Below are 114,082 nucleotides of genomic sequence, written 5' to 3'. Positions count from 1 at the left end.
AAAAATCCGACCAGATACATCTGCCAGCTTTTATTCACCAGATTAAATGCGAAACTGAAAATCCGGCTCATGATGCCGCCATGAACCTGATTCAGCTCTTCTTTATCTGAGAAAGTCTGCCCTTGTTTAACTTTCTGAAAACGACGATATACATCCCGCAAAATCAACGCATTCAACAGCGCCATCATCAGTAAAAACAGTGCAGAAATCAGCGTGCCGAGGGTGCCGCCATAATCATGCAGCCAGCCGATTTTATTGCCGAAAACCAGCGATGTGGCGGCGATCGCCACACAGGCCAGCACCACAATGCTGGAATGCCCGAGTGAGAAAAATGCCCCGACCGCCACCGGCCGCTGGCCCTGCTGCATCAGCTTGCGGGTCACGTTATCGATAGCCGCAATGTGATCCGCATCGACCGCGTGCCGCAAGCCATAGCCGTAAGCCAGCAACGCCGCTGCCATCAGTGCCGCATGATGGCGAAACACCAGAAATGCCCAGGCCCAGGCCAGTAAATTAATAGCCACCAGACCGGTTAAAAGCCAGGAAGCGCGGCGGTGTGTGTGGAAAATGTCACGGCTAATCATGGGGATCCTTATTGTTTTGATAAAGAAGTTGAAACAGAAGCTGAAACAGAAGCAGAAATAAAAGAAGAGAACTGAAGGCGCGCACAGGCGACCACCGCCTGACCCAGCGCCAGCCCGCCGTCACCGGCCGGGACGTTTTGCGGCATCAGCACCCGCAAGGGCGACAGATGATGGTGCAAACGCTGGCGCAGCAGGCGGTTATGCAAAACACCGCCGCCGAGTGCAACGGTACGGATACCGGTGCGGGCACAATGAAAACGGGCGAGGGCGGCAAAACCCTGCGCGAGGGCGTCATGAAAAGCGAAAGCCCGTGCAGCAGGCGGTGCCTGCCAGGCGAGCCACTGCTGCCAGAAAGTGGCTAAATCCAGAAATATGCCACCGGATGTATGGCGCAACGGGAGCGTAACCGGATGCGAAATGCCTTCCGCGCGGTGAGCCAGTGCTTCAAGCCGGCAGGCGGCTTCGCCTTCCCAACTCAGCTGCGCCGGTGCACAGCCGAGCGCGGCAGCGACGGCATCAAACAGTCGCCCGCAGGAAGACGCCAGCGGCGAATTCACTCCGGCGGCGATGGCTTTCGACAACGGCAGCCAGGGGTGTTCATCCAGCACGCGCGATTCGTGCAGCGACTGCCAGCCGGGCACGAAAGCCTGCCACTGCGCCAGCAAATTGCGCCACGGTTCACGCGCCGCGCGGTCGCCGCCGGGCAGCGCTACGGCAGGTAAACCTCCTAAATGTTCGCAATGCAGATAATCCACCTGCAAACATTCACCGCCCCACAGCGCGCCGTTTTTGCCTGCCGGAATGCCGTAACCCAGCCCGTCCAGCGCCAGCCCGATGACTTTTCCGCCGTCCAGCGGCCAGCCGTTTTCTGCCAGACACGCCGCGAGATGCGCGTGATGGTGAAATACATCAACCACCCGTATTCCGTGGCTTTCTGCCTGAACGTGGCTGACATAAGCAGGGTGCGCATCGCGGGCAATCGCCACCGGCGTGCATTCATAAAGCTGCCGGAAATGCTCAATGGCCTGCTGTTGCTGGCGGGCAATATCGCCGTCAGCCAGCGATCCGAAATGCGCGCTGAGAATGGCCTGATTGCCGCGTACCAGACAAAACGTATTTTTGAGGTCGCCGCCCAGCGCCAGCACTGGCGGCTGGGTGTTGAAACCGGCGGGCAGCGGCAGCGCATCCGGCACAAAACCTCGCGCACGACGCAGAACTTCGGTGCCCTGCGGTGTCACGCGAACCAGCGAATCGTCGGCGCGCTGAACGATGTCGCGGTTATGCAACAGGAAGACGTCGGCAATTTTGCCGAGCTGACGAAGTGCATCGTCATTGTTTAAAACCGGCGCACGCCCTGCCGCATTCCCTGACGTCATCACCAGCGGGGTGCCGCAGGCCTGCATCAGCAAATGATGCAACGGCGTAAACGGCAGCATCAGCCCGACTTCATCCAGCTCCGGCGCCACCGCCGCGCACAAAGGCGACGTGGCGCTTTTTGCCGTCAGCACAATCGGCGCGGCAGGCGAACTCAGAAGCTCCCGCAACGCAAACTGCGGACTGTCGTCACTGCATTGCGCCAGCCAGCCGATATCCGGCAGCATTACCGCCAGCGGTTTTGACGGGCGATTTTTGCGTTCCCTCAGCCGCATAACTGCATTCTGTTGCGTGGCATCGCATGCCAGATGAAAACCGCCCAGCCCTTTGATCGCAACAATTTCACCCGCCTGCAATGCGGCCACGGCGTATCTGAGCGCTGCATTTCCCTGCACCCGCGTTTCGCCGTTTTGCCGCGTGGCGCTCACTTGTGGCCCGCAGTCCGGGCAGGCGACCGGTTGTGCGTGAAAGCGCCGGTCGGCCGGGTTTTGATATTCCCGCTGACATTCCGGGCAGAGCATGAATTCCGCCATGCTGGTGGAAGGACGGTCGTAAGGCATGGCGCGGATCAGCGTAAAACGCGGACCGCAGTGCGTGCAGTTGGTAAAGGCATAGCCGAAACGGCGGTCGCCGCGGCGGGTGATTTCCTTCAGACATTCCGGACAGGTCGCCGCATCGGGTGCCACTTGCGTGTCCATCTGGCTCTGGCGGCTGGGCGTGATGGTGAAATCCTCAGGAGGCGTTTGCCAGTCGAAAAGGTCGAAACGGATACTGTCGATGCGCGCCAGCGGCGGACAATCGCGTTTTACCTGAGCGATAAAAGCGTCGATATCGCCCGGCTGAAAAAGTCTGATTTCCACGCCCGCACTGTCATTACACACCTCGCCGCGAAGCTGCATCCGTTCTGCCAGTTGCCAGATAAAAGGCCGGAAACCGACGCCCTGAACCTTGCCGCAGATACGGATCACGTGAGAATCAAACATACAGCCTCTTGGGATTTTGGGTGTGCTCCTCCCCCTGCGAAGGGGAAGGAGCTTAAAACCCTCTATTTTGGGAGCTAAAAAAACTAAACCTCTATCACCGGGATCACATCCTCAACGGCGCTGCGCAGACGCGCTTTCATGTCGCTGTAGGTTTGCTGTGCATAGTTTTCCGCCCAGCGCTGGTCGGCAATCTGCTGAACGTTAACGGCGCAATACTTGGTTTCCGGCGTTTTAGAGACCGGATCCAGATTATCCTGCGTCAGTTCGTTACAGGCACCAATCCACCACTGATAGGTCATGTACACCGCGCCGATATTGATACGTTCATTGAAGTTGGCGCGTGAAATGACTTTGCCACGGCGCGAGGCGACCCAGACCAGTTGCTGGTCGCGGATGCCGAGCGCTTCGGCGTCCTGCGGGTGCATCTGCACAAAGCCCGGTTCGTCGGCCAGTGTTTGCAAAGCGGCGCAGTTGCCGGTCATTGAGCGGCAGGAATAGTGGCCGACTTCGCGGACGGTACACAGCACCAGCGGATAACTCTCATCCGGCACTTCTGCCGGTGCGCGCCACGGTGCGGCAAACAGCTGGCCTTTGCCGGTTGGCGTATCGAATCGGTTGTCGGCGTAAAGGTACTGCGTCCCCGGGCTTTCGAGGGTGGTGCAAGGCCACTGAACGTGCCCAAGTTCGCCCATTTTTTCGTAGGTTGCGCCGTAGAACAGCGGGCACAGCTCACGCATTTCGTCCCAGATTTCCTGGTTATCGTTGTAATGCATCGGATAACCGAGTTCTGTCGCCAGCAGGCTGATGATTTCCCAGTCGCGTTTGACGTTGTATTTCGGTTCGATGGCTTTTTCGAAACGCTGGAAGCCGCGGTCAGCACAAGAGAACACACCGCCGTGTTCGCCCCACGACGTGGCAGGCAGAATGACGTCGGCCTGTTCAGCGGTTTTGGTCATGAATATGTCCTGCACAACGACAAATTCCAGCGCCTCGAAGCCTTTGCGCACCAGACCTAAATCAGCTTCGGTCTGCAACGGATCTTCGCCCATGATGTAGTAGGCTTTCACGTGGCCTTCAATCGCCAGGTGCGGGATTTCGGTGATGCGGTGGCCGACTTCCGCGTCCATCTGGTTAACGTCAATGCCCCACGCATCGGCGAATTTCGCACGAACTTTTGCGTCGGTGACAGCCTGATAGCCGGGGAATTCATTCGGCAGAACGCCCATATCACAGGCACCCTGCACATTATTTTGTCCGCGAACCGGCCCGACACCGACGTTGGCTCGGCCCAGATTACCGGTCAGCAGCGCCAGCCCGGCCAGCCCTTTCACCACGTCTACAGCCTGACCAAACTGAGTCACGCCCATGCCCCACATGATGGTGGCAGAAGGGGCGGCGGCGTAAGTGCGCATCGCCTGACGGATTTGCTGTGCAGAAACGCCGGTCTGTTCGGCGACCGCTTCCGGTGAATAATCGGCAACGTTTTTGCGGTATTCCTCGAAGCCTTCGGTGTATTTCGCCACGTAGTCGTGGTCATACAGGTTTTCTTCGATCAGTACATGGGCGAACGCGTTCACCAGCGCCATGTTACAGCCGTTTTTGATTTGCAGATGCTGATCCGCAATGCGCGCGGTTTCGATGCGGCGCGGATCACAGACGATAATCTGTGCGCCTTTTTCTTTGGCTTTGATCACGCGGCGCGCGACGATCGGGTGGGAGTCCGCGCAGTTATAGCCGATTACCAGCAGGCATTTTGAATTCTCGATATCGCCGATGGAGTTACTCATTGCGCCGTTACCGAGCGTCGCCTGCAAACCGGCAACGGACGGGCCGTGGCACACGCGGGCGCAGCAGTCGACGTTGTTGGTGCCGATGACCGCACGGGCAAACTTTTGCATCACATAGTTGGTTTCGTTGCCGGTACCGCGGGAAGAACCGGTATGCATGATGGCGCGCGGGCCATGTTTTTGTTTGATTTCTTTCAGGCGCTGCGCGGTATAGCGAATGGCTTCATCCCAACTGACGGCTTCAAATTTTCCGCCTTTCTGACGGCGGATCATTGGCTGCGTCAGGCGCGGGGTCAGCAGTTTGGTATCGTTAAGGAAATCCCAGCCGTAATAACCTTTCAGACAGAGTTCACCCTGATTAGTGACGCCATTGGCGGCTTCGGCGCGAATGATTTTTCCATTATCCACAACCAGATTCAATTTACAGCCGGCCCCGCAATACGGGCAGACGGTGGTGATTTTTTTCATGTGATTACTTCCTCTATCCGGAGTTAAAACAGCAGGGGAGATGTGCTGTCGAGCGCAGCGCGGCGGCGTTTTTCTGCGTTCATTTCCTGTAAGTGATTACGGTCGATGGCGTAAAGCGCCTTGGTCGGGCAGATTTCCATGCACGCCGGGCCTTCTGCGCGGGTGTGGCACAGGTCGCATTTATGCGCTTCAGCTTTGTCGGACGTGGCAACCATTGCGGCACCGTTCTGGCGGAAAATCGGTTTGGTGACCACTTCCATCGCGCCATACGGGCAGGCGACAACGCAGGTTTTGCAGCCGATGCAGCGTTCCTGCATCACCTGAACGTGGTCGCCGGTGCGCAGGATCGCGCCATTCGGGCAGACGTTGGCGCAGGGCGCGTCTTCGCACTGGCGGCACATCACCGGCGTACTGAGATTCACGCCTTTAATGACGTGCAGGCGCGGGGCGAACGTGGCGGCGTTCAGCAGCGAGATATCCTGAGAATCGCTGTGCGCCATGACGCAGGCAATTTCACAGGTACGGCAGCCGATGCATTTTTTAGGGTCGGCGATAATGAACCGGTTCATGTCTACTCTCCAAATCCCCGTCGTCCCTGGCACCGCAGGTGCGTTGGCTGCGTTCACCCGACCGAATCACTGACGCATGTCAGCTCATCGGGACTCCTTCGCTTGCCGCCTTCCTGCAATGCCAGTGCCTTAGGGGATTTCTGTGTACTTAAATTGAAGTGGTTAAAAGTTTTCATCTACTGCTATACATAAACCATGCCAGTTTTATGGTTTTATTTTTATACTTGTCTTTCAATGAGTTAATGATTCTCTTGCCTGCCAATGACGACGCGTGTCACTGACGTCATGTCCGCGTCGTCACCACATCGACAGTTATGTCGACAGCAAGGTCAGGCGGTTTCTGCCTGAAAAGGCGCGATGCCCATGCCCTGTTCCAGCGCCGGTAACAGCTGATGCAAACGGATGACGGCCTGTTCCACGGCGTCGCTCATCGGGTAATAAAACGCGACGACGTCCGGCTGAATGCCGACAAACGTGATTTGCGGGATATCCTCACGCAGCTGCTGCATGAGAAACGTCAGCGGCAAATTGTGGGTGGTCATCATGAACATTTCGCTGATGTCGCTTTCTTCGAGAATGCGCATCTCACCGGGCATCAGCCCCATGTCGGTGGCGTCCACGATCACCAGATGCGCCGGGTGCAGCTCGCGTAAATAGCCGATGTCGTTTTCCGGCGCGGCACCGCCGTCAACGACTGTCCAGCCGCTGAGCGGTTTTTCTGCACACAGTTCTGCCAGCCGGGGCCCGGCCCCGTCATCGCCCATCATGCTGTTGCCCACACAAAGCAGCGCGTAGCGGGAAGTGGAATCAGGCATCGTATCTCCTGACCATCAGGTACATCGCGGGGTCACTTTCGATTTGTCCGAGCAGGGCGATGAGCTGGTCGCTCCAGCCCTGCTGTTCTTCATTCATCTGCGGGCGGGCATCGCGCAGCGCCAGCGCCAGTAAATGGGTGTGGCTGCTGTCGATATTGATTTCGCCAAAACGCTGTACACCCGCCAGTTTTCGGTAAGCTTCCCCCTGTTCTGGCAGGCAGCTGACCCATTGCTGGTAACCGGTCAGCGTACATTCGAGGCGGGATTTCAGGCAGTCGATCACCCCGAGGTGGTGGCCGATCGCCAGGCTGTAATACACCACTTCCTGCACTTTCTGCGAACTGCGCTTTTGCGCACTTTTCTCGTCGACAAATTTGCTGCTCAGTGAGTAAAAAATCACTTTGTTCTTTTCGGCCTGATGACCGGAAAAAGGCTGATGCTGCGCGTAGCGCTGGTCGTTTCCGGATGTCATCACAGACGCACCTCCCCGCGCAGAACCTGTTGATAAATTTGTTGCAGGTTGCCGATAATTTCAGTGAGCCGCAGGTCGCCGCGTTCACTGAGGTAGGTTGAAACGCGCTGTTCCACCGGCTGAAGGCCGGGCGCGGCCACGATATTCATAAACTCATCGGCAATCTGGCGGCCATAACGGTAACCGGCCATGCGGCGCGCTTCGCGGTCGAGTAAAACGCGCAACGGCTGCGGCAGATCCGGATGCAGTAATTCCGCCGGTGTCGCTGCGGCGTCGTCGTGCTGCTGTCCTTTGATTTTCTGATCCAGCAAACCGAGCGCCATCGCGAAGCCGTAAATGGTGGCCGCCGGTGTCGGCGGGCAGCCCGGAATATACACGTCGACCGGTACGATTTTGTCAGTGCCGCCCCAGACGCAGTAAAGGTCGTGGAAAATGCCGCCGCTGTTGCCACAAGCTCCGTAAGAAATGCAGATTTTCGGATCCGGTGCGGAATCCCAGGCGCGCAGTGCGGGCATACGCATGGCGCGGGTGACCGCGCCGGTGAACAGCAGAATGTCGGCATGGCGCGGTGACGGGACGACTTTGATGCCAAAACGTTCGGCGTCGAACAGCGGTGAAATCGCCGCGAAAATCTCAATCTCGCAGCCGTTACAGCCGCCGCAGTCCACGCGGTAAACGTAGGCGGAGCGGCGGATGCTGTGCAGCAGGGTGGATTTCAGTTTTGCGATGCTTTCGTCAAGCGTGACGGGCACCGGCAGGCCATTTTCGTCGCGGGGTGCAATCGGGTTATGACTCATGAACGGGCCTCCGTGGTCATATGGCGGCCGATATCAATACGGTCGGTGGAAGAAAGACTGTGCATTTTCTTGCATGACGGACAGGTTTCGTACTGCACGCGGCGGTCGGCGATTTGCCGGTCACTCAGCGCGGCGCTTTCCTGCAAGAGGCTGAGCGCGAAGTCGATTTCCTTTTGCACGGCGTAAGGTTTGCCGCATTCACGGCAATGGCAGATGGGGAAATCCGCTGTTTCGTACAAATCTTCTTTGCGCCATACCGCCAGTTCAAATTCCTGCGACAGTTTGATGGCCGCCGTCGGGCAGACTTCCTCGCAGCGGGCGCAGAAAATGCAGCGGCCTAAAAACAGTTGCCAGCGCAGGGTTTCACCGTCTTCCGCCGTGGTCATGGTCAGCGCGTTAGACGGGCAGGCGTTGGCGCAGGCCCCGCAGGCTATACACTGCTGCGCGGTGTATTGCGGCTTTCCGCGAAAATTCGGTGCCAAATCCAGCGGCGTGAACGGATAACCCACGGTGGCTGTGCCCGTTTTCAGCACTTTTTTAATCAGTTTCAGCATGATTTAAGTGATTCCTTAAAGCGGCGAGTTTTTGCGTTCGATGCCGTAACGTTCGATCTCTTTATAAGGCACGACGATGGTCGTTTTCTTACGCACATCGACCACGGTCATGCGGTCGGTGCAGGAATAACAAGGATCGAGACTGCCGATAATCAGCGGAGCGTCGGAGACGGTATTGCCACGCAGCATATAGCGCAGCGTCGGCCAGTTGGCGTACGTCGCCGCACGGCATCGCCAGCGGAAAAGCTTCTGGTTGTCGCCGGTCATGCTCCAGTGGATGTCATCGCCGCGCGGGGCTTCGGCAAAACCGAGGGCAAAGCGGTGCGGAATATAGGTAAACCCTTCCACCGCCAGCGGGCCGCCCGGCAGGCTTTGCAGGCCAAACTCAATCATATTCAGGGCGTTATAAACTTCGTGGATGCGGACTTTAAGACGGGAATAGACGTCGTTGCCGGTTTCGCTACAAATCTCAAACGGCAGTTTGGCGTAACCGGCATAAGGATGATCCTGACGCATATCCCGGCGGTGGCCGCTGCCGCGCACCATCGGGCCGACGTTGCTGAAATCACGCGCGACCTGCGGATCCAGAATGCCGACGCCGACGCTGCGTTGTTCGGTATTCGGCGTGCTGAGCAGAATATCCACCAGCTCACCGAGGTCACGACGCATGCTGCCCGCCAGCGCAATGGTCTGGATCATGTCGTCTTTTAAGATGTCGCGGCGGATCCCGCCGATCAGGTTCATGCCGTAGGTTTTGCGAGCGCCGGTCAGGATTTCGGCCATTTTCATGGACTGTTCGCGGATGCGGAAAAACTGCATAAAGCCGGAGTCAAAACCGACGAAATGGCAGGCCAGCCCGAGGTTCAGCAAATGGCTGTGCAGACGTTCCACTTCCAGCAGTATTGAGCGGATCATCTGGGCACGTTCCGGCACCACAATCCCCATCGCATTTTCCACCGATGAGGTATACGCCACGCTGTGGGTAAAACCGCAGATGCCGCACACGCGGTCAGAAAGGAACGTGACTTCGTTATAGCCCATGCGGGTCTCGGCCAGTTTTTCCATCCCGCGGTGGACGTAAAACAGACGGTAATCCGCGTCGATAATGTCTTCGCCATCGACAAACAGACGAAAATGTCCGGGTTCGTCAGAAGTGACGTGAAGCGGACCAATCGGCACAATTTTGCTGCCTTCTTTGGCTTGCGAAATAAACGGATAGGTTTCGTCGTCGGTCGTCGGTGCCGGGCGCTGACGGTAATCCATTGAATCTTTGCGCAGCGGATATAAATCATCCGGCCAGTCGTCCGGCAGCACCAGACGACGCTCGTCCGGCAACCCGACCGGGCGTAAACCGTACATATCACGAACTTCGCGTTCACCCCAGACTGCCGCGGGCACGCGCGGCGTCACGGACGGGAATTCCAGCGAAACCGGATCCACTTCGGCGCGCACGGTGATCCAGCACTTCACGCCTTTTTCCATCGACAGCACGTAATACAGCGCATAGTTGCCGCACAGCGTGCGTTCATCATTGCCGAATAACACGGAAAGCCAGCCGCCTTGCTGGTAATACAACCACTCGACCACTTCCGGCAGTGCGTTCAGCTTGATAGTCACCGTCGCCTGCGTATCGGTCTGCCATTCGCTGCCTGAAATGGCTGCCGGGAACTGCTTCGCCAGCGCAGCAAGATAATGTTTGCCGACCGGGTTTTGATTTAATGCGGTATTGAACTCACTCATTGCAAAGCCTCTTCCCGCCGTGGCGGGATAAGAAAAATGTCAGGTCAGCCTGCGACCAGCCAGGAAACCAGCGCCAAAAATGCCAGCCCGAAGCCCGCCCATGTGGTGCGGGAGGTTTTGAGAAAACGCAGACGGGCGACGCTGTTCTCGACAAGTGCCACCAGAAAAACGGCGATCAGCAGTTTCACCAGGCTCAGCACCACGGCAGTCAGCAATGCCACCGGCGTGATGTGATCCACCTGCCCGAACGGGAAGAACAGCCCGAGAAAAAGCTGCAACACCACCAGCTGTTTCAGGCTGATGCCGATTTTCAGCACGCCCAGCGCGGCACCGGAATATTCGGTCAGCGGGCCTTCCTGTAATTCCTGCTCGGCTTCGGCCATATCAAACGGCAATTTGCCCATTTCGATATACGTGGCAAACGCGCAGGCCAGACCGGCCAGAATGAGCGTCAGGGAAGATGACACCGGCCAGTGCAGCACGCGGGTGGCAATCGCGCCGAGCGAGGTGGAACCCGCCACCAGCGCGGCGACCCACAGGCCGAGCAGCAGGATCGGTTCGACCAGCACGCCCAACACTGCTTCACGGCTGGCGCCGATGCCGGTGAACGTGCTGCCGGTATCCAGCCCGGCGATGGCAAACACAAAGCGCACCACGGCAAACAGATAAATCACAGTAATCAGGTCACCTGCTGCGCCCATCGGCGAAGCCAGCGTCACCACCGGCAGGGCGGTGGCGATAACCAGCAATCCGCCGGTCAGCAGATACGGCATGCTGCGAAACGCCGGGCCGGATGCCGCCGGTGCCACACTCTGGCGTTTGAGTAATTTGGCGATATCACGGTATTCCTGTAATACCCCCGGGCCGCGACGGTTGTGCATCCGGGCGCGCATGACGCGGCTGAATCCGGCAAACAGCGGAGCCACCGCCAGCAGCGAGAAGGCCTGAATCAGCGCCAGCGGCCACAGAGAACCGTTCAGCAAAAAGGGAAAATTCATAGTCAGTTCCTCAGGCAAAAGCCACGACCAGCAACACGGCCAGTTCGATGAAAGCCAGACGACGGCAGAAAGCCCCGAGCCAGCCCTGATGCAGCGTGCTCACCAGTTTTGCGGGCATGATGTGCTGGCGCAGGCGGTACAGCGGGCCAAACATCACGCGCAGTGGCTGGGTAAAACCGGTCGCAGTGACCACCATGTCAGCGGAATGCCCGTAACCACAGGCCCAGGCCTCGCCGCGCAAACGGTTCGGCATGCGGGCACCGCGCAGAACGGCGGCAATAATCCACGGCAATAAAGGCATCCCCAAAAGCAGGAGCGCCACCATCGGGGCGGAAACAGCGGAAGTCGCGGAGAACACCGCACCGTGCTGCGCGGTTTGCAAAACAGGCGTGTTCAGAACGGAAGCGGCAACGGCGGCGAAGTGCGGAATAATCCACGGTGAGGCGACACCGAAAATGACGCACAGCAGTGCCAGCAAAACGCTGCTCAGGGTCATAGCCAGCGGGGCAGGCGTCGCATCTTCTGCCGCCTTGCTGCGCGGCGCGCCAAGAAACGTCACGCCGAAAACTTTCGCCACGCACATCAGGGCCAGCGCGCCGGTGAGCGCCAGCCCGACGGCCAGCAGCGGGCCGAGCAGACGTGCGATAAACAGCGGCGCGGCGCTTAGCTGGAACAGTGACTGATACAGCAGCCATTCGCTGGCAAAGCCGTTAAGCGGCGGCAGCGCGGCCATCGACATCAGCGCGACAAGCATCGCCACGGCGGTCCACGGCATAAGACGGGCGATACCGCCGAGCTTTTCCATATCCTTTATGCCGGTCTGCATTTCAATTTCACCGGCACCGAGGAACAGCGCGGTTTTAAACAGACCGTGGTTGAACAGATGGAACAATCCGGCCAGCAGCGCCAGCGCCGCCAGTTCCGGCATATTCAGCGCCACACCGGTCATCGCACCGCCGACGCCAAGCAGAATAATCCCCACGTTTTCCAGCGTGTGATAGGCCAGCAGACGGCGGATATCGTGTTCCATCAGCGCGTACAGCCCGCCAATAAACGCGGTCAGGATTGCCAGCAACAACACCAGCAGGCCCCACCAGAGTGGCGGTGCGCCGAGCAAATCCAGACCGACTTTTACGATGCCAATAATGCCGATTTTCATCAGTACGGAAGAGAACAGCGCTGCGGCATGCGCCGGTGCGCTGGAATGAGACTGCGGCACCCAGGCGTGCAGCGGAATAATCCCGGCGTAAAGCCCGAAGCCCGCCAGCGCCAGCAGGAAGGCCAGCGATTTTGCGCCCGCCGGGAAGGTGGTGTGGCGCAGAACGTCAAAATCCAGACTTCCGCTGACGTGATGTAAAACCGTGAACGCCAGCATCAGGCAAACCGTGCCGAGGCGGCCGGATAAAAACTGATTCAGACCCGCACGGCGGCTTTTCACATCGTCGGTTTGTACGATCAGGAAGTAGGCGCACAGCGCGGCCAGTTCCATCATCACCAGCAGTTCAATGGCGTTATTCGCGACTGCCGCCGCCGTCAGCGCCGCCGTCAGGAAGTTGCACAACAAGCCGGTGCGGCCGCGTTTTCGTGACGTCGTTTCCGCCAGCCACGCCCAGGCGTACAGGCTGCAAAACAGCGCCGTGACTGACATTGCCAGCAATAATAATCCGTTCAGCGGGCTGAGTTCAGCGGTGAAAGGCAGCGCGGGCAACGCGACTGTCTGCACCGCGGTGCCGCGGTGAACGGTCTCAAAAGCCGCGACGATGGCCGCCGCAGAAGCCAGCATGCCGCCCAGCCCGCAAAGCAGGCTGCTGAGCCGTGCGGCGGCAGAAAATACCCAGCCCGCCACGCCGCTCACCAGCCAGATAAGTAGCGCCAGCGCCAGCAAAGAGGCGGGTTCTAAAGCAAACAAAGCCGTCATTATTTGGCCCCCGCGTCAGGCGTGGTGAAAGTGGAATAACCGTCAGGGAAAGCATTCATCGCATTCAGGCGTTTTTGCTGGCTGCTGTGTTCGGCCAGACTGGCGGTAACCAGCGTGATGGCCTGCGTCGGGCAGGTTTTGATGCACGCCGGTCCGTCCGGGCTAAAGCTGCATAAATCGCATTTCACCGCCACGGCGCGTAATCCGGGTACGCAATCCAGGAACGGGCTGACGGCGCGCGGCGCTCGCGGGGCGGGCAGCGCTTTTGAGGTATTGCAGTTGTGCGGAATATCCAGCGGCGAACTGCCGGAAAAGGTGATCGCGCCAAACGGGCAGGCAATTCCGCACAGTTTGCAGCTCACGCACAGGCTTTCGTTGAGGTGAATGGCCTCGTCCTGACGGGTGATGGCATTGACCGGGCAGACTTGCGCACACGGCGCATCTTCACACTGGTGGCACATGACCGGCGCGGAATCCAGCCGGTTGCGCATCACCTGCAAACGGGGCGCAGACTGCAAGCCGTGCAGCTGATGTTCCTGCGAACAGCTGGCCATACAGGTGTTGCAGCCGATACACAATTTCGGATCGGCTATCACATATTGATTCATGGCGGCGACGCGACTCATGAAGTCTCCTTTTCATTTCGTCAAAGGTGACGAAATCGGCACTTAAATTGACATTTCGACATTTATGTCGGAATTAATCCCCGTAAAAACCGGTAATCAAATGACGCGGGAAAATATTTCCGTCAGACCGGCGTAATAATGTATTTCTGCATATGAATCAGGCGTGGCTAAGTAATTTTTCTAATTGCGCCGCAATAGGCCGATTGTTGTGCAGGGAGTCGTAAATACACTGATAAATTGCGGAAATCTTATTTAAATAATGTTCCAGAACGGCGTTTTTATCGTGGATATCCACAGTGCCGTCGATCTTACCTTCTTCGCTCAGCGCGGCGTGGGCAAAGGTTTTGAAATCAGGCTCTTCACCGTTGTGCGCCATGTTCAGGCTGTACACGATGTCCTGACTGTAGAAGTCATCGCTCAGGTGAATGCTGACGGTGAAATAGTTGAACAGCGTGAAGCGGATATCCTGATCTTCGCCACAGGAGAACTCGTGATTAATCTTCTTATTTGAATGGGTTACCGCCTGAATCAGGCTGTTCTGGTAAGCGCGCCACTGTGATTTCAGATGGCTGTTTTTGCTGGCAATATAATCGGCCTTCGTGGTCAGTTCGCTGAGAGTGCTCATGTCATACCCTGTTATTGTGTTGTGCGTGAGTGTCATTTTTCATCGCCCCGTGACGACTGAAAAATGGCGCATAACCCTCTAAGGGCATAAAGCGTGCCAGTTTCGATATTTATTTTATTAATGATTGTAAATCAGTGTATTAGGTGTTTTTCGCCCGTTCGTGGCTCAACGCGGACGAATAAAGGGTGTGTCGATGACACGTTATTTCGACAGTTATGACGCACTAATTCCGTCACCGGAAAAGTCCGGCCTTTTAATAAGCGTCATGAAATCTGGCATTAATATTGCAGAAGTCCTTTTATCTGACTCCATCGGGAGGGTAAATCATGCACGAAATAACGTTGTGCCAGAATGCCGTGGAAATAATGCAGGAATTTGGTCAGCAAAATAATGCGCGGAGAATAACCGCAGTATGGATGGAAATTGGGGCTTTTTCCTGCGTCGAGCCGGAAGCGCTGCAATTTTGTTTTGAGCTGGCGTGTCGGAAAACACTGGCCGAAGGCTGCGCGTTGCATCTCGATACGCCCGCGGCGCAAAGCTGGTGTCACGATTGCCAGAAAGATATCCGCCTGTTTCGCCCCGACGTGCTGCTTTGCCCGGAATGCGGCGGCCGAAATGTGCGGGTAATCGCTGACGACGGTATGAAAATTAAACGTATTGAAATCGAATAACGGGTATCAGAAACCCGGGGGAGAAAACTATGTGCAGTACCTGCGGTTGTGCCAGCGGCGAGCTTCGGATTGAAGGCGTCAGCAGTGAACATTCTCACCACGATCATTCGCATCCACATGAGCACGGCCATTCGCACGGTTTGCCGTTTGCGCCGCGTCGGCTGGTGGATATCGAAATGGATGTGCTGGCGAAGAACAATCATATCGCCGCGCATAACCGCGAGCATTTTGCGCAGGCCGCCATTCTGGCGCTGAATCTGGTCTCCAGCCCCGGTTCCGGCAAAACGACGCTACTGACCAGCACGCTGACCCGTCTTGCGCCGTATTTCGACTGCGCAGTGGTGGAAGGCGATCAGCAAACCACCAACGATGCGGATCGTATCCGGGCAACCGGCGTTCCGGCGATTCAGGTGAATACCGGCAAAGGTTGCCATCTCGATGCGCAGATGGTGCATGACGCGGTACATCAGCTGTCGCCGAACAATAACAGCCTGCTGTTTATAGAAAACGTCGGCAATCTGGTGTGTCCTGCCAGTTTTGATCTCGGCGAACGGCATAAAGTGGCGGTGCTTTCCGTCACTGAAGGCGAAGACAAACCGCTGAAATATCCGCATATGTTTGCGGCCTCGCGCCTGATGATCCTCAATAAAATCGACCTGTTGCCGTACGTCAGTTTTGACGTCGAAATCTGCATCGCCAATGCGCGGCAGGTCAACCCGGAAATTGAAGTGATCCGCCTTTCCGCCACCACCGGCGAAGGCATGGACGAGTGGCTGGCGTGGCTGGAGCAGCAGCGATGTGCATAGGCATTCCGGGGCAAATCGTTGCGCTGCATGAGCAACAGCCCGATCACGCGTGGGCAGAAGTTTGCGGCTTACGGCGTGAGGTGAATATCGCGCTGGTCTGTGAAGGCATCAGCGAACGCGAACAGCTGATTGGCGGCTGGGTGTTAATTCACGTCGGGTTTGCGCTGAGCCGTCTCGACGAGCACGAAGCGCAGGAAACGCTGGCGGCACTGCACGCCATGGAAGAAGTGGAAGCCGATGTCGCGCTGTTTCTCGGCGCGGGGGAGGCCAGATAATGCGTTTTGTCGATGAATTCCGCGACCCGAAGCTGGCGAAAACGCTGATTGAACGCCTGCATAAACGGGCGGCACAACTGCCGTATACCGCTGAAAAGCCGATGCAAATTATGGAAGTCTGCGGCGGTCATACGCACGCTATTTTCAAATTTGGTCTGGATAAACTGCTGCCCCCGCAGCTGGAATTTATCCACGGCCCTGGCTGCCCGGTGTGCGTGTTGCCGATGGGGCGGATTGACGCCTGCTGCGAAATTGCGGCGCACCCGGACGTGATTTTCTGCACCTTTGGCGATGCGCTGCGGGTGCCGGGAAAACAGGGTTCGCTGCTGAATGCACGCGAACGCGGCGCGGATGTGCGGGTGGTCTATTCGCCGCTCGATGCCCTGAAACTGGCGCGGGAAAATCCGCAGCGGCAGGTGGTATTTTTCGCGCTCGGTTTTGAAACTACGCTGCCGGTAACGGCCGTCACACTGCAACAGGCGCGGCGCGAAGGGCTGACCAATTTCAGCGTCTTTTGCCAGCACATCAGCCTGATCCCGACGTTGCGCAGTTTGCTGCAACAAGACGATGTCCGCATCGACGCTTTTCTCGCGCCCGGCCACGTCAGCATGGTGATCGGCACCGCACCGTACCATTTCATTAATACGCAATTCGGCAAACCGCTGGTGGTCAGCGGGTTTGAACCGCTGGACATGCTGCAAAGCGTTTTAATGCTCGTAGAACAAGTTTGCGAGGCATCGTGTAAAACCGAAAACCAATACCGGCGCATCGTGCCCGAAGAGGGTAATGTGCTGGCACAAAACGCGATCCGCGAAGTCTTTCAGCTTTCCGGCAGCAGCGAATGGCGCGGGCTGGGCCTTATTGAGGCGTCGGGAATTTCCCTGACGGAAACCTATTCTGCCTTCGATGCCGAACGCCGTTTCAGGCCGCAGACACAATCGGTGGCCGATGATCCGCGTTCGCGCTGCGGCGACGTGCTGACAGGGCGCTGCAAGCCGCATGAATGCCCGTTGTTTGGCACCGGCTGCACGCCGCATAACGCGTTTGGCGCGCTGATGGTCTCCTCAGAAGGTGCCTGCGCCGCCTGGTATCAGTACCGGTATCTGGAAAATGAACCCGCACAGGAACAGCAAGAGATGAAACAGAAGGTGGCAGGATGAACGAGCGCAATGACGTAGTGACGATGGCGCACGGAAGCGGTGGTCGCGCGATGCAGCAGATGATTGAAAGAATGTTTCTCAGCGCATTTGATAATCCGTGGCTCAACGAACGCGAAGACGGCGCACGGTTATCGCTGGCCGCGATGAGCGAGCAGGGCGATCGTCTGGCCTTTACCACCGACAGCTATGTCATTGATCCGATTTTCTTTCCCGGCGGTAATATCGGCAAACTGGCGGTGTGCGGCACGGCAAACGATTTATCCGTCAGCGGCGCAATACCGGCGTATCTCTCCTGCGGATTCATTCTGGAAGAGGGGTTGCCGATGGACGATTTGCAGAAAATTGTCAGCCTGATGGCGCAAACCGCGCGCGAGGCGGGGATCGCCATTGTCACCGGCGACACCAAAGTCGTGCAGCGTGGCGCAGCCGATAAAATTTTCATTAACACCGCCGGGATCGGCGTGATCCCCGGTGATGTGGCGTGGGGGGCGGGGCAGATTCAGTGCGGCGATAAAGTGATCGTCAGCGGCACGCTGGGGGATCACGGCGCCACCATTCTCAATCTCCGCGAGCAGCTGGGAATGGATCTCGGTATTCAGAGCGACTGCGCCGTGCTGGCGCCAATGGTTGCGCCGCTGCGCGCCGTTTCCGGCGTCCACGCCCTGCGCGATGCGACGCGCGGCGGGGTTAACGCGATTTTGCATGAGTTCAGCGAGGCCAGCGGTTTCGGCATTTCCATTGATGAAAATGCACTACCGGTCAAATCCGCGGTACGGGGAATTTGCGAACTGCTGGGGCTGGAACCGCTGAATTTTGCCAATGAAGGCAAACTGGTGGCGGTGGTTTCTGCGCAGGCGGAAGAAAGGGTACTGAATTTATTGCGAAAGCACCCGCTGGGCGCGGACGCCGCAACGATCGGCGAGGTCACCGAAAATCCGCAGGTCTGTCTGCGCGGCGCGCTGGGTGTCTCCCGGCAGCTGATGCTGCCACATACCGAACCTTTACCCCGCATTTGTTGATCTCATCAGGGGGGCTGAGTCCCACGAAAGGGGTAGACTTTTCCGTATTGCCCTTTTTTCAGAAACTACGTTATCCAGAGCTAACGCTATGCAGAGTGCAACCATGAGCACGACAAAACACAAAGGATTGCTGGAACTGACGCGCACACTGCTGCTGCAACAGACCATGACCTCGCTGCTGGAAACTCTGACCCAGGTGGTACAGAGTGCCGGCATTGCAGAATCGGTGACGCTGGTGCTGTTTGACAGCACCAGCGAACGCGTCAGTTTTTACGGCATCGATCCGCATCATCAGCCGGTGAGTTACGAAGACGAAACCCTGCTTGCCACCGGGCCGGTGCATGCGCTGCTCAGCAATCCGAAAACGCAGGTCTGGCGCAGCGATGCGCTGCATTTGCGTTACCCGCAGCTGGCCGCGCTCAACCTGTATCCGGCGTTTACCGATTACTGTCTGGTTCCGTTGTTGGCGGCTTCCGGCCTGCTGGGCGGTTGTGAATTTACCCGTCAACACGCGGTAACGTTCAGCGAAGAAGATAAAAACGGGCTGCACGAACTCTGTATGCTGGCGGCGATTGCGGTTGAACAGATTAAACTGCGCGAAAACGCGCTGCTTCAGCAATCGTTGTTGCGCCACGAACGTGACGATTTCCGCATTCTGGTGGACATCACCAATGCGGTGCTTTCCAAGCTGGATCTCGACGAACTGACCGGCGAAATCGCTAAAACCATTCATCACTTTTTCCACATCAACGCCATCAGCATCGTGCTGTGCGACGCCGACAAAGACAGCGAACAGGCCAGCGTTTACGCCACGCATTATATACAAACGCATGTTGCCGAACGCGAACAATCGCGCATAACGCTGGCGGGATCGCTGGAACAGCAGGTGATGAAAAACGGCGAAATGTTGCTGACCAACGTGCGGCCTTCCGAAGAACCGGACGACGACGAGAGTACGCTGTTCCAGTTGTTGTGGCGCGATCAGACCAAAACGCTGTGCATTCTGCCGCTGCGTTTCGGGCATAAAACGCTGGGCGTTCTCAAACTGGCGCAGTGCCAGCCGGATAATTTCAATTCTGCCAACCTGCGGGTTTTGCAGCAAATCGCCGAACGAATTGCCATTGCGGTGGACAACGCGCTGGCCTATCAGGAAATCAAAAGTCTGAAGGAAAAACTGCAACACGAAAACCTCTATCTGACCGAGCAGATTAACAGTAATAACCCGGATTTCAGCGACATCGTCGGACGCAGTCCGGGCATGTCTGCTGTGCTTAAACAGGTCGAGATCGTGGCGAAAAGCGACTGTTCCGTGCTGATCCTCGGGGAAACAGGCACCGGCAAAGAACTGATCGCCAGAGCGATTCATAACCTCGGCGATCGCCGTGATCAGCGGATGGTCAAAATGAATTGCGCGGCAATGCCCGCCGGGCTGATGGAAAGTGACCTGTTTGGTCATGAAAAAGGCTCGTTCACCGGCGCGACCGCCCAGCGTATGGGGCGTTTTGAACTGGCGGATCAGGGCACGCTCTTCCTCGATGAAGTCGGGGAAATCCCGCTGGAGCTGCAACCTAAACTGCTGCGTATTTTGCAGGAACGTGAATTCGAAAGGGTAGGCGGCAACAAGCTGATCTCAGTGAACGTGCGCATGATCGCCGCGACCAACCGTGACCTGCGGCAAATGGTGGCCGACAAAGAATTCCGCAGTGACTTGTATTACCGGCTGAACGTCTTCCCGATTGTGATCCCACCGCTGCGCGAACGACCGGAAGATATTCCGCAACTGGTGAAATTTCTGACCTACAAAATCGCCAAGCGAATGAAGCGCACCATCGACAGCATTCCGGCGGAAACGCTGCGTCTGCTGAGCCGCATGCCGTGGCCGGGGAATGTCCGTGAGCTGGAAAACGTCATCGAACGGGCGGTGCTTCTGACACGCGGAACGGTATTGGATCTGCAACTTCCCGAGCTGAATTACCCGTTGCCGGTGGCACCGGTTGCCGCACCGGCATTCTCTGAACCTGCGCCGCCGGTGAACGCAGACGACGAGCGCGAGCGTATTATCGCAGTATTGAAAGAAACCAACGGTGTGGTCGCCGGGCCGCATGGTGCCGCGCAGCGTCTGGGATTAAAACGCACCACCTTGCTGTCGCGCATGAAAAAATTAGGCATTGCAGCGCACTGACCCTCTTTGAATGGCATAAATAACAAAGCCCTGAGACAGATTCAGGGCTTTTTTATTTCTGCAAAAAACCTCAGTCACTTATTTATCTGTTACGCGAAAGACGTCACCGTGGCTGAACGACCAGTCTTCCGGCTGGGTGAAATTCACCACTACCATGATATCCGCCGGATCGATGGCGATCTCCGTGTGCAATCTTTCATTCAAATAACGATACAGAGCGGCTTTCTGTTCGATATTTCGGGGCTTCCCGGCTGTGATGTGGAACAGCAGAAAATCGTCTGAACGACGGCTGTCCGGGCCTGCCAGATACGTCGGGTTGATTATCCGCTGGCCGTGGCTTGCCGGTTCAAACAGCTGGAAACAGTCGTCTTTGGGAACGGAAAACGTAGTGACCAGCGCGTCCTGCAAAACAGTAGAAATCATGTTTTTCCAGCCTTCAAGGCGGTGTTCAGGAATTGAAATTCGGGTAAACGGCATGATGATTTTCCTCTGTTATTGCGGGTCGAGCGCTGCGAAACGGGTCAGTGCGGAAGCGGCGGCGGGCCATCCGGCATAAAACGCCAGATGCGTGATCACTTCGCTCAGTTCGCTGTGCGTCACTCCATTTTTAACCGCCAGATCCAGATGAAACGGCAGCTGTTCGCTGCGGTTCAGCGCAATCAGTGCGGCGACGGTAATCAGGCTGCGGTCGCGAGCAGGCAGCTCGCTTCGTTGCCACAGGTCACCAAATAAAACCTGTTCAGTCACCTGCGCGAGTTTTGGCGTCAGGCGCGTCATAGCTTCAGGCGGCAGCAGAGGGGAGGGGGTCTTGATGCTCATGTCAGGTTCCTTTTCGCGGGTGTGAAAATGAGCATAAGGCGTTATGATTATCCTTAATATCGAAAATATCAGCAGCATTAATCCATAAAAACGGGATGATTAAACGTGGCTAAACGACCGGTAACTTTTGATGCAGAAGCGCTGCGCAGTTTTGTCACCGGCATCGAACTGGGAAGTTTTGTGCTGGCGGCTGATCGCCTCGGGCGCTCGACGTCGGCGGTCAGCGCACAGCTGAAAAAGCTGGAACAGCAGGCAGGTACGGAGCTGGTGCAAAAAGCCGGAAGGCATCTGATTCTGACTGCGCAGGGCGAAGTTATGCTCAGTTATGCGCGACGGATTTTGAGTCTCAACGATGAAGCCAGCGCGGCGTTATCAACCAGCACGCTGAGTGGCAGCATTAATCTCGGTATGCAGGAAGATTTCGGCGAGGCGCTGTTACCGGCCATTCTCGGCACGTTTACCCGTGCACATCCGCAGGTGCAGTTATCCGCCAGCATCACGCGCAATCAGCAATTGCTCGACGGGATCCGGCATAACGAATTCGATCTGGCGGTGTGCTGGCAGGCGGATGATATTCCGCTTTTCCCGACCAGCCGGGCGCTGGGCCGCATTCCGCTGCGCTGGATTGGGCCGCAGAATTTCTCACTGGCGCATTATCTGGAAACCGGCGAACCACTGCCTTTAATGGTTTTTGAAGCGCCGTGTCTGATGCGAAGTGCCGCAACGGCGGCGCTGGATAAAGCGGGGATCCCGTGGCGGATTGCTTTCACCAGCCGCAGCCTGGGCGGGATTTGGGCGGCGCTGTCCGCCGGTTTGGGGATTACTTTACGGACGGACTTTGGCAGACCGGCAGCCCTGAAGGTTCTGGAGGATTTACCCGCGCCGGGCGAAATCGGTATTACTCTTCATCAGAGCCAGATGCAGCCGGGCGAACCGGCGACGTATCTGACTGATGCCATCACCGGTTTTTTCGCCACCGGGCAGTAACGGGTTTTACTTTCTGGCGGGCTGGCTGCGGTAGTGTTCAAGTCGTTCGCGAAAGTATGCACGCAGATGCTCCGGCTGTTCCATCTCAACGGCTTCCGCGTTGACGGGAAGGTTATTGCGCTCGCGTACGGCGACGGTTCCGGCCGCCAGCCCGGCGCTCACTTTTTCCATTTCTTCCTGGGTAAGACCTGCGAGATTATTATTCATAGCGTCTCCTTTTGACTGAACGCAGTTTAGCACTGTCGGCGGGCAAAAGGCGGTGGTGCGCGTCGTATTGAAATCCAATTTCACAATCAGTTTACAAAACAGTCAAAATCAGACCATTATTTAGGCTTCGAATTTCTGAAACGGAGCCTGACGATGACGCGAATGACAGCCAAAGATTTTCCGCCAGAACTGCTCGAATACTTTGATTTTTATGTTCATGGCAAAATGACAAAACGCGAGTTTCTCGATCTCTCGGCAAAATTTGTGGCGGGTGGCCTGTCGCTGGCGGCGCTCTCCACGCTGATGACGCCCAACTATGCCTACGCTGAACAGGTGCAATTTACCGACCCCGATATTGTGGCGGAATACATTCAGTATCCGTCGCCGCAAGGGCACGGTAGCGTAAAAGCCTATCTTGTGCGTCCGGCCAAAGCCACGGGGAAAGTGCCGGGCGTGGTCGTGGTGCATGAAAACCGGGGCCTTAATCCGTATATCGAAGACGTCGCGCGCCGCGTGGCGAAAGCCGGATTTGTGGCGCTGGCACCGGACGGCCTGAGTTCTGTCGGCGGTTATCCGGGGAACGATGAGAAAGGCCGCGAGCTTCAGCAGAAAGTGGATCCGGCCAGGCTGATGAATGACTTTTTTGCCGCCGTGGAGTTTCTGATGCACCACGAAACGGGGACCGGAAAAGTGGGCATTACCGGTTTCTGTTATGGCGGCGGCGTGGCGAATGCGGCTGCGGTGGCATACCCGGAACTGGCGGCGGCGGTGCCATTTTACGGACGTCAGCCAAAAGCCGAAGACGTGCCGCGCATCAAAGCACCGTTATTGCTGCACTACGCCGAACTGGATAAGCCGATTACCGACGGCTGGCCCGCTTATGAGGCTGCGCTCAAGGCGAATGATAAAGTGTATCAAGGGTATGTATATCCCGGCGTAAACCACGGATTCCACAACGATTCGACGCCGCGCTATGACAAAGCGGCAGCCGATCTGGCGTGGGATCGCACCATCGCCTGGTTTAAAAAGTACCTCGACCCGCAAACTGAAACGGCATAAATGAAAAGAGCAGGATCGAATCCTGCTCTTTTTGCATTCTGACTCAATCCGGTATGGATCAGGATTTCAGTTTGTCATCAAAATCTGACGCGTCATGGCGTTCTGCCAGTTGCTGATCCGGCTCGCCCCAGGTGCGGTTAACAATACGGCCGCGTTTGACCGCCGGACGATCCGCCACTTCCGCCGCCCAGCGCTGGAAGTTTTTGTAGGACTGGATATCCAGGAACTCGGCGGAATCGTACAGACCGCCCTGCGCGAGGCTGCCGTACCAGGTGAAAATGGCGATATCGGCAATCGTGTATTCTTCACCGGCAATAAAGCGGTGACCGGCTAACTGTCTGTCCAGCACGTCGAGCTGACGCTTGGCTTCCATCGTGAAACGGTTGATTGCGTATTCGATTTTGACCGGCGCGTAGTGATAAAAGTGCCCGAAACCGCCGCCAAGATACGGCGCGGAGCCTTGCAGCCAGAACAGCCAGTTCAGGGTTTCAGTGCGTCCCGCGAGGTCTTTCGGCAGGAATTGACCGAATTTTTCCGCCAGATACAGCAGGATATTGCCGGATTCAAACACGCGGATTGGCGGTTTGGCCGAGTTGTCCAGCAGTGCGGGGATCTTCGAATTCGGGTTCACATCAACAAAGCCGCTGGAGAACTGATCGCCTTCGTTAATGCGGATCAAATGTGCGTCGTACTCTGCACCGCTTTCGCCCAGCGCCAGCAACTCTTCCAGAAGGATCGTCACTTTCTGGCCGTTCGGTGTACCCAGAGAATAAAGCTGCAACGGGTGTTTGCCGACCGGCAAGGTTTTCTCGTGAGTCGGGCCTGCGATCGGGCGGTTGATGTTTGAGAACTTGCTGACTTCGTCTTTATTCCAGGTCCAGACTTTTGGTGGCTGATACTGTTCTGACATGACATTCTCCGCAGCGTTTTTTTGAGGTTAAGACTCAAAAGTTTAGCAGGAGATAATCAACGATGACGCTGAGAATGTGCCCTGACGAAATCAGGGCACGAAGAGGATTTAATCCTGCATTAAGGCACTGCGTCCGCCATCCATAACGATGGTGGTGCCGGCAATAAAACCGGCGACCGGACTGGCCAGATACAGACAAAGTTCGCCCACTTCTTCTGATGTGCCGATGCGTCCGACCGGGTGTTTACGGATGGTGTCCTGACGCGACTTTTCGCCGTCTTCGTGCGAGTCAAACCACACCTGGTTTCCGGCGGTATCGATAAAACCGGGGGCAATGCCGACGGTTCGGATGGCCGGGCCCCATTCGATGGTCAGGCTTTGTACCAGCGAGAGCAGGGCGCGTTTGGTGATGTTGTACGGTGCGCAGCCCGGCATGGTGGAAAAGGCGTGGTTGGAGGTCATCACCAGAATGACGCCTTTGGATTTTTCCAGCATCTCACGGCAGCATTTGGCAATGTACCAGTGCGAGCGCAGATTCAGATCGAGGTTGTGATGCCAGTCTTCCAGTTCGCAATCAATGCCTTTGAATACGTTTTTGCCGGCATTGGATACCAGTACGTCAAGGCGTCCAAAGCGGGATTCGACGTCACTGATAAACCCGGCGATGCTTTCGGTTTGGGTGATATCCACAGAAAAATAGAAGAATTTGTCGGGATATTGCGCCAGCAGTTCCTGCGCGTGAGGTGCATTTTCCGGGGATGAAAACGCACAACCGATCACAATATCGCCATGATTCAAAAATGTCTGCGCGATAGCGTGGCCGATCCCCTGGCTGGCGCCGGTAACAATAACGACACGGGGAGAGTGGTCAGAAGTAGTCATAATTTATCCCTGAATTAAAGTGCGAAAGTGGTGATGAACGTGTCGATCATCTGATGGTCTTCGGCGGTCAGCGTCCAGCCCGGATGGCGGCAGTAATCTGTCTCGATGATCCCGCGTTTGTGCAAAATGGTTTTCTCCACCTGAATAATATATTCACAATGGGTCATCCAGCGGCGGATCCACGGCAACAGCTTCCCGTGCAGTTCCTGGGCTTCATGCTGTTTTTCCGCCTGCCAGAGCCGGTAAATCTGCACGTAGACTTCGCTAAATGAGCAGCCGGGCATGACGCCTTTTCCGCCCGCTGCCAGCATTTCCAGCATATACAGACCGGCGTAGCCGTTGAGAACACTGGCCTGTGGCGCACGTTTCAGAAATTCACGGGTGTAATCCACCGGCGGATTGCATTCGATTTTAAAGACCGCATGCGGATAACGGGCCGCCACCTCGCTCAGTTGTTCGGGCGTGATGGCCAGACCCGTTTCCCCCGGCGCGTATTGCACCATCACCGGAATATCGACGGCTTCCAGCACCGAGAAAATGTGGTGCGAAATCGCGTCGGCGTCGGGTTGCAAAAAGAACGGCGGCAGCAGCATCAGGGCATCAGCGCCACGTTTCTGATAATCCCGCGCGCGTTTCACCGCCACTTCGGTGCTGTGGTCGGTCACAGACATCGCGCGAAAAATGCCGCTGCCTTTCAGGTCTGAGAGAAAACAATCGGCCAGCAACAGCCGCTCGCTGTCGTTGAGTTTTGGGAATTCGCTGGCGATACCAAATAGCGTCAGTCCCTGAATGCCGGTAGCCGCCAGGTGTTCCAGCAAGCGGCTGAAACTGGTGTAATCCGGCTCGCCCTGTGCCGTGAAGGGCAGGGCGGCAATCGGGTTAACGCCGCAAATATCAGAAGATGTGTACATGATTACTCCTCGTCGCGGTCAGCTAACACCGCACCTTGCGCCGCAGGCAGCGCCCAGCGGCGGTATAAACGCAGGAATCCCCGTGGCACCTGTTTTTCGACCGGTACCCAATGCTTACGGCGTTCGGCCAGAATGTCCGCGCTGACGTTGAGCGTCAGTTCGCGGGTGGGAATATTGATGGTGATGATGTCGCCGTTTTCGACCAGCGCCAGATCGCCGCCGTCGCTGGCTTCTGGCGAAATATGCCCGACGAATAAGCCGCGGTTGGAACCGGAAAAACGTCCGTCAGTGATCAGCGCGCAGCTGTCAGACAACCCCATACCTTCCAGACATTTCATCGGCTTGTACATTTCCGGCATGCCCGGTCCGCCTTTCGGCCCTTCATAACGCAGCACCAGCGTGCTGCCCGGTGCAATTTCGCCGGAAAGAATGGCATCTACGGATTCCTGTTCGCTGTTAAATACTACCGCCGGACCGCTGAAAATCATCAGGTTTTCCGGTACGGCAGCCGGTTTCATCACACAACCGAGCGGCGAAATATTGCCATGCAGAACGGCCACTCCCGCTTCGTTACGCACGGGAATAGCCAGCGTGTGAATCACTTCCGGGCGACGGGTTTTTGGTGCTTCTGCCAGCCATTCGGCTTTGGTTTTGCCGCTGACCGTCAGGGCGCTGAGGTCCATCAGCGAACTGATTTCTTTTTCTACCGCAGGCACGCCACCGGCTTCCCAAAAATCAATCATGTCGTATTCAGAAGCCGGATAGAGGGCGGCCACCAGAGGGACATGATGGCTGAGTTTATCGAACTCCAGCAGCGGCAGATGGCCATATTCCGCTTCGTAGTGAATGGCCTGTAAATGCAGAATGGCGTTGGTGGAACCCCCGGTCGCCAGCAGATAAATCATGGCGTTACGGATGGATTCCGGTGTGATTATCTGGCGCGCGTTCACTCCGCGTATCACCAGATCTACAGCCTTCTGACCGGTGGCATAAGCACATTCGCGGCGTTCTTTCGAAATGGCCGGCAACGTACTGCTGCCCGGTAAACTCATGCCCAGCACTTCGGCAATACAGCACATGGTGTTGGCCGTACCGTACATGGTACAGGAGCCCGGACCCGGCTCGGCGATGTCTTCGATGTGACGGAATTCCGCTTCATCAATTTCACCGCGTCGTTTCCAGCCAATGGCTTCCGTCACGATGTTGCCGTCCCAGTCTTTGCCTTTATAGTGCGCCGGATACATCGGGCCGCCATTGACCATAATGGCCGGAATATCCAGACGCGCCGCCGCCATCAGCATGGCCGGGACAATTTTGTCGCAGGAGCCGAGCAGCACCATACCGTCGAAACGGTGGGCGCGCATCATGACCTCAATAGAACTGGTGATCACTTCGCGGGCAGCCAGGATATAGCGCATCCCCAGATGGCCTTCGGCGATGCCGTCGCACGGCGCGATAGTGCCGAATACCATGCCGACGCCACCGGCTTCGTCGATTCCTTTCAGGACTTCCGCGGTCAGTTCATTAAGATTGACATGCCCTGCGGTGGCGTTGGTGTAACTGTTCACGACGGCTATCACCGGACGGCGCAACTGTTCGTCGGTATGTCCCATGGATTTGTACAGCGCACGTTTCAGCGCGCCGTCATCTCCGCTCAGTACCGGATTGAAGTGCCCGTCACCGCCTCCACATCCGTTACCACATCCGTTGCCACATCCACTCATAAGCTGCCTCGTTTTAATGATGGTTCTGCGTCGCGTTCCGCCGTTTTTTCAGGGCTGCGACGAGGGTTAACCAGTCTTGCTGGTAATAAAAATATCAGGGGGGCGCACAGCAGCAGGAACGCGGCCAGGATATACAGGCCGGTATTGGTGCTGCCGGTGTTGTCTTTCAGCCAGCCAAGAACGGTCGGGCCAAAGAATCCGGCCAGATTGCCGACCGAGTTGACCAACGCTATCCCGGCCGCAGCGGCCGTCCCCGACAGCAACGTGCCGGGCAGGCTGATATAAGTCGGGATCAGGGCCAGCGTTCCGGACATCGCCAGGCAAATCCAGGTCATCATCCACACCGTGGAGCCGCTGCACCAGGCGCTCAGGCTCAGACCCACCGCACCGATAATGGCCGGGATGGCGATGTGCCAGCGGCGTTCGCAGCGTAAATCGGAATGTCGGCTGTTCCACACCATAAACAGTGCGCCGAAAACATAGGGCAGGGCAGCCAGCAGGCCGATGTGAAAATCATCGGTGACGCCGGAAGTTTTGATAATCGACGGCAGCCAGAAATTAATGCCGTAATAACCGATGTTGAAGCTGAAGAAGATCAGCGCCAGCAGCCAGACATAGCCGTTCTTAAACATCAGTTTCAGGCTTTGCGGCGGCTTACCGGCATTGGCGTCCAGACTGCGCTGACGGTCGGTTTCCAGATCGGCTGCCACAATCCTTTTTTCTTCGTCTGTCAGCCAGCGGGCTGATTTAACGTCATTATCGAGAAATTTCAGGACCACAAACGCCAGCAGGAAAGAGGGAATGGCTTCGACCAGAAACAGCCATTGCCAGTTGTGCAGGCCATCGACGCCTTCAAAAGCTTTGAGGATAAAGCCGGACAGCGGGCTGCCCACAATGGTGGAAAGCGGGGTGACCAGAATGAATAACCCCAGCGTGCGCGCCGAACGCCATGACGGGAACCACAGTGTCAGATAGAACACGATGCCGGGGAAAAAACCGGCTTCGGCCACGCCGAGCAGAAAACGCAGCACGTAAAACTGAGTGGGTGTTTTTACGAAGATCATCGCTGCGGATAAGACGGCCCAGCTGATCATGATGCGCGCAATCCAGAAACGCGGGCCGAAACGCTGCATCATCAGGTTGCTCGGCAGTTCAAACAGGAAATAGCCGATGAAGAAGATCCCGGCACCGAGGCCGTAAACCGTATCGCTGAAATTCAGCGCATCCTGCATGTGCAGTTTGGCAAACCCGATGTTGACACGATCCAGATAAGCAAAGAAATAACACAGGATCAAAAAGGGGATCAGGCGTCGGGTAATCTTGCTATAGACCGCACTGACCTTACTCTCAGATTTTAAAGATGCCATTTGTCTGACCTCTTAATATCCCCTCCGGGTGGAGGGGAAAGGGTTAATCAGCGTGAGCTGCCAATGCTTCTCAGCGGCAGACCGGCCATCAGGTTTTTCTCGATGTTTTCAAGCGAGATGTTTTTAGTTTCAGGTACAAAAATCAGGGTCAGGACGATGCAGACGACGTTAAGTGCGGCGTATAGCCAGAACGTGCCCGCGCTGCCGACGGTGTCGATGAGCGTCAGGAATGTCGCGCCGATGATCATGTTGGCAATCCAGTTCGCCATCGTGGAGCAGGTGACGCCAAAATCGCGGCCTGCCAGTGGATGGATTTCAGAGCACAACACCCAGATCAGCGGCCCGGCGCTCATGGCAAATCCGACGATGAAAATCAGCAGCAGCGTGACGGCCACGTATTGTTGGGTCAGGCTGGTGATGCCGGTGAAGAACATCCAGCCCATCAGCGCCATACAAATTGCCATTACGCTGAACCCCAGTTTAAGAATCGGTTTACGTCCCCAGCGATCGACCAGACCGATGGCGATAAAAGTCGCCAGCACGTTGGTTAATCCGGCAATCACCGTTCCCCACATTTGTTGCTGCGTGGAAGCGAAACCGGCAATCGCGAAGATTTTCGGGGCGTAATACATGATGACGGTCATGCCGGTGAACTGCTGCATGAACTGCAACAGCACGCCGAGACAGGTGGTGCGGCGAAAATTGCTGTTAGCGCGGAATAAGTGCCAGCCGCGTTGTTTCATCTGCACGCTCTGGCGGATGGCTTCCAGTTCGATGTGCGCTTCGGATTTTGTTGAGCGCAGCAACAGCAACACTTTTTCCGCCAGCTCACTTTTGTTTTTCATCATCAGCCAGCGCGGGCTTTCGGGCAGCGTTAAAACACCGGCAAACAGAATCAGTGCGGGGAACGTAATAATGCCCAGCATCCAGCGCCAGTTGCCGCTGCTACTGAACGCAGTATCAGACAGAAATGCCGCCAGGATCCCGATGGTGATCATCAGCTGATACAGGGAAATCATGCTGCCACGGATGTGTTCGGGCGCGATTTCGGAGAGATAAAGCGGTGCCACAAATGAGGCCACGCCGACCGCTGCGCCCAGCAGGAAACGCGAGACGATAAGGATCTGCAAATCAGGCGCAAAGGCACAGCCGATGGAGCCTGCAACAAAAAGTGCTGCGCCAATCAGAAGCGTTTTTTTACGTCCGATGCGAGAGCACAGTGGCCCGCTGCATAGCGCACCGAGCGCCGCGCCGAGCATCATCACGCTGACCACCATTTCCTGCTGATGGCTGCTCAGGCCGAATTCCTGCGCCAGAAACGGTAACGCGCCCGCAATCACGCCCATATCCAGCCCGAACAGCAGGCCCGCCAGCGCGGCCAATAAACAGACCAGCAGGGTCTGCCGGTTGGTGTGCGGCACCGCCCGGGGAATGATATTCGTCGTCATAAGTCACCTTTGAGATTATTTTGATTTTATGGGGTTTTACAGGGTGAACAGGGAGGCCCGCTGTCCTGTGTAGGGCGTTTCGTAGCGCAGCAAAGCGCCGTCCGTGGCGGACGGCATTCTGAGCCCGTCGCGCGCCGAAGTGATGTACAAATCCTGAAAATTCCTGCCGCCGAAAGCGCAGCTCGATGGCTGCATGACGGGCAAAGGCAACGTCGTGAGAAATTGCGGGGCATAATCATTAAGCTGATAAGCCGCCAGACAAGCCCCGCCCCAGCGGGCATTAAGCAACAGGCCTGTATTGGTTACGGCAGAGCCGTCGGCAAAAACATCGTCCGGCAGCGGCCAGGTGCGCAGCGTCGGATGTGTGATAAGGCTGGCCGGGCTTTGGTAAAAGCAGTGCGCAAAAGTATCGATAAACCAGGCGTGACCGCCGTGCCATACCAGCGTGTTAGGCACATGCTGATCGCCGAGCATTTTCACCGGCTGCGCGTCGCCAGTGGCGAAGCGATACCAGCTGCCGAGGGCGTTTCTGGCGGTGGCGTCCATTGTGCTGAACCACACGGAACCGTCCGGCGCGACGGCCGCTTCGTTCGGGCGCGTGGCGGCGGTTTCCGGCCAGCCGCACAGCGGATAACGGGTCATGCTGTGATAGTCATACAGCAGGATGCCTTCGCCGGTGACGAGCAAAAAATGCTCCGGTCGGTCGGTCAGTATTACCGCGCTGCACACAGAAGGTAAGGTGTGGATTTCAAAACGATCGTCCTGCTCCGGCCAGTAACGCAGTAACCGCCGCTGCACAATATCGACCCAAATCAGCGACTGTGAGCTGAAACACCAGACCGGCGTTTCGCCCAGCTCGGCACGGTAATCACCGATAACTGATAAATTTTTCAGCGCAGAGCTTTTCGGCAGAGGGTTTTTCATTTTTGCGCTGCCAGCTGCCATGTCGCCTGATACGCCAGCGCCCGTTCGCGAAGGGCAGACAGTGTAATGCCCGGCTGATACAGCCCGCCGCCCAGACCAAATCCGTTTGCGCCCGCTTGCAGATAGGCGCGCATTTGCCCGGCATCGGCATTCACGCCGCCAACCGGCAGGCAAACCACTTCCGCCGGTAAAACCGCACGCATTGCCCTGGTGACGGCAGGTGTCATTAACTCGGCAGGGAAAAATTTCAGCGCGCTGGCACCCGACCGCAGCGCCGTAAAAGCTTCACCCGGCGTGGCGATGCCCGGCAAACTCAGCAGCCCGAGTTCAAGAGTGGCGCGGATCACCGACGGCTCCATGTTCGGGGAGATAATCAGCTGTCCGCCAGCCTCTGCGACCTGATGCACCTGATGTTCTGTCAGCACGGTTCCTGCGCCGACATAACCTTTGTCGCCCACAGTGTTCGCCATGATGGTGATGGATTCCAGCGGACGCGGGCTGTTGAGCGGCACTTCCAGATAGGTAAAGCCGCATTCGAGCAGCGTTTGCGCCACGCCCTGCGCTTCCTCCGGCGTGATGCCGCGCAAAATAGCAATCAGCGGCAACGTGCATTCCTGCCAGCGGCGGGAAAAATTCAGGTAATTCATGACGACTCTCCGTGAAGACACTGATAAATCTGCGTCATGCCCTGAATGAAGCACGCATTGCCGTCGGCAGAAGTGAGGGTGATCCCGAGCTGTTTTGCGGCGCGGGTATAGCGTTCCGTTAAGGCGGGCGAACCGACGATCCACGCTTCTTTGCCCGCAACGGCATATAATTCCGCGCCAATCAGTAAACCGGAAAGATAGCTGGCGACCTGCGCGGGAGTGAGTTCGCCGTTCAGCCGCAAAGTGCGGGCTGAAAACAGCGCATTGCTCAGGTGTGGCGCGTGCAGTGCGTTGGTGACGCCAAGAGCAAAAGCCCGGGGATCTTCTGGCGATTCCGGTACATCACGCCCCAGCAATGAATGGCTGAGCATTACCGAATAAATCTCACCGGTCATGAATGTGCTGAACCGCAGGATCTCACCGTTATGCAGTTCGGCGTGTTTGCTGTGCGTGCCGGGCAGGATCACGTACTGGCTGTTTTGCGGATCGGGATGCAGTGCCGCCAGCCCGAGCAGCTGAATTTCTTCGCCGCGCATGACGTCCGGTAAACCGAATTCATTCTTCCCGCTGACACCCGCGACAATCTGGCACGGGCTTCCCCACGGTGTTTTCAGCGAGGCGGTACATTGCGCCAGCTGCCGCGAACTGGCGGGCAGCGCGACATACGGCACTTCCTGCCAGCCCTGCTGCGAGCCGACCATGCCCGCCATCAGCAGAGGCAGTTGTGGATGCAGCGCCAGCCAGCGGGCAATCAGCGGTTTAAGCGCAGCGGCAAACTGGCGGTCGGGCACATGCAGCAAGCCGCACTGCGCGCTGACAGTGTCGAGGCATTGATGTTCTTTCATCAGGAACGCCCGAAAATTCGAGGTTCCCCAGTCGATGGCAATCCAGTAATTTTTCATTCTTGAGTTACAACCAGTAAAATCTTGTATGACAAGAATGATGAGGAAAAAATAACCTTATAACTGTGATGGAGATCCAAAGTTAGCTAACGGGGATAAAAAAGATCGTTAAAAGAAGTGCTGATACTTTTCGGGGATTTCGCGCCAGATGTGTTTGTGAGCGGCGCTCAATAGGATGTGGCGCATACATTTACGTGCGGAATCAGCTTGTTTAAGGCGGATCGCTTCCAGTAAGTCGCGGTGCTGCTGTACGGCTTCCTGCGTGAGTTGCAGGTCAGCTTCGAGGGTTTGCTTGAAAGACAGAAGCATGGCTGCCGACAGCGCGTTACCGACTGACGCCAGAAAAGGGTTATGGCACGACTGCAAAACGGCGGTGTGAAATGCCAGATCGCCTTGTTCGAATTCTGCAGCAGAATTGTTTTTCTGGCCGGACTGCATGGTCGCCAGCGCATCTTCAATCGCGGCCAGATCATGACCGGTAGCATTGAGCGCCGCCATGGCCGCGACGTCTGGCTCAAAAATCAGGCGCGTGAGCATCAGTTGTTCTACCAGTTCCGATTCGATACCGACATCTTCGAGCCACGACAACACTTCTGCATCCAGAAAACTCCACTGCTCGCGCGGTGTAACGATACTGCGTCTCTTGGCCTGGATCAGTAACATGCCTTTCGCCCCGAGCACCTGAAGCGCATTTCGCACCGACGTACGCGATGCCTCATACTGCTGCGCCAGCTCGTTTTCCCCCGGGATCGGTAACCCGACAGCCAGTTCGCCGCGAATAATGCGCAGCGCCAGATCACGGGTAATGGATTCAGAAACGGAAGAAGTGAGTTTGTTCATCGGAGTCTCAGCAGTGAGTTTCAGGGGAGGGCTGGCGCGATAATCGTAACATCTTACTGAATTTCCTCCACCATCCAGTCGTGAAATGCCTTCACTTCCGGGCGTTGTAAGGATTTTGCAGACCTGACGAGATAATAAGACCAGGTGATTGGCAGCGACATTTGCGGGAATAACTGCACCAGCCGGTGAATATCTAAATCCTGCTGCACCAGCGCTTTGCGTACCAGCGTGATGCCCTGACCACTGAGCACGGCCTGGATCACCGCGGCGGTGGAATTGATATGCTGATGAGACTGACGCACGCCGTCCAGCCCGCATTTTTTCAGTACGCTTTCCCACAGCGGGAGATTCGCGCCGGGGTGCGGCGTGTCGTCGTGGATAAGCTTTTGTTCATAAAGCCAGTTGTGGCTGATGTTCTTATCGGCGGGCAGCAGAGACGGGCTGCACACCATCACCACTTCTTCATCCATCAGCCAGGTTGCGTGTAAACCTGACCAGTTTCCCGGCCCGCAGCGGATACCAATATCGGCTTCACCGTGTGCAAGATCGGTGAGCCGGTCTGCGACGTCCAGACGGATATCAATATTCTGATGGCGTTCTGAAAAACGGTTAAGCCGCGGCATCAGCCAGTTCATCACCAGCACCTGCGAGGCGGTGACCACCACCACGGAGCGCGCACTGCGCCCGCGAAGTTTTGTCAGGCCGCTTTCCAGTTTATCCAGCCCGAGCGAGATGTCATCGAGCGCATCATGCACATCGCTGAGCAGCGTGAGGCGTTCACTGCCGGAGCGGGTGCGCGTAAGCAGCGGATGTCCGACCCATTCTTCCAGCGCCCGCACCAGCTGGCCGACCGCAGCGGGTGTTACGCCCAGCTCATTCGCCGCGCCGGTAAAACTGCCGTGTCGCGCGGTGGCTTCAAAAGCTTGCAACCATTTCAGTCTGTTGAGGGTTCGCATGATGTTCTCATCGTCGGGGAAATTTTTTGCAAAGTACCAGCGCACAGTAATGAGATAGTTTTTCTTTGTCGATGACTTATTTCTTATGCGTCGCTGGCGGTGCGCATGGCTGGCATGATGACCTCATCAGCCGGAACGACGAACTGCTCCGGTTACACAGACAAAGAAAATATTGCGGAGATAAAAATGATGAGCAACACATTCAGCGGTAAAAAATTACTGGTTGTTGGTGGTACAAGTGGCATGGGGCTGGAAACCGCGCGTCTGCTGCTGGAGCAGGGCGGCAGTGTGGTGCTGGTCGGTAACCGTCAGGAAAAAGCCGACGCCGCGCAGCGTGAGCTTTCCGCACTCGGTCCGGTTTCCGTGCTGGTGGGGGATCTGATGACGGAGCAGGGCATGAATCACATCCGTCACGCGATTAACGCGGAGCATCAGGATATCAGTCTGCTGGTGAATGCCGCGGGTGTGTTCTTCCCGAAACCTTTTGCGGAGCATGAAGAAGCCGATTACGACATGTATATGAACATTAACCGCGCGACGTTTTTTATCACCCGTGATGTGGTGAAAAATATGCTGGCAGCCGGAACGCGCGGTTCGGTGGTGAATATCGGGTCGATGTGGGCGCAGCAGGCCATCGGTGCCACGCCTTCTTCCGCCTATTCAATGGCTAAAGCCGGGCTGCATGCGCTGACCAAAAACATGGCGATTGAGCTGGGCGGTCACGGCATCCGTGTCAACGCCGTGTCTCCGGCGGTGGTGCAGACGCCCATTTATGAAGGTTTTATCGCGAAAGATGAAGTGGAAGGTGTGATGAACAGCTTCAACAGTTTCCACCCGATTGGCCGCGTCGGTAAGCCGCGTGATATCGCTGAAACCGTCGCGTTTCTGCTGAGCGAAAAAGCGGGCTGGGTCACCGGCGCAATCTGGGATATTGACGGCGGGGTGATGGCCGGTCGCAACTGATCATCATCTTCTGATTATAAACCGGAAGGCTGCGGATATAACCCTTTACGCTTCCATTTCACATCCGCAACTGATTGTCCGGTGTGGATTTTGCCCTGCAACAACAGGTTAAATTTCGCGCCTGATGGCCGCGTCAGGCGGCTTTGCAGGATGTACACGGCCTCGCTGCCCAGCTCGCGGCAGGGCAGAAGGACGGAGGTGAAATTCATCGGCGAGGTGAGTTTCATGTCGTGCTCGAAATCCATGCTCATGACGGAAATGTCTTCCGGCACCTGGATGCCCTGATCCCGCAACGCTTCCACGGTGGCGTGCGCAATCGGCGTGCTGCCGCAGATAATGGCTGACGGCAGGCATTCGCGGTTGCGCTCTTTCAGGTATTTATCGAAGCATTTGCGCGCCTGCTCTTTGCCGTTGCCGTGATTGATCAGCAGATGTGTCGCTTCGTCAAAAATGACGTGATGCTCAAGACAGGCGCGTTTGAAGCCGTCCAGCCTTTGCATCATGGTTTCGCGGCGCAGGTCAGTGAAGAGCAATACCGGCCGGTGGCCTTTCTGGAAAAGGAAATTCGCCGCGCAATAACCGATCGAATAGTGATCCGCTGACACGCAATCAAGGCGCATTTCGCTGTCTTTCGCATTCAGCATCACCACCGGTTTATTCGATTCCGCCGCCAGACGATAAAGCATCACGTCATCAATTCCGATGATAACGACGCCGTCCACGTCGGACAGATTCAGCGCCTGCATAAAAACCGCGATATCGGGGTCGTTTACCGACAACGCGCATTTACGGATGTGAATATCAAAGCGCGCCACTTCAGCGGTAATTTCCTGAATGGCTTCGTAATAATAGAGATCTTCACGCTGGGAAAATGCCGCAGGCGGCGCGCAAATTAACAGGGTATTCATTAACAAACGGCTGGCGGGAATGTCGCGCAAAATACCCATGGTTCTTGCATGGGTAAATACCTTTTCTTTTGCCCGCGGGCTGACATTCGCTTTACCAGCAAGGACACGGGAAACAGTGCTCGGAGAAAGCCCGGTGAGCTCCGCAATTTGCCTGATTTTTAATTTTCCCGTCATTGTGTGATCAACGCCTCATTAGAGTATGGACTTATTACCACGGTTAACTGGTTGTAATTCTTAAGCTATTCGCAATCATAGCAAAACCATTCTGCCGCACTGCAATTCCTGTCACAAATAGCGGTTGTTGGAAAAAAAAGTCGTTACTACTCTCCTGAATAACAACGTCAGAGAAAAAATATCGTATTTGCCTGCCCTGAATTATTAATAAATTCAGCAAGGTGACGATCGCCCTTAGGTTTTTATCGGGAGTAGGATAATGCTTAAAATAGCCATTATTGGTACGGGTAATATTTCACATAACCATATTCAGGGATATTTGCAGTTTGCCGATCGCTGCCAGGTGGTCGCGCTGGTGGATATTTATCCGGAGAAAGCGGAAGAGAAAAAACGGCATTACGGGCTCACTGACGCGAAGGTTTACGCCAGTCATCAGGATATTCTTAATGATTCGGACATTGACGTTTTTGACGTCTGCACGCCGCCGTATGTGCATGCCGAAATCTCTGTTGACGCGCTGAACGCCGGAAAGCATGTGCTCTGTGAAAAACCGATGGCCGCTTCCTTGCAGGAGTGTGACGCGATGATCCGCGCCGCGCAGGAAAGCGGTAAAACGCTTTCCATCATTGCGCAAAACCGTTTTACCGATGCGTTCTGGCGGCTGAAACAGGTGCTCGATTCCGGCGAGGCGGGAAAAGTTTGCCACGCGCAGGTGGATTCGTTCTGGTGGCGCGGCCATTCCTATTACGATTTGTGGTGGCGCGGAACCTGGGAAAAAGAGGCGGGCGGCTGCACCCTCAATCACGCGGTGCACCATATTGACGCCATTCAGTGGATGCTCGGTTTCCCTTCCGAAGTGGTGTCGATGATCACCAACGCCGCTCACGATAATGCCGAAGTGGAAGACCTTTCGGCGGCGATTTTCAAATATGACACTGGTGCGCTGACGCAGCTGACGGCTTCCGTAGTGCATCACGGTGAAGATCAGAAAATTGTCATTCAGGGCGAAAAAGCCCGGGTTTCTGCACCATGGGATAAATTCGCCAGCATTTCTGCCCCGAACGGTTTTCCGGTGGAAGAGCGTGATACCGCGCGTGAAAACCGCCTCGAGGATGTGTATCAGTCCATTCCCAAACTGACTTATACCCTGCACACCGGCCAGATAGACAACTTCCTCACCGCGCTGGAAACGAAAAGCGCCCCGCTGATCGACGGCGTTCAGGGCAAGCGTTCGCTGGAACTGATTGCCGCGATTTATAAATCGGCCATTACGCGCAGCATTGTGACGCTGCCGCTGGTTCAGACCGATCCTTTCTATCAGACCGGCGGGCTGGTTTCGCTGGCCCCGCACTTTTACGAGAAATCGGCTTCCGTGGAAAACTTCGCCAACGAAGAGGCGATCCCGCTGGGTAAAAACATGGATACAGGAGCGTAAATATGAGCATCAAAGACGGAATGAACTATGCACCTGTCGGGAAACCGCAGCCGGTGGTGAAACCGGGCGAATTCGTGATTGCCGCCGCCGCGCTCGATCACGGGCATATTTACGGCATGTGCAACGGGCTGATTGAAGCCGGTGCCAGCCTGAAATGGGTTTACGATCCGGATCCGGCAAAAGTGGCGAAGTTAGTCAGCCAGTATCCGCAGGTGACGGTCGCTCCATCGCTGAGCGCGATTCTCGATGATAAAGAGGTGCAACTGGTGGCTGGCGCGGGAATTCCGTCGGAACGCTGCGCGCTCGGGCTGAAAGTGATGGACGCCGGAAAGGATTATTTCACCGACAAAGCGCCGCTCACCACGCTGCAACAGCTGGCGGCAGCAAAAGAAAAGGCGGCGAAAACCGGGCGTAAATATGCGGTGTATTACAGCGAACGTCTGCATGTGGAAAGCGCAGTATTTGCCGGGCAACTGGTGCAGGAAGGGGCGATTGGTCGCGTGGTTCAGACGCTCGGTACCGGCCCGCACCGCGAGGGTGAAGGGCGGCCTGACTGGTTTTACGAAAGGGAGAAATTTGGCGGGATCCTGTGCGACATCGGCAGTCATCAGATTGAGCAGTTTCTGTTTTATACCGGCAACGGCAATGCCCGCGTGGTCGCGGCACAGGCGCTGAATTTCAACCATCCGCAATACCCGAACTTTGAAGATTTTGGCGATACGATGCTTGAAGGTGAAAACGGCGCACGTGGATATTTTCGCTGCGATTGGTTTACGCCGGGAGGGCTCAGCACCTGGGGCGACGGGCGTCTGACGCTGCTGGGCACTGAAGGTTACATTGAGGTGCGCAAATATGTCGATATCACACGTGGCGAACAGGACGTGGTGTACCTGGTGAATAAGGAAGGCGAATTCCGTTATCCGGTTTCCGGACAGGTCGGATTCCCGTTCTTCGGGCAACTGATCCTCGATTGTCTGAACCGCACTGAAAACGCCATGACGCAGGAGCATGCGTTTAAAGCCGCAGAGCTTTGCGTGCGGGCGCAGATGCTGGCGAACGGGACACGCTGAAACGGGAGGAATGATGAATATGATTAATGCCGCCGTCATTGGCTGTGGTGCCATCCATTCCTGCCACGTGGCGGCGATAGAACAGGAACCTGCGAGCACGCTGCGGGCGATTGCAGAAATTGATATTGAAAAAGGGCGTGAGCTGGCGCAGCGGTATAACTGCGATTTTTATGCCGATTATCATGAAATGCTGCGCGACCCGCAGATTGATGTTGTGCATATTTGTCTGCCGCATCATCTGCATCAGGAAGCCATTCTTGCCGCACTGGCCGCCGGAAAACATGTGTTCACCGAAAAACCGGTGGCACTGAATTCCGGGGAAGTCGCCGCCATCAGGCAGGCCTTGACGGAAACAGACGCCCGGCTGGGTGTCTGTTATCAGAACCGGCTAAACCCGACGAGCCGTGAAATTAAAGCGCTGCTCGAAAGCGGGCAGCTCGGCAAAATGCTCAGTATTAAAGCCGTGCTGACATGGTCGCGCAGCGGCACGTATTACACCGAAAGCCCGTGGCGCGGTCGTTTCGAAACAGAAGGTGGCAGTTTGCTGATCAACCAGGCTATTCATACGCTGGATCTTATGCAGTGGTTTGGCGGCGGCGTGCTGGCGGTGAAAGGCGTGGTGGAGAGCAGTTTTCTCAGCGAACTCACCGAAAATGAAGATACCGCGATGGCCAGTTTTAAACTCGGTAACGGCGCGCGCGGGCTGTTCTATGCGACCAACTGCCACAGCACGGATTCCCCGCTGCTGCTGGAAATTCATTGCGAAAAAGGGCTGTTGCAGCTGCATCACAACACGCTCTGGCTGATTGACGGGGAAAACAAAACGCTGTTAATCAGCGATGAAAATCCGTCGGGCAATGCTAAAAGCTACTGGGGTGACAGCCATCGACAGGCGGTATTTAATTTCTACCTGTCAGTTCGTCATTCAGGGAATACTCTTTATACCCAAAACAAAAACTATACCGATATTTATGACGCCGAAATCTCCCTGAATATTGTCGGGGCTATTTACCGGTCATCTCAGTTGCGGAAATGGATAACGCTTACCGATTAAATAATTTTAATAATAACCCTACACTGACAGGATAATAAAAATGAAACCAACTGAGCGCAGAGTCGGTTATGGCACGGCCATCGGGTATGGCGTGACCGATTTATTTGGTGGCGGCGCTTTTGCCGTTATTGGTACCTGGCTATTATTCTTCTATACCACTTATTGCGGATTATCTGTTTTTGAAGCCGGTTCTATTTTCGCTATTGCCCGCGTTATCGATGCGATATTAAGCCCGATTATGGGCTATATCACCGATAATTTCGGCAACACCTGGCTGGGGAAAAAATTTGGCCGCCGCCGTTTTTTCCTGCTGATCAGCGCTCCTTTGATGTTCCTTTACGCGCTGGTCTGGGTCACAGATATGAGCTACTGGTACTACCTCGGTACCTATCTTTCTATTGAATTGCTGTCCGCGATGGTGCTGGTGCCGTGGGAAACACTGTCGGCGGAAATGACCAACCGGTTCAGCGAACGCACCCGTCTTTCGGGCGTACGCATGATTTGTTCCCAGCTCGGCGGTCTGCTGGCGGTGTCGATTCCGGGCATACTGATGCAGTTCACCGGCAAAGATAATTCCCTGACGTACACCTACACCGGTATCATTTTTGCCTGCATCTTCTGCGTGGCGGTATTCACCACCTGGATGTGTACGTGGGAAGCGAAAGACGTGCGTGAAGAGTTTGAACCGGAGCCGGTCACCGCCGGTGGCGGCAGTTTGTGGCACCATTTAAAAAGCCTGGTATTAGATCTTTTTTCCTCGTTCAGAATACGCATGTTCCGCCAGCATATTATTATCTATATCTTCTCGTTTACCGCACTGGACGTTTTTGGTGCCGTATTCACCTATTATGTGGTTTACGGATTGCATCAAAGTGCCTCGTCGGTTTCAGGGTATTTAAGTGTGGCGGCGCTGGCTTCCGTACCTTCGACGTTTATATTTATGATGTTGCTTGAAAAATTAAATATGTCGCCTTCGGGTGCACTGCGGCTGGCGTACGGCATTATATTCTGCGTACTGGCTTTCCTGTTCTATGTCTATATCACCGAAATGGCGGTTTCCCTGCTGCTGTTCTCCGCGGTCTTTGCCATATTCGGTTTCGCACGCGCCGGTCTTTATTATATTCCGTGGAATATCTACAGCTTTATTCCGGACGTGGATGAAATCGTCACCAAAAAACGCCGCGAAGGGATATTTGCCGGTGTAATGGTATTAACGCGAAAAAGCACGGTCGCGCTGGCGATTATGCTGATTGGTGTGGTGCTGGAAGAAAGCGGTTTCGTTAAAGGCCAGGGTATTCAGCCGGAAAGCGCGCTGCACGCGATTATCGGGCTGATGGTTTTTGCTACCGGCATCCTGCTGGCCGTCAGTTTCTATATGACATTTAAATTTAAGCTGACGCGGGATACGCACAGAACGCTGATCAAAGAAGTCGCGCGCCTGAAACTCGGCGGCGAACTGAATGACTGCACGCCGGAGTGTCAGAAAGTGATCAAGGATCTGACCGGTTACGACTATCAGGAAGTGTGGGACGGCAGTGCGACGCGCAAAACCGCCGGAGGAAAATTAGCCCCCGCGCCCGGTGACGCGGTCGGGCTCTGAAAGGCGTTATTCCGGCGGCGTCTGGTCGCCGCCGCCTAACGGGCGCTGCATAAATACGGTATCCAGCCAGCGCCCGTGTTTAAAACCGACGGATTTCAGGGTGCCGGTAACACTAAAACCGGCCGCCAGATGAAGGTGAATGGACGCCTGATTCTGGCTGTCGCCGACGTTACCAATCAGCTGGCGATACCCCTGCATTTCCGCCCAGTCCACTGCCCGGCGCAGCAAGGCTTTTCCCGCCCCGCGTTTCTGAAAACCGGGATCAATATAAATAGAATCCTCCAGCGTATGCCGGTAGGCGTAACGCTCGCGATATCGCCCGAGGTAGCAATAGCCTTTCACTTCCCCTTCATGCAGAACCACCAGCCAGAGCAGCCCGGCGTCTTTGATTTTCTTCAGGCGCGCGGCCATTTCATCCACAGAAGGCGGCTCCGTTTCAAAGGACGCGGTGCCGTGTTTAACATGCCAGGCATAAATTTTCTGCATTTCGGGAACGTGCTGTTCGTCCGCTTCAATAATTTCCATTCTTCCGGGCTCTCGTCAGTCAGTTTCCTCCAGCCTACACGTTTCGGAAAGAATCGGGCAGGGGAGTGCTGCGCATTATTTACGGGTTATGCTTTTTTCTTCTTATTGATGCTTTTTTCGTTTTTTAAGCCGCTACCCTGACCCTGCTATAGTCAGCTTCACTTTGGATTAGGGCTTATTTTTTAAGGAAAAACCGTGAAACTGACAATGCCTCATTTTCGGACAGGCGCTTTCATATTACTCGCAGGATTGGTGCTGGCGGGTTGTGATCAAAAGGGTAGCGATGCGAAGCACATCAAGGTCGGTGTGATTAACGGCGCGGAGCAGGATGTCGCCGAAGTCGCCAAAAAAGTCGCGAAAGAGAAATACGGGCTGGATGTCGAGCTGGTCGGGTTCAGCGGTTCATTGTTGCCGAACGACGCCACGCAGCACGGTGAGCTGGATGCCAACGTTTTCCAGCATCGCCCGTTCCTCGATCAGGACAATAAAGCGCATGGCTACAATCTCGTCGCCGTCGGTAATACGTTTGTGTTCCCGATGGCCGGTTATTCGAAAAAAATCAAAACTGTCGGTCAGCTGAAAGACGGCGCGACGGTGGCGATCCCGAACGATCCGACTAATCTGGGCCGCGCGCTTTTGCTGCTGCAAAAAGAGAAACTGATCACTCTGAAAGAGGGTAAAGGTCTGTTGCCGACGGCGCCGGATATCGTTGAGAACCCGCATCATCTGAACATTATGGAGCTCGAAGGCGCGCAGTTACCGCGTGTGCTCGACGACCCGAAAGTCGATGTGGCGATCATCAGCACCACTTACATTCAGCAAACCGGGTTATCGCCGGTGCACGACAGCGTGTTTATCGAAGACAAGAACTCGCCTTACGTGAACCTGCTGGTGACGCGCGAAGACAATAAAGACGCGGAGAACGTGAAGGAGTTTCTGAAATCTTATCAGTCGCCGGAAGTGGCAAAAGCCGCAGAGAAAATCTTCAACGGTGGCGCAGTTCCGGGCTGGTAACAGGCTTTAAAGAGATGAATAAAATTTGACGCTTTTGCCTGAAAGTCCAACGTCAGGCAAAAGCGTTTCTGTATTTTACAAGATAACGATTTTACGACTTATGCTGTTTCGCAAACTCGTCTTTGGCTTTCTGCAATTGCTGCTGGAAAGCGGTGTTGGTGTGCAACGTGGCGACGACCGCCGAGCCGACAATACGCGCCGCATCGACATCGCTCTGCCAGTGATATCCGCAAATCACGCGGCTCTGGCCTAAATCGAAACCGCGCTGAAGGATTTGATCCTGACGCTGCGGGTTAATTTCCGTCAATACCAGCGCTGTTGCCCAGCCGATGGAGGTGTGACCCGACGGATAAGATCCATTCTTAGACAGCTTATCCTGCTCGGTCGTGTTGCACGTCGGTACGCCGTAGAACGCGAACGGACGAATGCGCATGTACTTCTCTTTCGCCGAACGGGTCGCAAGATCGCCCGCATCTTCAATCATATTGGTCAGCAGCTTATGCAGCTCCGGTGTGTCTTTTGCCGTAATCGGTGAACCAAACGCCGTGGAGAACGCATTCGCAACGCCGCCCGCACTCAGGTTGGCATCTTCAGCCGCCAGCTTGCCGCGTTCCGTCGAGCGCAGAAGACGCCCTTGTTCGTACATCGCCTGATCGTTGAGAAACGCAATGCTGCCCACAGCCGGTGGCGGCGGAAGCAGCGCCAGGCTGTTGATTGCCTGGTCGTTTTTCAGATAGTACAAGTCTGGTTTGGTGGTCGCATCATTGCCGGTCAGGGCAAAAGCATTGACAGAGAAAAGTCCCGCGAGACAAAAAGTAGCTACAATTTTCATGAAGGTTTCCTTACGGACATTAGAATTTTCATTACGAACTCATTTTCGTAACATTTGTTAACATGTGTAAGTAAAACAAATTCTTCATCAAAAAAAATGCGCGAGATCTCAAAATTGGGAATTTGTGGGTATGGGGGGATTTTCAGTAAGGCAGGTAAATTCACAGGATTTTGTTGGAGATGCTTGGTGTCCCCTACAGGAATCGAACCTGTAACTAGCCCTTAGGAGGGGCTTGTTATATCCGTTTAACTAAGGAGACACGGACGCCAGTGGAAAGCGCCCGCGTAGTATACCCGTTTTTCTCTCAATAATAAGGCGTTAGCCTGCCGTTTGGTCGTTTCGTCGCCAGTTCTGCGCTTTTATCTCTCTTCACGGTTTCGCCGCTTCCTTCTTCGCGGCTTCCTGTTCTGCCTTTTTAACTTTGGCTTTCTTCTGATTACTCATGTCGTTACGGATTTGTGCGTGGCTGATCAGCGCAAAGATAAAGGTACCGCCCGCGATGTTTCCGGCCAGCGTCGGCAGGGCGAAAGGCCAGACGAAGTCAGTCCAGGGGATTGCGCCGGAGAAGACCAGATAGAGGACTTCCACCGAGCCGACCACGATGTGTGTCAGGTCGCCGATCGCCACCATGTAGGTCATCAGCATAATCACCCACAGTTTGGCGGCACCTGCGGAAGGGATCATCCAGACCATGGTGGCAATCAGCCAACCGGAAACCATGCCGCCGACAAACATCGCGCCAGGGCCTTTTTCCATAATTTCCATGCTGATCTCGTGAAACGCTTTGTCGGTCTCCGGATCAAAAAATGGCACCAGATGAAATGCCAGCGCTGCAAAGCCGCCGCCGATGATATTTCCGATCAGCACCAGCCCCCACAAACGCAGCAAGAGCGCGACGTTTTTGCCGGTCAGTTTTTGCATGACGGGCAATACGGCGGTGACGGTGTTTTCGGTGAACAGCTGCTGGCGCGCCATGATGACGATAATGAACCCGACGGTATAACCGATGTTTTCGATAAAAAACCGTTCGGGCGAATCGGGCAGCCGGGCGTGAAGAATGCCTTTCGCCATCAGCGAAGCACTGATCGAAAGCCCGGCGGCAATCGCTGACCAGAGCAACGCCTGTCCGTCACGTTCCAGCTCTTTCTCGCCTTCCATACGGATAACTTCATGCACGGCGGCCGCTTTGGAGGGCAGATTCTCTTCACCGGTTTCGATTTTCTTGCCCTGCGAATGCTCCTCGCTGTCAACATCGGTGCTGCTCTCATGTTTTTTATCGTCGCTCATCGTTCTCCCCCGAAAAAAAAATCAAAGTGATAATAAAGTACGTCATGCATAAGCATAGGCGAGGCCGGGAATTTATGAGCAGATATACAAATAAGTTACAAATCGTTAACCCATGAACCTTATGGGTCATTTTTGGGGCAATGTCTGCGATATCAGACTTTTCTGGCGGGCGTTTATATGTAATAACGTACCGCTCCCTAAGCTGCGTCGTGCCGGACGCCTGTGATATGATGCGGACTTGTGAAAAATAAGAGACATCTCCATGTTTGAAGCCCTTAACCTGAGCTGCGTTCGCGATGAGCGGACCTTGTTTAGTGGCTTGAGTTTCACGGTTTTACCGGGCGAAATGGTGCAGATTGAAGGCAGGAACGGTGCCGGTAAAACCAGTTTGCTGCGTATTCTGGCCGGGCTGTCCTCTCCGGACGCCGGTGAAGTCCGCTGGCAGGGCGTCAATACCCGCCGTCAGCGCGATGTTTTTCATCAGGAACTTCTGTATCTCGGTCATCAGCCCGGCATAAAGTCAGTGCTTACTGCGTTTGAAAACCTTGCCTTCTATCTGTCTGTCAGCAGTCCGTCTGTTCGCGGTGACGCCGCATCGGAAGCTATTTATCAGGCACTCGAAAATGTCGGCCTGCTGGGTTACGAAGATGTCACGGTCGCGCAGATGTCCGCCGGGCAGCAACGGCGCGTGGCGCTGGCGCGTTTATGGCTGAGCAATGCGCCGCTGTGGATCCTCGATGAACCGCTGACTGCCATTGATAAGCAGGGTGTTGCGACGCTGATTGCGCTGTTCGAACAGCATGCGGAGCAGGGCGGAATGGTGCTGCTGACCACGCATCAGGATTTGCAGGGCGTTAACCGCGACGTGCGGAAAATCCGACTGACCGGCGCAGCGCTGGCGTGACGCGAAAGGGAAAGAGACGGAATGTTTACTAAGGTTCTGAGCCGCGAACTGAAAATTGCTTTTCGAAAAAGCGCAGAAATTATCAACCCGCTGTGGTTTTTCCTGATTGTTATTACGCTGTTTCCGTTAGGAATTGGCCCGGAGCCAAAACTGCTTGCCCGGATCGCCCCCGGTATTGTCTGGGTTGCAGCGCTGTTATCGTCCCTGCTGGCGCTGGAAAGGTTGTTTCGCGATGACTATCTCGACGGCACGCTTGAGCAACTTTTGTTATTGCCCTCGCCGCTGGCACTCACGGTTCTGGGGAAAGTATGTGCTCACTGGGTGGTGACCGGTTTGCCGTTACTGATCCTGTCTCCGCTGATTGCCCTGTTACTTTCGCTGGATTTTGAGACCTGGAAAGCCGTCGCGCTGACGATTTTACTGGGGACGCCGACGCTGAGTTTTATCGGCGCCATCGGTGTGGCGCTCACCGTCGGGCTGCGCAAGGGTGGTGTGTTGCTGAGTCTGCTGGTTCTGCCGTTGTATATTCCGGTGCTGATTTTTGCCACCGGTGCCATTGATGCCGCGTCGATGTCGATGCCCATCGGCGGGTATCTGGCGATCCTCGGTGCGATGTTAGCGGGCAGTGCGACGCTTACGCCGTTTGCTACCGCAGCCGCATTAAGAGTCAGCGTTCACTAACCGTTTGTGTCTGTAAGTGCGCTGGCGCGGATTTATTTTACGTGCCGTTACAATAGAGAAGAAAAAACGCAACCTTTGACTAACATCACACTTCTCTATAGTGAACAATAGACATGCCAACAATAAGTGCGGGGAATTTCCTTCCGACCGCACAAGAGCCCACCGAGGTTCCACGGCAACCCACACAGTGACATTTTAAAGTGAGCAACGATAACAATGTGGAAATGGTTACATCAACTTGCGCGGCCTGAACGGCTTTACCACGTCTGTGGCCGGTTCATTCCGTGGCTCGGGCTTATCGGTATTGCCTGTCTGGTGATCGGCTGGGTTTGGGGTTTTGGCTATGCGCCGCCCGACTATCAGCAAGGTAACAGCTACCGGATTATGTACATTCACGTCCCGGCGGCGATCTGGTCGATGGGGATTTACAGCGCAATGGCCATTGCGGCATTCATCGGCCTGGTGTGGCAGATGAAAATGTCAGATCTGGCCGTTGCTGCGATGGCGCCGGTCGGTGCCGTTTTCACGTTTATCGCGCTGGTTACCGGCTCGGCCTGGGGCAAACCGATGTGGGGCACCTGGTGGGTCTGGGATGCGCGTCTGACGTCCGAACTTGTGCTGCTGTTCCTCTATCTCGGGGTGATTGCATTATATAACGCCTTTGACGATCGCCGTCTGGCGGGGCGCGCTGCGGGGATTCTGGTGCTGGTCGGCGTGGTCAATATTCCTATCATTCATTACTCCGTTCAGTGGTGGAACACGCTGCATCAGGGTTCCACCAACATGCAGCAAACTATCGACCCGAGTATGCGTTATCCGCTGCGCTGGGCGATTTTCGGTTATCTGTTCTTCTTTATTACTCTCACGCTGATGCGTTTACGCAACCTGATCCTGAATCAGGAGCGCCTGCGTCCGTGGGTGGCTGGCCTGCTGAAAAAGGAGCCTCGCGGATGAGCCCTGCATTCTCAAGCTGGCACGATTTTTTCGCCATGGGCGGATATGCCTTTTATGTCTGGCTGTCGGTGGCGGCAACTCTGATTTCCCTGATTGCGCTGGTGGTGCATACCCTCGTGCAGCATCGTCAGATTCTGGACGATGTGAAACGCCGTCAGGCTCGCGAAAAACGCATTAATCAGTCCACGTCTAAAAAACAGCAAGGCGCACAGACGTCACCGCTGGAACCGGACACATCCGGGGAGAAGTTATTGTGAATCCACGTCGTAAGAAGCGCCTGTCGCTGGCGCTGGTGGTGCTGATCGGCCTCGGCCTGAGCATTTCACTGGTGATGTATGCGCTGCGTTCCAACATTGATTTGTTCTATACACCGAGTGAAATCTTGCAGGGCAAAGGCGAAAACCACGAAATGCCGGAAGTCGGCCAGCGCCTGCGCATCGGCGGCATGGTGATGCCCGGTTCGGTAAAACGGGATCCGAAAAGCCTTCAGGTGAGCTTCAAGATTTATGATGCACGCGGCGCGATTGCGGTGACGTACAACGGCATTCTCCCGGACCTGTTCCGTGAAGGACAGGGTGTGGTGGCGCAGGGTGTGATGGAGCCGGGGAATGTCGTGAATGCGATTCAGGTTCTGGCCAAACACGATGAAAAATATGTGCCGCCGGAAGTTGCCGACGCCATGAAAGAAAACCACAAAGGGCCCGCTTCTGCCTACGTGGGTAACGATAAAGGAAATAACCGCTCATGATGCCGGAACTGGGAACATTTGCACTCTGTCTGGCGTTAGGGCTGGCGGTTTTACTGAGTATTTACCCGCAATGGGGCGCGGCGCGACAGGATAACCGGATGATGGCGATGGCGCGTCCGCTATCGTACGGCATGTTCGCCTGCATCGTGCTGGCGTTTGCGATTCTGGTCCACGCGTTTGTGGTGAATGATTTTACCGTCGCGTATGTCGCTAACAATTCCAATACCCATTTGCCGGTGTATTACCGCGTGGCGGCCACCTGGGGCGCGCACGAAGGATCGCTGCTGTTATGGGTGTTGCTGCTGAGTTGCTGGACGCTGGCCGTTGCGTTGTTCAGCCGTCAGATGCCGCAAGATGCCGTGGCGCGCGTGCTCGCCGTGATGGGCATGATCACCGGCGGTTTCCTGCTGTTTATTCTGCTGACGTCGAATCCGTTTATCCGCTCTTTACCGAATTTCCCGGTGGATGGCAGTGACCTGAATCCGGTGTTGCAGGATATCGGGCTGATTTTCCATCCGCCATTGCTGTACATGGGTTACGTTGGTTTCTCGGTGGCATTCGCGTTTGCGATTGCTTCGCTGATGGCTGGGCGGCTTGATACCGCGTGGGCGCGCTGGTCGCGTCCGTGGACCACGGCGGCGTGGGTGTTTCTGACCATCGGCATCGTGCTCGGTTCTGCGTGGGCATATTACGAATTAGGTTGGGGCGGCTGGTGGTTCTGGGATCCGGTCGAGAACGCCTCATTTATGCCGTGGCTGGCGGGAACCGCGCTTATCCACTCGCTCGCCGTGACTGAAAAACGCGGGACATTCAAAGCCTGGACGGTTCTGCTGGCGATCACCGCGTTCTCGCTGTGTCTGCTCGGGACTTTCCTGGTGCGTTCCGGTGTGCTGGTATCGGTTCACTCGTTCGCCTCAGATCCGGCGCGCGGCATGTTTATCCTCGCGTACTTAGTGATTGTTATCGGCGGCTCCTTGCTGCTGTACGCCTTTAAAGGCAACTCGGTGCGCGCACCGAGCCGTCATGAACTGCATTCGCGCGAAAGTTATCTGCTTGGCAATAATGTTTTGCTGGTCGCCGCCATGCTGGTGGTTTTGCTCGGCACGCTGTTACCGCTGATTCATAAACAGCTCGGGCTGGGCAGCATTTCCATCGGCGAACCGTTCTTTAATACGATGTTTACCTGGCTGATGGCGCCGCTGGCGCTGTTGTTAGGCATCGGCCCGCTGGTGCGCTGGCGTCGTGACGAACCGAGCAAAATGTGGCGTCGTCTGGGCGTTGCGCTGGTGGTGACGCTGATTCTGTCGATTCTTCTGCCGTGGTTGTTGCAGGACAAAATTGTTGGCATGACCGTTGTCGGCCTGCTGATGTCGGTGTGGGTGATTGTGCTGACGCTGATGGAGCTGCATGAACGCGCCACGCACCGTCATTCGTTCTGGCGCGGCCTGACCAAACTTTCCCGCAGCCACTGGGGCATGGTGCTCGGTCATCTGGGCGTGGCAGTCACGGTGATTGGTATTGCGTTCAGCCAGAATTACAGCGTTGAGCGCGATGTGCGCATGAAAGCCGGTGATACCGTGGATATTCATAATTATCACTTTGTCTTTCGTGACGTTCGCGACATTACCGGCCCGAACTATACCGGCGGTGAAGCGAACATCGACGTCACGCAGAACGGCAAAAAAGTCACCACGCTGCACGCGGAAAAACGCTTTTACAGCGTGGCGCGCAGCATGATGACCGAAGCTGCCATCGACGGTAATCTGGCGCGCGACTTGTACGCCGCGCTGGGCGAAGAGCTGGATGACGGCTCGTGGGCGGTGCGTTTGTACTACAAACCGTTTGTCCGCTGGATCTGGCTGGGCGGGCTCTTTATGGCTGCCGGCGGCGTGTTGTGTATTCTCGATCCGCGATACCGCATGAGCAAAAAACTGAAGAAACAAGGCAAGGCGGAGGCTGAAGCATGAACCGTAAACTTCTTTTTATTCCGCTGGTTCTGTTTCTGGCGCTGGCGGCGGCATTTTTAGTCCAGCTGACGCGCAATGCTAACGGTGACGATCCGACCCTGCTGGAATCTGCGCTGATCGGCAAACCGGTGCCGGTATTCAAGCTGGAATCGCTGGCGCAGGCCGGAAAAACTTACGATCAGTCAGTGCTGCGTGACGGCAAACCGATATTGCTGAACGTCTGGGCGACGTGGTGCCCGACCTGCCGCGCCGAACATGATTATCTCAATACCCTGGCGGCGAAAGGCGTGCGCGTGGTCGGGCTGAACTACAAAGATGACCGGCAGAAAGCGGTGAACTGGCTGAATACGCTGGGCAATCCGTACATGCTGAGTCTGTACGACGGCGACGGAATGCTGGGGTTAGATCTCGGTGTGTACGGTGCGCCGGAAACTTTCCTGATCGACGGACAGGGCATTATCCGCTATCGCCATGCCGGTGATTTGAATGAGAAAGTCTGGCAGAGCGAAGTGTTGCCGTTGTACAAAAAATACGGTGGCAACGCATGAAAATCTTACGTGCATTGCCTGCGTTAATGCTCGGTGTGGCACTGAGCTTCAGCGCTTTCGCCGCCATCGATACCTATCAGTTTAAATCGCCACAGCAGGAGCAGGATTACCGCGAGATCACCGCGCAACTGCGCTGCCCGAAATGCCAGAACACCAATATTGCGGCGTCCGATTCAATTATCGCGGCGGATATGCGTACCAAAGTTTTCCAGTTGCTTGAGCAGGGCCAGAACAAACAGCAAATCGTGGCTTACATGGTCGCGCGTTATGGCAATTTTGTGACCTACGAACCGCCGGTAACGCCATCCACCTTTATATTGTGGCTCGGACCGGTGCTGGTGGTCATTATCGGCGCGGTGATGATTTTTATGCGTTCCCGCCGTGGCGAAGTGCGTTTGAAAAATATGACCGAAGAAATGTCAGAACAAGAGAGACAGCGCCTGGCGCAGTTACTTAAAGACAGCGACAGGACAGGATCATGAGTATTTTTTGGCTGTGTATTTTGGTGATGCTGGTGATCGCGCTGGCGCTGTTTATCGTGCCGGTGATCCGTGGCGATCGCGCGGAACATACATCGCGCGATGCGCTGAACAAAGCGTTTTATCATCACCGTTTGAGTGAGCTTGAAGAAGACGAAGCGCAGGGCGTGGTGGATGAACGTCCGGCGCATATTCAGGAATTGCAGGAAAACTTGCTGACTGATATCCCTGACGGCTACGCACCGGCTGCATCACAACCGATCGGCCGCTGGACGCTGGTACCGGGTGCGATTTTGCTGGTGATCATCACGCTGGGCCTCTATTTATATGCGGGCGGATTAGGGCCGGTGAGTGCGTGGAATCAGGTGATGCAGCACATGCCTGATTTGCGTCATCGTATCGCGGATGACCACGGTACGCCGCTGACCGCAAGAGATGTGCAGGATTTAGGGCTGGGATTACGGACCGATTTGCAGGCCGATCCGAAAAATGTGCAGGATTGGGTGATGCTTGGCCGCGTGGGGATGGCGCTCAATAACGCCGCTACGGCCACGCAGGCTTACGGCCATGCGTATGAACTGGCCCCGAATGATATGTCAGTAAAACTCGGTTATGCCGAAGTGTTAACCCGTTCGTCTGATCCGCAAGATAACCTTACCGGCGGCAATCTTTTACGCAGTATGCTGGAAAAATCTCAGGGTGATCTGCGTGTATTAAGCTTGCTGGCCTATAATGAATATGAACAAGGTCACTATCCGCAAGCTATTGGCGCGTGGGAAGTTATGCTGAAAATTCTGCCTGCGGGTGATAAACGGCTTGAGATGGTTCAGGCAAGCATTGAACAGGCAAAGCAGAAAGCGGGAATCGATCAGGTTAAACTGGCGGTAAACGTAACGCTTTCTGCGGATGCTCAGCAGAAACTTCCGCAGGATGGCACGGTCTTTATCTCGGTGACTGATGGCAGCAGTCCGGTGCCGGTTGCAGTGAAAAAGTTGCCGATGAGCCGCTTCCCGCTGGCGATTACCGTGGATGACAGCAACGCGATGATGCCGGAACGCTTGCTTTCTTCGCTGCATCAATTAAAAGTACGCGTTCGTATTTCACAAAATGGCCTGGCAACACCGGCCACAGGTGACTGGTACGGCGACAGTCCGCTGACCCATTTTGCCGGTAACGGCCAGGTCAGCATTGAAATTAATCAGCAGGTTCCTTAATCAGGAACCGACGATCAAAAACAGGGAGATATCCATGAACTTACGCCTGACTGGGCTGGCGTTTGCGACAGTTTTGCTGGTCGGTTGTGCCGGCACGTCCGGATCATCGGACAGCGAACAGCAGGGACGATCTGATCCGCTGGAAGGTTTCAACCGCGCGATGTTTAACTTCAACTTTAACTACATGGACCCGTATGTACTGCGTCCTGTGGCTGTTGCCTGGCGTGATTACGTGCCCCAACCGGCGCGTAACGGCACCAGTAATTTCCTGAGTAACCTTGATGAACCGGCCAGCATGGTGAACTCCTTGCTGAAAGGCGATCCGTACCGTGCGGCGATCCACTTCAACCGTTTCTTCCTTAATACCCTTCTGGGGATGGGCGGTCTGATTGATGTGGCGTCGATGGCGAACCCGAAACTGGCACGCGAAGAAGCGCAAGGATTCGGCAGTACGCTGGGACATTACGGGGTGGGTTACGGCCCGTACGTGATGTTGCCAGCTTACGGCAGTGCGACAATTCGTGATGAAGGTGGCGATCTGGTCGATGACCTGTATCCGATGCTCAGCTATCTGACCTTCTGGATGTCAGCCGGTAAGTGGGTATTGCAGGGCGTAGAAACCCGTGCTGAATTGCTCGATTCTGACGGCCTGATCCGAAACTCTTCCGACCCTTACCTGATGATCCGCGAAGCGTACTTCCAGCGCCATGACTTCCTGGCGAGAGGCGGTCAGCTGACGCCGCAGGTGAACCCGAATGCTGCACTGATTCAGGGTGATCTGAAGGATATCGATTCAGAGTAATCTTCTGATCAAGTTTATCCGTTTCAGATTCAGAGACAAAAAAAGCGCCTTTCGGCGCTTTTTTCATTTATGTGCTCTGTCGTGAAAACCGGTTAGAAGCTGTAGTTAAAGTTCGCACCGTACAACATCGCGGTACCTTTAGCCTGGAACTCATAGTTAGGTACGCCGTCAGCCACTTTCTCGCTGATATTCACAGTCTGGCCATGCATGTAAGACACACCGACATCGACGGAAGCATCTTTATTGAAGGCATAAGTGGTACCGGCTGAAATCCAGAAGCGGTCCTGATCCGGGATAGAAATGGTGCGGTTATCTGCCGGAACCGGGCTGTCATCGAAGGCGATACCGGTGCGGAATGTCCAGTTATCATCGTAGTAATAGGTGGTACCCAGCGCGATGCGGTAAGCATCATGGTAACCTTCGTCTTTCTGGAACAGGGTCTGGCCGTTAGACCCGGTGGCTTTCAGCTCCTGGAACTGGCTCCAGCTGGTGTAAGCCAGGCTGTAGTGAATCGCCCATTTCGGTGCCACTTTGTTATAACCGGACAGTTCCCACATTTCTGGCAGGTTCAGGGTCAGGGAACCCGGAACGGTATGGCCGCCCGTGCCGCCTAACGCTTGCGGAATGCCGTTGCGGTATTCACCGTCGAAATCGATTTTGACTTCAGAGCGGTAGGTGAAACCGTAGCGGTTATTATCATCCACTTCATACAAGATACCGGCGTTCCAGCCGTAGCCCCATTCGTTGCCTTTCAGCTTAGCGGCTTCGGTATCTGCCGGCAGCAAACCGCCGGTTTTAAGCGGCACCAGTTCGCCCGCAGTACGGCGGATTTTCGCTTTCGCGTAGACGGCATCAAAGCCCACACCGAAGCTGAAATTCTGGTTCAAACGGTAAGCAACACTTAAGTTAGTGTTAACGGTGGTGAGGTCTGTTTCACCACCGATCGGGCCTGCCGGATAACTATCGTTAAATTCTGTCGCCAGACCGTAGTTAGACGTCGCAGATGCGCCGACCGCCCACTGGTCATCCAGCGGCATAATAAAGTGGATATTTGGCACCCACTGATTAGGCGCAATGTTACCTGCATTAGTACTGGCACCGGTGACCGGGGATTTGCCCGTCACACTGACGTCCGGATCGACGTAAACCGCGCCCATAGAAAACGCCGGGCGGTTAAACATGGTCATGGTTGCCGGGTTACGGCTGCCGGATGCGGCGGTGTCAGCGATAGCACCTTCGCCTGAGAAAGAACGACCTAAACCCGCAGCAGTATATTCATTTAACTGAAAACCTGCTGCGTATACGTTGGAGGAAACAATTGCCACTGCAGCTGCCAGAGCTGATCTTTTAAACAGGTTTTTCTGGTTCATGACCAAAACCTCAATTTTATGTTTTTTATCAAACAATGTTACATGAAGTAACAATGAGCGCGGGATTGTAGGGTTCGTTATCAGTCTGACAAATCAGACCAGTGAGCGAAGTATAGGTCTGACCTGTGGTGTAGTTGCAATAATGTTTCATTGATATTTATAAAATGATGCAAGAAATTGGATCCACTTAACAAAAAACCAACAATAAAAGTTCAATTAAGAAACGTTAAAGTGATAACGATGACGTAGTTTTAATCGATTACTTACATATACGTGATCTGGATCACTTCAAAGGCACATAATAAGTAAGTGCTAGTGTGTTGTCAGAACGGCGGCGTAAAATACAGGCTGGAAATAAAACTTTATTCGCAAACAGGCCAGACGGTGGACGTTGCCGTTGATGCCGGGGAGAAAATTATGTCTGACGTAACCATGTCCTCTAAATCCACTCAACCTCTGCACTCCATTAACAAATGCGGCGCAGAAGAAACTGCGGCCTGCTGCTGTGTTGATGTGGGTACCATCATGGACAACACCGATTGCACCGCTTCTTACCTGCACGTTTTCGAAACCGAAGCGCAGGCCAAAGAAATGCTGCAAACTCTGACCGAACGCGCACGCGGCGTTGAATCGGAGCCGTGCGTAATTAACAGTAAGATTGAACAAGTTGACGGTGGCGTTGAGCTGAAAGTGGATTTCACTTTCTCCTGCCAGGCAGAGACCATGATCTTCCAGCTCGGATTACGTTAATTAATTCTGCTTTTAAAATGCCGCTGCCAGACAGCGGTATTTTTTTGTCTGCTATTTTTTTACAGCCTCTTTCTTCTCACTCTCATTTCAGAAAAATTTGCTGTTGCTCGCACTTCAAACCCTTTCACTTTGCCAAATGTAAATACATAGTTAACACTGAGTTATCAGGTCTGACCTCTTAAGACCCTATTTACTCAGGAGCTTGTATGAACAAAGTCATTCCACTGGTTACGCGTGAAGGCGATCGCATTGCGATTGTTGATGGTTTGCGCACGCCGTTTGCCAAGCAGGCCACCGCCTATCACGGGATCCCCGCTGTGGATTTAGGTAAAACCGTGGTCAGCGAGCTGCTGGCGAAAAGTGGAATCGATCCGAAAGACATTGATCAGCTGGTGTTCGGACAGGTTGTCCAGATGCCCGAAGCGCCGAATATTGCGCGCGAAATTGTGCTCGGCACCGGAATGAATGTTTCGACCGACGCCTACAGCGTTTCCCGCGCCTGCGCGACCAGTTTTCAGGCGGTGGCGAACGTTGCCGAAAGTATTCTCAGCGGCACAGTGCGCGTCGGGATTGCGGGCGGGGCTGATTCCTCATCGGTGCTGCCGATTGGTGTCAGTAAACGCCTCGCCAGAGCACTGGTTGATGTCAATAAAGCGCGTACGCTGTCGCAGCGTCTTGCGATTTTCAGCAAACTGAAATTACGCGATCTGCTGCCGGTTCCTCCGGCGGTGGCGGAATATTCCACTGGCCTGCGCATGGGTGATACCGCTGAACAAATGGCAAAAAGCCACGGTATTTCCCGCGAACAGCAGGATGAGCTGGCGCACCGTTCGCACACGCTGGCCGCGCTGGCCTGGGAACAGGGTTATCTGAGCTCACAGGTAATGGCGGCGCAGGTTCCGCCTTATCGTGAAGTGCTGCAAAAAGACAACAACATCCGCCTGAATTCAGAAATCGGGCAGTACGCGAAACTGCGTCCGGCATTTGACCGTAAACACGGAACCGTGACGGCGGCAACCAGTACGCCGCTCACCGACGGTGCCGCCGCCGTTCTGATGATGAGCGAATCCCGCGCCCGTGAATTAGGGCTTGAGCCGCTGGGCTATCTGAAGAGCTTTGCGTTTTCCGCTATTGACGTCTGGGAAGACATGCTTCTCGGCCCGGCATACGCCACGCCGCTGGCGTTAGATCGCGCCGGGCTGACGCTGGCGGATCTGGATCTGATTGATATGCATGAAGCCTTTGCCGCGCAGACGCTGGCAAATATCAAAATGCTGGCCAGTGATGAATTTGCACGCGAGAAACTCGGTCGCAGTCAGGCAGTTGGCGAAATCGACTGGGATAAATTCAACGTTTTGGGCGGTTCGCTGGCCTACGGCCATCCGTTTGCCGCAACCGGCGCACGCATGATCACGCAAACGCTGCATGAATTACGCCGTCGCGGCGGAAAATACGGGCTGACCACCGCCTGCGCCGCCGGGGGCCTGGGTGCCGCAATGATTCTGGAGGCAGCGCAATGAGGGACAACATGGACAATTCCGTGCTGGCAGAACAGTCATCCGCAGAACCGGTTTCTGCATTCTCGCTGATGTTTACGGCAGAACATGTGGGCATCATCACCATTGATGTTCCCGGTGAAAAAGTGAATACCCTGAAGGCTGAATTTGCTCAGCAAATCTGCGCTATTTTGCAAAAAGCGCAGCAATATCCGAATCTGAAAGGTCTGGTGCTGGTTTCCGGTAAAAGCGATTCATTTATTGCCGGTGCCGACATCACGATGATTTCCGGCTGCAAAACGGCGGCTGAAGCCAGCGAACTGGCGCAAAAAGGCCAGACGGTGATGTCGCAGATAGCCTCGTTTTCCGTGCCGGTTGTGGCGGCTATTCACGGTGCCTGCCTGGGTGGCGGACTCGAACTGGCGCTGGCGTGCCATTCCCGCGTCTGCTCCCTTGATGATAAAACCCAGCTCGGCCTGCCGGAAGTTCAGCTCGGGCTGTTACCCGGTTCGGGCGGCACGCAGCGTTTGCCGCGGTTAATCGGTGCGCCGAAAGCGCTGGATATGATGCTCACCGGGCGCAGCATTCGCGCGAAACAGGCGCTGAGAATGGGGCTGGTGGACGACGCCGTGCCTTATTCTATTTTGCTGAAAACTGCGCTGGAACGTGTCGCCAAAGGCCGCAAATCCCGGCCACCTTTGCCGTGGCAGGCGCGGCTGGCTGGCGGTCCGCTGGGAAAAAGCCTGTTGTTCTCTTTTGTGCGTAAACAGACCCGCGCAAAAACGCACGGTAATTATCCGGCCACGGAAAAAATCATTGATGTGGTGAAAACCGGTCTCGATCAGGGCAGCGGAAACGGCTATCAGGCCGAAGCCAAGGCGTTTGGCGAACTGGTGATGACGCCGCAATCTGCCGCGCTTCGCGGTTTATTCTTTGCCTCGACGGCGCTGAAAAAAGAAAAAGGCGCTCACGCTGAGCCGTTGCCGGTCCACCGCGTCGGTATCCTGGGTGGCGGGCTGATGGGCGGCGGTATTGCGAATGTCACCGCGACCCGCGCCGGGCTGCCGGTGCGGATTAAAGATATTAATCAGGAAGGCATCCGCCATGCGCTGAAATACAGCTGGGATCTGCTGGAGAAAAAAGTCCGCAGCCGCAGGCTCACCCGTAACGAACAGCAGCGGCAGATGATGCTGATTTCGGGGACTACGGATTACAGCGGTTTTTCGCAGATTGATATTGTGGTGGAAGCGGTATTTGAAGACCTTGCACTCAAGCAATCCATGGTAGCGGAGATCGAGAAAAATGCGGCACCGCGTACCATATTTGCTTCAAACACCTCTTCTTTGCCGATTCATCTGATTGCGGAAAAGGCCACAAGGCCTGATCAGGTTATCGGCCTGCATTATTTTAGCCCGGTAGACAAAATGCCGCTGGTGGAAGTTATTCCCCATGCGGGCACCAGTGCGCAGACGATTTCGACCACGGTCTCGCTGGCGAAGAAACAGGGGAAAACGGCAATTGTGGTCGGTGACAGCGCCGGGTTCTACGTAAACCGCATTCTTGCTCCTTATATCAACGAAGCGGCACGCTGCCTGCTGGCTGGTGAGCCTGTCGATCACATCGATAATGCGCTGGTAAACTTTGGTTTTCCGGTCGGGCCAGTTCAGCTTCTCGACGAAGTGGGCATTGATGTCGGCACTAAAATTGGCCCGATTCTGGTGGAGGCGTTTGGCGATCGTTTTGCCGCCCCATCCGGCTTCGATGCAGTCCTGCAAGACGACCGCAAAGGCCGTAAAAATGGCAAAGGTTTTTATCTCTACGGCCAGAAAGGGCGTGGGGCGAAGAAAAAACAGGTCGATCCGTCGGTCTATCGTTTACTGAATGTCACGCCAAAAGCTCAGCAGTCAGGCGAAGAGATCGCACAGCGCTGCGTCATGCTGATGCTGAATGAAGCCGTCCGCTGCCTGGATGAAAATGTTATCCGCAGTGCGCGTGATGGTGATCTCGGGGCAGTCTTTGGTATTGGTTTTCCGCCGTTTCGTGGCGGGCCGTTCCGTTACATCGACACGCTCGGTGCTGCCACCGTGGTGAAAACGCTGGAACAACTGGCCCAGCGTTACGGTGAGCATTTCACGCCGTGCGACGCTCTGGTACGCAGGGCGGAGCAGGGCGAACGTTTTTATCCAGCGGAGGGCACCAGCGAAAAGGTCAGTAAAGTGTGACTGTGGTCACTGCTTATTACTGAGTTTCGCGGGAATCTGGAATGGATCCTGCTTGTGGCCAGACAAGGCCTGCGGGATCTTTTTTATAGTGAGACTGACTTTGTACAGAAACGATCCCAACCGATTGATCTACAACCGGAGTGGTTAAATAATCGCCTGAATAGTTTACAAGCGGTAAGTGTTGGTGTAAAAAACAGCGTTTTCTTTACGTGAACTTTCAGGCAAAATGCCCGACCGCTGATACTTACCATGCAAAGCATGTGGGCACAGCCGGTTAAGTGGATGTACTGCCTTACAGCTATCTTGTAATGAGAAAGGTCATTTTAAACATGATGAAAAACAGCTGGGCAATGGGTAATACAGCACGCACGGCGTTTCTGTATAGCGCTATTTTTGTTAACAAAAGCGGTGCAATATGCAAGTTGTAATTATGCGTCACGGTGATGCAGTTCTCGAAGCTGCCAGCGATTCAGTTCGCCCGTTAAGCGAATGCGGATGTGACGAATCAGTCCATATGGCGGCCTGGCTGAATGGTCGTGGCGTCAAAATTGATCGCGTCCTGGTCAGTCCGTACCTGCGTGCGCAGCAGACGCTTGAAAAAGTTCGCCAGTGTCTGTCTCTGCCTGAAAACGTAGAAATTGATATTCTCAAAGAGCTGACGCCTGGCGGTGATCCTGCTCTGGTCGCCAGTGAACTGCAACATCTGGCGCTGACCGGCGTCAGCGCTGTGCTGGTGGTTTCCCACCTGCCGCTGGTCGGCTATCTGGTCGCAGAATTGTGCCCGGGAGTTTGCCCGCCGATGTTCGCCACCTCTGCCATGGCAAGCGTGGAGTTGAATGCGCAAACCGGGCAGGGCAGCTTTGACTGGCAGTTTAGTCCGTGCCAGGTCATGGCTAAGGTTTAGTTTTCCGGGACGGAAAGCTAAACAAAGAAAGGCACAGCTTCGGCTGTGCCTTTCTCGTTTCTTGAAATCGATGTTTGTACGGGGTCAGCTTATTTTGTCGTCCAGTTCCACCAGCACCAGCAGGGCGGCGGTGCCACCCAGTTCTTTCGGGGCCTGATGGAACGCTTCGACGTCCGGATGTTGCGCAAGCCAAAGCGGGGTTTGCTGTTTGAGAATATGTTTGCCGTGACCGTGCATCACACAGGCGCAGTGAACATGTTCGCGGCGGCAGGCGGCGATCAGCGCCCCTAATTCCTGCTTGGCTTCTTTCTGCGTTAAACCGTGCAAATCAAGAAACAGCTCGGGGGAATAATCTCCGCGGCGCAATTTCTTCAATTCAAAATGGCTGACGTCTGGCCGGATGTGACGAACCGGGCCTTCTTCCTGCAACATCGGCTGGAATTCATCAGAAAAATAATAACTGGCGTCCACCTGCTCCTGAATCAGCTTTTTTGGTGACAACTCTGACACTTTTTTTCGCAACGGACGGTGAGTAATTGTATCGTTTTTCAGGCGCTTGACGCCCGGAACGGCTTCACGAAACAGGGCCGCTTCCTCCGGGCTCAGTCGGTGTTTTTTCTTCATTTTTTTATCGTCATTTTCGCTCAATTCCGACAGTGTACCTTCCGCCACCCTGCGGTTTAAAGAAAACTCAGGGTTAAATTCTTCGAGGCGTCGCGCAAGTGCGTTGACTAGCTACTGATTTGTGGCGGGCTTCGTGGCAAACTATGCGGAAAATTACGGGTTAAACGTCTGTTAAAAACCCTGTACTGCCTGGAGAACAAAATTGGACAAAATTTTCGTCGACGAAGCCGTCAGTGAACTGCATACCATTCAGGACATGCTGCGCTGGACCGTCAGCCGCCTCAATGCGGCCAATGTTTATTACGGTCACGGCACCGATAATCCGTGGGACGAAGCCGTGCAGCTGGTTTTGCCAAGCGTGTTTTTACCGCTCGACATTCCTGAAGACATGCACACGGCGCGTCTGACCTCCAGTGAGCGTCATCGTATTGTTGAGCGCGTGATCCGCCGCGTCAACGAGCGCATTCCGGTCGCCTATCTGACCAACAAAGCCTGGTTCTGCGACATGGAATTTTATGTCGATGAGCGCGTTCTGGTGCCGCGTTCACCGATTGGTGAACTGATTAGCCACCGCTTCTCCGGCATTTTGCACGACAAACCTCAGCACATCCTCGACATGTGTACCGGCAGCGGCTGTATTGCGATTGCCTGTGCTTATGCTTTCCCGGAAACGGAAGTGGACGCCGTGGATATTTCTGCAGACGCGCTGGCCGTGGCCGAGCGCAATATCGACACGCACGGTATTGAGAACTGGGTTACACCAATCCGTTCTGACCTGTTCCGTGAACTGCCGCCGCTGCAATACGACCTGATCGTCACGAACCCGCCGTACGTTGACGAAGAAGACATGTCCGATTTGCCGCAGGAATACCGCCACGAACCGGTGCTCGGTCTGGCCTCCGGCAGCGATGGCCTGAAACTGACCCGCCGCATTCTGGCCTGCGCGCCGGATTACCTGACCGATGACGGCGTGCTGATTTGTGAAGTGGGCAACAGCATGGTACATCTGATGGATCAATATCCTGAGATCCCGTTCACCTGGCTGGAGTTTGAAAACGGCGGTGACGGTGTCTTCATGCTGACTAAACAGCAACTGCTTGATTGCGCAGAAGAGTTCCGCGCTTACCGCGACTAAACACCCTGTTGACCGGCTGTTCGTCAGCCGGTCATTTTGAAAATAAACAACTTATTAATGGTTAAGGAGCCGTGATGGCAGGGAACAGTATTGGGCAGTTTTTCCGCGTCACCACCTTCGGCGAATCTCACGGTGTGGCACTCGGCTGCATCATTGACGGCGTACCGCCGGGCATCTCGCTGACAGAAGCAGATCTTCAACACGACCTCGACCGTCGTCGTCCGGGAACCTCGCGTTACACCACGCAGCGCCGTGAAGCGGATGAAGTCAAAATCCTGTCCGGCGTCTTTGAAGGCGTGACGACGGGCACCAGTATCGGCCTGATTATCCAGAATACCGATCAGCGCTCGCAGGATTACAGCGCGATCAAAGACGTATTCCGTCCTGGCCATGCCGATTACACCTACGAACAAAAATACGGCGTACGTGACTATCGCGGCGGCGGGCGTTCTTCTGCCCGTGAAACCGCAATGCGCGTGGCCGCAGGCGCGGTAGCGAAGAAATACCTGCTCGAAAAATTCGGCGTTAAAGTGCGCGGCTATATGTCCCAGATGGGCGACATTCACTGTGAACTGAAAGACTGGGATCTGGTCGAAACCAACCCGTTCTTCTGCCCGGATGAAAGCAAGCTGGAAGCGCTGGACGAACTGATGCGCGCGCTGAAAAAAGAAGGCGACTCGATTGGTGCCAAAATCACCGTGGTTGCCGAGCATGTGCCGGTTGGCCTTGGCGAGCCGGTATTCGACCGTCTTGATGCAGATCTGGCGCATGCGCTGATGAGCATTAACGCCGTGAAAGGCGTGGAAATCGGTGACGGTTTTGCCGTAGTCAGCAAACGTGGCAGCGAAAACCGTGACGAAATTACGCCAAACGGTTTTGAAAGCAACCATGCAGGTGGCATTCTCGGCGGGATCAGCAGCGGCCAGCCGGTGGTTGCGCATCTGGCGCTGAAACCGACGTCCAGCATCACCGTTCCGGGACGCACTATTAACCGTGAAGGCGAGCAGGTTGAGATGATCACCAAAGGCCGTCACGATCCGTGCGTGGGGATCCGCGCTGTGCCGATCGCCGAAGCCATGATGGCGATTGTGCTGATGGATCACCTGCTGCGTCAGCGTGCCCAGAACGGCGACGTTCATTCCACCGTGCCACGCTGGTAAGCCTTCGATGAAATTCTTACGTAACGTTCCTGCGTTTAAAACCGCCTGCGCCAGTCTTCTGGCGCTTGCGCTTTGCGCACCGGCCATGGCGGCAACGCCCTGGCAGAAAATTACTCAACCGATTTCCGGCGCGCCGCAGGCAGTGGGAAGTTACGCCAACGGATGTCAGATTGGCGCACAACCTTTGCCGCTGAATTCACCGGATTATCAGGTAATGCGTACCGATCAGCGTCGTTATTTCGGCCAGCCAGATTTACTGGCGTTCATCACGCGACTCGGTACTCAGGCACAGCAAAAAGGGCTGGGTACCATGCTGGTCGGCGATATGGCGATGCCTGCGGGCGGGCGTTTCAGCAGCGGCCATGCCAGCCATCAGTCCGGGCTGGATGTGGATATCTGGCTGCAACTGCCGCGTCAGCGCTGGAGCGAGCAGATGCTGCTCAAACCCCAGCCTATCGATCTGGTCAGTGCTAATGGCAAATCTATTGTGCCGAGCCAGTGGCAACCGCGTATCGAAACGCTGATCAAAATGGCAGCGCAGGATAAAGACGTGGTGCGCATTTTTGTGAATGCGGCGATCAAACAGCAGCTTTGTCAGGATGCGGGTGCAGACCGTGAATGGCTGCACAAAGTGCGTCCGTGGTTTGGCCATCGTGCGCATATGCATGTGCGTCTGCGTTGCCCTGCGGGGAGCACCGAATGTGAAAATCAGGCTCCGCCGCCTCCGGGTGACGGATGTGGTGCCGAGCTGCAAAGCTGGTTCCTGCCACCGAAACCTTCGACAGGTAAACCGGTGAAATCTGAGCCACCTCCGCTGCCGCCAACTTGTCAGGCGCTGCTGGATAAACACGTTCTTTAATAACGTTTCAATACCTCTTCGCCACGTAAAGCGGGACTGATAGAAAAATGGACTGGTTGATTGTTGCCCCCTGGGTAGTAGGTGTTCTGTTTTTAGTAGCGTTAGTGGCGGGATTTATTGACTCAATCGCAGGCGGGGGCGGCCTTATCAGCCTGCCTGCATTGCTGGCAGCCGGGGTATCTCCGGCCCAGGCGATTGCAACCAACAAGCTTTCGGCGGTAGGCGGTTCTTTCTCCGCCAGCCTGTATTTCGTGCGCCGGAAAGTGGTGGATCTTAACGATCAGAAGCTCAACATTGCCTGCACGTTTGTGGGGTCTGTGCTGGGAGCGATCCTGATCCAGCGCTTACAGGCCGATATGCTGCGTCAGATCCTGCCGCTGCTGATCATCTGCATCGGGCTGTATTTCCTGCTGACCCCGAAGCTGGGCGAAAGCGATCGCCAGCGACGTCTTTCTGCGCTCCCTTATGCACTGGTCGGTGGCGGCTGCGTCGGGTTTTATGATGGCTTTTTCGGCCCCGGAGCCGGTTCGTTCTACGCATTAGGCTTTGTGACGTTATGCGGTTTTAACCTCGCTAAAGCTACGGCGCACGCCAAAGTTTTGAACTTCACCTCAAACTTTGGTGGTCTGCTGTTCTTCATTCTGGGCGGCAAAGTTGTCTGGGGATTAGGATTTGTGATGATGGCAGGGCAGTTTATCGGCGCGCGTCTCGGCGCACGCATGGTGCTCACCAAAGGCCAGAAGATGATCCGCCCGATGGTGGTGGTCGTTTCGGTGGTGATGAGCTGCAAACTGATTTATGACAATCATGGTGCAGAAATCCACCAGTGGTTAAGCCTGCATTTATAATGTCAGCAGCAGCAAAATGCTTGCCTGAAGTCATGAAAATACGCGTTTAAACAAGGGTATATTGTCGCCCCTGATCTTACTTTAATGAGTTTCACTGCAATTATGTCTGATTCGACTGCAACACATAACTATCATCAATTGATCGACATTTTTGATTCCTGCTTCTTTGAGGAATTTAACGTTCGCTTAGTAAAAGGCGACGACGAACCGATCTATCTGCCTGCTGATGAACAAGAACCGTTTAACCGCATTGTGTTCGCACACGGTTATTACGCCAGTGGCATGCATGAAATTTCGCACTGGTGCGTGGCCGGTGCTGAGCGCCGCAAGCTGGTCGATTTTGGCTACTGGTACTGCCCCGACGGTCGTGACGCACAAACGCAAAGCGAATTTGAAAAAGTGGAAATCAAACCGCAATCTTATGAATGGCTGTTTTGCGCGGCGGCGGGTTTTAATTTCAACGTCAGCTGTGACAATCTGAGCGGCGATTGCGAGCCGGATCGCGTGGGCTTCCAGAATAAAGTCCGCGAAGAAGTGCTGCGCATGCTGGAGCAGGGCATTCCTGAAAGACCGGCGCGCTTTATTAAAGCGTTACAATCGTTTTACAATACGGCCCCTTTGACGCCTGCAGATTTCCCTGCATTGCAGCCGGTCGAATAAGAACTGAATACGAGAGGAAGAGTGATGATCGCAGAATTTGAAACGCGGATTTTAACGCTGATCGACGACATGGTCGAAAGCGCCAGCGACGATGAATTATTTGCCAGTGGCTATCTGCGAGGCCATCTGACCGTCGCGGTTGCCGAGGCGGAAGAGAATGGCGAACATACCGCCGAAGCGCTGAAAATTCGTGTTCAGGATGGGCTGGATAAAGCCATTAAAGCCGGAGAACTTTCGCCGCGCGATCAGCTTCTCGTGCAGGGGATGTGGGAAAATCTCTATCAGGCTTCCCTGCCAAACTAATCTTCTTTTCAGTAAAAATAAGCGCAGTAGCGGATTAACCGGCTGCGCTTTTTTATTGCCTGAGAAAGAGCAAATTAATGCGATTCGACCGGACGGCCTTTCAGCAATTTTCTGACCCACATACGGTTTGGATTGAGAGCTGCCAGCGTTTCGCTGTCCAGAGGTATGGGCTCACCGGCGATTTGCGCGGCCAGAATTTCTGCTCCAAGCGGCGCGGAACTCAGTCCGCGTGAGCCGAGCGCGCCAAACAGGAACAGATTTTCGTATACCGGTGCAGGCGCAACCGGACGGTTGCGCTTAACATCCAGATCGAGCTTTTGATAGCTTTCCAGCAGCGCGTCGTAATCAGACACGGAACCAATCATCGGCAGGTGATCGCGTGTTGCACAGCGTACGCCGTTGCGGGCTTCACCTTCACGGACATCCACGTCATGCGGCCATTGCTGTTGTGGCAGACAGTTAATCAGGCGCTGACGGTTTTCCTGCTGATCGTCTTCGCGGTAAACCGTGCATTTATCGGCGCGATGATAGCTGGCGCCGATGCAATGATGCTGGTTCTGCGGGCTGACTGGCGTCATATAACCGTCGTAACACAGCACCTGCTTCAGCTTGCTCAGCGCCGGTGTGGTCGGAATATGTGAAACCTGACCGCTGACCGCGTAAACCGGGAGTTTTTCACTCTGGGTGAAATCAGTGATATCCGCGCCGTTTGCCAGCACCACGGCCTGATGACGGGTTTCATGTCCGTCAGCAAACTTCAGCGTCCAGTTTTCGTTTGCATCGCGGCTTAACGCCGTGACCCGCTGACGATAATGCACCGCTAATCCCTGCGTTTGCGCCAGTGCGAGCAGCGAGGCGGTCAGTTCCGCCGGACACAACCATGCACCGAGCGGATACGTGATGCCGCCGCTGCCGCACGGTAATCCGCACAACGCTTCTACATTTTCTTCGCTCAGCCCCTTTGCCAGTTCTTCCGGCCAGCCACCTTTGAGTATGCCGTCAATTTTGCCCTGACTTTTTTCGTCATAACCGAGCTGCGTCACGCCGCTCCAGCCGTGGTCGAAAGGTACATCCTGCTTTTCCAGCTGCGCATACTGACGGCGGGCGAAGGTGAAGGCGTGCGCAAAGAAATTTTCCAGTGTGTCGCCACGGCCATTGAGCAGCGGATAAACAGCGCCCTGACGGTTACCGGATGCGCCAAGCGCCGGTTTTTCATCGGCGCAGTACAGCGTTACGGCATAACCACGACGCAAAAGCGCCAGCGAAAGTACGGCACTGGCGACGCCGCCGCCAAGAATCGCAAATTCAGTGGCATTTTTAGCGGGCGGGCGGAAATACCACGGCGCAGGATGAGGAATATCAATTCCTGCAGGCAGAACGCCGGATAACATATGCCGCTTTTCACCGAATCCGGGCACTTTTGCGATGTCAAAACCCGCGTCCTGCAATCCGCGGCGTACAAAACCGGCCACGGTAAATGTCGCGAAGGTGCCTTGCGGACGAGTCATTTTCGCCATCGAGCGGAACAAGTCTTCAGTCCACATATCGGGGTTTTTGGAAGGCGCAAATCCGTCCAGGAACCAGGCATCGACCTGCTGATTCATACTGGTGTCACATGCGGGCAGCAGGGTAGTCACATCGCCGAACCACAGGTCGAGGGTGATACGTCCGTCCGCCAGCAGAAGGCGATGGCAGCCGGAAAAAGCCATCGGCCATTGTTCGCAAAGTTGTGCTGAATACGCGGCGAGTTCCGGCCATTGCCTATGCGCTGTCGCCAGATCACGGGCAGACAGCGGGAATTTCTCGTAGCTGATGAAATGCAGGCGTTGCAGGGTGGCGTCGGGATGTTCCTCGCCAAAAGCGTCGAAGGCCTGCCACAGTGACAGAAAGTTCAGGCCAGTGCCAAAACCAGTTTCGGCAATGATGCAAAGCGGGCGAGGATGGGCGGAAAAACGCGCCGGAAAATGGTTGCCGTTGAGAAAAACATGACGTGTTTCCAGCAGGCCGCTCTGATTGGAAAAATAGACGTCATCAAAATGTCGGGAAACAGGTGTACCCTGTTCGTTCCAGCTTAATTCAGCGGGCGTGATCGGGCTGTGGCTCACGTGAAACTCTCTCAGTTCAAGGCGATGCCGGAGTTTAACGCTGCGTTTGACCTCGCGCAAATTTACCGCGATTTACACAAGGAATTGCTGATCGGACTTGTTCGGCGTACAACTGTACGCTAGAGTGCGTGACGAAATCCCAAATGGTGAATAGTACAAGAGGTATTAAATGAAACGTGCAGTGATTACTGGCCTGGGTATCATCTCGAGCATCGGTAACAACAAGCAGGAAGTTCTTGCATCTCTGCAGGAAGGTCGCTCTGGGATCACCTTCTCGCAAGAGCTGAAAGATGCCGGGATGCGTAGTCACGTCTGGGGTGATGTCAAATTAGACACCGCAGGCCTTATCGATCGTAAGATTGTGCGTTTCATGAGTGATGCCTCGATCTACGCTTACCTGTCCATGCAACAGGCGATTGAAGACTCCGGTCTGACACCTGAAATGGTCTCCAACGAACGTACCGGCCTGATTGCAGGTTCCGGCGGCGGTTCTCCACGCAACCAGGTTGCGGGTTCTGACGGCATGCGTGCCAAAGGCCTGCGCGGCGTTGGCCCTTATATGGTGACCAAAGCGATGGCTTCCGGCGTTTCTGCCTGCCTGGCAACTCCGTTCAAAATTCGTGGCGTTAACTATTCCATCAGCTCTGCCTGTGCAACCTCTGCTCACTGCATCGGTAACGCGGTAGAAATGATCCAGCTCGGCAAACAGGACGTTGTCTTTGCCGGTGGCGGTGAAGAACTGTGCTGGGAAATGGCGTGTGAGTTTGACGCGATGGGCGCATTGTCCACCAGCTACAACGAAACCCCTGAAAAAGCTTCCCGTACCTACGACAAAGCGCGTGACGGTTTCGTCATTGCAGGCGGCGGCGGTATGGTCGTGGTTGAAGAGCTGGAACACGCTCTGGCACGTGGCGCACACATTTACGCAGAAATCGTTGGCTACGGCGCAACGTCTGACGGCGCAGACATGGTAGCTCCATCTGGCGAAGGCGCAGTGCGTTGCATGAAAATGGCAATGAACGGCGTGGATACCCCAATCGATTACGTTAACGTTCACGGGACTTCTACCCCAGTCGGCGACGTAAAAGAACTGGGTGCAATCCGTGAAGTGTTCGGTTCCAAAACCCCGGCACTGTCTTCCACCAAAGCCATGACCGGTCACTCTCTGGGTGCCGCGGGCGTGCAGGAAGCTATCTACACCTTGCTGATGGCTGAACACGGTTTCATCGCGCCAAGCATCAACATCGAAAACCTCGATGAGCAGGCAGAAGGCATGGACATCATCACTAAACCGACTCAGCGCGAGCTGACGACTGTGATGTCCAACAGCTTCGGCTTCGGTGGCACCAACGCCACTCTGGTGATGCGTAAGCTGAAAAACGACAAATAATTCCTGTCGTTAAGCTAAAAATAAAGCCTGCTTTCGAGTGGGCTTTTTTACGTCCGTTGTTTATCCCTTCTGTTATATCTCAACAATTCAGGTACAATTTCGCCGCTTATTATTTTCACCTTGTTGACATAATGCTCTCACTCCAACGCCTTCATCACCGACATCGGCACTTCCCGGCCTGGCTGGGTATTGTGGCGATTTTGATGTTGTTTATCGCACCGGTGGTTTCTAAATCACGGGTGGTTGAGGGCGCGCAGCACATGATGATGCCCGGAATGGTGATGTCCGATATGGACATGCCTGACGGGGAAATGGCTGATATGGGGTGGTCAGACACCGAAACATCAGGTGAACATTGCCATCCGCAAGCCTGTAAAACGGCGCAACATGACACCGTGAAAGGGCTGATTTCCGGCGACATGAGCGATGCTGCCTGCGGTTATTGTGTGCTGCTGGCGCATTTACCGCTGCTCGGTTTGCAGGCCATGCCGATGCTCTGGTCGCTGGAGCTTTCCAGCCGTGCGCCTCCGCGTTCTCTCAAACAACGTTATGTACCTTCGCTGTTCTTTACCGATTCACAACCCCGCGCTCCGCCTGTTTTCTGATCTTCCCTTTTTAAGCCATTTCTTTTCAGGTTAACGACGATTTTTCGGCGTTAGCGATGTGCTATTTGAAATTCAGGAAATCAGATTTATGAACCAGCCTGCAAACCTGCGTGCAAACGCAGGGGAAAAACTGTCTGCGCAAACCGCGTTTCTCGCCCTGTTGCGGCGTCTGCATTTTTATATTGGTCTGTTTGTCGGGCCGTTTATTTTCGTTGCTGCACTGACCGGCACGCTGTATGTGCTGACGCCGCAGCTCGAAAATTACCTGTATGCGGACGCGCTATTCACCGATTCACAGGGCGCATCACAGCCGCTTTCACGTCAGATAGCATCGGCGACAAAAGTGGCAGAGATAAATCCAAAAATTTATGCCGTCAGACCCGCGCCGGAACGCGGAGATACCACGCGGGTGATGTTTTCTGATCCGCAACTGGGCGCATCCAAAAGCCGGGCAATATTCATCGACCCGGTGACGCTGGCGGTAAAAGGCGACATGACAGTTTACGGAACCAGCGGGATTCTGCCATTCCGCACCTGGCTGGATGATCTACATCGCGGGCTGTTACTGGGCGATATTGGCCGCGTGTACAGTGAACTGGCCGCCTCATGGTTATGGGTAGCCGCGCTGGGCGGTGTCGCGCTCTGGTTCACCGGACGCCGAAAACTCCGTACGTCACGCAAACTGAGCGAAAAAATTGAAAAGCAGCAGCGCAGCCGCCACTGGCACAGCACGCTGGGCGTGATTCTGCTGGCAGGACTGTTGTTCTTTTCCGCAACGGGGCTGACGTGGTCGCAGTGGGCAGGGGACAATATTGGTGTCTTGCGTGCCTATATGGGCTGGATGACACCGGCGGTCAAAACCAGTTTATCTCCTGAGTCAGTGGCTGCTCCTGCAAATGAACATGCAGAGCATCATGCGCATATGGATGAGATGCCGGATATGCCTGGCATGAATATGTCAGGAGACAAGATGCCCGCCTTACCGGCTGCCGTGGCGGTTTCCGCACTCACTTTCGATGGCGTTGTTCAGGCGGCAAGGGCGTCAGGTATTGAGGCGCACCGGATAGAAATCCGCCCGGCTTATACTGCCGATAAAGCGTGGACGGTGACGGAAGTTGACCGCAGCTGGCCGACACAGGTTGATGCGGTTTCGGTCGATCCGGTTTCATTACAGATTACCGACCACGTGCGTTTTGCGGACTTCCCTCTGCTGGCGAAACTCACGCGCTGGGGCGTTGATGCTCACATGGGCATCCTGTTTGGCATCTGGAATCAGGTCATTCTGGTTGCTTTTGGCACCGGGCTTTGCACGATGATTGCCTGGGGATACCGGTTGTGGTGGCTGCGCCGTCAGGGCGACGTCGGCAGCAGCAGCCCGGCCATCACCTTGTTGCAAACCTGGAAACGGGTGCCTTTTGCCTTGCAATGCCCGATAGCGCTGGTCACTCTGGGTTTAGCAATTTCCTTGCCGGTCATGGGCGGCAGCCTGCTGATATTCCTGCTGATTGATATCGTGCGCTGGCAGCATCAGAAAAAGGCGCTGAAAACGGCTTCAGCCCTGAGCTGAATTCGGGCTTTTTAAGCCGAATTCTCTTCCGGCGCTGCAATATTTGCAGCGCCGGTTTTTTATTTGCGCGATGCCTCGGGGAAATCATTTTTGGAGTGGCAGCGATTAATTTCTTCGGGTAACGTCAGCGCATCGGATAACCGGCTTTTTAATTAAGAAAAACCATGCTTATAACGGCTTTCAGCACAGTTTTTAAACCCTTTCTACGCGACAGATTCTTGCATCTTCTGGTGTTGCTGGGCGTCGCCCTGACGCTGTTCCAGACTGAGAAAATCATGCAGTTTCCGCTGTTCGTGGACTGGGACACCATCATCACCTTGCTCGGCCTGCTGATGCTGACCAAAGGCGTGGAAGTCAGCGGCTACTTTGATTTTGTTGGCCGCAAGATGATCAATGCCATCGACAATGAACGCCGGCTGGCACTGTTTCTGGTGATGGCGGCGGCGGTGCTTTCCACGTTTATGACCAACGATGTGGCACTGTTTATCGTGATCCCGCTGACGATTACGTTGAAAAAACTGACGTCGCTGCCGGTTACGCGGCTGATTATCTTTGAAGCGCTGGCGGTGAATGCCGGATCCTTACTCACGCCGATTGGCAATCCGCAAAATATCCTCTTATGGAATAAATCCGGCCAGTCATTCCTGCATTTTATCGGACAAATGGCTCCGCTGGCGCTGGTAACGCTGGTTGCATTGCTGATTGTCACCGGCTTTTGTTTCCCGTCGCGCAGCCTTAAAAAAACGGCGAACAATCAGGGTTATCCGTTTCAGAAACGCCTTTTAGCCAGCTGCGGCGTGCTGTATGTCGTGTTTATTGCCTGCGTGGATCTGGGGCTGGCGCTGTACGGCTTACTGGCGGTGATTTTGTGTTTTCTGCTGCTGGCGCGAAAAGTCCTGCTGCGGATCGACTGGCCGCTGATCCTGGTGTTTATCGTGATGTTTATCGATGTACGCCTGATTGTCGGATTAGACGTTTTACAGCCGGTCTTCGCGCGTATTAACGGGCTGCCGGATTACGGACATTATCTGCTGAGCATCGGTTTATCTCAGGTGATCAGCAACGTTCCGGCGACAATCCTGATGATCAACTATCTGCCTTCCGGCCCGTTACTCGCCTACGCCGTGAACGCCGGTGGCTTTGGTCTGGCGATGGGATCGCTGGCTAATCTTATTGCGCTGCGCATGGCGAATGACCGAAAGATCTGGCTGAAATTTCACTTTTACTCTTTCCCGTTTCTGCTCTTCAGCGGTCTTACCGGCTGGTCCCTGCTTCCGTTAGTCAGCTGATCGCGCCGGTATCGAGAGCGGCCAGCCGGTTAACGGCGAAGGTGATTTCAGCGGGAGTGAGGGCAGAAAAGCCCAGAAGCCAGCCATCACGATGCAGCGCATGCGGTTCGCTCTGATTGAGAAACAGCGGTGAAAGCCGCGGTGTTTCAACCCCCGCTTTTGCGGCCAGTGCGCTGAGTCGCTGCTCTTGTCCTGCGGGCAAATGCGCCGCAAGCTGTAAGCCTCCGGCTGCAACCTGCGGGGTCAGCCAGTCAATTTTTTGCCGGATTTGCTCCAGCAGATGATCGCGGCGGCTGTGATAAAGCTGACGGGAGAGACGCAGGTGCGAGGCGAAATGGCCGCTTTGCATAAATTCAGCCGTCACCGCCTGCATGAGCTGTGAAGAATGGCCGTCACTGACGGTGCGCAGCGTCACCATCGGTGCGACAAGTGAGGGAGGCAGCACGATATAAGCCAGACGCAGCGACGGGAATAAAACCTTCGAGAAGGTGCCCAGATAAATAACCTGCTGATGCTTATCCAGCCCCTGCATGGCCGGAAGCGGGCGTCCGTCGTAATGTAGTTCGCTATCGTAATCATCCTCGATGATCCAGCTTTCGTGACGTCTGGCGTAATCCAGCAAATGCAGGCGGCGGGGCAGACTCAGGCTCACGCCCGTGGGGTAATGGTGAGAAGGCGTGAGATAGATCAGGCGCGGCGAAGGAGAGTCGGCAGCAGGATTGATGCCCTGTTCATCCACTGGTATTGCACAAAGTCGCGCGCCGGCGCTGGTAAACGCATTACGCGCTCCCGGATAACCGGGTTCCTCAAGCCAGACCGTATCGTTGGGATCAATCAGCAACATCGACAGCAGTTGCAGCGCCTGCTGGGAACTGGTGGTGATCATGATGTGATCAGCGGAACACCGCACACCGCGTGACTGTTGCAGATAACCGGCAATCGCCTGGCGAAGGGGCGAATATCCCTGCGGATCGCCATAACCCAGCAAACGTTCGCCGTGCGTGCGCAGCTGTTTAGCGGTGATTTGCTTCCAGACTTTCAGGGGAAACGCGCGTAAATCCGGGGAGCCCGCTGCAAAAGCCTTGGGGAACAGCGGGTCGTTGCAGCCGCCGGTTGCCACAATATTCCGGCCGCGTGCTGAAAGCGTGGAAAATTTCGCTGGTGCGCTGCCGTTCGCACGCGGTGCGGAAGGGCGGGGAAGCGACTGGCTGACGAACGTGCCTTTTCCGGTCTGGCGCTGCAAATACCCTTCGGCCTCAATCTGCGCATAGGCTGCTTCCACTGTAATGCGTGAGAGTTTTAAATCGGCAGCCAGCATTCGTGAAGAAGGAAGCCGCTGCCCGACAGCCAGCGCACCGGTATTAATGGCCTGCCGCAGAACCGTGCAAAGCCGGTCGCGCAGACCGGGCATTTCGCCCGCGTTTTCAAAAAGAGTAATCAGTGCTGACGGTTGAGGCAGGATAGTCATAATGGGTCTTATTGATGGACGTAAATTGGTATTAATCATAAGGCCAAAACAAGAGATGATGGACCTGTTTTCAACACAGTAAATTGCAGAGGAAAATTTTATGTCACAGAGGTCTTATGTTCTGGCTTACGAACCGCCTTCTCCCGAAGTCAGCGCAGCCTATTTACAGTCAAAACTGAGCTTTTATACCGATGCCGCGGATGTGGCAGCCGATTTACAAAATGGCGTGACCGGCATTGTGGTTATTGATACCCGTTCTGCTGAACATTATGCGCGCGGTCATGTGCCCGGTGCGGTCAGTTTTCCGCATAAAAATATGACGGCAGAAAGCACCCTCGGCCTAAATAAAGACGTCGTGTATGTGACGTATTGCGACGGGATTGGCTGTAACGGTTCTACGCAGGGCGCGTACAAACTGGCGAAGCTGGGGTTTCGCGTGAAAGAAATGATCGGCGGGCTGGATTTCTGGACTCGTGACCGGCATCCGGTCGAGAAAGGCGAAGCGCGCGGAGTTTATCCGGCGGACTCCGCCCCTGAAGATTGCGGCTGTGCGTGAGCAGCGTCTTAAAAGACCGCCCACAGTAGCAATACGACGACCACAAAAGCGATAAACACTAACGGTTTGCCGCCGAGCGCTTGCATGGAAGGCGGCAACATGGCCACGAAAGGATTCATGATCGGCTGCGGATCGGTACGTGAGACGGTGGTAAAGTTGTCATCGATGTCTTCCGCGTGCGGGGAGCGGTCAACGCGCTGGCTGAACAGTACGCCAATCAGGTCACTGACCTGAACCGGCGTCAGCGGCGTGGATAACGTCGCGCTGAAACGGTTTTCGACATACTCGGTGAGCTGACGTATTTCATGCGTGCTGGCCGGTTGTTTCAGTACACTCAGCAGTGTTGTCAGCGTCGGCGCAGTGGTTTGCTGGCTGAGTGACGCTTTTACCTGCATGAACTGGCTTAACAGCTGAAAATGCTTAGCCGGGATCGAATCGCCGACTTTTACGCCCACCAGATTGAACAGTTCCTGCCAGACTTTGACCGGCGCTTCACCGGTAGCCGCGCTGAGACGTGTGACCAGTTGTTGCAGGCTGTTATGTTCCGCAGGCAGCAGTGGGCGATCGGTGACCGGCGTCTGCTGAGGTTGTGGAATATTCATCTGGCGTGTCTGGATCAGATCCAGCACTTGCTGAAGCTGCGGATGCGTCAGCTGGCTCAGAACAGTATGACCAAAGTTCTGGCGAATAAAATCACTGACGGCCTGACGATTATTGCCCTGCGGCAACAGCTCGGTCAGCTGCAACATCAGTTGGCGGGTCGCGTGGCTGTCCTGCGCCTGAGTCAGTTTCCCCTGCAACAACGTCTGCGCCTGAGGAAATTGTGACGAGGTGATTTCCGCACCATGAGGCAGCGAAAGATCGTGGCGCAGGTTGGCCCAGATCTCAGCAGATTTTATGGGAGTCAGCGCCATCAGTTTCACAATCAGCTTTTCCAGCGTGGTGCGCTGTGCCGGTGTGAGCGGTAATTCGCCTCCCGGTTTAACCGGAACGGTCTGACCCTGGGGCTGTGTTCTGTTGTCGCCAACCGGCATGCCCGGGCCGCTCAAAGGTTGCATATCACCGTCCTTCGCTGGAAATTTAAACGTCGCTTGATGAGTAAGCGCGGCGCAAAGCGCAGAAGCGCCTCATCATACCTGCAAAGTGTTTTAACCGACACCGTGAATAGCAGCCCGGTGAACATTCATGAGGATATTGTTTCTGAAAACGGTGGGTAAAAACATCTTACTGTACGCAAAAGCGTAAAAGGGGAAGGTGCCATCCCCCTGAACGGGGGATGGCAGAGAGGTTTAACGCGTTTCTTTGTGCCGTTCGCCGGATGTGCGGCCAAACAAAGGCTTACGCAGACGCTGTGCAAGGATAACCCCGACCAGCGTGATGCCGCCGCCGATCAGATGGTAGCTTTGCAGGTGTTCATGCAGGAACAACACCGCAATTATTGCTGTGAAAATGGGTGACAGGTTCATGAAAATAGAGGCTTTGTTCGCGCCGAGGCGGATAACGCCCTGTATCCATAAAAAAGGCGCAATGATTGACGCGGGGATCCCCGCGAAAACCACCAGCGGAATATTGTGTATGGTCAGGCTGACATCTTTCGCCATCAGGAAGTTAGGCAGCAACAGTAAGACGCCGAAAATTATCTGCACATACAACGACTGCCAGTTCGGTAGCGGGATCGCCCATCGTTTGGTCAGGACGCCATACAGCGCGTAGGACGCCGATGCGGCAAACATCATCAGCTCACCGGTGCCGATACCGTGTTGCAGCAACTGCGCCGGATCCCCCGCACTGACCAGCCAGATTAATCCGCTGAGAGAAACAATGCTGCCCACGGCCACACCGACCGTCGGTACCACGCTCAACATAAATAAGCTAATCAGAACGGTCAGCAGCGGGATCAGGGAGTTAAGGATCCCCATAAACAGGGCGCTGACGCTGTGCGCGGCGTAATACGCCAGGCTCTGATAAAGCACCATTCCGAGCAGGCCAAGGATCAGCAGTTTCCACCAGTATTGTCTGACGGCTTGCAGGTTACGCAGAACGCCGGGCAGGACAAAAGGCGTTAGCGTCACCAGCGCCAGAAGCCAGCGGTAGAAAGAGATAGCAGCCGGGTCTATCGTACCTGAGGCTGCCTTGCTGACGACCGCATTCAGTGACCAGATCAGCACGGCCAGCAGCGGAAAAAGTACATTCATTGGAAATTGTCTCTGAGTAAATCGTAACGCAAGTGTACGATTGTCTTATTTGTTAGAGATAACGATAATCAGACAACTGTTCACGCAATTAAGACAATTGCAGTATTGCTCACAGACAATAGGGTTTTATGCCAACTCCACGTGCTTCATCTCAGCATTCGTCGTCTCCCCGCTATTATCCGCCGTTGCCGGAAAAAGTGCCGGTGACACTGTTGTTTCGCGGCGAGATTGTTGAAGGGAATTCCGAGTATGTTCAGCATTCACATCCGTGGAGCCAGATTATCTGCGTGAAGTCCGGCGTTCTGGCGATGCTGGTCGGGGGGAAGCGCTATCTGGCACCACGCGAGTTTGCGATCTGGGTGCCCGCCGGCGTGGAGCATTCCAGTTATAACCGCAAAACGACGCGATTTTGTGCGATTGATATCGCTCCGGCGCTGAATCAAGATCTGCCTTCCACGCCGTGTTTGCTGACGCCGACGGCCATTTTCAATGCAATCGCTGATGACTGCTTTTCGCGCAATATGTCGGAGCCGGTCACTGAAGCGGACCTGCGCATGTGTCGCGTGCTGCTGGATCAAATCAGTCTGGCACCGCGTCAGAATACCTATCTGCCCACTTCCGAAGATAAATTGCTCTCGCCGGTGCTGAGTGCGCTGGAAAAAAATCCGGCGGATAATACGCCGCTGGCGCAATGGGCGACGCAGGTTTATACCACCGAACGGACGCTTTCGCGCCGCTGCCAGCAGGAGTTAGGCATGGGATTTGCGCAGTGGCGTCAGCGGTTGCGCTTTCTGCATGCCATCTCGTTGTTAGAGCAGGGTAAAACCGTACATGAGATTGCGCTGGATGTAGGATATAGCTCGGCGTCGGCGTTTATTGCCATGTTCCAGCACATTTCCGGCACCACGCCACAACGTTTTCGTAACGACAGGTAAACCCGGTTGGGATCTCATTTCATATCGTGGCAAAATCAGTGTCCTCTTTATTTTCTATTCTTTCTTAGGCCTTGCTGCCGGAGACAAACGTGAAAATCCTGGTTGATGAAAATATGCCGTATGCCGTCGAGCTTTTTAGCCGGCTGGGGAACGTGCAGGCCGTGCCTGGCCGCCCAATTCCACAAGATGCGCTCAATGATGCTGACGCGCTGATGGTGCGGTCCGTGACGAAAGTGAACGAAAGTTTGCTGGCGGGAAAACCGGTGAAATTTGTAGGTACCGCAACAGCGGGTACCGATCACGTTGATGACGCATGGCTTGCCACGCAGGGTATTGGCTTCTCGGCGGCGCCGGGTTGCAATGCGATTGCGGTAGTGGAATATGTCTTTTCTTCGCTCCTGATCCTTGCGCAGCGCGATGGTTTTCAGCTGCGCGACAAAACGGTCGGGATCATAGGCGTCGGTAATGTGGGTTCGCGCCTGAACGCCCGTCTGGAAGCGCTGGGTGTCCGTACGCTGCTTTGCGATCCGCCGCGCGCCGATCGTGGCGATGCCGGTGAATTCTGGCCGCTGGAAAAACTGGTCGCCGAAGCCGATATTCTGACGTTCCATACTCCGCTGAACATGTCAGGCCCTTATGCCACGCATCATCTGGTCGACGCGGATTTACTGGCGCGTCTGCCGGGTGACCGTATTCTGATTAACGCCTGCCGTGGTGAAGTTGTCGACAACGCCGCGCTGCTTGAAGCACTTAACGGCAGCAAAAAACTGACCGCCGTGCTGGATGTCTGGGAACCGGAACCTGATTTATCGCTGGCGCTGCTGGATAAAGTCGCCATCGGGACGGCGCACATTGCCGGTTACAGTCTGGAAGGCAAAGCACGTGGCACCACGCAGGTTTTCGAAGCGTTCAGCCAGTTCATCGGACAACCGCAAACCGTGCCGCTGGAATCCTTACTTCCTGCTCCGGAATTTGCCGAAGTGATGCTCAGTGGCGCGCTCAGCGAAGCCAAACTGCTGCGGCTTATCCACTTAGTGTATGATGTGCGCCGCGATGACCGGCCTTTGCGCCGTGTGGCTGGGAAACCGGGCGAATTCGATAAGCTGCGCAAGTTCTATGAAGAACGTCGCGAGTGGTCATCTTTGCGGGTGATTTGCGACGATGCAGCAACTGCTGATGTGCTGAAAAAACTGGGTTTTAACAGCGTTACGGGCTAAGCCTTAACGCGCCCTTAAGCTTTTTAGCCTACAGTGACGCGATAACTATTTGAAAGCAGGGCGGTGATTATTCATCGCCCCTTGTATTTTGTACTTTTATTTCTGGAGAATACCAACATGTCTGATGGCTGGAATATTGCGCTGCTTGGCGCGACGGGTGCAGTCGGTGATGCGTTACTGGAATTATTGGCTGATCGTCAGTTCCCGGTTGGTGAGCTCTTCCCGCTGGCCAGCGACCGCAGTGCGGGTCAGACCGTGCGCTTTAATGGCAAAAGCCTGCGCGTGCAGCTGGCATCCGGGTTTGACTGGTCCCAGGTTCAGCTGGCGTTCTTTGTTGCCGGTACCGAAGCCTCGACGTTGTATGCCGAAGAAGCCGCCAATCAGGGGTGTCTGGTGATTGACAGCAGCGGTCTGTTCTCACTCGAAAACGATATTCCGCTGGTGGTGCCGGGCGTGAACCCTGACGCGCTGTCCCATTACCGTAACCGTAATATCGTGGCGGTTGCTGACAGCCTGACTAGCCAGCTTCTGACGGCGATCAAGCCGCTGACCGAACAGGCCGGTCTTGCCCGCCTGCACGTCACTTCTCTGCTCTCTGTTTCCGCGCTGGGCAAAGCCGCCGTGGACGATCTGGCCGGGCAAAGCGCCCGTCTGCTCAACGGTATTCCGGCAGAAGAAGGTATTTTCACTAAGCAGCTGGCGTTTAACCTGTTGCCGCTGGTGAGTGACGAAGAGGGCAGCGTTCTTCAGGAACGTCGTCTGGTCGATCAGGTTCGCAAAGTTCTGCAAAATGACGGTCTGCCAATTTCCGTCAGCTGTGTGCAGTCACCGGTATTTTACGGCCATGCGCAGGTTGTGCATCTTGAAGGTTTGCGTCCGCTGTCTGCGGAAGAGGCGCGTACTGAACTTGAACGTATCGATGATATCAGCCTCAGCGAAGAAGATGATTTCCCGACACAGGTCAGCGACGCTTCCGGTAACGCGAATCTGAGCATCGGTTGTATCCGCAATGACTACGGCGTGCCTGAATTACTGCAATTCTGGTCAGTGGCTGACAACGTGCGTTTCGGCGGTGCCCTGATGGCGGTTGAGACCGCAGAAAAACTGATTAACGAATACTGGTACTGATAATGTCCGATGATGTAATTGCTGACGTCGCGGCTCCGGTTGTTGCGGGTCGCGTAGCGTTAGGCATTGAGTACAACGGCAGTGAATATTATGGCTGGCAGAGACAGCAGGGCGCGGCGAGCGTCCAGGAATGTCTGGAAAAAGCCCTGAGCCGCGTGGCGGATGCGTCAATTGTGGTGCTCTGCGCCGGGCGTACCGACGCGGGTGTCAGTGCCACCGGGCAGGTGGTGCATTTCGATACGCCGGTTTTGCGCAAAGATGCCGCATGGACGATGGGCGTCAATACCCATCTGCCGAAAGATATTGCCGTGCGCTGGTGTGCCAGTGTTCCTGAAGATTTTCATGCACGCTTCAGCGCCACGGCACGCCGTTATCGCTACGTAATTTACAATAATCGCTACCGTTCGGCGATTTTGCATACCGGTGTGACGCACGTCCACATGCCGCTTGATGTGGAAAAAATGCAACTCGCCGGGCAGGCATTGCTCGGGGAAAACGATTTTACGTCGTTCCGTGCGTCCCAGTGCCAGTCGCGCACGCCCTGGCGTTATGTGATGCATCTGAATGTCAGCCGCCACGGTAATTATGTGGTGGTCGATATCAAGGCGAACGCCTTTGTACATCATATGGTGAGAAATATTGTTGGCAGCCTGGTCGAAATCGGTGCAGGAAATCAGCCGGTAGGCTGGATGGCAGAATTGCTGGCAGCGAAAGATCGCAATCTGGCTGCGGCGACCGGAAAACCGGAAGGGTTGTATCTGGTATCTGTTGATTATCCTGAGAAATTTGCATTACCTCAGGTCAATATGGGCCCCTTGTTCCTGGAAGATTAGGGAACAGTACACGTGATTTTTACGCCACGTTTTTAAGAATACATGGGACGGTAAATCAAATGAGTTTTATCCACTTTATTATTGATTTTATTCTTCATATTGATGTGCATTTAGCGGAGCTGGTTGCGCAGTATGGCATCTGGGTTTACGGGATTTTGTTCCTGATCCTGTTTTGTGAAACGGGTCTGGTGGTGACGCCGTTTTTACCGGGCGACTCGCTGCTGTTTGTGGCTGGCGCGCTGGCGGCATTGCCGGGTAATGACATTAACGTACATGTGATGGTGTTGCTGATGGCAATTGCGGCGATCCTCGGCGATGCGGTGAACTACACTATCGGACGGGTGTTTGGTGAGCGGCTGTTCAGCAATCCGGATTCGAAAATTTTCCGTCGCAGTTATTTAGACAAAACGCACAAGTTTTACGAGAAACATGGCGGCAAAACGATTATTCTTGCGCGCTTCGTGCCAATCGTCCGGACTTTTGCGCCGTTTGTAGCGGGTATGGGGCATATGTCCTACCGACACTTTGCGGCCTATAACGTGATTGGTGCGCTGATTTGGGTGCTGCTGTTTACCTACGCGGGCTACCTGTTTGGCGATCTGCCAATTGTTCAGGAAAATCTGAAATTACTGATTGTTGCCATCATCGTGGTTTCTATTCTGCCGGGTGTGGTAGAAGTCTGGCGGCACAAACGCGCAGCGGCGAAAGAAAAGCGTCAGCAGGATTAATCTGCGGCGATTTTTTGCGCAAGCGCTTTAAAATTTAAGACATTAAACCAGAGGGTGGACCAGTTTTTTATCCACAGTGTCTGGCCGTTATGGTTTAATGAGCGACAATTTATGGTCTGTTCCTGCGAACAACCCTTCTGCAATGCGGTGTGTGAGGTTTTTTGACACTCCGTGCGCAGGCGTATTTGGGTAGGTTTCAGGGGACTTGTTACAGCATGAACAGCGGACTGGCTTCGGCCGGGTTCAAACAGAAAGGTTATCGATGAGCTGGATTGAACGAATTCTTAGTAAGAGCACTGACTCGCAAACCCGTAAGGCAAGTATTCCTGAGGGCGTCTGGACTAAATGTGACAGCTGCGGGCAGGTTCTTTACCGCGCCGAGCTTGAGCGCAACCTCATGGTTTGCCCTAAGTGTGACCACCATATGCGTCTTACCGCGCGTATGCGTCTGTCCACTTTCATGGACGAGGGTAGTGAGGTTGAATTAGGCAGCGAGCTTGAGCCTAAAGATGTTCTGAAGTTTAAAGATTCCAAAAAATACAAAGATCGTCTGGTTGCTGCACAGAAAGAAACCAACGAAAAAGACGCCCTGATCGTCATGAAAGGCACGCTGTTCGGTATGCCAATCGTGGTAGCTTCTTTTGAATTTGCCTTCATGGGCGGTTCAATGGCGTCGGTGGTGGGGGCTCGCTTTGTGCGTGCCGTTGAACAGGCGATGGAAGATAACTGCCCGCTGGTATGCTTCTCTGCCAGTGGCGGTGCGCGCATGCAGGAAGCGCTGATGTCGCTGATGCAGATGGCGAAAACCAGCGCCGCATTGGCGAAATTGCAGGAACGCGGTCTGCCGTACATTTCTGTACTGACTGATCCGACCATGGGTGGCGTTTCTGCCAGCCTGGCAATGCTGGGTGATATCAACGTCGCTGAGCCGAAAGCGCTGATCGGTTTCGCCGGTCCACGTGTTATCGAGCAAACAGTTCGTGAAAAGCTGCCGCCGGGCTTCCAGCGCAGTGAATTCCTGATTGAGAAAGGCGCGATTGATATGATCGTGCGTCGTCCGGACATGCGCGCCAAACTCGGCAGCGTTCTGGCGAAACTGACCGGGCACCCGGAGCCGAATGTGGTTGACGTCCATGTTCCTGTCAACGGTTCTGCCGCTGACCATCATCAGGATGCCTGATCGGACGAGGTAAAAGCCGGTCAGTTTTCGGGCGGTAACCTGTTTTATGCCGCCCGGCACCTCCTGGCTGTGCTTTTACTCTTCGTCAGTTCTGACAAAGAGGGCATTGCCTGCTATCACAGTCTGGTGATGTAGTGTCGAAGTGAACCTAACTCAGGTTGAACGGGACTCATGCAAAATCAACTTATCCCTCAAGCCACGTCGCCTTTGGCCACGTGGCTTTATTATCTTGAAAACCTCCATTCTCAGGCTATCGAGCTTGGCCTTGACCGGGTCAAAGCGGTGGCGACAAAACTTGATTTGCTGACACCTGCGCCGCGCGTCTTTACCGTCGCAGGAACCAACGGCAAAGGCACTACCTGTGCGACGCTGGAAGCCATTCTGATGGCCGCGGGTTACCGTGTGGGCGTTTACAGTTCCCCGCACCTTGTCCGCTATACCGAGCGCGTCCGTATTCAGGGCGCAGAGTTGCCTGAGTCTGCGCACTGCGCCTCTTTTGCGCTGCTGGAAGCCGGGCGGGGCGATATTTCCCTGACCTATTTCGAGTACGGCACGCTGTCGGCGTTACAGCTGTTCAAACAGGCGAAGCTGGATATTGTTATCCTCGAAGTCGGGCTGGGCGGGCGTCTGGATGCGACCAATATCGTTGATGCGGACGTATCGGTCGTCACCAGCATCGCGCTGGATCATACTGACTGGCTGGGCTCAGATCGCGAGAGCATTGGCCGCGAGAAAGCCGGTATTTTCCGTTCAGGCAAACCAGCCGTAGTCGGTGAGCCGGATATGCCGCTATCTATTGCCAATGTGGCAAAAGAGAAACATGCAGATTTATACCGCCGGGGTGAGAGCTGGAATTTCGCGGCAAACGCCGGAAACTGGCGCTGGGCGGCTTTGCAGGATGGCGAAGAAGTCACCATACTGGACGGATTGCCGCTGCCGAATGTTCCGCTGCCGAATGCCGCGACTGCACTGGCCGCGTTGCATTATTCGGCGCTGGATATTCCTGAAGAGGCGTTACGCAGCGGCTTACAGCGTGCTGCGCTGCCGGGGCGTTTCCAGACGGTCAGTGAATCGCCACGCCTGATCCTTGACGTCGCGCACAACCCGCACGCCGCGGCTTATCTGGCCGGACGCCTGGCTGAACAGCCGCGCCATGGCGGGAAAGTGCGTGCGGTGGTGGGAATGTTGAAAGACAAAGATATTGCCGGTACGCTGGCTTGTCTTTCGCCTCAGGTGGATGAATGGTATTGCGCACCGCTGGAAGGGCCACGTGGCGCCAGCGTTGAAGAACTGGCCTCGCACCTGCATCAGGCGCGCCGGTTTGATGATGTGGAGTCTGCCTGGAGACAGGCTATGCAGGAGGCGGCTCCTCAGGATATTGTGATTGTCTGCGGTTCGTTCCACACCGTAGCTCACGTAATGGATGCTATCGACACGGGGAAAACCAGTGGCAAGTAAGTTTCAAAATCGTCTGGTCGGGACGGTCATTCTGGTGGCGCTGGGCGTTATCATTTTGCCCGGTTTACTCGACGGCAAGAAAAAGCATTATGAAGACGAATTTGCGTCTATTCCATTGGTGCCAAAACCGGGTGATGTTGAGGAACAGGATTCTGTACCGCCTGTCACGCAGTCATTGCCCGCTCAGCCGCCGGAAGGCGCAAATCAGGCTATGAACGGTGCGCAGGACATCGACAGTGCGGCAACCAATACCAATGCCGCAAATCATGGCAACGTAGCGCCGGGGAATACGACGGTCGAAGCACCGCCGGTCACGACGCTGCCTGAGCAGAGGAAACCGGTGCAAACGGCGCCAGCAAAACCTGTTCAGCAGAAGCCAAAAACGATTGAACCTAAACCGCTGGCGGAAGCCAAACCGGTGGTGAAACCAAAACCGGTCGAACAGCCGAAGCCGGTCGAGCAACCGAAGGTCGTCGCTGAACAGCCGAAACCGGTTGAACAACCGAAAGCCGTGGAACAGCCTAAGCCTGCGCCGGAAGAAAAAGCGCCGGCGGGTCAGTCTTATGTTGTGCAGCTCGGCGCATTGAAAAATGCGGCGAAAGCGACCGAGATTGTTGCGACTCTGCGGCTTTCCGGGTTCCGTGCTTATTCTGTTCCGGCGACGCCGGTGCAGGGACAAATCACGCGGCTTTATGTGGGCCCGGATGCGTCAAAACAAAAACTGGAAGCTTCACTCCCTCAGCTGCAACAGCTCAGCGGGTTAGGCGGACAGGTGCGCGCTTATTCGGCGCACTAATCTTGCGGTTCCCCGTGAGAGCGGGGAAGCCGGAAGGCACTAAAAACACAAAAAATACCAGGGAGGGCACAAGCGATTTGTGCCCTTTTTCTATAAGATCGCCGGGTTGGGATTTTATAGGTTTATGCTGCGGTTGAGGTTTTTTTAATCGCTATTATTAATTTGTCTGACCGGCTGATTTCCGCTACGCAAACGTTTTCTTTTTCTGTTAGAATTCGCAGCGATTTGGATGCCGGGGTAGACGCGACTGGATTAGACACTGGAATTGTTAATGGTCTGGATTGATTACGTCATCATTGCGGTTATCGGATTTTCTGCTTTAGTCAGTTTAATCCGTGGCTTTGTTCGCGAGGCTTTATCACTGGTTACCTGGGCTTGCGCCTTCTTTGTTGCCAGTCATTATTACCCGTATCTCGCCATCTACTTCACGCGTTTCGAAGATGAGTTAGTTCGAAACGGGATCGCAATTGCCATCTTGTTCATCGCGACGTTGATCGTAGGTGCAATTGTCAACTATGTGATCAGTTCACTGGTTGAAAAAACCGGGTTGTCCGGCACTGACAGGGTGTTAGGTGTGTGCTTCGGCGCACTGCGCGGCGTACTTATCGTCTCCGCGATGCTGTTCTTCCTGGATACCTTCACCAGTTTTTCGCAAAGTGACGACTGGAAACAATCCCAGTTGATCCCACAGTTCAGTTATATCATCAGGTGGTTCTTTGACTACCTGCAGAGCACGTCGAGTTTCTTGCCAAAACATATTTAGTTCTGGCAGCGCTGAAGAGGAAAAGACAACATGTGCGGTATTGTCGGTATCGCCGGTTTCATGCCGGTAAACCAGTCGATTTATGACGCGTTAACGGTGCTACAACACCGTGGGCAGGATGCTGCTGGCATCACCACCATCGATGCCAATAACAATTTCCGTTTACGGAAAGCCAATGGCCTGGTGAAAGATGTTTTTGAAGCCCGCCATATGCAACGCTTACAAGGCAACATGGGTATCGGCCATGTTCGCTATCCAACGGCTGGCAGTTCCAGTGCCTCAGAAGCTCAACCTTTCTACGTCAACTCTCCGTTCGGCATCACACTCGCCCACAACGGTAACCTGACCAATGCTCACGAATTAAGAAGCAACCTGTTCGAAGGCCAGCGCCGTCATGTGAACACGACTTCCGATTCTGAAATCCTGCTCAATATCCTGGCGAGTGAACTGGACCGTTTCCAGCATTACCCGCTGGAAGCCGACAACATTTTCGCCGCTGTGGCTGCCGTGAACCTGAAAATTCGTGGTGCTTATGCCTGCGTGGCGATGATCATCGGCCATGGTATGCTGGCGTTCCGCGACCCGCACGGTATCCGTCCGCTGGTTATCGGTAAACGTACGCTGGAAGATGGCCGCAACGAGTATATGGTCGCATCTGAAAGCGTAGCGCTTGATACGCTGGGCTTCGAGTTCCTGCGTGACGTCGCGCCGGGCGAAGCGGTGTACATCACCGAGAAAGGCCAGCTGTTTACCCGCATGTGTGCTGAGAATCCTCAGTACAACCCGTGCCTGTTCGAGTATGTGTATTTCGCGCGTCCGGACTCCTTCATCGACAAAATTTCCGTCTACAGCGCCCGTGTCCGTATGGGTGAAAAGCTGGGCGCAAAAATTGCCCGTGAATGGGAAGATCTGGATATCGATGTGGTCATTCCGATCCCGGAAACCTCCTGCGATATCGCGCTGGAAATCGCGCGTATTCTGGATAAACCGTACCGTCAGGGTTTTGTGAAAAACCGCTATGTAGGCCGTACCTTTATCATGCCGGGCCAGCAGGAACGCCGTAAATCTGTACGTCGTAAACTGAACGCTAACCGCGCTGAGTTCCGTGATAAAAACGTGCTGCTGGTCGATGACTCCATCGTGCGCGGCACCACCTCTCAGCAAATTGTTGAGATGGCGCGTGAAGCCGGTGCACGACGTGTTTATCTGGCCTCTGCGGCGCCGGAAATTCGTTTCCCGAACGTTTACGGCATCGATATGCCAAGCGCAAATGAACTGATTGCCCATGGTCGCGAAGTCAGCGAAATCAACCAGATCATTGGTGCCGATGCGTTAATCTTCCAGGACCTGAGCGACCTTATCGCCGCAGTGAAAGAAGACAATACCGACATCGAGAAATTCGAATGTTCCGTGTTCGACGGTGTATACGTCACCAAAGATGTTGACCAGAACTATCTGGAATACCTCGAAGCGCTGCGCAACGACGACGCTCAGGCGTTGCGTGGTCAGCAGGAAGCGGAAAACCTTGAGATGCACAACGAAGGCTGATTAGCCGGTTGCTGACATCCGCTTAAACGCGCTCCTCCGGTGAACTCCGGGCGGGCGCGTTTTTTTATGTCTGAATTTATGTCAGTATTGGCGGCATCAGGTCCGGTAACATTTTCTAAGGCAGTGTTCATGAAACGACTTATTGTCGGTATTTCCGGCGCCAGCGGCGCAATTTATGGTGTCAGGCTTTTGCAGGTTTTGCAGAGCGTGCCGGATATTGAAACCCATCTGGTGATGAGCAATGCCGCCCGCCAGACGCTGACGCTGGAAACGGATCTGACACTGCGCGATGTTCAGGCGCTGGCCGACGTCGTGCATGATTCCCGCGATATCGCCGCCAGTATCTCCTCCGGCTCATTTAAAACCACGGGCATGGTGATTTTGCCTTGTTCGGTCAAAACCCTTTCCGGCATTGTGAACAGTTATACCGACGGTTTACTGACGCGCGCGGCGGATGTTGTGCTCAAGGAAAGGCGACGCCTTGTACTTTGCGTGCGTGAAACCCCGCTGCATCTGGGGCATTTACGGCTGATGACGCAGGCCGCCGAGCTGGGCGCGATTATTATGCCGCCGGTTCCGGCGTTTTATCACCGGCCGGCAACCGTGGAAGATATTATCGATCAGACCGTCAACCGGGTGATCGACCAGTTTGATATCGAGCTTCCGCAAGACTTATTTGTTCGATGGCAGGGCAGTCACTAAACTTTCTCACCGCGTTACGCACCTCTTTTGCGCAATACCGTTACATTGCACCAACAATGATCACAATTTGATTCATTAAGGTGCAGTGTTCAAGGGCGCTTCAGCTATTCTTCCTTCAGACCTTTGAAAACTTTCATTATCCCGATGCTTTTTTGAACGGTTTTCGTTCTTCATGAGATGAAAATGACCTTACGGAGAAACGGCACGGAACGTGCATGAGAAAACCTGGCAAAAAGCCATTTGCGCCGTTCAGCAAACTATAAAAAGACGTTCATTCACGCACACACAACCACAACAGATGAATAATCACTGAGGCTAATGTATGAAAAAGTTGTTCAAGGTTCTTCCGCTGGTTCTGGTCTTAGCCAGTGCAGGTAGTGCATTTGCTGCCGCGCCTAAAGCAATTAATATCGGTACTGATCCGACTTACGCCCCATTTGAATCAAAAGACTCCAGCGGCAAGCTGGTAGGTTTTGATATCGACCTGGCTAACGAGATGTGTAAACGCGCAGCCATCAAATGTACTTACGTTGAAAGTGACTTTGATGCGCTGATCCCTTCTCTGAAAGCGAAGAAAATTGATGCGATTATCTCTTCACTGTCGATCACTGAAAAACGTCAGCAGGAAATTGATTTCACGGAAAAACTGTACGCGGCTAACGCCCGTCTGATCGCGCCAAAAGGTTCTAAAATTCTGCCAACGCTGGACGCGCTGAAAGGCAAAAACGTCGGTGTTCTGCAAGGTTCTACTCAGGAAGCCTATGCCAACGCAATGTGGCAGCCAAAAGGCATCAACGTGGTGGCTTACCAGAACCAGGATCTGATCTACGCTGATCTGGCCTCAGGTCGTCTGGATGTGGCTTTCCAGGATGAAGTGGCAGGCAGCGAAGGCTTCCTGAAACAGGCTGCCGGTAAAGATTACGCGTTCGCGGGTCCTTCCGTGAAAGACGATAAATTCTTCGGTGTGGGCACAGGCATGGGTCTGCGTAAGAACGAAACCGATTTGCAGGCTGCGCTAAACAAAGCATTCGACAGCATGCGTAAAGACGGTACTTACGACAAACTGGCCAAAAAATACTTCGATTTTGACGTTTACGGCGGCTGATTTGCGCTGTGAGATGTGCCAAAGGGAGCGGTTCGCCGCTCCCTGCGGTTCTGACGCAGGGTTAGCGTAACCTGCGCCGGGATCCACTGAAGACAGGACAAATACATGCTGTATGGGTATTCCCAGGTAATTATCCAGGGCACATTGGTGACACTGGAGCTGGCGATTTCGTCAGTGATTTTAGCGTTGGTGATCGGGCTTATCGGGGCTGGCGGGAAACTGTCAAAAAGCCGGGTTATTTCGGGTATTTTTGGTTGTTACACCACGCTTATTCGCGGCGTCCCTGACCTGGTTTTAATGTTGCTTATTTTCTACGGATTGCAGATTGCGCTTAACAGCCTGACTGAATCCTTAGGTTTTTCTCAGATTGATATCGATCCTATGAGCGCGGGTATTATTACCCTGGGTTTTATTTACGGCGCTTATTTTACCGAGACGTTCCGCGGTGCTTTTATGGCGGTTCCCCGCGGTCAGATTGAAGCCGCGACGGCGTTTGGTTTCAGCGGCTCGCAGATTTTTCGTCGTATTTTATTCCCGGCCATGATGCGTTTTGCGCTGCCCGGCATTGCCAACAACTGGCAGGTTATATTGAAAGCCACCGCGCTGGTGTCCCTGCTTGGCCTGAATGACGTGGTGAAAGCGACGCAGCTGGCAGGCAAAGGCACGTATCAGCCTTTCTACTTCGCGATTGTCGCGGGTGTGGTTTATCTGATTTTCACCACGCTGTCGAACGGCGTGCTGGTCTGGCTTGATCGCCGTTATTCGCTGGGTGTGAAGAGGGCGGACCTATGATCGAAATTTTACAACAATACGGCATGTCCTTGCTGTACAGCGACGGTTACCGTTTTACCGGACTGGCGATTACGCTGTGGCTGTTAATAAGCTCCGTCGTGATGGGCGGATTACTGGCGGTGCCGATGGCGGTTGGCTGCGTTTCCTCCAACAAATTCCTGCGCTATCCAATCTGGCTTTATACCTACGTTTTTCGCGGTACACCGCTTTACGTGCAGCTGCTGGTGTTTTACTCCGGCATGTACAGCCTGGAAATTGTGCGTGGCACAGACTTCCTCAATGCTTTCTTCCGCAGCGGGCTGAACTGTACGATTTTGGCGCTGACGCTCAATACCTGCGCGTACACCACCGAGATTTTTGCCGGCGCGATCCGCTCCGTTCCGCACGGTGAAATTGAAGCGGCTAATGCGTACGGTTTCTCACGCTTTAAACTGTATACCTGCATTATTTTGCCGTCGGCTCTGCGCACCGCGCTGCCTGCGTACAGTAATGAAGTGATTCTGATGCTGCATTCCACCGCGCTGGCCTTTACCGCCACGGTGCCGGATGTGCTGAAAATCGCCCGTGATATTAACTCCGCGACCTATCAGCCTTTTTACGCATTCGGGATTGCGGCGGTGATTTATCTTTGTGTTTCTTTTGTCCTGATTGGTCTGTTCCGCAAGGCGGAAAAACGCTGGCTGGCGCACGTGAAGCCTCAGTCAAGCCACTGATAAAAATAACCATTGCGGATATAAATATTATGCCAGAAAACAAATTAGCGGTTCTCGACTTACACAAACGCTACGGTGACCACGAAGTGCTGAAAGGTGTGTCTTTGTCTGCAAATGCGGGCGATGTCATCAGCATTATCGGTTCGTCCGGTTCCGGAAAAAGTACCTTTTTGCGCTGCATTAACTTCCTGGAAAAACCGAGCGAAGGTTCGATCAGCGTCAATAATCAGGATATCCGTATGGTGCGCGACACCGACGGGCAACTGAAAGTTTTCGACAAAAAACAGCTGCAACTGCTGCGCACTAAACTGACGATGGTCTTCCAGCATTTCAATTTGTGGAGCCACATGACGGTGCTGGAAAACGTGATGGAAGCGCCGGTTCAGGTGCTGGGATTAAGCAAAGCCGAAGCGCGCGAACGTGCGGTGAAATACCTCGATAAAGTGGGCATCGATGCCCGTGCGCAGGGGAAATATCCGGTAAACTTGTCAGGCGGACAGCAACAGCGCGTGTCTATCGCGCGTGCACTGGCGATGGAACCGGAAGTGCTGCTGTTCGATGAACCGACGTCAGCACTTGACCCTGAACTGGTAGGCGAAGTCTTGCGCATCATGCAAAAACTGGCGGAAGAGGGGAAAACCATGGTGGTGGTCACACACGAAATGGAATTTGCCCGTCACGTTTCCAGCCATGTGATTTTCCTGCATCAGGGCGTTATCGAAGAGCAGGGTGATCCTGATGAAGTCTTTGGCAACCCGAAAAGTGCCCGTCTGCAACAGTTCCTTTCAGGTGCATTGAAGTGATATCCGTGCTCCTTCCCCTCTTACGAGGGGAAGGCTGGGATGGCGTGTGGGTTTTTCTCAACTAAAGCAGGATCAGCCTTTCGCAGCCAGCAGGCAAAGCTGTACGGTCAGTTCATAGGATTTCACAAACGAATTCACCGGCAGGAACTCATATTTCGAGTGGAAATTATGCGCGCCGGTGAAGTAGTTTGGCGTCAGCAAACCTTTCGCTGACAGCGCTGCGCCGTCGGTACCGCCGCGCATCGGGATCACTTTCGGCTCAACGCCAATCTCTTTAAGACCCGCAAAAATCAAATCAATCGCACGACGGTCTTCGCCGATGGCGCTGCTGATATTGCTGTAGGTATCGCTGATTTCAACTGACACTTTTGCCGCCGGATATTGCGCGGCAATGTCTTTCGCGACGTCGTGAATTTTCTGCTTACGTGCAGCAAAACTGGCGCTGTCAAAATCGCGGATTGACGCGTTCAGCTTAGCCCCTTGCTGCGAGGCGCTCATGCCGTTAAACCACACATAACCTTCGCGGCCTTCGGTATTTTCCGGCGTCTCAGCGCGGTCGAAATGACTGATGAAGTCCTGTGCCATCAGCAGCGGATTCACCAGCACGCCTTTGGCTGACATCGGATGCGCGGTGACGCCGGTAAAGGTAATTTCAGCGGCAGCAGCGTTGAAGTTTTCGTATACCACTTCGCCAAGCTCGCAGCAGTCTATGGTGTAGGCGAAATCCACGTCAAAACGGGCGAGATCCAGCGCTTTTGCGCCGCGCAGGCCGATTTCTTCATCAGGGACAAACGCTACCACGATATCGCCGTATTCCTGCTCTGCGCCGAGGTTTTCCAGCAGCGTCATCACCACGGTGACGGCCGCTTTATTGTCCGCGCCGAGTACGCTGGTGCCATCACTGAAAATAATCTCCTCGCCCAGATACGGTAAAATCTCAGGCCTTTCCGCAGGTCGCAGCCAGATATCCTGTTCTTTATTGAGACACAAATCATCGCCGGTGAAACGCAGTGTTTGCGGGTGAATGTCAGGGCGCAGGCCGACATCCACGGTATCAATATGCGTAATAAAACCGATGCGCGGGCCACCTTTTTTCGTGCCCGGTTTGACGGCAGTAACGGTCGCGTGTTGGTCAATCTGAATGTTTTCCAGACCGAGCTGGTGCAGCTCATCGGCCAGTAAACGCGCCATATCATGTTGCCCCGGCGTACTCGGCAGCGTAGTCGCACTGGCATCACTTTGTGACGTCACGGAGAGATAGCGGTAGAAACGTTCGGTAAGCTGTTTTGCGATTTGTGTCGACATCTTGACCTCTGAATGATCGCCAATAAGGTGTGTTGTTATAAGATTTTCATATATAACAAAGCATTACTAGGTGTTATCCAGATGTTAATCTGTTTTTGCTTTATGTTCCACGATGAAGAAGATCTAAACACTCTCCGGACAGGGAAAATAGGGAAAAGAATGAAACACAACATCTTAAAAATAAGCACAGGTTTACTGGCATTAGCCCTCACCGGCGGCGCTTCGGCGAAAACGCTGGTTTACTGCTCTGAGGGTTCGCCGGAGCAATTCAACCCGCAACTTTACACCTCGGGCACCTCGGTGGATGCCAGCGCCGTGCCGATTTACAATCGTCTGGTGGATTTCAAAACCGGCACGACGGAGCTGGTGCCAAGCCTGGCGGAAAGCTGGGATGTCAGCCCGGACGGCAAAACCTACACGTTCCATCTGCGCAAAGGCGTGAAATTCCAGAGCAGCAAACTGTTCACGCCGACCCGCGACTTTAATGCTGACGATGTTATCTTCTCGTTCATGCGTCAGAAAGACGAAAATAATCCTTACCATAAAATCTCCGGCGGCACGTATCTGAACTTCGACAGCCTGAAATTGGGTGATCTGATTGGCAGTATCGACAGGGTGGATGATTACACCGTGCGCTTCAATCTGACCCGCCCGGAAGCGCCATTTGTCGCCGATCTGGCCTGGTATTTTGCGTCTATCCTCTCGGCAGAATATGCCGATCAGATGCTGAAAGCCGGTACGCCGGAGAAGGTGGATCAGAACCCGATCGGCACCGGTCCGTTTGAGCTGGTGCAGTATCAGAAAGACACGCGCCTGCTGTACAAAGCGTTCCCGGATTACTGGCAGGGCAAATCTAAAATCGATCGTCTGGTGTACACCATCACGCCAGACGCCTCGATGCGCATGGCCAAGCTTGAGAAAAACGAATGTCAGGTGATGCCGTTCCCGAATCCGGCCGATCTTGATCGTCTGCGTGCCAACAAAGACATTAATCTGATGAGCAAATCCGGTCTGAACACCGGTTTCCTGTCGTTTAACACCCAGAAGCCACCGCTTGATAATGTGAAAGTGCGTCAGGCGCTGAGCATGGCGATCAATAAGCCGCAAATCATCGACGCTGTTTTCCACGGCACCGGAACTGTCGCCAAAACGCTGCTGCCAACGGGTGTCTGGAGTTATAACGATAAGCTGGTGGATTACGATTATTCGCCGGAGAAAGCTAAAGCCTTGCTGGCAGAAGCCGGGATGCCGAACGGTTTTGATATCGATCTGTGGGCGATGCCGGTTCAGCGTCCGTACAACCCGAACGCGCGCCGCATGGCGGAGATGATTCAGGCTGACTGGGCGAAGATTGGCGTGAAAGCGCACATCATCAGCTATGAGTGGGGCGAATATCAGACCCGTATCCGTAACGGCGAACATATGGCTGCGCTGATGGGCTGGACAACGGCCAACGGCGACCCGGATAACTTCTTCGGCCCGCTGTTTACCTGTAATGCAGCAAAAGGCGGTTCAAACTCCGCGAAATGGTGTTATCCGCCGTTCGACCAGCTGATTACCGAAGCCAAGGAAACCACCGACCATGCGAAGCGTGTCGCGCTCTACGAGCAGGCTCAGCAGATGATGCATGATCAGGCTCCTGCGGTGATGATCGCGCACTCGACGATTTTCGAACCTGTGAGGAAAGAAGTGAGTGGGTATGAGATTGACCCGTTTGGGAAACATGTTTTTTATCAGGTGGATGTGAAGGAGTAAAACGATCCGTGTAGTCTGCTCCTCCCCCTTTGCAGGGGGAGGAGCAACGCCAAAACGGTTTTTCTTCACATGCATGAGCAAGACTTGCCCAATCACCCCTGCAAATCCTCCAGGGCTTCTTTCAATTCCTGATGCTTAAACACAAATCCAGCTGCTTCCAGCCTGCGCGGCACGGCCCGCTGGCCTCCCAGCACCAGTACGGCGGATTCCCCCATCAGCAGGCGCACTACCGGCGAAGGCGCGCGCATAAACGCCGGCCGGTGCAGGACTTCACCGAGCAGGGCGCTGAACTGTTCATTGCGGGCAGGATAAGGCGAAACCATATTGAACGGGCCGGAGAGCGTTTCGTGCGTCAGCAGGAAAATGATGCCATCAATCATGTCATCGATATGGATCCACGGCATATATTGCTGGCCATCGCCCAGCGGACCGCCCAGACCGGCGCGGAAAGGCAGCACCATTTTGGCCAGCGCGCCGCCTTTTTCAGCCAGAACGATACCCGTACGCAGCAGACAAACGCGGGTGCGCGGGCTTTCGGCAGTCAGCGCGAGCGCTTCCCAGCGGGCGCACAGTTGCCAGGTAAATTGCTTATTTGGCGGTTCATCCTCCGGCACCAGCGCCTGACCCTGATCGCCGTAATAACCCACGGCGGAGCCGGAAATGAATACCGAAGGCGGCGTCTGGCTGGCGTTGATCAGCGTCGCCAGCTTTTCCGTTAACTGCCAGCGGCTTTCGCACAGCAAGGCTTTATGCTCTTTCGTCCAGCGTTTGTCGGCGATCGGCTCGCCCGCCAGATTAATTACCGCGTCAAAATCGTCCAGCGATGTTTTGCCGTCGAGGGTTTCCCAGATCTGAACCTGTGGCCCCAGCAGTTTTGCCGCACGTTCAGGCGCACGGCTTAGCGCAGTAATCTGATGAGATTGCCCGAGAAGCCGTTCCGTGAGTTTACGGCCAATAAGCCCGGTAGCGCCGGTAATCAAGATCTTCATATCGTGATCCTTAACTGTCTGAATACGCGGATGAACTGTCTCTAATCATAGATGAGTCATCACCATTAACGCGCGATATGGAGCACAATTAGGAATTATTTATTCAGCGGAAATCAGAACGCCTCCGGCAGATACCGGAGGCGGGAAGGCTTATTGCACAGAGGCCAGCGCGTAGGCTTTTTGGGTGGCCGGACGCGCTTTAACTCGTTCAAACCAGTTGCGGACGGCCGGGTATTCAGCCAGATCAACGCGCTGACGCTCGTGCGCCACCACCCACGGATACGTGGCGATATCCGCAATGCTGTAATGGTCACCGGCGATATAGGCGTTTTTTTCCAGCTGGCGGTTCAGAACGCCGTACAGACGTCGGGTTTCCTGAAGGAAACGTTCGATGGCGTAAGGCACCGGCTGCGGGGCGTAATGCGTGAAGTGATGGTTCTGGCCAAGCATCGGACCAAATCCGGCCACCTGCCAGTAGAGCCATTCCAGCGTGGATGTGCGCTCGCGCAGCTCTTTGCTCAGGAATTTCCCGGTTTTTTCTGCCAGATACTGCAAAATGGCGCCGGATTCAAAAACGCTGACGGGCGCGCCGCCGTCAACAGGCTGGCTGTCGACAATGGCCGGGATTTTGTTGTTCGGGGATAGGGCGAGGAATTCAGGTTTGAACTGGTCTCCGGCGCTGATATCAATGCGGTGGAGCCGGTATTGCAGGCCACTCTCTTCAAGAAAAAGAGAAATTTTATGGCCATTAGGTGTTGGTGCATAATAAAGATCAATCATATTGCCTCCTGCGTTGTTTTAATCACTCTTGGCGATTTGCGGGGCGAAATGCGCCTATGTGTTACTGCTAATCACAAGCTTATTATCAGATTTAATAGGGTAACATAACGTGGGTAAATAGGAGTCTATGTCAGAGTTGTCTGATGGCGAACTTTGCGCCATAACTTAGCTTTTACCATGCACCAATGCATCCATGGCTATTGAAGCAACCCCGCAGACCCAGATAGAATCTCCGAACATTATCGACGTGTTGCAAAATCACTGCGCACAGACTTATTGCGCACAGACCAGCGCTTAAAAGAGAAGGTTCATCGGATGTCAGAACAAGAGCAAAACATCAGTACGGATGAATGGGTAGATATCGTCAACGAAGAAAACGAGGTCATTGCCCAGGCCAGCCGACAACAAATGCGCGCTCAGGTCCTGCGTCACCGTGCCAGCTATATTGTGGTTCATGACGGCATGGGCAATATTTTGGTTCAGCGCCGAACTGAAATTAAAGACTTCTACCCGGGCTGGCTCGATGCCACGGCCGGCGGAGTGGTACAAAGCGGTGAAAACATCCTTGATTCTGCCCGCCGTGAAGCGGAAGAAGAGCTGGGCATTGCCGGTGTTCCGTTTGCTGAACACGGGCAGTTCTACTTCGAGGAAGAGAATAAATGCCGCGTCTGGGGCGCACTATTTAGCTGCGTTTCACACGGGCCTTTCGCTTTGCAGGAAGAAGAGATTGATGCCGTCCGCTGGATGACGCCGGAAGAAATTACGGCACGTTGTGACGAATTCACCCCGGATTCCCTGAAGGCATTGTCCCTGTGGATGACGCGCAACAACGAAAAAGAACACGGTAAACCGCTGACGCGCGAACCGTCTGTGTTAGCCCCGGAAAGCGTGCAGGATGAAGACAGCGCGCGCTCTGAAGGTGACGCGGAGTAAGGCCACCGGCGGACGATGTAAAGTTGTCCGCCGCTTTTCTAGCAACTGTCCCGCTTACACAATGACGAGGCGATCGTCACTTCTTCCCATTCTTCGTCGTTAATCCTCGCCAGCAGTGCCTGCGCGGCGCGTATTCCAATTTCTTTGTGCGGGATCGCTATCGTCGTCAGCGGCGGCTGGCAGACTTTGCTCACATCTGCGTTACCAAACCCGACAACGGCCAGGTCGTCCGGCACTTTGATGCGACGTCGCTGACATTCGTACAGTGCGCCGCAGGCCAGATCGTCAGAAACACACACCAGTGCGTCAATTTCCGGCCAGGCGAGCAGGAATTCCGGTAACTGCTGTGCACCAGTTGAGAAGCAGGCCGGTTCAGCCGCGTTAATTACGCGATGCGGCGACATGTGCGCCTTGAGCATCGCCTTGCGCCAGCCTTGCAGGTGTTGCTGGAAAATCCACTGTTCCTGATTGGCACACAGCATACCGATGTTCTGATAACCCTTTGCCACCACGGTTTGCGTGAGCTGAAACATGGCTTCAACGTAATCAATCCCAATATTCATGTCTATCGGGGAGTCAGTCAGCGCACCAATTTCAAGAACCGGAATGGTCAGATTATCCAGCCACTGACGCACGTTAGCGGAGTGTTCGACCGACAACAAAATAGCGGCAGCCAGATTATAAGAGAGCAGGGTTTCCAGCAGCTTTTCTTCACGCTCGATCCGGTGCTGGGACTCGGCGAGCATGATCTGATATCCGGCGGGTTGCAGCACTTTTTGCAGACCGGCGAACATCTCGGCGCAACCGGATTCAGAAAGGCTCGGCACAATCATCGCAATAGTATTGGAGGACGCTGAGGCCAGCGAACTCGCGGCCTGATTGGGCAGATATCCCAGCTGACTGACCGCTTCTTCAATCTTTTCCCGCAGCTTATCGGAGACCTGTTCCGGCGTTCGCAGTGCGCGTGAAACGGTCATGCTTCCCACGCCCGCAAGCTGCGCGACATCGGCCAGCGTCACTCTTCCGGTACTGCGTCTTTTTTTGTTAATGGACATTCACGATCCTGGCTGCGCATCTTGCGCACAAATTATACCCGCAGGCATAGCGAAAAAAACAGGCCGCAGCAGGACCGGTATCGAACAGCAACCACGGCAGAATTCGGTAAATTATCGGCAATTTCCAGACAAAGTATACCGTTATTTGTGCGGCCAGCGGGCTGATGGTTCCGCAATGGGACTATTTTTGATAGCGCTATCACAGATCTTAATGATAGAAGTTTGGTAGCGCTATCTTTGTGAGTTGTATCACAGATGTTAACGCTACCGCTGAAGTAGAGTCTGGATCGTTGGTGGTGTCTGGGGGAAATTCGACCCGCCATCTTAAAAAAATAAACCGGAGCCATAACTATGCTGAATGATTGGCTGACTTCTGAGAGGATTCAGATCAGAACAGATATCACTGACTGGCGTCAGGCTGTGGAAGTGAGCGCTGAACCGTTGCTGAAAGAAGGGACGATTACGCCCGACTATCTGACGGCAATTTTTGCTCAGCGTGAAAAACTGGGACCGTATTTTGTTCTGGCACCCGGCATTGCGATGCCACATGCCAGGCCGGAAGAGGGCGCTAACGGATTAGGATTGTCTTTACTGACATTGCCGCACGGGGTGAAGTTTAATTCGGCAGATAACGACCCGGTGTATACGGTCGTGATGTTATCTGCACCCGATAAGCACAGCCATATTGAGCTTATTTCCGAACTGGCGGAATTGTTCTCCAGTGAAGAAGATATGCAGAAAATATTCCATGCCAAAGCCTTACATGAAATACAGGAAGTCATCGCCCGTTATTAATTTAGGTTAAGAGTTGTTTTAATTATTAACAGGCCGACGATTTCACTCTCAGAAAAATAGTGTTTTTCATATGCATTATCCTGCGTAGCGGATACGTGTACCCTACGCCTTTCAAAACAGATAAAAATCAGGTGAATTTATGAAGATTATGGCGATTTGCGGTTCCGGTTTAGGCAGCAGCTTTATGGTAGAAATGAATATCAAGAAAGTCCTGAAGAAATTAAACATTCAGGCCGATGTTCAGCACTCCGATTTGTCATCAGCTATCCCGGGTGAAGCGGATCTCTTTGTCATGGCGAAGGACATTGCCGCCAGTGCCAGTATTCCGGAAAACCAGCTGGTAGTCATTACGAATATTATTGATATTAATGAACTTGAAACCAAACTGATTGCGCATTTTGAAAAACACCCAGTGTCCTGACCGGCACTGAATAACCCTACAAATAAAACGAATAGACAAACGAGGTGGATATGTTTATCCAGGAAACGCTCAAGTTTGTGGTTGATATATTAAAAGTGCCTTCTGTACTGGTCGGGCTTATTGCATTAATTGGCCTGGTTGCGCAAAAGAAAAACTTTTCAGATGTCGTCAAGGGAACCGTTAAAACAATACTGGGCTTTTTAGTATTGGCTGGCGGTGCCACCGTATTAGTGGGCGCATTAAATCCACTCGGCGGCATGTTTGAACATGCTTTTAATATCCAGGGTATTATTCCAAACAACGAAGCCATTGTTTCCATCGCACTTGAGAAGTTTGGTGCACCGACGGCATTAATTATGGCGTTCGGTATGGTGGCAAACCTGGTTGTGGCGCGCTTTACCCGTCTAAAATATGTGTTTCTGACCGGACATCACACGTTTTATATGGCCTGTATGATCAGCGTTATCCTGACCGTTGCCGGTTTTGAAGGGGTTGCACTGGTTTTCACCGGTTCCCTGACGCTGGGCCTGATCATGGCGTTCTTCCCGGCACTCGCGCAACGTTATATGCGTAAAATCACCGGCAGCGACGATGTGGCATTCGGCCATTTCGGCACCATCGGTTATGTTTTATCGGGCTGGATCGGCAGCAAAGTCGGCAAGGGCTCACGCTCAACCGAAGAAATGAACTTGCCTAAAAACCTCAGTTTCCTGCGTGACAGCTCAATCTCCATCTCGCTGACCATGATCATCATTTACCTGATTATGGCGGTGTTTGCCGGGCAGATTTTCGTCGAGCAAACCTACAGCGCTGGCCAGAACTATCTGGTGTACTCCATCATCATGGCGATTACCTTTGCGGCCGGTGTGTTCATCATCTTGCAAGGTGTGCGTCTGATTCTGGCTGAAATCGTTCCGGCGTTCGTCGGCTTCTCCGAAAAACTGGTGCCGAATGCCCGCCCGGCGCTGGATTGTCCGGTTGTGTATCCGTACGCGCCAAATGCTGTGCTGATTGGTTTCTTGTTCAGTTTCCTTGGGGGGCTGGTCGGACTGTTCCTGCTAGGCCAGATGCATCTGGTGCTGATCCTGCCGGGTGTTGTACCGCACTTCTTCACCGGAGCAACGGCGGGCGTGTTTGGTAACGCAACCGGTGGTCGCCGCGGCGCGATGGTCGGTGCTTTTGCCAACGGCGTGCTGATTACCTTCCTGCCGGTTCTGCTGTTGCCAGTGCTTGGCGCGCTGGGCTTTGCCAACGCGACATTCTCAGATGCGGACTTCGGCGTCATCGGCATCCTGCTGGGTAATCTGGCCCGTTTCATGTCGAAGGAAGGCATCATGGCGCTGATTGTCGGCATCTTCGCGGTACTGGTTGCCTGGAACTATCTCGGCAAAAAACCAGTGGCTGATAAAGAAGTCACTGAGAAGTAATTCCCTGCATCAATACGTTTCTTAAATCCATCCGGGAAACACTGTCCTGCCTGTTAGCAATAACAGGCCAGGATAAGTGCTCACTAAAATAAGGACCCATCAAGATGAAAGATGTCCAGGAGGTTCGTGAACTGGCCCGCCATATCCGCATCGAGACGCTGAAAATGCTGACCGGTCTGGGGTTCGGGCACTACGGCGGCAGTATGTCAGTGGTGGAAACGCTGGCTGTTTTGTACGGTGATGTGATGCGTATCGACCCGAATAAACCGGACTGGCCGGAGCGCGATTATTTCGTGCTTTCCAAAGGCCACGCGGGCCCGGCGCTTTACGCCACACTGGCGCTGAAAGGTTATTTCCCGGTCAGTGAGTTGCAAACGCTGAACCAAAACGGCACCCGTTTGCCGAGCCATCCGGATCGTCTGCGCACCACGGGTGTGGATGCCACAACCGGATCACTTGGGCAGGGCGTTTCCATCGCGGCGGGCATGGCGCTTTCCCATAAACTGGCAGGCCGTTCCAACCGCGTTTTCTGCATCCTTGGCGATGGCGAACTCAACGAAGGCCAGTGCTGGGAAGCCTTCCAGTTCATCGCTCACCACAATCTGCACAATCTGACGCTGTTCATCGATTACAACAAACAGCAACTCGACGGCACACTGGACGAAGTAATTAAGCCGTTTGATCTGGCAGGAAAATTCAGTGCATTCGGGTTTGATGTTCAGACCATTAAAGGCGATGACGTGGTGGCTATCAGTGAAGCCGTTACGCCGGTTCGTCATGCAGAACAGCGCCCGCTGGTGGTGATCCTCGACAGCATAAAAGGGCAGGGCGTGAAGTATCTCGAACAACTGGCGAACTCCCATCACCTGCGCTTAACGCCGGATGTAAAACTGGAAATTGAAAACGCTATTGCTGAGCTGGAGGCCGCCCATGTTTGAAGTCACGCTGGAATTGCAGAAAGATGCGGTTGAGATGCGTAAAGTCTATGCCAATACCGTTCGCGAGAAGATTGTCGAGAACACGCCGATTATCGCGCTGGAAGCGGATCTGATGAGCTCAATGGCAATGGACGGCGTGCATAAAGACCACCCGGATCACGTGATTAACTGCGGCATTATGGAAGCCAACGTGATTGGCGTGGCGGCCGGTTTATCGCTGACCGGACGCGTGCCGTTTGTGCATACGTTTACCGCTTTTGCCAGCCGCCGCTGTTTCGACCAGCTTTTTATGTCGCTGGATTACCAGAAGAATAACGTCAAAATCATCGCCTCGGATGCGGGCGTCAGCGCCTGCCACAATGGCGGGACTCACATGTCTTTTGAAGATATGGGCATTGTACGCGGGCTGGCAAGCTCGGTGGTGATGGAAGTGACCGACGCGGTGATGTTCCGCAATATCCTGTTGCAGCTGATGGATCTGAAAGGATTTTACTGGGTGCGGACTATCCGCAAACAGGCCACGCAGGTTTATAAGGAAGGTTCGACGTTCACCATCGGCAAGGCGAATCTGCTGCGCGACGGCAGCGATGTGACGCTGATTGCCAACGGTATTATGGTGGCGGAAGCGCTGAAGGCGGCAGAAATGCTGGAGCGTGAAGGCGTCAGCGCCGCCGTGATCGACATGTTTACACTCAAACCTATCGATAAAGACATCATCATTAAGTACGCCGCGAAAACGGGCAAAATCGTGACCTGTGAGAACCACAGTATTCATAACGGTCTGGGATCGGCGGTAGCTGAAGTGCTGGTAGAGAATCACCCTGTACCGATGCGCCGTGTCGGTGTGAAAGAGCGTTACGGTCAGGTGGGAACACAGGAATTTTTACAGCAGGAGTATGGCCTGACGGCAGAGCATATTCTGGAAGCCGCAAAAGCGTTGCTGTAATTTCCTTTGCGCCAAAAAAACGCCGGTCATCAAGACCGGCGTTTTGCGTTCAGAGGGGTCAGCTTATTTAGCCGGAACCGCCGCTTCTGCCTGAGCAGACTGAATCGCAGTCAGGGCTACGGTGTAGACGATATCGTCAACCAGTGCGCCACGGGACAGGTCGTTAACCGGTTTGCGCATGCCCTGCAACATCGGCCCGATAGAGACCAGATCCGCAGAACGCTGTACCGCTTTATACGTGGTGTTACCGGTGTTCAGATCAGGGAAGATGAACACGGTAGCTTTACCTGCAACCGGTGAGTTTGGTGCTTTGGATTTCGCTACGTCAGCCATGATAGCGGCGTCGTATTGCAGCGGGCCATCGATGATCAGGTCAGGACGTTTTTCCTGCGCCAGACGGGTCGCTTCACGCACTTTCTCAACGTCGCTGCCTGCACCGGAGTTGCCGGTAGAGTAGGAGATCATCGCAACGCGCGGTTCGATACCGAATGCAGCCGCGGAATCCGCAGACTGGATTGCGATTTCTGACAGCTGTTCAGCGGTTGGATCCGGGTTGATCGCGCAGTCACCGTAAACCAGAACCTGGTCAGGCAACAGCATGAAGAATACGGAAGAAACCAGTGAGCTGCCCGGTGCGGTTTTGATCAGCTGCAACGGAGGACGGATGGTGTTTGCGGTAGTGTGAACAGCACCGGAAACCAGGCCGTCAACGTTACCCTGTTCGAGCATCAGTGTGCCCAGAACCACGTTGTCTTCCAGTTGTTCGCGGGCAACCACTTCGGTCATCCCTTTGCTTTTACGCAGCTCAACCAGACGGGCAACGTATTCTTCACGCACAGCAACCGGATCAACGATTTCGATGCCTTTACCCAGCGTTACGCCCTGAGCGGCTGCAACGCGTTTGATTTCGTCAGGGTTACCCAACAAAACGCATTCCGCGATACCACGTTCAGCACACAGCGCTGCGGCTTTCACGGTACGCGGCTCGTCGCCTTCTGGCAGCACGATACGTTTGCCGGCTTTGCGGGCCAGTTCGGTCAGCTGATAACGGAAGGCCGGAGGAGACAGACGACGTGAACGCTCGGAGTGTGCGCTCAGGGAGTTAATCCAGTCAGCGTTGATGTGAGAAGCCACGTATTGTTGCAGTTTCTCAACGCGCTGATGGTCGTCCGCAGGCACTTCCAGATTGAAGCTTTGGAGGCTCAGGGAAGTCTGCCAGGTGTTGGTGTCTACCATGAAGACCGGCAGGCCAGTCTGGAAGGCACGTTCGCACAACTGGTTGATACGGTCATCAATTTCATAACCGCCGGTCAGCAGGATTGCGCCGATCTCAACGCCGTTCATTGCGGCCAGACACGCGGAAACCAGCACGTCAGGACGGTCTGCGGACGTCACCAGCAGGGAACCCGGACGGAAATGTTCCAGCATATGAGGAATGCTGCGTGCGCAGAACGTCACGGACTTCACGCGGCGGGTTTTGACATCACCTTCGTTGATGATGCGGGCATTCAGGTGTTTCGCCATGTCGATTGCGCGGGTGGCAATCAGCTCGAAGCTCCAAGGAATGCAACCCAGAACCGGCAGCGGGCTGTTGGCAAACAGCTGAGTCGGATCAACGTTGGCAACGCTGGCTTTGGTGGAATCATCGAAGATTTCAGACAGGTCAGGACGTGTACGACCCTGATCGTCAACCGGTGCGTTCAGTTTGTTGATGATAACGCCGGTGATGTTTTTGTTTTTGCTGCCGCCGAAGCTGCTGCGCGCCAGTTCGATGCGCTCTTTCAGCTGTGCCGGAGAATCGTTACCCAGCGCCAGAACGAAGACGATTTCTGCGTTCAGGGTTTTGGCGATTTCATAGTTCAGGGCGTTCGCGAACTGGTGCTTACGCGTAGGAACAAGGCCTTCAACCAGAACGACTTCAGCGTCTTTGGTGTTTTCGTGGTAACGCGCAATGATTTCTTCCATCAGCACGTCTTGCTGGTTTGAACTCAGCAAGGTTTCAACGTGGCTCATTTTCAGCGGTTCCGCTGCGGTCACGGTGGAGTTAGCACGAATGATGGTGGTGGTCTGGTCCGGAGCATCACCGCCGGTGCGCGGTTGCGCGATAGGCTTGAAGATGCTCAGGCTGACGCCTTTTTGTTCCATGGCACGGATCACACCCAGGCTGACGCTGGTCAGACCTACGCTGGTGCCTGTGGGGATCAACATAATTGTACGGGACACGGCTAAACCTCTTTGACGGTTGCCAGGCAAGAACATTCGCAGGTTTGTGCAGAGGGGATAATGATCAGCATAAGCGCGATGATTATCCTGCGCGGTGCGTCCAAACGGGCGGCGTTTGCCTTTGATGATAATAGAAAATGACTGCCAGCTTTCGCTGGCAGTTTAGGGTCGTTTTATGCGGTCAGGCGCGCGGCGTCTTGTGCAATGACCAGCTCTTCATTGGTTGGAATAACCAGCGCGGTACGGGTGCCTTCTTTGTTGATAGCACCGGATTTGCCAAAGCGTGCAGCCAGGTTACGCTCGTGGTCAACTTCAAAGCCCAGCAGAGCCAGTTTGTCCAGAGACAGTTCGCGAACCATTGCCGCGTTTTCGCCGATACCACCGGTGAACACGACAGCGTCCAGACGGCCTTCCATCAGTGAAGTATATGCACCGATGTATTTCGCCAGACGGTGGCAGAACACGTCCATTGCACGTTTAGCATCAGCTTTGGTGGCGTAGTTGTCTTCAACATAACGGCAGTCGCTGGTGACTTCAGTCAGGCCCAGCAGGCCGGATTCTTTGGTCAGCATTTTGTTGATTTGATCAACGCTCATGCCCAGAGAATCATGCAGGTGGAAGATGATTGCCGGGTCGATGTCACCGCTGCGGGTACCCATGACCAGACCTTCCAGCGGGGTCAGACCCATAGAAGTATCAACGCATTTACCGTTACGGATTGCGCTGACAGAACCGCCGTTACCCAGGTGGCAAGTGATCAGGTTCACTTCTTCCACTGGTTTGTTCAGCATTTTCGCGGCTTCCTGAGTCACATAGAAGTGGCTGGTGCCGTGTGCGCCGTAACGACGGATGTGGTGATCTTTATACAGGCTGTACGGCAGCGCGTAGAGGTAAGATTCTTCAGGCATGGTCTGATGGAACGCGGTGTCGAAGACAGCAACGTTTTTGTCAGCCAGTTTAGGGAAAGATTTCAGTGCTTCATCAATACCGATCAGGTGGGCCGGGTTATGCAGCGGTGCAAACGGGATAGATTCTTTGATACCCTCGATTACAGCGTCGTTGATCAGCATGGATTTAGTCAGCTTCTCGCCGCCATGAACGATGCGGTGGCCGATTGCTACCAGCTCAGCAGACAGTTCAGGTTTTTTGCTCAGAATATTGTTAACGATGAATTTCAGCGCTTCGCTGTGTGCGGCACCCGCACCTAAAGCGGCTTCTTCTTTGCCACCGTCCATTTTCCATTTAATGCGTGCTTCTGGCAGATGGAAACATTCGGCTAAACCTGAAATGTGTTCTTCACCGTTTGCAGCATCAATGATGGCAAACTTAAGGGAAGAACTACCACAGTTAAGAACCAGTACAAGCTTACTCGACATGGAAGTACCTATTTATTGTTGGTGCTGTTTAAAAAAAACAATACACGTGGTTAATAAATCGTCAGTCTGACATCAAGCGTAGCGCATAATGGCGGCGACAATTATGATTAACATCATGCCAGAGAGCCATAACAGGCATGACGATGAAAAAGCTGAAGAATCGTTGGGAGCAGATTTTTTAATCTCCCGGATAACGGTGAAACGTCCGTCCTGCAGACGAAAACGTTCCTGTTATGCCTCTTCAGAATGTTGCTAATAAGTAAAAACACTAACAAAAAATACAATAACTAATTACAAAACCACCCGACGCAAGGCACTATGCTTAATGTAGGGAGAAAACATTGCAATTTCGCGTTTCCGCCCCAACTTTATATTAACCTTGTCGGCTGAGAGGTATGCAAGGCTGCGATAGAATACCGACAGGTGCCAGCAAAAACAAAATATATTTTATCGTGGTAAACTCCAGTTTGTGTTTTACAAATATTTTTTAAATTTTATACGTGAAGTTGAGGTGCATCTATGACGAGTAAGCCAACAGGCTCCGTAGGCTGGTTTCAGGTTTTCCAGCGCGGGCAGCACTACATGAAGACATGGCCGTCAGATAAGCGTCTGGCTCCGGTATTCCCTGAGAACCGGATTTCCAGTGCCACCCGATTTGCCGTACGCGTTATGCCCGCCGTGGCCGTTTTCACGCTGAGCTGGCAAATTGCCATGGGCGGACAACTGGGCCCGGCCGTGGCGACCGCTATTTTTGCCTGTAGCCTGCCGATGCAAGGGTTGTGGTGGCTTGGCCGTCGTTCCCTGACGCCGCTGCCGCCGACGCTGATGAGCTGGTTCCACGATGTGCGCAATAAACTCGTCGAAGCCGGGCAGGCATTAGCCCCGATTGAAGGCACGCCGACATATCAGTCGCTGGCCGATGTCCTGAAGCGGGCTTTCAAGCAGCTTGATAAAACCTTTTTAGACGATCTGTAATTCTGCCCGTCCCGTCATTAACATCGTTTTACGCCGCATTTTGACCGGAGGAACGTCTCCTCCGGTGATTATTTCAGATGAGATCCAGACCCAAATCAAAGAATGGTGTGCTTGCGATTTCGCAGAACTTTGCGCTATGCCATGCTTTGCTCATTATGCAGACATGAGGATTTTCACGATGGAAATGACGAACGCTCAACGCCTGATTTTGTCGAATCAATATAAAATGATGACCATGCTGGACCCTGATAACGCGGAGCGTTATCGCCGGTTACAAACGGTGATCGAACGTGGTTTTGGTTTGCAAATGCGCGAGCTGGACAGGGACTTTGGCGAATTGCCGGAAGAAACCTGCCGCACCGTAATTAACATTATGGAGATGCATCATGCGATGCAGGTTTCATGGACCAATCTGAAAGACACCCAGGATTTGGATCGCCGCCGTATTGATTTCCTCGGTTTTGATGCTGCAACAGAATCCCGCTATTTAAGCTATGTCCGCTTTATGGTGAACACCGAAGGACGTTACACTGATTTTGATGCGGGGACGCACGGCTTTAACGCACAGACCAAAATGTGGGATAAATACCAGCGCATGCTGGCCGTCTGGCAATCTTGTCCTCGTCAGTACCATTTGAGCGCCGTCGAGATAGCGCAAATCATTAATGCCTAAATTGAGATAACTAAAGAGGAATTGCCTGTGGAGTGCAAAGGTTTTTTGTTCGACCTTGATGGAACGTTAGTGGATTCACTGCCCGCCGTAGAACGCTCATGGATTAACTGGGCACTCAGCTGGGGGGCCAACCCGCAGGATGTTCTGGCCTTTATTCATGGCAAACAGGCAATCACTTCTTTACGTCATTTCATGGCAGGCGCAAGCGAAGAAAAGATTCAGGAAGAGTTCGATAAACTGGAAAAGATCGAAGCCACTGATACTGAAGGGGTTACGGCGCTGCCGGGCGCTCATCTTATTCTGAGTGAACTCAGCCGTATGAATATTCCATGGGCGATTGTGACCTCGGGTTCCATGCCGGTAGCCAGTGCGCGTCATAAAGCCGCGAATTTGCCTGAGCCGGAAGTGTTCATCACGGCAGAACAGGTTAAACACGGCAAGCCTAAGCCAGATGCTTATCTGCTGGGTGCAGAACGTCTGGGCCTGGCGCCGGAAGATTGTGTCGTGGTGGAAGATGCCGCGGCGGGCGTAATGGCCGGTCTTGCTGCCGGTTGTAAAGTGATTGCGGTTAACGCGCCGTCTGACATTCCGGGAATCGAAGACGTAGATTTCGACCTTTCCTCGCTGAAAGATTTACTGCTTAATCCTTCCGATAACGGCGTGACCGTCAGTCTGCGATAAGCGCATAAAAAGTACAATTAACGCCTTTTAATTGATATAAACCCCGCAGCCACGGGGTTTTTTTATGCCATCCTGAACCCCGTTATTCTTCAAATAACCTCATTGAGCTTATTTCTGCCATCTCAACGCAAAAGGAGTGTGTTTTGACCGGTGAATTAATCTGGGTAGTGATACTGCTTGTGATCGCCATGGTGCTGTTCGCGCGCAATACGCTGCGGATGGATATCGTTGCGTTACTCGTCATCATTGCTTTCGTGCTGAGCGGAACGCTGACCATCAATGAAGCGCTGGCCGGATTCAGCGACCCGAACGTGATTCTGATTGCGGCGCTTTTTGTTGTCGGGCACGGGCTGGTCAGGACCGGCGTGGCTTATCAGGTGGGCGACTGGCTGATGAAAGTCGCGGGTAACAGCGAAACCCGTATGCTGGTTTTACTGATGCTGACCGTCGCCGGGCTGGGCGCGTTCATGAGTTCGACCGGCGTAGTCGCGATTTTCATTCCCGTTGTTATCAGTGTCTCTGCCCGCATGAAAACGTCTCCCGCCCGCCTGATGATGCCGCTGAGTTTTGCGGGGCTTATCAGCGGCATGATGACACTGGTCGCGACCCCGCCCAATATGGTGGTTAACAGCGAGTTACTGCGTGAAGGATTTGATGGTTTTGGTTTCTTCGGCGTGACGCCGGTGGGGCTGGTCGTGCTGGTAATGGGCGTAGGATATATGCTGCTTGCCCGCCGCTGGCTGTCTTCCGATGACGCCTTACAGGATAAACAGCGCTGGAAGCGTCGTACTTTTCGTGATCTTATCCGCGATTACCATCTGACCGGTCGTGCGCGGCGGATGACGGTACGTCCCGGATCTCCGCTGGTCGGCCGTACGCTGGACGACGTGCATCTGCGTTCCCGCTATGGCGCAAACGTGGTGGGTATTGAACGCTGGCGCAAATTTCGTCGCGTGATGGTCAGTGCAACCGGGAGCACCGAGCTGTGTGCCCGCGATGTGCTGCTGCTGGATATGGCTGATCCTGACGTTTCTGTCCGCCAGTTTTGTACCGATGAAATGCTTGAGCCAATGGTTTTACGCGGTGAGTATTTTTCCGAGCAGTCACGGGATGTCGGAATGGCGGAAGTGTCTCTGATCCCCGACTCCGAGTTGCTGGGTAAAACGCTGCGCGACGTGGCTTTCCGCTCAACTTACGGTCTGAACGTGGTCGGCATTCGCCGGCAGGGCGAAGCGCTCGACGGCAAACTGGTTGATGAGGTTTTACAGCTGGGCGATATGTTGCTGGTGATTGGCGACTGGAAACTCATCCGCCAGCTACAACAGCAAATGCATGATTTCATTGTGCTGAATCTGCCCGCAGAAGTGGATGAAGTCGCGCCTGCGCTCAGCCAGGCACCCCATGCGCTGTTTTGCCTGGCGCTGATGGTCGCGTTAATGCTTACCGACGACGTGCCGAATGCCATCGCGGCCATTATTGCCTGCATGCTGATGGGCAAGTTCCGCTGCATCACGATGGAAGGCGCATATAAAGCCATTCACTGGCCGAGTCTGCTGCTGATCGTCGGGATGATGCCTTTCGCGCTGGCGCTGCAAAAAACCGGCGGCGTGGCGCTGATTGTGAAAGGCCTGATGGAAGTGAGCGGGGGATACGGTCCGTACATGATGCTGCTGAGTTTGTTTGTGCTCTGCGCCGGCATAGGGTTATTTATTTCCAATACTGCAACGGCCGTACTGATGGCGCCGATCGCCATTGCGGCGGCGCATCAGATGGGTGTTTCGCCTTACCCGTTTACCATGATTATCGCGATTGCGGCCTCAGCGGCGTTTATGACGCCGGTTTCATCACCGGTGAATACGCTGGTGATGGTGCCCGGTAACTACAAGTTCGGCGATTTCATCCGTATCGGCGTGCCTTTTACGCTGCTGGTGATGGTCGTCAGCATTTTTCTGGTGCCGGTACTTTTCCCGTTCTGACGCGCGGGAGGCGATCAGAGCGGAGAATCGAGGCTAATTTCATCCAGTGACAGACTGAAGCTCGGGATAAAGACTTCCATGAAGTAGTCCATTTCCGGGCTTTTTCTGTCGGCCAGCGTCTTCTCCAGACGCGCTTTTGCCAGCGTAAACTCGTTATTCCCCGCAGACAATTCTTCCAGGCATTTCAGGTATGCGCACAAGGCATCGGCCTGTTTTACTGTCAGTTTTTCATCTTCCGTATAGTAATGCTCGTCAATCAGCGGACGGAAATCTTCCTGCAGTTCTTTCGGCAGCATTTCGATCAGTTTTTGCTGAGCAATTTTCTCGATCTTTTTGTATTCATGAGCAATTTGTGGATTGTAATACTTAATTGGTGTGGGCATATCGCCGGTCAGTACTTCACTGGCGTCATGATACATCGCCAGAAGGGCAACGCGTTCGGCGCTCAGATTGCCGTTAAATTTGCGGTTTTTAATCACGGCTAAAGCATGAGCCACAAAGGCGACCTGGAGGCTGTGTTCGGACACATTCTCGGTGCGAACGTTGCGCATCAGCGGCCAGCGGCTGATCAGTTTAAGACGGGAAAGGTGGGCGAAAAAATGGCTCTGACTCATAGCACTCTCAATAACAACGGTGAATGAGAGTCCATTGTGAGCAGTGCGAAACCGTTATGCAAATGCGGAAATGCGCAGAAAGAAAAAAGGGCGCAGATGTCTGCGCCCTGATCATTACTGACGGTAAGTTTCAAGGAAACGACCGAACTTGTTCACTGCCATTTCCAGTTCGTCTACGCGCGGGAGTGTCACGATTCGAACGTGGTCCGGATAAGGCCAGTTAAAGGCGGAACCCTGAACCAGCAGGACTTTTTGCTGTAACAGCAAATCGAGCACCATTTTCTGGTCATCCTGAATATTGAAACGCTTGGCATCAATTCGCGGGAACATATATAGTGCGCCTTTCGGCTTCACGCAGGACACACCCGGGATCTGATTAATCAGTTCCCACGCGCGGTCACGCTGTTCGACCAGGCGCCCGCCCGGCTGAATGAATTCGCTGATACTCTGGTAACCGCCCAGCGCCGTCTGAATGGCGTGCTGCATCGGAACGTTGGCACACAAACGCATCGAGGCCAGCATTTCCAGACCTTCTATATAGCCTTTGGCGTGCTTTTTCGGGCCGTTCAGTACCATCCAGCCCTGACGGAAACCGGCAACGCGGTAAGTTTTTGACAGACCATTGAAGGTTACGGTCAGAAGATCCGGCGCCAGCGACGCAATGGAAATGTGCTGAGCTTCGTCGTACAGGATCTTGTCGTAGATTTCATCGGCAAAAATGATCAGATTGTGTTCACGGGCAATCTCGACGATCTGCATCAGCAATTCCTTGCTGTACACCGCGCCGGTCGGGTTGTTCGGGTTGATGATCACAATGCCACGGGTACGTGGCGTGATTTTGTCACGAATATCGGCGATATCCGGGAACCAGTCAGCGCCCTCATCACACAGGTAATGCACCGCGTTACCGCCAGACAGGGAAACTGCGGCGGTCCACAACGGATAATCGGGCGCAGGCACCAGCATTTCATCGCCCGTGTTCAGCAATGCCTGCATTGACTGAACGATCAGCTCAGAAACACCGTTACCGATGTAAATGTCTTCAACCGTGATGTCGCGCATATCGCGCGCCTGATAGTGCTGCATGATCGCTTTACGTGCAGAAAACAGGCCTTTTGAATCACAGTAGCCCTGTGAGGTCGGCAAATTGCGGATTACGTCGATCAGGATTTCATCAGGCGCGTCGAAACCGAACGGGGCAGGGTTGCCGATGTTCAGTTTGAGAACTTTGTTGCCTTCTTCTTCAAGACGTTTTGCTTCTTTAAGCACCGGGCCGCGAATGTCATAGCAGACGTTGTCCAGTTTGTGGGATTTTTCAATCGGGGACATGTAAATAGGAGCCTTTTGCAGTAAAGCCTGTTCTTCCCTGGCGCCAGGCGACCGTAGAACAGTGCGAAGGGGTCAATTTACTCCCCCGGAGCGGGTGTGAGAAGGGCTGTGCACCGTTTTGGTGAAAAACAGCAGTAATGCGACCGGAGGTGGTTCTTTCCCATGGCTTGCATGACGGTGAATGGTTTTTAATTCTTATAATTGGTGTTTGTGTAATTTTTTATTTTGCAATGGCTGATTCTATAACCGGTAATTCCACTGTTTTTGCTGCACTACGATCTTCGTTCCGGCTTAGCGGCTGTGTTCTTTTTGGGCAGAACATCATGAAAACTTACCAAAGCTCGACAAATTCTGAAAAAAAATCGGGTGCGGATGATTAACAAGGAAAAATGTCTGATGAGAATTAGTTTTATTTATCTAATGATTAATAGTAAATGCTGGATGAATGATCATGTCGGGGCAATATCTGAAACCTATTCTTTTTTGAATAAGTGAATGCTTTACTGGCATATATATAAT

The 114,082-nt window shown here is 54.4% G+C and carries 110 protein-coding genes and 1 tRNA gene (1 of these 111 cut by a window edge); 65 read left to right on the top strand and 46 right to left on the bottom strand.

Features of this window, described 5'->3' with window-relative positions; genetic code table 11:
• From J1782_RS22050 to hycA, 13 genes are all read right to left on the bottom strand, one after another.
• On the bottom strand, nt 1–584 hold the 5' portion of the coding sequence (locus J1782_RS22050) for a HoxN/HupN/NixA family nickel/cobalt transporter (protein ID WP_217153908.1). It extends 442 nt beyond the left edge of the window; the window shows 584 of its 1,026 coding nt (coding positions 1–584); it begins with the start codon at nt 582–584; its stop codon lies off the left edge, out of view.
• Between the two features lie 8 nt (nt 585–592).
• Complete coding sequence (gene hypF / locus J1782_RS22045; RefSeq protein ID WP_217153907.1) at nt 593–2,941, bottom strand: carbamoyltransferase HypF; 2,349 nt, start codon at nt 2,939–2,941, stop codon at nt 593–595.
• Nucleotides 2,942–3,024: 83 nt separating this feature from the next.
• Nucleotides 3,025–5,196, bottom strand: a complete 2,172-nt coding sequence (fdhF, locus tag J1782_RS22040) for a formate dehydrogenase subunit alpha (RefSeq protein ID WP_208950860.1) — start codon at nt 5,194–5,196, stop codon at nt 3,025–3,027.
• 23 nt (nt 5,197–5,219) lie between these two features.
• Nucleotides 5,220–5,765 (bottom strand): electron transport protein HydN, encoded by a 546-nt coding sequence (gene hydN, locus J1782_RS22035; RefSeq protein WP_152324472.1) that lies wholly within the window; start codon nt 5,763–5,765, stop codon nt 5,220–5,222.
• Between the two features lie 329 nt (nt 5,766–6,094).
• Nucleotides 6,095–6,580, bottom strand: coding sequence for a hydrogenase maturation peptidase HycI (gene hycI / locus J1782_RS22030; protein WP_165058388.1), 486 nt, complete (start codon nt 6,578–6,580; stop codon nt 6,095–6,097).
• Nucleotides 6,573–7,052 (bottom strand): formate hydrogenlyase maturation HycH family protein, encoded by a 480-nt coding sequence (locus J1782_RS22025; RefSeq protein ID WP_165058758.1) that lies wholly within the window; start codon nt 7,050–7,052, stop codon nt 6,573–6,575. Before J1782_RS22025 ends, hycI begins: the two co-directional genes overlap by 8 nt.
• A complete protein-coding gene (locus J1782_RS22020; RefSeq protein ID WP_152324470.1) occupies nt 7,052–7,849 on the bottom strand; it encodes an NADH-quinone oxidoreductase subunit B family protein in 798 nt (265 codons plus the stop codon). The genes J1782_RS22025 and J1782_RS22020 overlap by 1 nt, the downstream gene beginning before the upstream one ends.
• On the bottom strand, nt 7,846–8,403 hold the full coding sequence (locus tag J1782_RS22015; RefSeq protein WP_152324469.1) for a formate hydrogenlyase complex iron-sulfur subunit: 558 nt from the start codon (nt 8,401–8,403) through the stop codon (nt 7,846–7,848). Before J1782_RS22015 ends, J1782_RS22020 begins: the two co-directional genes overlap by 4 nt.
• Before the next feature lie 15 nt (nt 8,404–8,418).
• Nucleotides 8,419–10,143 carry an NADH-quinone oxidoreductase subunit C gene (locus tag J1782_RS22010; protein ID WP_152324468.1) on the bottom strand — a complete coding sequence of 575 codons (1,725 nt, stop codon included), beginning with the start codon at nt 10,141–10,143 and terminating at the stop codon, nt 8,419–8,421.
• Nucleotides 10,144–10,187: 44 nt separating this feature from the next.
• A complete protein-coding gene (locus J1782_RS22005) occupies nt 10,188–11,141 on the bottom strand; it encodes a respiratory chain complex I subunit 1 family protein (protein WP_152324467.1) in 954 nt (317 codons plus the stop codon).
• 10 nt (nt 11,142–11,151) lie between these two features.
• Nucleotides 11,152–13,059: a proton-conducting transporter membrane subunit gene (locus tag J1782_RS22000; RefSeq protein ID WP_217153906.1), complete on the bottom strand. Its 1,908-nt coding sequence runs from the start codon at nt 13,057–13,059 to the stop codon at nt 11,152–11,154.
• On the bottom strand, nt 13,059–13,667 hold the full coding sequence (locus J1782_RS21995) for a 4Fe-4S dicluster domain-containing protein (RefSeq protein WP_165058756.1): 609 nt from the start codon (nt 13,665–13,667) through the stop codon (nt 13,059–13,061). Before J1782_RS21995 ends, J1782_RS22000 begins: the two co-directional genes overlap by 1 nt.
• A 175-nt stretch (nt 13,668–13,842) precedes the next feature.
• The gene (gene hycA / locus J1782_RS21990) at nt 13,843–14,310 is read right to left on the bottom strand and encodes a formate hydrogenlyase regulator HycA (protein WP_217153905.1); all 468 of its coding nucleotides are present in this window, start codon (nt 14,308–14,310) and stop codon (nt 13,843–13,845) included.
• A 326-nt stretch (nt 14,311–14,636) separates the two neighbouring features.
• Here hycA and hypA point away from each other — a divergent pair, with 326 nt between their 5' ends.
• The 6 genes from hypA to flhA all read left to right on the top strand — a co-directional run bounded on the left by hypA (nt 14,637) and on the right by flhA (nt 20,423).
• Complete coding sequence (hypA, locus tag J1782_RS21985) at nt 14,637–14,981, top strand: hydrogenase maturation nickel metallochaperone HypA (protein WP_152324464.1); 345 nt, start codon at nt 14,637–14,639, stop codon at nt 14,979–14,981.
• A gap of 29 nt (nt 14,982–15,010) precedes the next feature.
• Nucleotides 15,011–15,787, top strand: coding sequence for a hydrogenase nickel incorporation protein HypB (gene hypB, locus J1782_RS21980; RefSeq protein WP_152324463.1), 777 nt, complete (start codon nt 15,011–15,013; stop codon nt 15,785–15,787).
• On the top strand, nt 15,778–16,062 hold the full coding sequence (locus J1782_RS21975) for a HypC/HybG/HupF family hydrogenase formation chaperone (RefSeq protein ID WP_104921178.1): 285 nt from the start codon (nt 15,778–15,780) through the stop codon (nt 16,060–16,062). The genes hypB and J1782_RS21975 overlap by 10 nt, the downstream gene beginning before the upstream one ends.
• Entirely contained in the window at nt 16,062–17,222 is a 1,161-nt protein-coding gene (hypD, locus tag J1782_RS21970; protein WP_152324462.1) for a hydrogenase formation protein HypD, read from the top strand. Before J1782_RS21975 ends, hypD begins: the two co-directional genes overlap by 1 nt.
• The gene (gene hypE / locus J1782_RS21965; RefSeq protein WP_217153904.1) at nt 17,219–18,241 is read left to right on the top strand and encodes a hydrogenase expression/formation protein HypE; all 1,023 of its coding nucleotides are present in this window, start codon (nt 17,219–17,221) and stop codon (nt 18,239–18,241) included. Before hypD ends, hypE begins: the two co-directional genes overlap by 4 nt.
• 103 nt (nt 18,242–18,344) lie before the next feature.
• Nucleotides 18,345–20,423: a formate hydrogenlyase transcriptional activator FlhA gene (gene flhA, locus J1782_RS21960; RefSeq protein ID WP_371819810.1), complete on the top strand. Its 2,079-nt coding sequence runs from the start codon at nt 18,345–18,347 to the stop codon at nt 20,421–20,423.
• Nucleotides 20,424–20,501: 78 nt separating this feature from the next.
• Here the strand turns inward: flhA and J1782_RS21955 are convergent, their stop codons facing one another.
• Entirely contained in the window at nt 20,502–20,900 is a 399-nt protein-coding gene (locus J1782_RS21955) for a tautomerase family protein (protein ID WP_152324459.1), read from the bottom strand.
• A 15-nt stretch (nt 20,901–20,915) separates the two neighbouring features.
• The gene (locus J1782_RS21950; RefSeq protein ID WP_217153902.1) at nt 20,916–21,242 is read right to left on the bottom strand and encodes a carboxymuconolactone decarboxylase family protein; all 327 of its coding nucleotides are present in this window, start codon (nt 21,240–21,242) and stop codon (nt 20,916–20,918) included.
• A 105-nt stretch (nt 21,243–21,347) separates the two neighbouring features.
• Here J1782_RS21950 and J1782_RS21945 point away from each other — a divergent pair, with 105 nt between their 5' ends.
• A complete protein-coding gene (locus J1782_RS21945; protein ID WP_152324458.1) occupies nt 21,348–22,229 on the top strand; it encodes a LysR substrate-binding domain-containing protein in 882 nt (293 codons plus the stop codon).
• A gap of 6 nt (nt 22,230–22,235) precedes the next feature.
• On the opposite strand, the gene J1782_RS21940 is transcribed toward J1782_RS21945, so the two are convergent.
• Nucleotides 22,236–22,436, bottom strand: a complete 201-nt coding sequence (locus J1782_RS21940) for a DNA polymerase III subunit theta (RefSeq protein WP_152324457.1) — start codon at nt 22,434–22,436, stop codon at nt 22,236–22,238.
• Between the two features lie 153 nt (nt 22,437–22,589).
• Between J1782_RS21940 and yghX the strand changes: the two genes are divergently transcribed.
• Nucleotides 22,590–23,495, top strand: a complete 906-nt coding sequence (yghX, locus tag J1782_RS21935; protein ID WP_152324456.1) for a YghX family hydrolase — start codon at nt 22,590–22,592, stop codon at nt 23,493–23,495.
• Between the two features lie 58 nt (nt 23,496–23,553).
• Here the strand turns inward: yghX and yghU are convergent, their stop codons facing one another.
• The 11 genes from yghU to J1782_RS21880 all read right to left on the bottom strand — a co-directional run bounded on the left by yghU (nt 23,554) and on the right by J1782_RS21880 (nt 35,006).
• On the bottom strand, nt 23,554–24,405 hold the full coding sequence (gene yghU, locus J1782_RS21930; RefSeq protein WP_208950868.1) for a glutathione-dependent disulfide-bond oxidoreductase: 852 nt from the start codon (nt 24,403–24,405) through the stop codon (nt 23,554–23,556).
• Nucleotides 24,406–24,513: 108 nt separating this feature from the next.
• Nucleotides 24,514–25,287 carry an SDR family NAD(P)-dependent oxidoreductase gene (locus J1782_RS21925; RefSeq protein ID WP_217153901.1) on the bottom strand — a complete coding sequence of 258 codons (774 nt, stop codon included), beginning with the start codon at nt 25,285–25,287 and terminating at the stop codon, nt 24,514–24,516.
• A gap of 14 nt (nt 25,288–25,301) precedes the next feature.
• On the bottom strand, nt 25,302–26,198 hold the full coding sequence (locus tag J1782_RS21920; protein WP_217153900.1) for a dihydrodipicolinate synthase family protein: 897 nt from the start codon (nt 26,196–26,198) through the stop codon (nt 25,302–25,304).
• A gap of 2 nt (nt 26,199–26,200) precedes the next feature.
• Nucleotides 26,201–27,922, bottom strand: a complete 1,722-nt coding sequence (gene ilvD / locus J1782_RS21915; protein ID WP_217153899.1) for a dihydroxy-acid dehydratase — start codon at nt 27,920–27,922, stop codon at nt 26,201–26,203.
• Nucleotides 27,919–29,289, bottom strand: coding sequence for an MFS transporter (locus tag J1782_RS21910; protein WP_217153898.1), 1,371 nt, complete (start codon nt 29,287–29,289; stop codon nt 27,919–27,921). Before J1782_RS21910 ends, ilvD begins: the two co-directional genes overlap by 4 nt.
• A 47-nt stretch (nt 29,290–29,336) precedes the next feature.
• Nucleotides 29,337–30,737: a sugar porter family MFS transporter gene (locus J1782_RS21905; RefSeq protein WP_217153897.1), complete on the bottom strand. Its 1,401-nt coding sequence runs from the start codon at nt 30,735–30,737 to the stop codon at nt 29,337–29,339.
• Between the two features lie 36 nt (nt 30,738–30,773).
• Nucleotides 30,774–31,661: an SMP-30/gluconolactonase/LRE family protein gene (locus J1782_RS21900; RefSeq protein WP_217153896.1), complete on the bottom strand. Its 888-nt coding sequence runs from the start codon at nt 31,659–31,661 to the stop codon at nt 30,774–30,776.
• Nucleotides 31,658–32,308, bottom strand: coding sequence for a 2-dehydro-3-deoxy-6-phosphogalactonate aldolase (locus tag J1782_RS21895; RefSeq protein ID WP_217153895.1), 651 nt, complete (start codon nt 32,306–32,308; stop codon nt 31,658–31,660). The genes J1782_RS21900 and J1782_RS21895 overlap by 4 nt, the downstream gene beginning before the upstream one ends.
• Entirely contained in the window at nt 32,305–33,210 is a 906-nt protein-coding gene (locus tag J1782_RS21890; protein WP_152324447.1) for a 2-dehydro-3-deoxygalactonokinase, read from the bottom strand. The genes J1782_RS21895 and J1782_RS21890 overlap by 4 nt, the downstream gene beginning before the upstream one ends.
• A 108-nt stretch (nt 33,211–33,318) precedes the next feature.
• A complete protein-coding gene (locus J1782_RS21885) occupies nt 33,319–34,050 on the bottom strand; it encodes a FadR/GntR family transcriptional regulator (protein WP_152324446.1) in 732 nt (243 codons plus the stop codon).
• A gap of 53 nt (nt 34,051–34,103) precedes the next feature.
• The gene (locus J1782_RS21880) at nt 34,104–35,006 is read right to left on the bottom strand and encodes a LysR substrate-binding domain-containing protein (RefSeq protein WP_217153894.1); all 903 of its coding nucleotides are present in this window, start codon (nt 35,004–35,006) and stop codon (nt 34,104–34,106) included.
• 189 nt (nt 35,007–35,195) lie between these two features.
• On the opposite strand from J1782_RS21880, the gene J1782_RS21875 reads away from it, so the two are divergent.
• The gene (locus tag J1782_RS21875) at nt 35,196–35,969 is read left to right on the top strand and encodes an SDR family NAD(P)-dependent oxidoreductase (RefSeq protein ID WP_217153923.1); all 774 of its coding nucleotides are present in this window, start codon (nt 35,196–35,198) and stop codon (nt 35,967–35,969) included.
• 14 nt (nt 35,970–35,983) lie between these two features.
• Here J1782_RS21875 and J1782_RS21870 read toward each other — a convergent pair whose 3' ends face one another.
• Complete coding sequence (locus J1782_RS21870; protein WP_152324444.1) at nt 35,984–37,051, bottom strand: LacI family DNA-binding transcriptional regulator; 1,068 nt, start codon at nt 37,049–37,051, stop codon at nt 35,984–35,986.
• A gap of 259 nt (nt 37,052–37,310) precedes the next feature.
• Here J1782_RS21870 and J1782_RS21865 point away from each other — a divergent pair, with 259 nt between their 5' ends.
• Genes J1782_RS21865 through J1782_RS21850 form a run of 4 tightly spaced genes read left to right on the top strand, consistent with a single transcriptional unit; the run spans nt 37,311 to nt 42,210 of the window.
• The gene (locus tag J1782_RS21865) at nt 37,311–38,486 is read left to right on the top strand and encodes a Gfo/Idh/MocA family protein (RefSeq protein WP_165058357.1); all 1,176 of its coding nucleotides are present in this window, start codon (nt 37,311–37,313) and stop codon (nt 38,484–38,486) included.
• Between the two features lie 2 nt (nt 38,487–38,488).
• Nucleotides 38,489–39,556: a Gfo/Idh/MocA family protein gene (locus J1782_RS21860; protein WP_217153893.1), complete on the top strand. Its 1,068-nt coding sequence runs from the start codon at nt 38,489–38,491 to the stop codon at nt 39,554–39,556.
• Nucleotides 39,557–39,569: 13 nt separating this feature from the next.
• The gene (locus J1782_RS21855) at nt 39,570–40,610 is read left to right on the top strand and encodes a Gfo/Idh/MocA family protein (protein WP_217153922.1); all 1,041 of its coding nucleotides are present in this window, start codon (nt 39,570–39,572) and stop codon (nt 40,608–40,610) included.
• Between the two features lie 40 nt (nt 40,611–40,650).
• On the top strand, nt 40,651–42,210 hold the full coding sequence (locus tag J1782_RS21850) for an MFS transporter (RefSeq protein ID WP_217153892.1): 1,560 nt from the start codon (nt 40,651–40,653) through the stop codon (nt 42,208–42,210).
• A gap of 6 nt (nt 42,211–42,216) precedes the next feature.
• Here J1782_RS21850 and J1782_RS21845 read toward each other — a convergent pair whose 3' ends face one another.
• Nucleotides 42,217–42,735, bottom strand: coding sequence for a GNAT family N-acetyltransferase (locus tag J1782_RS21845; protein WP_152324440.1), 519 nt, complete (start codon nt 42,733–42,735; stop codon nt 42,217–42,219).
• Nucleotides 42,736–42,930: 195 nt separating this feature from the next.
• Here J1782_RS21845 and nlpA point away from each other — a divergent pair, with 195 nt between their 5' ends.
• A complete protein-coding gene (gene nlpA, locus J1782_RS21840; RefSeq protein ID WP_152324439.1) occupies nt 42,931–43,749 on the top strand; it encodes a lipoprotein NlpA in 819 nt (272 codons plus the stop codon).
• Between the two features lie 91 nt (nt 43,750–43,840).
• Here the strand turns inward: nlpA and phoC are convergent, their stop codons facing one another.
• From phoC to J1782_RS21825, 3 genes are all read right to left on the bottom strand, one after another.
• Nucleotides 43,841–44,581, bottom strand: coding sequence for an acid phosphatase PhoC (gene phoC / locus J1782_RS21835; RefSeq protein WP_101076177.1), 741 nt, complete (start codon nt 44,579–44,581; stop codon nt 43,841–43,843).
• A 184-nt stretch (nt 44,582–44,765) separates the two neighbouring features.
• Nucleotides 44,766–44,840: transfer RNA gene (locus J1782_RS21830), tRNA-Arg, on the bottom strand.
• A 110-nt stretch (nt 44,841–44,950) separates the two neighbouring features.
• Nucleotides 44,951–45,868: a formate/nitrite transporter family protein gene (locus J1782_RS21825; RefSeq protein ID WP_165058351.1), complete on the bottom strand. Its 918-nt coding sequence runs from the start codon at nt 45,866–45,868 to the stop codon at nt 44,951–44,953.
• A 262-nt stretch (nt 45,869–46,130) separates the two neighbouring features.
• On the opposite strand from J1782_RS21825, the gene ccmA reads away from it, so the two are divergent.
• From ccmA to mlaA, 10 genes are all read left to right on the top strand, one after another.
• A complete protein-coding gene (ccmA, locus tag J1782_RS21820) occupies nt 46,131–46,772 on the top strand; it encodes a cytochrome c biogenesis heme-transporting ATPase CcmA (protein ID WP_165058350.1) in 642 nt (213 codons plus the stop codon).
• A 21-nt stretch (nt 46,773–46,793) separates the two neighbouring features.
• Nucleotides 46,794–47,453 carry a heme exporter protein CcmB gene (gene ccmB / locus J1782_RS21815; RefSeq protein ID WP_152324424.1) on the top strand — a complete coding sequence of 220 codons (660 nt, stop codon included), beginning with the start codon at nt 46,794–46,796 and terminating at the stop codon, nt 47,451–47,453.
• A gap of 216 nt (nt 47,454–47,669) precedes the next feature.
• Nucleotides 47,670–48,407 (top strand): heme ABC transporter permease, encoded by a 738-nt coding sequence (locus J1782_RS21810; protein WP_152324423.1) that lies wholly within the window; start codon nt 47,670–47,672, stop codon nt 48,405–48,407.
• The gene (ccmD, locus tag J1782_RS21805; RefSeq protein WP_152324422.1) at nt 48,404–48,664 is read left to right on the top strand and encodes a heme exporter protein CcmD; all 261 of its coding nucleotides are present in this window, start codon (nt 48,404–48,406) and stop codon (nt 48,662–48,664) included. The genes J1782_RS21810 and ccmD overlap by 4 nt, the downstream gene beginning before the upstream one ends.
• Nucleotides 48,661–49,155, top strand: a complete 495-nt coding sequence (gene ccmE, locus J1782_RS21800; protein ID WP_101076162.1) for a cytochrome c maturation protein CcmE — start codon at nt 48,661–48,663, stop codon at nt 49,153–49,155. Before ccmD ends, ccmE begins: the two co-directional genes overlap by 4 nt.
• Nucleotides 49,152–51,122, top strand: a complete 1,971-nt coding sequence (locus J1782_RS21795; protein ID WP_152324421.1) for a heme lyase CcmF/NrfE family subunit — start codon at nt 49,152–49,154, stop codon at nt 51,120–51,122. Before ccmE ends, J1782_RS21795 begins: the two co-directional genes overlap by 4 nt.
• Complete coding sequence (locus J1782_RS21790; protein WP_152324420.1) at nt 51,119–51,670, top strand: DsbE family thiol:disulfide interchange protein; 552 nt, start codon at nt 51,119–51,121, stop codon at nt 51,668–51,670. Before J1782_RS21795 ends, J1782_RS21790 begins: the two co-directional genes overlap by 4 nt.
• Nucleotides 51,667–52,152, top strand: coding sequence for a cytochrome c-type biogenesis protein (locus tag J1782_RS21785; RefSeq protein WP_152324419.1), 486 nt, complete (start codon nt 51,667–51,669; stop codon nt 52,150–52,152). The genes J1782_RS21790 and J1782_RS21785 overlap by 4 nt, the downstream gene beginning before the upstream one ends.
• Nucleotides 52,149–53,363: a c-type cytochrome biogenesis protein CcmI gene (gene ccmI / locus J1782_RS21780; protein WP_208950879.1), complete on the top strand. Its 1,215-nt coding sequence runs from the start codon at nt 52,149–52,151 to the stop codon at nt 53,361–53,363. Before J1782_RS21785 ends, ccmI begins: the two co-directional genes overlap by 4 nt.
• Before the next feature lie 34 nt (nt 53,364–53,397).
• Nucleotides 53,398–54,165: a phospholipid-binding lipoprotein MlaA gene (gene mlaA / locus J1782_RS21775; protein WP_152324417.1), complete on the top strand. Its 768-nt coding sequence runs from the start codon at nt 53,398–53,400 to the stop codon at nt 54,163–54,165.
• 92 nt (nt 54,166–54,257) lie between these two features.
• Here mlaA and fadL read toward each other — a convergent pair whose 3' ends face one another.
• Entirely contained in the window at nt 54,258–55,535 is a 1,278-nt protein-coding gene (gene fadL / locus J1782_RS21770) for a long-chain fatty acid transporter FadL (protein ID WP_217153891.1), read from the bottom strand.
• A gap of 417 nt (nt 55,536–55,952) precedes the next feature.
• Here fadL and J1782_RS21765 point away from each other — a divergent pair, with 417 nt between their 5' ends.
• The 4 genes from J1782_RS21765 to sixA all read left to right on the top strand — a co-directional run bounded on the left by J1782_RS21765 (nt 55,953) and on the right by sixA (nt 60,907).
• Nucleotides 55,953–56,285 (top strand): YfcZ/YiiS family protein, encoded by a 333-nt coding sequence (locus tag J1782_RS21765; protein WP_217153890.1) that lies wholly within the window; start codon nt 55,953–55,955, stop codon nt 56,283–56,285.
• Nucleotides 56,286–56,491: 206 nt separating this feature from the next.
• Nucleotides 56,492–57,805 carry an acetyl-CoA C-acyltransferase FadI gene (gene fadI, locus J1782_RS21760; protein ID WP_165058342.1) on the top strand — a complete coding sequence of 438 codons (1,314 nt, stop codon included), beginning with the start codon at nt 56,492–56,494 and terminating at the stop codon, nt 57,803–57,805.
• On the top strand, nt 57,802–60,003 hold the full coding sequence (gene fadJ / locus J1782_RS21755; RefSeq protein ID WP_152324414.1) for a fatty acid oxidation complex subunit alpha FadJ: 2,202 nt from the start codon (nt 57,802–57,804) through the stop codon (nt 60,001–60,003). The genes fadI and fadJ overlap by 4 nt, the downstream gene beginning before the upstream one ends.
• 415 nt (nt 60,004–60,418) lie before the next feature.
• Entirely contained in the window at nt 60,419–60,907 is a 489-nt protein-coding gene (gene sixA / locus J1782_RS21750) for a phosphohistidine phosphatase SixA (RefSeq protein WP_152324413.1), read from the top strand.
• Between the two features lie 84 nt (nt 60,908–60,991).
• On the opposite strand, the gene smrB is transcribed toward sixA, so the two are convergent.
• Nucleotides 60,992–61,531: an endonuclease SmrB gene (smrB, locus tag J1782_RS21745; protein WP_104924666.1), complete on the bottom strand. Its 540-nt coding sequence runs from the start codon at nt 61,529–61,531 to the stop codon at nt 60,992–60,994.
• Nucleotides 61,532–61,733: 202 nt separating this feature from the next.
• Here smrB and prmB point away from each other — a divergent pair, with 202 nt between their 5' ends.
• From prmB to J1782_RS21715, 6 genes are all read left to right on the top strand, one after another.
• Nucleotides 61,734–62,666 carry a 50S ribosomal protein L3 N(5)-glutamine methyltransferase gene (prmB, locus tag J1782_RS21740; protein WP_152324412.1) on the top strand — a complete coding sequence of 311 codons (933 nt, stop codon included), beginning with the start codon at nt 61,734–61,736 and terminating at the stop codon, nt 62,664–62,666.
• 74 nt (nt 62,667–62,740) lie between these two features.
• Entirely contained in the window at nt 62,741–63,826 is a 1,086-nt protein-coding gene (aroC, locus tag J1782_RS21735) for a chorismate synthase (protein WP_152324411.1), read from the top strand.
• 85 nt (nt 63,827–63,911) lie between these two features.
• Entirely contained in the window at nt 63,912–64,685 is a 774-nt protein-coding gene (mepA, locus tag J1782_RS21730; RefSeq protein WP_101076466.1) for a penicillin-insensitive murein endopeptidase, read from the top strand.
• Between the two features lie 47 nt (nt 64,686–64,732).
• Nucleotides 64,733–65,533: a sulfite exporter TauE/SafE family protein gene (locus J1782_RS21725; RefSeq protein WP_152324410.1), complete on the top strand. Its 801-nt coding sequence runs from the start codon at nt 64,733–64,735 to the stop codon at nt 65,531–65,533.
• Nucleotides 65,534–65,635: 102 nt separating this feature from the next.
• Nucleotides 65,636–66,193, top strand: coding sequence for an elongation factor P hydroxylase (locus J1782_RS21720; RefSeq protein WP_208950881.1), 558 nt, complete (start codon nt 65,636–65,638; stop codon nt 66,191–66,193).
• Between the two features lie 24 nt (nt 66,194–66,217).
• Nucleotides 66,218–66,496, top strand: coding sequence for a YfcL family protein (locus J1782_RS21715; RefSeq protein ID WP_152324408.1), 279 nt, complete (start codon nt 66,218–66,220; stop codon nt 66,494–66,496).
• Between the two features lie 74 nt (nt 66,497–66,570).
• Here the strand turns inward: J1782_RS21715 and mnmC are convergent, their stop codons facing one another.
• A complete protein-coding gene (mnmC, locus tag J1782_RS21710) occupies nt 66,571–68,601 on the bottom strand; it encodes a bifunctional tRNA (5-methylaminomethyl-2-thiouridine)(34)-methyltransferase MnmD/FAD-dependent 5-carboxymethylaminomethyl-2-thiouridine(34) oxidoreductase MnmC (RefSeq protein WP_217153889.1) in 2,031 nt (676 codons plus the stop codon).
• Nucleotides 68,602–68,770: 169 nt separating this feature from the next.
• Between mnmC and fabB the strand changes: the two genes are divergently transcribed.
• From fabB to J1782_RS21690, 4 genes are all read left to right on the top strand, one after another.
• A complete protein-coding gene (fabB, locus tag J1782_RS21705; RefSeq protein ID WP_101076146.1) occupies nt 68,771–69,991 on the top strand; it encodes a beta-ketoacyl-ACP synthase I in 1,221 nt (406 codons plus the stop codon).
• 131 nt (nt 69,992–70,122) lie between these two features.
• On the top strand, nt 70,123–70,596 hold the full coding sequence (locus J1782_RS21700; protein ID WP_217153888.1) for a DUF2946 domain-containing protein: 474 nt from the start codon (nt 70,123–70,125) through the stop codon (nt 70,594–70,596).
• Between the two features lie 88 nt (nt 70,597–70,684).
• A complete protein-coding gene (locus J1782_RS21695; protein WP_217153887.1) occupies nt 70,685–72,163 on the top strand; it encodes a PepSY domain-containing protein in 1,479 nt (492 codons plus the stop codon).
• A 164-nt stretch (nt 72,164–72,327) separates the two neighbouring features.
• Nucleotides 72,328–73,452 (top strand): SLC13 family permease, encoded by a 1,125-nt coding sequence (locus J1782_RS21690; RefSeq protein WP_217153886.1) that lies wholly within the window; start codon nt 72,328–72,330, stop codon nt 73,450–73,452.
• On the opposite strand, the gene J1782_RS21685 is transcribed toward J1782_RS21690, so the two are convergent.
• Complete coding sequence (locus J1782_RS21685) at nt 73,445–74,920, bottom strand: PLP-dependent aminotransferase family protein (RefSeq protein ID WP_254303136.1); 1,476 nt, start codon at nt 74,918–74,920, stop codon at nt 73,445–73,447. The two genes, J1782_RS21690 and J1782_RS21685, sit on opposite strands and share 8 nt — an antisense overlap.
• Nucleotides 74,921–75,020: 100 nt before the next feature.
• Between J1782_RS21685 and J1782_RS21680 the strand changes: the two genes are divergently transcribed.
• A complete protein-coding gene (locus J1782_RS21680; protein WP_217153884.1) occupies nt 75,021–75,476 on the top strand; it encodes a rhodanese-like domain-containing protein in 456 nt (151 codons plus the stop codon).
• Between the two features lie 8 nt (nt 75,477–75,484).
• Here J1782_RS21680 and flk read toward each other — a convergent pair whose 3' ends face one another.
• Nucleotides 75,485–76,534, bottom strand: coding sequence for a flagella biosynthesis regulator Flk (flk, locus tag J1782_RS21675; protein WP_217153883.1), 1,050 nt, complete (start codon nt 76,532–76,534; stop codon nt 75,485–75,487).
• Between the two features lie 231 nt (nt 76,535–76,765).
• Nucleotides 76,766–77,671: a DMT family transporter gene (locus J1782_RS21670; protein ID WP_165058321.1), complete on the bottom strand. Its 906-nt coding sequence runs from the start codon at nt 77,669–77,671 to the stop codon at nt 76,766–76,768.
• A gap of 128 nt (nt 77,672–77,799) precedes the next feature.
• On the opposite strand from J1782_RS21670, the gene J1782_RS21665 reads away from it, so the two are divergent.
• The 15 genes from J1782_RS21665 to hisP all read left to right on the top strand — a co-directional run bounded on the left by J1782_RS21665 (nt 77,800) and on the right by hisP (nt 92,372).
• Nucleotides 77,800–78,606 carry a helix-turn-helix domain-containing protein gene (locus J1782_RS21665; RefSeq protein WP_152324399.1) on the top strand — a complete coding sequence of 269 codons (807 nt, stop codon included), beginning with the start codon at nt 77,800–77,802 and terminating at the stop codon, nt 78,604–78,606.
• An 89-nt stretch (nt 78,607–78,695) separates the two neighbouring features.
• A complete protein-coding gene (gene pdxB, locus J1782_RS21660; RefSeq protein ID WP_152324398.1) occupies nt 78,696–79,823 on the top strand; it encodes a 4-phosphoerythronate dehydrogenase PdxB in 1,128 nt (375 codons plus the stop codon).
• A 117-nt stretch (nt 79,824–79,940) separates the two neighbouring features.
• The gene (locus tag J1782_RS21655) at nt 79,941–80,951 is read left to right on the top strand and encodes an aspartate-semialdehyde dehydrogenase (protein WP_165058317.1); all 1,011 of its coding nucleotides are present in this window, start codon (nt 79,941–79,943) and stop codon (nt 80,949–80,951) included.
• Nucleotides 80,952–80,953: 2 nt separating this feature from the next.
• Complete coding sequence (gene truA, locus J1782_RS21650; protein ID WP_208950889.1) at nt 80,954–81,784, top strand: tRNA pseudouridine(38-40) synthase TruA; 831 nt, start codon at nt 80,954–80,956, stop codon at nt 81,782–81,784.
• Nucleotides 81,785–81,843: 59 nt separating this feature from the next.
• Nucleotides 81,844–82,512 (top strand): DedA family protein, encoded by a 669-nt coding sequence (locus J1782_RS21645; protein WP_152324395.1) that lies wholly within the window; start codon nt 81,844–81,846, stop codon nt 82,510–82,512.
• Nucleotides 82,513–82,774: 262 nt separating this feature from the next.
• Nucleotides 82,775–83,692, top strand: coding sequence for an acetyl-CoA carboxylase, carboxyltransferase subunit beta (accD, locus tag J1782_RS21640; RefSeq protein ID WP_152324394.1), 918 nt, complete (start codon nt 82,775–82,777; stop codon nt 83,690–83,692).
• A gap of 171 nt (nt 83,693–83,863) precedes the next feature.
• Nucleotides 83,864–85,150 (top strand): bifunctional tetrahydrofolate synthase/dihydrofolate synthase, encoded by a 1,287-nt coding sequence (gene folC, locus J1782_RS21635; RefSeq protein WP_152324393.1) that lies wholly within the window; start codon nt 83,864–83,866, stop codon nt 85,148–85,150.
• Nucleotides 85,140–85,946 (top strand): cell division protein DedD, encoded by an 807-nt coding sequence (gene dedD / locus J1782_RS21630; protein WP_152324392.1) that lies wholly within the window; start codon nt 85,140–85,142, stop codon nt 85,944–85,946. The genes folC and dedD overlap by 11 nt, the downstream gene beginning before the upstream one ends.
• 271 nt (nt 85,947–86,217) lie before the next feature.
• A complete protein-coding gene (gene cvpA / locus J1782_RS21625; protein WP_104921249.1) occupies nt 86,218–86,709 on the top strand; it encodes a colicin V production protein in 492 nt (163 codons plus the stop codon).
• 30 nt (nt 86,710–86,739) lie between these two features.
• Nucleotides 86,740–88,257 (top strand): amidophosphoribosyltransferase, encoded by a 1,518-nt coding sequence (gene purF / locus J1782_RS21620; RefSeq protein WP_152324391.1) that lies wholly within the window; start codon nt 86,740–86,742, stop codon nt 88,255–88,257.
• Nucleotides 88,258–88,386: 129 nt separating this feature from the next.
• Nucleotides 88,387–88,959: a UbiX family flavin prenyltransferase gene (locus J1782_RS21615; protein WP_152324390.1), complete on the top strand. Its 573-nt coding sequence runs from the start codon at nt 88,387–88,389 to the stop codon at nt 88,957–88,959.
• Nucleotides 88,960–89,281: 322 nt separating this feature from the next.
• A complete protein-coding gene (gene argT, locus J1782_RS21610; protein ID WP_101076128.1) occupies nt 89,282–90,064 on the top strand; it encodes a lysine/arginine/ornithine ABC transporter substrate-binding protein ArgT in 783 nt (260 codons plus the stop codon).
• A gap of 105 nt (nt 90,065–90,169) precedes the next feature.
• Nucleotides 90,170–90,856, top strand: a complete 687-nt coding sequence (locus J1782_RS21605) for a histidine ABC transporter permease HisQ (protein ID WP_152324389.1) — start codon at nt 90,170–90,172, stop codon at nt 90,854–90,856.
• The gene (locus J1782_RS21600; protein WP_217153882.1) at nt 90,853–91,569 is read left to right on the top strand and encodes an ABC transporter permease; all 717 of its coding nucleotides are present in this window, start codon (nt 90,853–90,855) and stop codon (nt 91,567–91,569) included. The genes J1782_RS21605 and J1782_RS21600 overlap by 4 nt, the downstream gene beginning before the upstream one ends.
• Nucleotides 91,570–91,598: 29 nt before the next feature.
• Nucleotides 91,599–92,372, top strand: coding sequence for a histidine ABC transporter ATP-binding protein HisP (hisP, locus tag J1782_RS21595; RefSeq protein ID WP_152324387.1), 774 nt, complete (start codon nt 91,599–91,601; stop codon nt 92,370–92,372).
• 72 nt (nt 92,373–92,444) lie between these two features.
• Here the strand turns inward: hisP and pepT are convergent, their stop codons facing one another.
• The gene (pepT, locus tag J1782_RS21590; protein WP_217153881.1) at nt 92,445–93,677 is read right to left on the bottom strand and encodes a peptidase T; all 1,233 of its coding nucleotides are present in this window, start codon (nt 93,675–93,677) and stop codon (nt 92,445–92,447) included.
• Between the two features lie 159 nt (nt 93,678–93,836).
• Here pepT and J1782_RS21585 point away from each other — a divergent pair, with 159 nt between their 5' ends.
• A complete protein-coding gene (locus tag J1782_RS21585) occupies nt 93,837–95,432 on the top strand; it encodes an ABC transporter substrate-binding protein (protein ID WP_152324385.1) in 1,596 nt (531 codons plus the stop codon).
• Between the two features lie 92 nt (nt 95,433–95,524).
• Here the strand turns inward: J1782_RS21585 and J1782_RS21580 are convergent, their stop codons facing one another.
• Nucleotides 95,525–96,421 carry a TIGR01777 family oxidoreductase gene (locus J1782_RS21580; RefSeq protein ID WP_217153880.1) on the bottom strand — a complete coding sequence of 299 codons (897 nt, stop codon included), beginning with the start codon at nt 96,419–96,421 and terminating at the stop codon, nt 95,525–95,527.
• Nucleotides 96,422–96,571: 150 nt separating this feature from the next.
• Nucleotides 96,572–97,201 (bottom strand): GSH-dependent disulfide bond oxidoreductase, encoded by a 630-nt coding sequence (gene yfcG, locus J1782_RS21575; protein ID WP_152324383.1) that lies wholly within the window; start codon nt 97,199–97,201, stop codon nt 96,572–96,574.
• Between the two features lie 315 nt (nt 97,202–97,516).
• Here yfcG and yfcD point away from each other — a divergent pair, with 315 nt between their 5' ends.
• Nucleotides 97,517–98,134, top strand: a complete 618-nt coding sequence (yfcD, locus tag J1782_RS21570) for an NUDIX hydrolase YfcD (protein WP_152324382.1) — start codon at nt 97,517–97,519, stop codon at nt 98,132–98,134.
• Nucleotides 98,135–98,172: 38 nt separating this feature from the next.
• On the opposite strand, the gene J1782_RS21565 is transcribed toward yfcD, so the two are convergent.
• Entirely contained in the window at nt 98,173–99,189 is a 1,017-nt protein-coding gene (locus tag J1782_RS21565; RefSeq protein ID WP_152324381.1) for a LacI family DNA-binding transcriptional regulator, read from the bottom strand.
• A gap of 351 nt (nt 99,190–99,540) precedes the next feature.
• Between J1782_RS21565 and J1782_RS21560 the strand changes: the two genes are divergently transcribed.
• From J1782_RS21560 to J1782_RS21540, 5 genes are all read left to right on the top strand, one after another.
• Nucleotides 99,541–99,984: a PTS sugar transporter subunit IIA gene (locus tag J1782_RS21560; RefSeq protein ID WP_152324380.1), complete on the top strand. Its 444-nt coding sequence runs from the start codon at nt 99,541–99,543 to the stop codon at nt 99,982–99,984.
• 139 nt (nt 99,985–100,123) lie between these two features.
• Nucleotides 100,124–100,405: a PTS sugar transporter subunit IIB gene (locus tag J1782_RS21555; RefSeq protein ID WP_013574575.1), complete on the top strand. Its 282-nt coding sequence runs from the start codon at nt 100,124–100,126 to the stop codon at nt 100,403–100,405.
• A 50-nt stretch (nt 100,406–100,455) separates the two neighbouring features.
• Nucleotides 100,456–101,832, top strand: coding sequence for a PTS ascorbate transporter subunit IIC (locus J1782_RS21550; RefSeq protein ID WP_165058307.1), 1,377 nt, complete (start codon nt 100,456–100,458; stop codon nt 101,830–101,832).
• A gap of 104 nt (nt 101,833–101,936) precedes the next feature.
• Complete coding sequence (locus tag J1782_RS21545) at nt 101,937–102,770, top strand: transketolase (RefSeq protein WP_208950895.1); 834 nt, start codon at nt 101,937–101,939, stop codon at nt 102,768–102,770.
• The gene (locus J1782_RS21540) at nt 102,763–103,716 is read left to right on the top strand and encodes a transketolase family protein (RefSeq protein WP_165058303.1); all 954 of its coding nucleotides are present in this window, start codon (nt 102,763–102,765) and stop codon (nt 103,714–103,716) included. The genes J1782_RS21545 and J1782_RS21540 overlap by 8 nt, the downstream gene beginning before the upstream one ends.
• Before the next feature lie 63 nt (nt 103,717–103,779).
• Here J1782_RS21540 and pta read toward each other — a convergent pair whose 3' ends face one another.
• Together pta and ackA are read right to left on the bottom strand one after the other, a co-directional pair.
• Entirely contained in the window at nt 103,780–105,924 is a 2,145-nt protein-coding gene (pta, locus tag J1782_RS21535; protein ID WP_193333090.1) for a phosphate acetyltransferase, read from the bottom strand.
• A gap of 188 nt (nt 105,925–106,112) precedes the next feature.
• A complete protein-coding gene (gene ackA, locus J1782_RS21530) occupies nt 106,113–107,315 on the bottom strand; it encodes an acetate kinase (protein ID WP_152324375.1) in 1,203 nt (400 codons plus the stop codon).
• 519 nt (nt 107,316–107,834) lie between these two features.
• Between ackA and yfbV the strand changes: the two genes are divergently transcribed.
• The 4 genes from yfbV (at nt 107,835) to J1782_RS21510 (ending at nt 111,620) form a co-directional block, all read left to right on the top strand.
• A complete protein-coding gene (yfbV, locus tag J1782_RS21525; protein WP_104921265.1) occupies nt 107,835–108,290 on the top strand; it encodes a terminus macrodomain insulation protein YfbV in 456 nt (151 codons plus the stop codon).
• A gap of 178 nt (nt 108,291–108,468) precedes the next feature.
• Complete coding sequence (locus J1782_RS21520) at nt 108,469–108,963, top strand: YfbU family protein (RefSeq protein ID WP_165058299.1); 495 nt, start codon at nt 108,469–108,471, stop codon at nt 108,961–108,963.
• Between the two features lie 27 nt (nt 108,964–108,990).
• A complete protein-coding gene (locus tag J1782_RS21515; RefSeq protein ID WP_217153879.1) occupies nt 108,991–109,644 on the top strand; it encodes a sugar phosphatase in 654 nt (217 codons plus the stop codon).
• A gap of 143 nt (nt 109,645–109,787) precedes the next feature.
• Nucleotides 109,788–111,620 carry an SLC13 family permease gene (locus tag J1782_RS21510; protein WP_152324372.1) on the top strand — a complete coding sequence of 611 codons (1,833 nt, stop codon included), beginning with the start codon at nt 109,788–109,790 and terminating at the stop codon, nt 111,618–111,620.
• A gap of 14 nt (nt 111,621–111,634) precedes the next feature.
• Here the strand turns inward: J1782_RS21510 and yfbR are convergent, their stop codons facing one another.
• Both yfbR and J1782_RS21500 read right to left on the bottom strand, forming a co-directional pair.
• Nucleotides 111,635–112,234 carry a 5'-deoxynucleotidase gene (gene yfbR / locus J1782_RS21505; protein WP_152324371.1) on the bottom strand — a complete coding sequence of 200 codons (600 nt, stop codon included), beginning with the start codon at nt 112,232–112,234 and terminating at the stop codon, nt 111,635–111,637.
• A gap of 114 nt (nt 112,235–112,348) precedes the next feature.
• A complete protein-coding gene (locus J1782_RS21500; RefSeq protein ID WP_152324370.1) occupies nt 112,349–113,563 on the bottom strand; it encodes a pyridoxal phosphate-dependent aminotransferase in 1,215 nt (404 codons plus the stop codon).
• Nucleotides 113,564–114,082 lie beyond the last annotated feature (519 nt).

Source organism: Rahnella sp. BCC 1045 (genome assembly GCF_019049615.1).
Lineage (GTDB): Bacteria > Pseudomonadota > Gammaproteobacteria > Enterobacterales > Enterobacteriaceae > Rahnella > Rahnella contaminans.
The sequence above is the reverse complement of the archived record's forward strand: the minus strand, read 5'-3'. Positions and strand labels throughout refer to the sequence as shown.

Excerpts from the sequence above, each read along its gene's own strand:
- hypF (WP_217153907.1), bottom strand. The coding sequence starts at position 2,941 with ATGTTTGATTCTCACGTGATCCGTATCTGCGGCAAGGTTCAGGGCGTC.
- fdhF (WP_208950860.1), bottom strand. The coding sequence starts at position 5,196 with ATGAAAAAAATCACCACCGTCTGCCCGTATTGCGGGGCCGGCTGTAAA.
- hydN (WP_152324472.1), bottom strand. The coding sequence starts at position 5,765 with ATGAACCGGTTCATTATCGCCGACCCTAAAAAATGCATCGGCTGCCGT.
- hycI (WP_165058388.1), bottom strand. The coding sequence starts at position 6,580 with ATGCCTGATTCCACTTCCCGCTACGCGCTGCTTTGTGTGGGCAACAGC.
- J1782_RS22025 (WP_165058758.1), bottom strand. The coding sequence starts at position 7,052 with ATGACATCCGGAAACGACCAGCGCTACGCGCAGCATCAGCCTTTTTCC.
- J1782_RS22020 (WP_152324470.1), bottom strand. The coding sequence starts at position 7,849 with ATGAGTCATAACCCGATTGCACCCCGCGACGAAAATGGCCTGCCGGTG.
- J1782_RS22015 (WP_152324469.1), bottom strand. The coding sequence starts at position 8,403 with ATGCTGAAACTGATTAAAAAAGTGCTGAAAACGGGCACAGCCACCGTG.
- J1782_RS22010 (WP_152324468.1), bottom strand. The coding sequence starts at position 10,143 with ATGAGTGAGTTCAATACCGCATTAAATCAAAACCCGGTCGGCAAACAT.
- J1782_RS22005 (WP_152324467.1), bottom strand. The coding sequence starts at position 11,141 with ATGAATTTTCCCTTTTTGCTGAACGGTTCTCTGTGGCCGCTGGCGCTG.
- J1782_RS22000 (WP_217153906.1), bottom strand. The coding sequence starts at position 13,059 with ATGACGGCTTTGTTTGCTTTAGAACCCGCCTCTTTGCTGGCGCTGGCG.
- J1782_RS21995 (WP_165058756.1), bottom strand. The coding sequence starts at position 13,667 with ATGAATCAATATGTGATAGCCGATCCGAAATTGTGTATCGGCTGCAAC.
- hycA (WP_217153905.1), bottom strand. The coding sequence starts at position 14,310 with ATGAGCACTCTCAGCGAACTGACCACGAAGGCCGATTATATTGCCAGC.
- hypA (WP_152324464.1), top strand. The coding sequence starts at position 14,637 with ATGCACGAAATAACGTTGTGCCAGAATGCCGTGGAAATAATGCAGGAA.
- hypB (WP_152324463.1), top strand. The coding sequence starts at position 15,011 with ATGTGCAGTACCTGCGGTTGTGCCAGCGGCGAGCTTCGGATTGAAGGC.
- J1782_RS21975 (WP_104921178.1), top strand. The coding sequence starts at position 15,778 with ATGTGCATAGGCATTCCGGGGCAAATCGTTGCGCTGCATGAGCAACAG.
- hypD (WP_152324462.1), top strand. The coding sequence starts at position 16,062 with ATGCGTTTTGTCGATGAATTCCGCGACCCGAAGCTGGCGAAAACGCTG.
- hypE (WP_217153904.1), top strand. The coding sequence starts at position 17,219 with ATGAACGAGCGCAATGACGTAGTGACGATGGCGCACGGAAGCGGTGGT.
- flhA (WP_371819810.1), top strand. The coding sequence starts at position 18,345 with ATGAGCACGACAAAACACAAAGGATTGCTGGAACTGACGCGCACACTG.
- J1782_RS21955 (WP_152324459.1), bottom strand. The coding sequence starts at position 20,900 with ATGCCGTTTACCCGAATTTCAATTCCTGAACACCGCCTTGAAGGCTGG.
- J1782_RS21950 (WP_217153902.1), bottom strand. The coding sequence starts at position 21,242 with ATGAGCATCAAGACCCCCTCCCCTCTGCTGCCGCCTGAAGCTATGACG.
- J1782_RS21940 (WP_152324457.1), bottom strand. The coding sequence starts at position 22,436 with ATGAATAATAATCTCGCAGGTCTTACCCAGGAAGAAATGGAAAAAGTG.
- yghX (WP_152324456.1), top strand. The coding sequence starts at position 22,590 with ATGACGCGAATGACAGCCAAAGATTTTCCGCCAGAACTGCTCGAATAC.
- yghU (WP_208950868.1), bottom strand. The coding sequence starts at position 24,405 with ATGTCAGAACAGTATCAGCCACCAAAAGTCTGGACCTGGAATAAAGAC.
- J1782_RS21925 (WP_217153901.1), bottom strand. The coding sequence starts at position 25,287 with ATGACTACTTCTGACCACTCTCCCCGTGTCGTTATTGTTACCGGCGCC.
- J1782_RS21920 (WP_217153900.1), bottom strand. The coding sequence starts at position 26,198 with ATGTACACATCTTCTGATATTTGCGGCGTTAACCCGATTGCCGCCCTG.
- ilvD (WP_217153899.1), bottom strand. The coding sequence starts at position 27,922 with ATGAGTGGATGTGGCAACGGATGTGGTAACGGATGTGGAGGCGGTGAC.
- J1782_RS21910 (WP_217153898.1), bottom strand. The coding sequence starts at position 29,289 with ATGGCATCTTTAAAATCTGAGAGTAAGGTCAGTGCGGTCTATAGCAAG.
- J1782_RS21905 (WP_217153897.1), bottom strand. The coding sequence starts at position 30,737 with ATGACGACGAATATCATTCCCCGGGCGGTGCCGCACACCAACCGGCAG.
- J1782_RS21900 (WP_217153896.1), bottom strand. The coding sequence starts at position 31,661 with ATGAAAAACCCTCTGCCGAAAAGCTCTGCGCTGAAAAATTTATCAGTT.
- J1782_RS21895 (WP_217153895.1), bottom strand. The coding sequence starts at position 32,308 with ATGAATTACCTGAATTTTTCCCGCCGCTGGCAGGAATGCACGTTGCCG.
- J1782_RS21890 (WP_152324447.1), bottom strand. The coding sequence starts at position 33,210 with ATGAAAAATTACTGGATTGCCATCGACTGGGGAACCTCGAATTTTCGG.
- J1782_RS21885 (WP_152324446.1), bottom strand. The coding sequence starts at position 34,050 with ATGAACAAACTCACTTCTTCCGTTTCTGAATCCATTACCCGTGATCTG.
- J1782_RS21880 (WP_217153894.1), bottom strand. The coding sequence starts at position 35,006 with ATGCGAACCCTCAACAGACTGAAATGGTTGCAAGCTTTTGAAGCCACC.
- J1782_RS21875 (WP_217153923.1), top strand. The coding sequence starts at position 35,196 with ATGAGCAACACATTCAGCGGTAAAAAATTACTGGTTGTTGGTGGTACA.
- J1782_RS21870 (WP_152324444.1), bottom strand. The coding sequence starts at position 37,051 with ATGACGGGAAAATTAAAAATCAGGCAAATTGCGGAGCTCACCGGGCTT.
- J1782_RS21865 (WP_165058357.1), top strand. The coding sequence starts at position 37,311 with ATGCTTAAAATAGCCATTATTGGTACGGGTAATATTTCACATAACCAT.
- J1782_RS21860 (WP_217153893.1), top strand. The coding sequence starts at position 38,489 with ATGAGCATCAAAGACGGAATGAACTATGCACCTGTCGGGAAACCGCAG.
- J1782_RS21855 (WP_217153922.1), top strand. The coding sequence starts at position 39,570 with ATGAATATGATTAATGCCGCCGTCATTGGCTGTGGTGCCATCCATTCC.
- J1782_RS21850 (WP_217153892.1), top strand. The coding sequence starts at position 40,651 with ATGAAACCAACTGAGCGCAGAGTCGGTTATGGCACGGCCATCGGGTAT.
- J1782_RS21845 (WP_152324440.1), bottom strand. The coding sequence starts at position 42,735 with ATGGAAATTATTGAAGCGGACGAACAGCACGTTCCCGAAATGCAGAAA.
- phoC (WP_101076177.1), bottom strand. The coding sequence starts at position 44,581 with ATGAAAATTGTAGCTACTTTTTGTCTCGCGGGACTTTTCTCTGTCAAT.
- J1782_RS21825 (WP_165058351.1), bottom strand. The coding sequence starts at position 45,868 with ATGAGCGACGATAAAAAACATGAGAGCAGCACCGATGTTGACAGCGAG.
- ccmA (WP_165058350.1), top strand. The coding sequence starts at position 46,131 with ATGTTTGAAGCCCTTAACCTGAGCTGCGTTCGCGATGAGCGGACCTTG.
- ccmB (WP_152324424.1), top strand. The coding sequence starts at position 46,794 with ATGTTTACTAAGGTTCTGAGCCGCGAACTGAAAATTGCTTTTCGAAAA.
- J1782_RS21810 (WP_152324423.1), top strand. The coding sequence starts at position 47,670 with ATGTGGAAATGGTTACATCAACTTGCGCGGCCTGAACGGCTTTACCAC.
- ccmD (WP_152324422.1), top strand. The coding sequence starts at position 48,404 with ATGAGCCCTGCATTCTCAAGCTGGCACGATTTTTTCGCCATGGGCGGA.
- J1782_RS21795 (WP_152324421.1), top strand. The coding sequence starts at position 49,152 with ATGATGCCGGAACTGGGAACATTTGCACTCTGTCTGGCGTTAGGGCTG.
- J1782_RS21790 (WP_152324420.1), top strand. The coding sequence starts at position 51,119 with ATGAACCGTAAACTTCTTTTTATTCCGCTGGTTCTGTTTCTGGCGCTG.
- J1782_RS21785 (WP_152324419.1), top strand. The coding sequence starts at position 51,667 with ATGAAAATCTTACGTGCATTGCCTGCGTTAATGCTCGGTGTGGCACTG.
- ccmI (WP_208950879.1), top strand. The coding sequence starts at position 52,149 with ATGAGTATTTTTTGGCTGTGTATTTTGGTGATGCTGGTGATCGCGCTG.
- mlaA (WP_152324417.1), top strand. The coding sequence starts at position 53,398 with ATGAACTTACGCCTGACTGGGCTGGCGTTTGCGACAGTTTTGCTGGTC.
- fadL (WP_217153891.1), bottom strand. The coding sequence starts at position 55,535 with ATGAACCAGAAAAACCTGTTTAAAAGATCAGCTCTGGCAGCTGCAGTG.
- J1782_RS21765 (WP_217153890.1), top strand. The coding sequence starts at position 55,953 with ATGTCTGACGTAACCATGTCCTCTAAATCCACTCAACCTCTGCACTCC.
- fadI (WP_165058342.1), top strand. The coding sequence starts at position 56,492 with ATGAACAAAGTCATTCCACTGGTTACGCGTGAAGGCGATCGCATTGCG.
- fadJ (WP_152324414.1), top strand. The coding sequence starts at position 57,802 with ATGAGGGACAACATGGACAATTCCGTGCTGGCAGAACAGTCATCCGCA.
- sixA (WP_152324413.1), top strand. The coding sequence starts at position 60,419 with ATGCAAGTTGTAATTATGCGTCACGGTGATGCAGTTCTCGAAGCTGCC.
- smrB (WP_104924666.1), bottom strand. The coding sequence starts at position 61,531 with ATGAAGAAAAAACACCGACTGAGCCCGGAGGAAGCGGCCCTGTTTCGT.
- aroC (WP_152324411.1), top strand. The coding sequence starts at position 62,741 with ATGGCAGGGAACAGTATTGGGCAGTTTTTCCGCGTCACCACCTTCGGC.
- mepA (WP_101076466.1), top strand. The coding sequence starts at position 63,912 with ATGGCGGCAACGCCCTGGCAGAAAATTACTCAACCGATTTCCGGCGCG.
- J1782_RS21725 (WP_152324410.1), top strand. The coding sequence starts at position 64,733 with ATGGACTGGTTGATTGTTGCCCCCTGGGTAGTAGGTGTTCTGTTTTTA.
- J1782_RS21720 (WP_208950881.1), top strand. The coding sequence starts at position 65,636 with ATGTCTGATTCGACTGCAACACATAACTATCATCAATTGATCGACATT.
- J1782_RS21715 (WP_152324408.1), top strand. The coding sequence starts at position 66,218 with ATGATCGCAGAATTTGAAACGCGGATTTTAACGCTGATCGACGACATG.
- fabB (WP_101076146.1), top strand. The coding sequence starts at position 68,771 with ATGAAACGTGCAGTGATTACTGGCCTGGGTATCATCTCGAGCATCGGT.
- J1782_RS21700 (WP_217153888.1), top strand. The coding sequence starts at position 70,123 with ATGCTCTCACTCCAACGCCTTCATCACCGACATCGGCACTTCCCGGCC.
- J1782_RS21695 (WP_217153887.1), top strand. The coding sequence starts at position 70,685 with ATGAACCAGCCTGCAAACCTGCGTGCAAACGCAGGGGAAAAACTGTCT.
- J1782_RS21690 (WP_217153886.1), top strand. The coding sequence starts at position 72,328 with ATGCTTATAACGGCTTTCAGCACAGTTTTTAAACCCTTTCTACGCGAC.
- J1782_RS21685 (WP_254303136.1), bottom strand. The coding sequence starts at position 74,920 with ATGACTATCCTGCCTCAACCGTCAGCACTGATTACTCTTTTTGAAAAC.
- J1782_RS21680 (WP_217153884.1), top strand. The coding sequence starts at position 75,021 with ATGTCACAGAGGTCTTATGTTCTGGCTTACGAACCGCCTTCTCCCGAA.
- flk (WP_217153883.1), bottom strand. The coding sequence starts at position 76,534 with ATGCAACCTTTGAGCGGCCCGGGCATGCCGGTTGGCGACAACAGAACA.
- J1782_RS21670 (WP_165058321.1), bottom strand. The coding sequence starts at position 77,671 with ATGAATGTACTTTTTCCGCTGCTGGCCGTGCTGATCTGGTCACTGAAT.
- J1782_RS21665 (WP_152324399.1), top strand. The coding sequence starts at position 77,800 with ATGCCAACTCCACGTGCTTCATCTCAGCATTCGTCGTCTCCCCGCTAT.
- J1782_RS21655 (WP_165058317.1), top strand. The coding sequence starts at position 79,941 with ATGTCTGATGGCTGGAATATTGCGCTGCTTGGCGCGACGGGTGCAGTC.
- truA (WP_208950889.1), top strand. The coding sequence starts at position 80,954 with ATGTCCGATGATGTAATTGCTGACGTCGCGGCTCCGGTTGTTGCGGGT.
- J1782_RS21645 (WP_152324395.1), top strand. The coding sequence starts at position 81,844 with ATGAGTTTTATCCACTTTATTATTGATTTTATTCTTCATATTGATGTG.
- accD (WP_152324394.1), top strand. The coding sequence starts at position 82,775 with ATGAGCTGGATTGAACGAATTCTTAGTAAGAGCACTGACTCGCAAACC.
- folC (WP_152324393.1), top strand. The coding sequence starts at position 83,864 with ATGCAAAATCAACTTATCCCTCAAGCCACGTCGCCTTTGGCCACGTGG.
- cvpA (WP_104921249.1), top strand. The coding sequence starts at position 86,218 with ATGGTCTGGATTGATTACGTCATCATTGCGGTTATCGGATTTTCTGCT.
- purF (WP_152324391.1), top strand. The coding sequence starts at position 86,740 with ATGTGCGGTATTGTCGGTATCGCCGGTTTCATGCCGGTAAACCAGTCG.
- J1782_RS21615 (WP_152324390.1), top strand. The coding sequence starts at position 88,387 with ATGAAACGACTTATTGTCGGTATTTCCGGCGCCAGCGGCGCAATTTAT.
- argT (WP_101076128.1), top strand. The coding sequence starts at position 89,282 with ATGAAAAAGTTGTTCAAGGTTCTTCCGCTGGTTCTGGTCTTAGCCAGT.
- J1782_RS21605 (WP_152324389.1), top strand. The coding sequence starts at position 90,170 with ATGCTGTATGGGTATTCCCAGGTAATTATCCAGGGCACATTGGTGACA.
- J1782_RS21600 (WP_217153882.1), top strand. The coding sequence starts at position 90,853 with ATGATCGAAATTTTACAACAATACGGCATGTCCTTGCTGTACAGCGAC.
- hisP (WP_152324387.1), top strand. The coding sequence starts at position 91,599 with ATGCCAGAAAACAAATTAGCGGTTCTCGACTTACACAAACGCTACGGT.
- pepT (WP_217153881.1), bottom strand. The coding sequence starts at position 93,677 with ATGTCGACACAAATCGCAAAACAGCTTACCGAACGTTTCTACCGCTAT.
- J1782_RS21585 (WP_152324385.1), top strand. The coding sequence starts at position 93,837 with ATGAAACACAACATCTTAAAAATAAGCACAGGTTTACTGGCATTAGCC.
- J1782_RS21580 (WP_217153880.1), bottom strand. The coding sequence starts at position 96,421 with ATGAAGATCTTGATTACCGGCGCTACCGGGCTTATTGGCCGTAAACTC.
- yfcG (WP_152324383.1), bottom strand. The coding sequence starts at position 97,201 with ATGATTGATCTTTATTATGCACCAACACCTAATGGCCATAAAATTTCT.
- yfcD (WP_152324382.1), top strand. The coding sequence starts at position 97,517 with ATGTCAGAACAAGAGCAAAACATCAGTACGGATGAATGGGTAGATATC.
- J1782_RS21565 (WP_152324381.1), bottom strand. The coding sequence starts at position 99,189 with ATGTCCATTAACAAAAAAAGACGCAGTACCGGAAGAGTGACGCTGGCC.
- J1782_RS21560 (WP_152324380.1), top strand. The coding sequence starts at position 99,541 with ATGCTGAATGATTGGCTGACTTCTGAGAGGATTCAGATCAGAACAGAT.
- J1782_RS21555 (WP_013574575.1), top strand. The coding sequence starts at position 100,124 with ATGAAGATTATGGCGATTTGCGGTTCCGGTTTAGGCAGCAGCTTTATG.
- J1782_RS21550 (WP_165058307.1), top strand. The coding sequence starts at position 100,456 with ATGTTTATCCAGGAAACGCTCAAGTTTGTGGTTGATATATTAAAAGTG.
- J1782_RS21545 (WP_208950895.1), top strand. The coding sequence starts at position 101,937 with ATGAAAGATGTCCAGGAGGTTCGTGAACTGGCCCGCCATATCCGCATC.
- J1782_RS21540 (WP_165058303.1), top strand. The coding sequence starts at position 102,763 with ATGTTTGAAGTCACGCTGGAATTGCAGAAAGATGCGGTTGAGATGCGT.
- pta (WP_193333090.1), bottom strand. The coding sequence starts at position 105,924 with ATGTTGATCCCCACAGGCACCAGCGTAGGTCTGACCAGCGTCAGCCTG.
- ackA (WP_152324375.1), bottom strand. The coding sequence starts at position 107,315 with ATGTCGAGTAAGCTTGTACTGGTTCTTAACTGTGGTAGTTCTTCCCTT.
- yfbV (WP_104921265.1), top strand. The coding sequence starts at position 107,835 with ATGACGAGTAAGCCAACAGGCTCCGTAGGCTGGTTTCAGGTTTTCCAG.
- J1782_RS21520 (WP_165058299.1), top strand. The coding sequence starts at position 108,469 with ATGGAAATGACGAACGCTCAACGCCTGATTTTGTCGAATCAATATAAA.
- yfbR (WP_152324371.1), bottom strand. The coding sequence starts at position 112,234 with ATGAGTCAGAGCCATTTTTTCGCCCACCTTTCCCGTCTTAAACTGATC.
- J1782_RS21500 (WP_152324370.1), bottom strand. The coding sequence starts at position 113,563 with ATGTCCCCGATTGAAAAATCCCACAAACTGGACAACGTCTGCTATGAC.